We start from the raw sequence: 86,448 nt of genomic DNA, 5'->3' as shown, positions 1-86,448 counted from the left end.
CCGCGTGCCAAATTCTGAATCCCTACAGATACTTGATTCTCACACCTAAGCCGCCGCGACCAACTGACTCAGTAGTATTAGCGAAGCGTAACCCACCACGTCTGGCGACGCGTAGACAAAGTGGCGGGTTACGCCTTCGGCTAACCCACCCGATCGATCTACCATCTACGCTTTGAGCTGCGCGTAATCCGCGATGGCTGCGGTACCAACGTCCGGTTGAGGAACTCTCACCTTTCTCTGCGGTGTGGCGTTCGGGTGACGTGAATTTTGGAGGACAATGATAGGTTGTGCGTGGGGGCTCCGCAGTAGATTCGATTTCGGGGTCGACACCATGAAGAAGATCTTGCTGGGCACGTTTGCCCTCGTCGCACTTGCCGCTCCTGCCTCGGCCGCTGATCTGGCGGCTCGGCCGTACACCAAGGCGCCCCCTCCAGTGGTTGCTCCGATCTATGACTGGAGCGGCTTCTACATCGGCATCAATGGTGGTGGAGGCTCTGCCCATAAGTGCTGGGACCTGATCAATATGGGTGGCGTGGTCGTCGTTCCGCCCGCTTCCATGGGGTGCCACAATGCCACGGGAGGCACGGTCGGCGGTCAGATCGGCTACCGCTGGCAGATGGCGAGCTGGGTGTTCGGCGTGGAAGCACAGGGCAACTGGGCTGATTTCAAGGGGGCCAATGCCAACCTCGTCTTCGCGACCGTCCAGGATGAATCAAGGATCGATGCGTTCGGCCTGTTCACAGGCCAGGTCGGCTATGCCTGGAACAACGTGCTGCTCTATGTGAAGGGTGGCGCCGCGGTCGTCCGTGACAAATATCGCGCTTCCGATATTCCGACCGGGCTGGCGATCGACACCGCGAGCGAAACTCGCTGGGGTGGCACAGTGGGGGCTGGCCTCGAATTTGGCTTCGCTCCGAACTGGTCGGTCGGTGTTGAATACGATCACCTGTTCATGGGTCATCGCGACGTGAACTTCTACTTCACCGGAGTCTTTGGTCTTCCGCCGGGCGCTTTTGCAGGAACCGCCCGTATCGGCCAGGACATCGACATCGGCCTGGTTCGCCTGAACTACCGCTGGGGTGGTCCGCTCGTCGCGAAGTACTGATCCTCGCGCGAATGGAAGTTGGTGAGTGGCGGCGCGTTTGCTCCGTCATTGCGAGCGCAGCGAAGCAATCCAGACTGCCGCCGCGGAAAGACTCTGGATTGCTTCGCTCCGCTCGCAATGACGAGATTGAGGTGCGCGCGCTCCGCATTCTCGCCGTCATCGCCCGCCTTGTGCGCAATTGCGCGCTGGGGCGGGCGATCCAGTATTCAAGAGGCAGTGGTGGGATACGCAGGGGCCGCGGCGTACAGGATTCCGCTTTTGCGGGGAATGACTGCGGTGTGTGGTGCGACAGCTACGCGCTAACTAGACTTCCCGCCGGCTCAAGAACGCCAGCCGCTCGAATAGGTGCACGTCCTGTTCGTTCTTCAGCAGCGCGCCGTGCAGCGGTGGGATCAGTTTGCGCGGGTCGCGTTCGCGGAGCTGTTCCGGCGTCATCTCCTCGTTGAGGAGCAGCTTCAGCCAGTCGAGCAGCTCGGAGGTCGAGGGCTTCTTCTTCAGGCCGGGCACCTCGCGCACCTCGAAGAAGATGCGCAAAGCCTCTTCCACCAGGCGCTTCTTGATGCCGGGGAAGTGGACGTCGACGATGCGGCCCATGGTCTCGGCGTCGGGGAACTTGATGTAGTGGAAGAAGCAGCGGCGCAGGAAGGCGTCCGGCAGCTCCTTCTCGTTGTTGGAGGTGATCATCATGATCGGGCGCTGCTTCGCCTTGATCGTCTCACCGGTCTCGTAGACATGGAATTCCATGCGGTCGAGCTCGAGCAGTAGGTCGTTCGGAAACTCGATGTCGGCCTTGTCGATCTCGTCGATCAGCAGCACCGGGCGCTGCTCGGCGGTGAAGGCGTCCCACAGCTTGCCGCGCTTGATGTAGTTCTTGATGTCGGACACGCGGGCATCGCCAAGCTGGCTATCGCGCAGGCGCGAGACCGCGTCATATTCGTAGAGGCCCTGCTGCGCCTTGGTGGTGGACTTGATGTGCCAGGTGAGGAGTGGCGCATTCAGCGCTTTCGCAACTTCCTCGGCCAGCACCGTCTTGCCCGTGCCGGGCTCGCCCTTCACCAGCAGCGGGCGCTCCAGCACGATCGAGGCGTTGACGGCGACCTTGAGATCGTCGGTCGCAACATAGTCCTTGGTGCCGGTAAACTTCATCGCGCGTCCTTGTTGGTCATCGGGCGAGGTGCACCTCCGCCACAACATGGGAACGGCCGCTCCGAGCGGCCGTTCCGGGTTAGGTCAAGCTTTTCAGGCCCGTTTTATCAGCGAAAGGATGACGAGCACAATCACCGCACCGATCGTGGCGTCCAGGATCGAGCCGAACGTGCCGGTGGCGAGTCCGATGCCGAGCTGCGGCAGGATCCAGCCCGCGACCAGCGCGCCGATGATGCCGACCACGATGTTGCCGATGAGGCCAAATCCCGCCCCGTGGACTATTTTCCCGGCGAGCCAGCCAGCAATCGCGCCAATGATCAGCGCTGCGATAATTCCCATGGCAAAGATCCCCAAAACCAAGCCTGAAGCGCGGCAATTCTAGAGCAAAAAGCCTCCCGGTCCAGACCTTGGCCGAAAGCCGCGCCCCTTGACGGGAGCCATCCGACGGGCAATCTGTCACCCATGTTCCTGCAATTCTTCACCTCATTGCGCGACGCGCAGGTCCCTGTGACGCTGCGCGAATACCTCACGCTGATGGAGGCGCTCGACGCCGACCTCGCGGACTACACGGTCGAGAATTTCTACTATCTGTCGCGCGCCTCGCTGGTGAAGGACGAGCGCAACCTCGACAAGTTCGACCGCGTCTTCGGCACCGTGTTCAAGGGGTTGGAAAGCCTGCTCGACGCCATGGACAAGGCGGAGATCCCCGAGGAGTGGCTGAAGAAGCTCGCCGAAAAGTACCTCACGGAAGAAGAGAAGAAGCAGATCGAGGCCATGGGCTGGGACAAGCTCATGGAGACTCTGAAGAAGCGGCTCGAGGAGCAAAAGGGCCGCCATCAGGGCGGCAGCAAATGGATCGGCACCGCCGGCACCTCGCCGTTCGGCGCCTATGGCTACAATCCCGAGGGCGTGCGCATCGGGCAGGAGAAGAACCGCAACAACCGTGCCGTGAAAGTGTGGGACAAGCGCGAGTTCAAGGATCTCGACGGCAATGTCGAGCTTGGCATCCGCAACATCAAGGTCGCACTGCGCCGCCTGCGCAAATTCGCGCGCACCGGTGCGCCGGACGAGCTCGATCTCGACAATACGATCAAGCAAACCGCCAACCACGGCTATCTCGACGTCGTCATGCGCCCCGAGCGGCGCAACGCGGTCAAGCTCCTGGTGTTCTTCGACATCGGCGGCTCGATGGATTCGCATATCGAGCAGGTCGAGGAGCTGTTCTCGGCGGCGAAGAGCGAGTTCAAGCACATGGAGTATTTCTACTTCCACAACTGCCTCTATGAGGGCGTGTGGAAGCAGAACAAGCGGCGTTTCACCGACCGCACGCCGACCTGGGACGTGCTGCACAAATATCCGCACGACTACAAGGTCGTGTTCGTCGGCGACGCCTCGATGTCGCCTTACGAGATCATGGTGCCGGGCGGCTCGGTCGAGCACGTCAACGAGGAGCCGGGCTCGGTCTGGCTCGATCGCATCATCCGCACCTATCCGCATGCGGTGTGGCTGAACCCGGTGCAGCAGAAGCACTGGGACTATTCGGAATCGACCACCATCATCCGCCGCATCTTCGCCAACCGCATGTTCCCGATCACCATCGAGGGGCTCGAGGGCGCGATGAAGGAGCTGACGCACTGACCACACACGCTGTCATTCCGGGGCGATGCGAAGCATCGAGCCCGGAGTCCATCGGACCGCGGTGTTGGTGGAGAAATGGATTCCGGGCTCGCGCTTCGCGTGCCCCGGAATGACGAAAGAAGAGGGAGACACAACATGCCCCAAAACATCACCCGCGGCATCAAGGCGCTGGTCGACGAGGCCAATGCCGAGATCGAAACGCTCACCGCCAAGGACGCCATCGAAATCTCCAAGAGCGGCGACGTCGTGATCGTCGACATCCGCGACCCCCGCGAGATCGAGCGCGACGGCCGCATTCCCGGCGCGTTTGCCTGTACCCGCGGCATGCTCGAATTCTGGATCGATCCGCAGAGCCCCTATGCGAAGCCGATCTTCCAGGAGGACAAGAAGTTCGTCTTCCATTGCGCCGGCGGCCTGCGCTCCGCGCTCGCCGCCAAGACCGCGCAGGACATGGGTCTCAAACCCGTCGCCCACATCGCCGGCGGTTATGCCGCCTGGCGCGATGCCGGCGGGCCGGTGGAAAAGTGGGAGCCGAAGAAGGGGTGAGGGTGCTTCGCTGTCACTCCCAGCTCCGGCGTCATTCCCCGCGAAAGCGGGGAATCCAGTACGCCGCGGCCTCTCGGCTCAATCGCGACCGCCTCTGGAATACTGGATCGCCCGGTTCAAGCCGGGCGATGACAGCGGCGTTTTGACGCGCACTGCTTCAACCTCGCTCACGCGCGCCCCGGAATGACGACAAGGAAATGCATGCAATGACCACCACCGATCCCCTCGTCTCCACCGAATGGCTCGCCGCCCACATCAACGATGCCAACGTGAAGGTGCTCGACGCCACCTTCAAGCTGCCGGGCGTGCTGCCGCTGCCGAAGGACGACTATCTCGCCGCGCATCTGCCGGGAGCGGTGTTCTTCGATGTCGACGCGGTGTCCGACCATTCCAACCCGTTGCCGCACATGTTCCCGAGCGCCGAGCAATTCGGCCGTGACGTCGGCAGTCTCGGCATCGGCAATGCCGATACCGTCGTGATCTACGATGCCGGCGGCTGGGTCGCCGCACCGCGGGCGTGGTGGATGTTTTTGTCCTACGGCCACAGCAACGTGCGCATCCTCAATGGCGGGCTGAAGAAGTGGCGCGCAGAGGGGCGTCCCGTGGAGGGCGGCGAGGTGAAGCCGAAGCCCGCGACGTTCAAGGCAAGCTACGATCCGAAGCGCGTGCGCAGCATGCAGCAGTTGATCGCCAACGTCGAAAGCCGTGCCGAGCAGGTGATCGATGCGCGTCCGGCAGAGCGCTTCGAGGGCCGCGCCGCGGAGCCGCGGCCGGGCATCCGCTCCGGCCACATCCCGGGCGCCCGCAACGTGCCCTACGCCCAATTGTTCGATGCCGCGACCGGCGAAATGAAGCCGCTCGATGATCTGCGCGCCGCCTTCACCGGCGGCGGCGTCAAGCTCGACGCGCCGATCGTGACGAGCTGCGGCTCCGGCGTTTCCGCCGGCGTGCTGACGCTCGCGCTCTATCGGTTAGGCGTCACCGACACCGCGCTTTATGACGGCTCATGGTCGGAATGGGGCCAGGAAGGCGGCCCGGCCATTGCGACCGGGCCGGCGTGAGGTCCGCTCAGCGTGTGCGGGTGGTCGCCGCGTAGGCCGGCTGCTGATATTGCTGCTGATACTGCTGTAGCGGCTGCGTGGCGAAGGGATTGAAGATCTGCTGCCCTGGCATTGGCGGTGGTGGCGGGCGCCGCACGATCGGGTGGCGTTTCTTATGCGCGCGCTGCTTGGTGGGCTGCTTGTCAGCCGTGTCGCTCGCGGCCTTCGCTTTCGCCGGCGGATCCTGCGCGACGACCGTCGTGGCAGCAGCGAGCGCTGCGACCTCTGTGATTGTTTCCGATGGCGCGGGGCTGGCGGCGTCAGCCTGTTGCGGCTCGGGTGAGGCGACCGGCGTCGGCACCGCCTCGCCGGTAGCGGGCATGGTCTCGCTGGTCGAAGCTGTGGTTTCGGCCGATGCGGATTGCGGCGCCGGTATCTCGGCCGGCGGAGGGGGCGCTTCAGCAGCGGCCGGTTCGCCGGCAGCCGATGCCGCCGGCTCGCTGCCCATCTCCGGTGTCAGTGCGGCAACCTGTTCAGGTCCGCTTTCGGGAAGGCCGACGGTCGGGACCTCGTCTCGCACCGACGTCGAGGGCGGCAGCGGCTCGGCGCGGAGCGCCGCGAGCACCGGCTCGGTCGCTTGCGCAAACACCTGCTCCTGCGGGCCGTTTCGCCAGGACGGATTGCTGACGAACTGCTCATGCGTCGCCCGCAGCAGCGCGGCGGCCCCTAAGCCGAACACCAGGATGGAGGTAGACAACAGGATCGCGGCAAACAGGAAGCGAAAGCCGGGAAGCATCGAAGCGCAATTTCCGCCTTGGCAGGTTGGTGCCAAGGCCCTTGAGCCATCTGAACGCGGTGACGGTACTGAGTTGCCGCGTTCGCCGCGCGGGAAGCTGGTCAAAGCGGAGGGCGAATCAAGCTGATTCGAGAATACCCGAACACTCCTGAGCCGTTCCGCAAAAATCGGGGGCGGAGAGTCCGGCGACCTGCGGGCCCGCGCGATTTCCGGTCCGTGATGCACCGAAGCAACGGTCGCGCCGCCGATCACAAATCACCAAATCAGGCCCAAATCGGCCTGTTTTGTCTTGAATGTGCCGCGATCTTCGTCCATGTGCCGTTAACGGTCCGGTTGGGCCGGGGGTCTAAACTAGGGCGATGATGATCAAACATTTTCTGACGATTTGCGCTGCCGCGACAGCCGCTGCGGCGGGAACCTCGCTCGCGCAGGCTCAGCAGAGCTATCCGGTCCAGCAGGCCCCGGTCTACCAGCAGGGCTACCCGTCCGAATATCGTCCCGGCGACCGCGTGCCGAATTTCGACGCGCTCGATGATGACGACGACGCGATGCCGCCGCAGCAGCCGCGGAATTCTGCCGCGCTGCCGCCGCCCGGCCCGTCCGGTCCGGTGATGTCGCCGGATGATCCGCGCTATGGCCGCCCTGCGGGTGCCCCAGTCTACTCCAACAACGCGCCCCAGGGCCCGGTGATGTCGCCGGACGATCCGCGTTACGGCCGTCCGGCCGGTGCGCCGGTCTATTCCAACAATGCGCCGCAGGGCCCGGTGATGTCGCCGGATGATCCCCGCTATGGCCGCCCCGCGGGCCCGCCCGCAGTGATCTATGCCGACCGTCCGGCCGCGCCGCAGGGCGCCGATGACGGTCTGCGTCCGCCGGAAGGCGTCGGTGGACCCGCCGCGACCGGCGCCGTCCGGCCTGCCGGTCCGAATGGCCAACCGATGACGGTTGCGGCGCTTCCCCCCGAGGAGCAGCCTGACGCTGCGCCCACGCAGTTGTCGCCGAACCTGCGCCGCCAGGAAGTCGCGTTCCAGACCAAGGAGCCGGCCGGCACGCTCGTCGTCGATACCCCGAACACCTACCTTTACTATGTGCTCGGCAGTGGCCGTGCGATCCGCTACGGCGTGCGCGTCGGTCGCGACGGTTTCACCTGGACCGGCGTGCAAAAGATCACCCGCAAGGCTGAGTGGCCGGATTGGCATCCGCCGACGGAAATGATCGAACGCCAGCCCTATCTGCCGCGCTTCATGGCCGGCGGTCCCGGCAATCCGCTCGGCGCGCGCGCAATGTATCTCGGCTCGACCGTCTACCGCATCCACGGCACCAACCAGCCCTCGACGATCGGCAAGTTCGTCTCCTCGGGCTGCATCGGCATGCTGAACGAGGACGTCTCCGACCTGTTCGATCGCGTCAAGGTTGGCACCCGCGTCGTCGTGATGCCTGGCGGCCCGCCGCCGGGAACGGCAACTGCATCTGCTGCACCGGCGCCCGGCATTGCTGCGCCTGCCCCGATGGCCGCTCAAGCCGGCCCGGCCCCGGGCGCGCAGCCGACCGTGGTGCCGCCGCTGCCGGCGCCCGTCACGGTGCGCTAGGTCTCCTGTCTGGAGTGTCCTGACCTGCTCCGATAGGGCAAGACCTGGGCGGCTGCAAATGGGATCACGCGCCACGCCGCAAGGTCAAGACAACCTGGACGGCTCACCTTCGAACCACGCCGCGAGAATATTGGCGGGCTGAAATGATCGCGTGGTTCGGTGCATGAAACGGACATCTCGCGCGCTATTGGCAGTTTTGTTTTCGCTGACGCCGTTAGCCTTTGCCCAGGATCTTGTATTCTCTTTGATGTTTGCAGGTTTTCCCGATAGCCATATTACCGAGTATGATAGGGCGGTTGAACTTCCTCGACAGGTTTTGATCTGGGTAAGCTTCGCGTTAGCGCTCTATCTCATCTACCGCGCATTCCGCGTAAATAATCGGAGAGGCGTTGTCCATCTCGGGGTGATTCTGCTGTCGTACGTTTTGTTGTTCTTGTCTGCCAAACACGCTGTCGATTTCTATCTCAAGGACTATCTGCAACTCGATTTCGGGCAGGGCGGATGACGGAATAGAATATCTGGCTCCGTGAACCCGCAGGTGCTTGCTCATGACGTGGGCATATCGCTCTATGTTGGCGATTTCGTTCTCGCTGATGCCCGCAATGTCGGTCCTTTCTCTCGCGGTCCGCTCACACGGATACCCAAGCGAGACCGCATATGGTGCGGCGCGTGACTTTCCGGACGAGATCTTGATGTGGGCATGGGGCGCTGTAGCCGCCTATCTCATTTACCGCGCGTATCGCATAAATAGCCGGAGAGACATCGTCAGGATGGGGGCGATCCTGCTGTCGAGTGTTTTGTTACTGTTCTTGGCCGACCAGGCGATACATTTCTATCTCAAGGATTATCTGCAGCTGTTTGACGGATCGGGCGGTTGAACGCGAAGGGCGCCTGTGATGAGACGAGCACCTCCCCATCTCCGCGCGGCTCGGTGTCACCAGACGCTCGCAATGACGGTTGCGGAGTTTTGATCAGGTGAGCCTTCGCTGTGGCTCGCTGCCCTTCGTCCAGGCGTCGATCGCCTCGACCATCTGGCCGTAATGGATGCGTAGCCCGTCCGCGGTGGCGTAGCCGAGGTGCGGCGTCAGCACGACATTGTCGAGCTTGCGGATTGGATGATCGGTCGGCAGCGGCTCGATCGAGAACACGTCGATGCCGGCACCCGCGATCTTCTTCTGTTGCAGCGCCTCGAGCAGCGCCGCCTCGTCGACGATCGGCCCACGCGCGGTGTTGACGAGATAGGCGGTCGGCTTCATCCGCGCGAGATCGGCGGCGCCGACCAGTCCCCGCGAGCGCTCGCTCAGCACCACGTGGATGGTGATGATATCGGCCTTCGCAAACAGCTCTTCCTTGCTGGCGTAGCCGACGCCGAGTTCTCCGCATTTCTCGGCCGTCAGGTTGGGGCTCCATGCGATGACGTTCATGCCGAACGACTTCGCGATGCCCGCGACCTTGCTGCCGAGCTTGCCGAGCCCGACAACGCCAAGCGTCCGGCCCTCGATTTCGATGCCGGCAAAAGTCTGCCAGGGCTCGCCCGCATGCATGCGCGCGTTCTCGCGGCCGATGCCGCGGGTCAATTCCAGGATCAGGCCCATGGTCAGCCCGGCGGTCGGATCGCGGGAATATTGCGTGCCGCAGACCACGACGTCGCGCGCCTTCGCCGCCGCCATGTCGATCGCGGCGTTGCGCATGCCGGAGGTCAGCAGCAGCTTCAGCTTGGGGAGCGCCTCGAACAGGCTCTTGGGAAACGCCGTGCGCTCGCGCATCGCGCAGATGATCTCGAAATCTCCGAGCGCGCCGGCCGCAGCCTGCTCGGAGGCGAAGGGATGGTTGAACACCGTGACGTCGACACGGTCGGAGATCTTCGACCAGTCGGCGACGTCTTGGGCGATGTTGAAATAGTCGTCGAGAATTGCACAGCGCAGCCGTGTCATCGGGGAAACCGTCCATCCATGGCGAGGGGCGATAGCGCGGGCAGGAGACGCCATCGATCGAACCTCGCCATGCTTGCGCGCAATCGGCAGCCGGCGCAAGCGGCGGGAAGCTTCAAAAATCCGGCAGCAGGCGAGGCGTCAGAGGTCGCGCGGCTTCAGGCGGAACGGCGCATCCATGCCGTGCTTGGCGCGCCAGGCGGGGCCGGGGCCGCGCATGTAGTGCAGTTCCGGGCGGTAGGGATTGAAAGCCGTGGCGAAGAACCGGACCCAGAACGCGCGGAACTCGGCAAAGAGGTTAGAGCCTCCGGCTCCTGCCGGGACGGGATGAGAGGTTGTCTCGATCATTGCCATGATACGGCCTCGCTGTTCTCCCCGCCGCTTCTGCCGCGGGTGGCGCTTTTTGTGGCGCCACGACCAGCTTTGGCCTGCTTTATTAAAAAATGGTTTCAATTGTCCGGATCGGCCGTCCGGATGGTGTCCATCCCGTATTCAACCGTGGTGAACGGAGGGAAAACGTTGCCCTTTGGGGGCGGGATCGCTACATCGGCGGCAAGCAAATTTCCTCAAATCGAAGGTTTTACGGGACCGATGGCGCGCCAGTTCGTCTATTTCATGGAAGGTCTGACCAAGAGCTACCCGACCCGCAAGGTGCTCGACAACATCCGCCTGAGCTTCTACCCGGACGCCAAGATCGGCGTGCTCGGCGTCAACGGCTCCGGTAAGTCGACCCTCCTCAAGATCATGGCGGGCCTCGACAAGGAGTATACCGGCGAGGCGTGGGTCGCCGACGGCGCCCGCGTCGGCTATCTCGAGCAGGAGCCGCAGCTCGATCCGAAGCTTTCGGTGCGCGAGAACGTCATGCAGGGCGTCGCCAAGCAGAAGGCGATCCTCGACCGCTACAACGAGCTCGCCGTCAACTACTCGGACGAGACTGCCGACGAAATGACCAAGCTCCAGGATGAGATCGAGGCCCAGGGCCTCTGGGATCTCGACAGCAAGGTCGACCAGGCCATGGACGCGCTGCGCTGCCCGCCCGACGATGCCGACGTCACGAAACTGTCCGGCGGTGAGCGCCGCCGCGTCGCGCTGTGCCGGCTGCTGCTCGACCAGCCCGAGCTGCTGTTGCTGGACGAACCGACCAACCATCTCGACGCGGAATCCGTGTCGTGGCTTGAAGGGCACTTGCGCAACTATCCCGGCGCGATCCTGATCGTCACCCACGACCGCTACTTCCTCGACAACGTCACGGGCTGGATCCTCGAGCTCGATCGCGGCCGTGGCATTCCCTACGAGGGCAACTACTCGTCCTGGCTGGTGCAGAAGCAGAAGCGGCTCGAGCAGGAAGGCCGTGAGGAAGCCGCGCACCAGAAGACGCTGGCCCGCGAGCAGGAGTGGGTCGCGTCCTCGCCGAAGGCGCGTCAGGCAAAATCCAAGGCGCGCTATCAGCGTTATGAAGAGCTGTTGAAGCAGGCGAGCGAGAAGCAGAGCCAGACCGCACAGATCATCATTCCCGTCGCCGAGCGGCTCGGCGCCAATGTCGTCGACTTCGAAGGCCTCAGCAAAGGCTATGGTGACCGCCTCTTGATCGACGATCTCACCTTCAAGCTGCCGCCCGGCGGCATCGTCGGCGTGATCGGCGCGAACGGCGCCGGCAAAACCACGCTGTTCAAGATGATCACCAAGCAGGAAACCCCGGACAACGGCACCATCACGGTCGGCGAGACCGTGCATCTCGGCTATGTCGACCAGTCGCGCGATGCGCTCGACGGCAAGAAGACCGTGTGGGAGGAAATCTCCGGCGGCAACGAGCTGATCCTGCTCGGCAAGAAGGAAGTGAATTCGCGCGGCTACTGCTCGTCGTTCAACTTCAAGGGAGCCGACCAGCAGAAGAAGGTTGGCGCGCTGTCGGGCGGTGAACGCAACCGCGTGCATCTTGCCAAGATGCTCAAGTCCGGCGCCAACGTCCTGCTGCTCGACGAACCGACCAACGACCTCGACGTCGATACGCTGCGCGCGCTCGAAGAGGCGCTGGAGGATTTTGCCGGCTGCGCCGTCATCATCAGCCACGATCGCTGGTTCCTCGACCGCATCGCGACCCACATCCTGGCCTTCGAAGGCGACAGCCATGTCGAATGGTTCGAGGGCAACTTCCAGGACTACGAGAAAGACAAGATGCGCCGCCTCGGCCAGGACAGCATCATTCCGCATCGCGTGAAGTACAAGAAGCTGACGCGGTGATTTCAGCATGATGCGGCGGGCGCTCATTGCTGCAGTGATCGTGGTCACCTGCGGCTGGTCGTCCGCCCACGCCGCCGACGCGGCCTTCACCCAGTTCATCGCATCGCTGTGGCCGGAGGCGCAGGCTGAGGGCGTGTCGCGTGCGACGTTCGATGAGCAGACGCGCGGGCTCGAGCCTGATTACAAGCTGCCCGATCTGATCCTGCCGGGACGACCCGCGACCGGCGCGCCGTCGCAGGCCGAGTTCGTGCAGGTGCCGGCGGATTACATCAAGGAAGCCTCGATCGCGCGGCTGGCCGGCGAGGGACAGCGGCTGCTGCAAAAATATCGCGACGCGCTCACCCAAATCGAGAAGAGCTCTGGCGTGCCTGCCACCGTCATGCTCGCGATCTGGGGTCGTGAGACCGACTATGGCCGCTACACGCTGCCTTATGATCTCGTGCGCGTGCTTGCGACCCAGGCCTATGTCGGCCGGCGCAAGGATACGTACCGCAACGAGTTCATCCTGGCGCTGAAAATCCTTGGCGAGGGCGTGGTGACGCGTAAGGACATGCGCGCGTCCTGGGCCGGCGCCACCGGCCTCACGCAGTTCCTGCCCTCCGAATACTACAAGCACGGCGTCGATTTCGACGGCGATCGCCGCATCGACATCTGGCATTCGGTGCCGGACGCGCTGGCCTCTGCCGCGCAGCAGCTCGTCAACAAGGGCTGGCAGAGCGGTGTGCGCTGGGCCTATGAGGTGCAGGCGCCGGCGAAGGTCGATTGCACCAGCGGCGTGCCGGAGGTGACGAAACCGATCGGCCAGTGGCTGCGCGAGGGCTTTGTGCCGGTGCGCGGGCAAAAGCTGAGTGCGGCTGAACTGGCGCAGCCGGCGTCGCTGCTCCAGCCCGAAGGCATCTACGGCCCCTCGTTCCTGACCACGAAAAACTACTTCGTCATCAAGGAATACAATTTCTCCGATCTCTACGTGCTGTTCGTCGGCCATCTCAGCGATCGCATGACGAGCGCGCTGCCGTTTGCGACGCCCTGGTCGGCCTCGAAGCAACTGCGAACGAAGGATGTCGAAGCGATGCAGCGCGGGTTGACGCGCATCGGGCTCTACAAGGACAAGCTCGATGGCAAGGCGGGCATGCTGACGCGCGCGGCGCTTGGCGCCTATCAGAAGTCGGCGGGGTTGAAGGTCGATTGCTGGCCGAGCGAAGAGGTGCTGCGCTCGATCCAGGCGGCGCGATAAGGCGACCGAAAAGAAAAAAGCCCGGCCGATGGTCTCGGCCGGGCTTCGATCGTGACGCGTTTGCGCCGTGCGATCAGATCAGTAGCAGACGCGAACCGGGCGGACGACCCAGCCGTAACCGTCCCAGTAACGCTGGCGCTGCCAGTAGCAGGGCGCAGGCGGCGGGGGCTCGGCCACGTAGACCGGTCCGCCATAGGCCGGACGGCTCGACGCGATGGCGCCGCCGACGATGGCGCCGCCGATCAGGCCGGCTGCGATGCCGGCGCCGACGCCGTCATTGGCTTTGGCGGGCGGAGTGGCGGTCACCAGCGAACCGGCGATCGTCGCAACCGTGAGGGCGGCAACAAAAGTCTTCTTCATGCTCTTGGCTCTCCTGGGAGATGGACGCTCCTTGTTAGGAACGTCAGGGGTTCAAAGGTTCACGCACACTCTGATGAAATTGGCCTCTGGGCTAGGAAGCGCGCAAATGGTCAATCCACGGTAAACGCACGCGGAGCTGTGACGAGAAAAAGCGGTCTTTTTCGGGCCCCGAGATGAACGGGGTGTCCGTAATGAACCGGCTTTTTGCGTCTTAGCCACAGACCCGGACGCGGCGCACACGCCAGGCATAACCGTCCCAGAAGCGCTGCCGCTGCCAGACGCAGCCGCCATAATAGTCGTCGGCGGCATAGCCCGGGCCCGGGCCGTAGTAGCGGGGCGGGGGCGGATAGCCGGGACCATAATAGTAACCGGGGCCGGGTCCGTAGTAATACGGGGATGCCAGCGCGCCCCCGACGATGGCACCGCCGACGATGCCGGCGGCCACGCCCGCGGCGACACCGCGCTGCGCATGGGCTGGCGCAGGCGCAAGCGCCGATGCGGCCAGGGTGGCGGCGGCAGCGAGTGCCAGGAGCGATTTCTTCATGGATTTCACCTTTCACAGCGGACGCGGACGTGGTTCCGCACCCAAGGTTCCATATCCTGCTTGAATGATCAATGAACGGAATGCGTGCGGAAGACGACGAATGCGTGCGGGAGGCGGCTCCCGCGAAGCACGAAATCCGAGCAACAAGCCATGAACAGTCTGATGATGAGCGCCCTGATCGCCGTCGGGGCCACCTCGGTCATCTGCTTCGTCTTGATGACCCATGTGCAGAACCGCAGCCGGTGGCGCTCGCGCGCGGGTGCCGGAGCCGATAGCGGCGACAGCTATTCTGGAAGCACTGACGGCTTTGCGCTGGGGAGCTGGTTCTCCAGCGATACTTCGTCGGTCGATAGTTCCGGTAGTCCGAGCGACAGCGGCTCCTGTAGCGTCAGCAGTGACAGCGGCAGTAGTGACAGCGGCGGCAGTGGTGGCGATTGCGGCGGAGGCGGGGACAGCGGTGGTGGCGGAGGCGGCGATTAGGCCTGCTTTCGGTTGCAACCTTGATCCAGAGCAAGTTGTCTTTTTAGACCCGTTCTAGGCTGAATCGCGGCTCAGTTTGGAATAGCTTCAAATACCGGTTTTTCCTTTTGCATCCGGCCGAGCCCTTAAATATCGATGTTGGCGCATCACCGAAGGGCCTGCCGCTTTCCATGATCGTCTGTTCCTGTAACGTGTTGAGCGATGACGACATCCGCGCCGCCGTCGCCGATTCCGACGACGCTGTGCGTCATGCCAAGCAGGTCTATGGCTGCCTCGGTTGTAGCGCCGAATGCGGACGCTGCGCGCGCACCATCAAGACCATCATCGATGAAGCTCTCGGCCCGTGCGCCAAGTCCTGCTGTGCCGGCTGCCCGCATAGCCACCAGGTCGCCGCCAACGACGAAATCGTCGAGCCCGCCGACTTCGCACTCGCTGCCTGCTGACTTCTTTTTCTTCAATCGGCTGAGCTTATCCCCGGGTGCGACCCTGCGATGGGTTGCTCTCGTTCCAAACTTGTTTTAGAAGCGTTCTAAATTCGGTTTATTACCGATGAGGCCGCAAGAGCTGGAGTGAATCATGCAGGGCGACGCGAAAGTAATCGAATATCTCAACAAGGCACTGCGTCACGAGCTCACCGCGATCAATCAATACTGGCTGCACTACCGCTTCCTCGACAATTGGGGCCTGCGCGACATGGCCAAGGTCTGGCGCAAGGAATCCATCGAGGAGATGGAGCACGCCGACAAGCTCACCGAGCGCATCCTGTTCTTCGACGGCTTCCCGAACATGCAGGTGCTCGATCCCCTGCGCATCGGCCAGAACGTCAAGGAGATCATCGATTGCGATCTCGCCGCCGAAATCAGCGCGCGCGCTCTCTACCAGGAAGCGGCCACCTACTGCCACAGCGTGAAGGACTACGTCACGCGCGACCTGTTCGAGAAGCTGATGAGCGACGAGGAGCACCACATCGACTTCCTCGAGACCCAGCTCGACCTGATCGGCCGCATCGGCCTCGAGCTCTACACCCAGAAGCACGTCGGCGGACTCGAGGGCGAAGGGCATTAAGGTCCGCGCTCGCAACATGCGCCAATGTCGTCCCCGCGAAGGCGGGGACCCATAGCCACAGGCCGGTGTTGTTGCGCGAACTGGCAATTGCCAGTCTTCATCAAATTGCTGCTTGTGCTTATCGCGACGAGCGCAAGCGCTCGCGCGGGGGGCCCGGATCTGCGCTCGCTCTGGACAAACGCTCCGCGTTTTCCAGGAGCTCGCTTGTCCGGGACGACACCGTAATCGTTACGGCAGCTACAGCTGCGTCTTGTAGCGCGCTTCCACTATGTCCTGGCTCTCCGGCTCGCCCAAGCCCGTCTGGTCGTGAATGACCTCGACGATGCTCGGCATCACCGCGCGCTGCACCTTCACCTCCGGCGACCACAGCTTTGAGCGCATCAAGGCTTTGCCACAGTGGAAGTAGACCTCGCTCACCGTGACGCTGAGCACCGCGCGCGGCGGCTTGCCGAACTCGACCATCGAGCCGAGCAGCTCCGGATCGGCGGACAGCGTGCCGCGTCCGCCGACGCGCAGCGTCTCGTCGATGCCTGGCACGAAGAACAGCAGGTGCACGAAGCTCGAGCCTTCGACGACATTCCTGAGACTGTCGATCCGGTTGTTGCCGGAACGATCGGGCATCAGCAACTGGTTGGGGCCCGCGACATGGACGAAGCCGGGACCGCCGCCGCGCGGCGAGGCATCGACGCTGCCATCAGCGCCTGACGTCGCCAGCACGCAGAACGGCGACATCTCGATGAACTTCCTGGCATGCACGTCGATCGCGGGCCGCGCTTTCGCGATCACGCGCGGGCTCGGTTTCGGATAGATGCTGGCGAGGTCTTCGGCGCAAAGATCGGTCAACGGCGTGCCTCCGTTTGAGCTGCGCCTCAAACTACCTGATCGGGTTGCTCTCAGCTAACGAAATCCGGCATGTCATGATGCGCTAGACAGCATCTGCCGGCACAAAGCAGCTGATGATGATGCGGCCCGATGGTGTACGTACCACACCACGGCCTGACCGACGGGATTGCCACGATCGCGGCGGCGCGCATGCGCGGCGGTTGATGCGATGCGAAATCAGCGGCCGCGCACCGCTTTCACATCGCCCGCTGCGGGGCGGTCTGGAGCAATTGCCGGAGTTGCTCGGCGTAGAACTTTGCGTTGCCGGTGGTGCCGTGGCCGCGCGTCTCCGTGCTCGCAGGGATTAGGTACAGGCGGCCGTTCTTGACCCGCTTCATCGCCGCTTCAGTGACGCCCGTCTCCGGCGGATTGCGCTCGTCGTCAGCAGCGTTGATCAGCAGCAGCGGCGCCTCGATCCGCTCCAGCGGCTCCGAGGCATTGTAGTCGTGCGAGGATTCCCACTGCCAGACGAAATCATTGGCATCCGCGGTGATTGGTGCAGCGAGCCGTTCGTCGACCATCTTGTCGGCCTTCGCCGCCGTCGGCGCCTGGGCCTGATAGGCGAGCGTCCCGCCGATGCTGGCGATGCCATAGGCGACGATGGCGTATTTCATCATCCGCGGCTGGCTCGTGTAATTGCCGCCGTTGTAGTCGGGATCGCTGCGGATGGTGTCGAGCATGATCCGCCGCATCATCCAGTTGCGCGATGCCATCTCGGTCGGCTGCGAGGCCATCGGCACGAGCGCATCCATGCTTTGCGGATATTTCTCGCCCCACAGCCAGGTCTGCATGCCGCCCATGGAATTACCGATCACGAGGCGCAAGTGCTTGATGCCGAGGCCTTCCGTCACGAGGCGGTACTGCGCCTTGACCATGTCGTCGTAATCATATTTTGGAAAGCTCGTCTTCATCCCGTCCGACGGTTTTGACGATTTACCATGGCCGACCGCATCGGGAATGATGATGTAATATTTCGACGCATCGAGCGGCTGCCCGGCGCCGAACAATTCGCCCGCGAAGGCCGGCGTCAGCATGCCCGCGGCCGATTGGCCGGTGCCGTGCAGCACCAGCACGGGCTGCCCGGTCGGCTCGCCGATCGTGGTGTAGTGCAGCTTCAGCTCCGCCATGGTCTCGCCGGTGTGGAACTTGAAATCCCTGGCGACCCAGTCGCCCTGCTTCGGGGCTGGATAGTCGGCGGCCATCGCCGACATCGAAATGGACAGCAGGCCGGCCGATAGCGCCGCGCACGAAGCTTTCATGGTTCTCTCTCCTGTGCAGCTCGCTTCATTCGGGCCGCTTCGAGGGCGATCCTAACAGCATCGCCCCGAGGGTCGAGAGCGGATACAAGGCCGGCCGTCAAAACGTTTTTCGCGGCGATGCATCGCCAAAACGGAAATATTTAGGCAGCCGGCGAACGAGCCCGCCGGCTCATTCGTGCTTGAGAAAACCGAGCGCGTACCAGCCCCAATAAACCCTGTGGCGCTGGATCAGGCCCTTGTCGATCTCCATGATCTCGACCAGCTCCATCTGGTCGCCGTCGGGAGAGACGCGTGGATATTCCCAGGTGACGATACGGCCGTCCGTGAAAAAGCCTTGCTTGAAGCGCTTGCGCTGAGGCGGATTGGTCTGGAAAACGCGCGCAATGAAGCTGCCCAAATTGTCCTTGCCTTTGACGATGCCGATCGGGGTCTTCATGAGATGTCGGACCAGCGGGCTTTCGATGGATGCGTCATCGGCATAGAGCGCAAGCGATGCCTCAAGATCCTTGGCGCCGAGGGCTTCGTCCCACAGCTTGCATATGCGTTCTGCATCCCTTTGGTGGGCTTCGTTGATCATGGTGTAATCCTCTGGATTCGAGGGACATGTCCCAAGGATCGCAGAGGACGCGCCGCCAAAGTTTCACCGAATCCTGAAATGACCGCCTTTGGTATGATTGCGATGACGCGGCGGGGGGCCCAGATCAGGGTCGGGAGTATCTGATGATGGTCGCACGACGATCGGTTCAATCAGGGTTTTCGCGGCTCACAGAGGCTTTGAGCGATCCCGCGCGCGAAGCCATGGTGAGTGCGCTGTTCGGCGGCAAGGCGCTGCCCGCGGGGGAACTCGCATCGCTAGCCGGCGTGTCGCCGCAAAGCGCCAGCGCGCATCTCCAGAAGCTGACGGAGTCGCGGCTGCTTTCGGTGTGGCGGCAAGGTCGGTTCCGGTATTATCGGATTGCCGACGACGAGGTCGCGGGCCTGATCGAGAACCTCGTCAATGTCGCCATCAGGGCCGATCATGCCGAACGCATGCGAAGCGTGCCGACGCCACTCCGGCAGTCGCGGGCCTGCTATTGCCATCTCGCGGGTCAGCTCGGCGTCGCGCTGCGGGACGGTCTGATGTGCCGCGAACTGATTGCGATGCGTGGCACAGAGGGCTCCCTCACCGAGCAGGGCCTGGCCTGGTGTTGCACCGAGGAGATCGACTTCAAGCCGGGCCGTGATCCTCACATGCGCCTCTGCAACGATTGGACCGAGCGTGTTCCGCATCTAGCGGGCCCGTTTGCCAATGCGCTCCTGAAGCGGCTGGTCGAGACGCACGCGCTCGTGCCGCATTGCATTCCACGTGCTCTTCGTCTCACGCCGAAGGGGCGCGCCTTCTTCGAGCGGCTTCGCGTCCCCGTTCCGTTCTGACCCACCGTGGTGCCGATGACATCGGCGGACCCGGCATGTAGCATCGGGCTGACGCCGATCGTCCTCGAACCGAAGCGCCTTTCAGGAGGAACTTATGTGCCGCAACATCAAGACGCTGTTCAACTTCGAGCCGCCGGCGACGGAGGACGAGATTTACGCCAGCGCGCTGCAATTCGTGCGCAAGCTGTCCGGCTTCAACAAGCCATCGCAGGCCAATGAGGCGGCATTCGATCGTGCGGTGACGGAGGTGTCGGAGGCGGCGCGGCGGCTTCTGACCTCACTGCACACCCACGCGCCGGCGCGGGATCGCGCGGTGGAGGCCGAGAAGGCGAAGGAGCGCTCGCGGCTGCGCTTCAGCTAGCGGCTTACGTGACCTCTCTCACGGTCGAGGACCTCGCGACGCGCGAGGATGTTCGCCGAAGTTTTTGAGCGAACCGTGAGCATCACCATGAGCCGCCCTCTGATCTCTCTGAAAGCCGGTGCCGTCATCTTCACGGTGCTGTGGACCACCTGGACGATGTGGTGGAGCGGCTCCCACAGCAGCGCCAATGTCGTCATCCTGGCGGCCTCCGGAGCGGCGGTCGGCTATGTCTGGTACCGCGCCATGCGCTGGCAGTTCGAGCGCATGGGCATGGTGCCGCACAAGGACGATTCGTCCGCGCGGTAGGCGCGGTCAGCGCCTATTTGTCCTTGTTGCCGTGCTTCTTCTTTTTTTTCTTCTTTTTCCCGTGATCGTCGTCGCCATCCGGCTCGTCGCCGTCGTCATCGGCGAAGACGTCCGTCTCGCCATCGTCCTGGACGGCGGCTTCCAGCGCCTCGCGCTCGGCGGCTTCGCGTTCGCGCTGCCGGCGCCGCTCGTCCCAGGCATCAAAAAGCTGCTCCAGCCATGGCAGCACCTGCTCGATTTGGGGCAACTGACCGGGCGGACCAGCCTCGCCGCGCGGGCCTTGCGGGCCAACGGGTCCCTGCGGTCCGGCAGGCCCCTGCGCTCCGATGGGGCCACGCGGACCGGCCTCTCCCGGCTTGCCTTGCGCGCCCGGCTTGCCCTGCGGTCCGGCCTTTCCGACCGGGCCCGGCTTGCCCTGCGGCCCCGGCTTGCCGCGTGTAACGTCCGGGCCACGCCGCCCGGGATGTCCCTGCGGGCCCGGCCGTCCCGGCTCGCCCTGCCGCCCACGCGGACCCTGTCGCCCCTGATCGTCTGCCACGCCACTGCTCCTGATTCAGAAGCCCGTTAATTAGCGGCGTTTCACGACAGCAGCAATTGCGCGGGGTCGCTCTGGTGGCCTCGGTCAACATCAAAGGCGGATGGGGCTGTGGCCTCACGCTCTAATCGTGATAGGCGGGGACGTCGATGCCTTCGGCTGCGTAGATCCGGATCTTGTTGCGCAGCGTGCGCACGGAGAGGCCGAGCACGCGCGCGGCGCGCGTGCGGTTGCCGTCGCAGCGCGCGAGCGTCTGGAGCACGAGCTCGCGCTCGATCTCGCCGACGGTCGATCCAATCAGGAGCGGTACGATTTCATTGGGGGCAAGAGACTGCGCAGCCGACGAAGACGCAGCCGAGTGAACAATGGTCATTAACACACCTCCCGACCAACGCCCGCTTCCATCGATGGAAGCGGATCGAGAACAAACGACCCCCAAGCCGTAGTTCTACGGTGGCCGGGTTTGGTTAACGGATGGTTAACAACGGCGAAATGCTTGAATTCACCTTGGGATAACCGCAAAGCCGCCGCCATTGGCACAAGCTGCGTAGCCCGATCACACCGTCCTGTAGCCGCCATCCACCATGACGATCGAGCCGGTGACGAAGGCCGACAGATCCGACGCCAGGAAAATCGCAGGTCCGACGATATCCTCTGGCTTGCCGGTGCGGCCGAGCGGCGTGTGATCGACGAAAGCCTGCACGAGCGCCGTATTGGTGGCGCGCACCTGGGCATTCAGCGGCGTCTCGATGAAGCCCGGTCCGATCGCGTTCACGCGGACGCCTTCCTTGCCGAGCTCGGCGGCGAGCGCCTTGGTGAAGCCGAGCACGCCGTGCTTGGAGGTGGTGTAGGCGGCCGAGCTCGGCGTGCGCAGATGCACGAAGGACTGGATCGATCCGATATTGACGATGCGGCCCTTCGTTGCCCGTAGCGGCGCGAGATAGGCCTGCGTCATGTTGAAGACACCGTTGAGATTCAGCGAGATGATGTCCTGCCAGTCCTTCGCAACCGTCTCGGCGTCCGCCGTGAATGCGTTGCGGCGTGTGATGCCGGCATTGTTGACGAGGATCGAGACCTGCCCGATCTTTTCCGCAACCTCCTTTGCCAGCGCAAAGCAGGCCTCGCGGCTGGTGACGTCGAGGGCAAAACTGTCGGCAGTTCCGCCGGCGCTGCGGATCGTGTCCGCAGTCTCCGCTGCCGCGCCCGCGTTGATGTCGAACAGCACCACGCGCGCCCCTTCGCGCGCATAGCCTGATGCGATCGCGCGGCCTATGCCGGAGCCTGCGCCGGTGATGACTGCGATGTGGTTGGCGAGCAGGGACATGGCGCTTCCTCGACGGTTTTTTTCTGGTGTTGCCGACAAGCTGATTCAAAACCGAACCAATCGAAACGCCAAGCCACCTTTGCGCGTTGCTGTCATCCCGTTTTGGATGCCGCGTGATTTGGACGAAGCGCGCGGCCGCGACACGCCGATCAGGCCTCATTGAGGAACCGGTGCCGGCAGGATGCGCGGAGATTCGTGCCGGATTCATGTCGAAGTTTCGCGAAAGGCTAACCCGAAATTAAGACGTCGGAAACGCCGCGCTTGGCATACTGGCTTTCGTTGCTAAGTGTTGCGCGCATGATGGATCGGATTGAATCCTGGAAGCTGGCCCTCGAACGCCTGCGGACCGCCCACACCGTCGATTGGGACGAGGCGGGCCGGCTTGCGGCCGAGATCGCCCGTGCGAGCACCGACACGACGCTGCGCCAGGCGGCCGAGCAGGCGATTCCGATCCTGCGCCAGGCCGCCCATGACGGGCAAGCCCACGACGTCACGGTCGCGGCGCAGCGCCGCCTCGGTGTCGTGCTCGAGGTGATCCACGGCCTGACCGCCCCGCGCTTCGGCCGCCGCAACGCGCTGCCGAAAAAGCTCACCAACGAAGAACGCGCGCGCCGCACGCTCGGCCTGCCGCTCGCGGTGCAGCTTACCTGCGATGACATCCACCAGGCCTATCGCCGTCTCGCCAAGACCATGCATCCCGACCGCGGCGGCAGCGAGCAGGCCTTCCTCGACCTCGCCGCCGCGCGGGATATTTTGATTCATCCCGGCGCGCACAAGGACGCGTGAGGCGTCAGCTTCTGTTCACGCAGCTCGGATAGGGCGCCTTCTCGCCTGCGACGATCGGGCAGAGGTCGATCGGGCGCAGCTCGCGCAGGCGCGCCGACCATTTCTCGTCATCGAGCGGCGGCTTGTCGGCGGCGGGTCCCCGCTCGGCCCATTGGATGGTGTAGTAGTCGGCGTCGCCCTTCATGGTGATCAAGAGCGCAGTTTCGCTGGGCCGGGCCGGTGTCGACACTGCCGCAGCCGATCAGGGCGATGAATGCATCGAAGCCGCCGAATTTCGTTTTGCCAAGTCCCCTCGCGCCAAAACTCTCGGGGCAAGCGGACTTGAAGCCGTCCGCGATACTGCCGGCGAACCTTTCCGGGATAAGACCGGGATTACCGGAGACGCCTTTCTCGCCGGTCACCGTGATCATCTGCGTCCAGGCCTGCGCGCTCTCGCCCTTCAGCACGGCCTCGCGGATATAGTGGCCGCCCTTGGTGTTCTCGAACACCGCGGCAAAATTCGACGGCATCGCGAAGCTGACGAGCTGGCTGAAGATCGGCGAGATCACGCGGAAGGATTGCGGGGCCTGTGCTCGCGCCGGCATCGCCAGCCCCAGAAGCGACAGTCCGAAAACTGCGGCCTTCGTCATTGCGGTGCGCATCAAGCCGTCCCCCTTTGTCAAACATGCGAACGGGCAAGGACGCGGCTCGCGCCCTTGCCCGCTTCTCAAAGATCCGCCGATCAACGAAAGCTTAGAGGGTGCAGTGACCCTTCTTCAGCGCATGCTCCTTCAAAGCGAGCGCGTCGACGAAGGTCGGCACGGAGTGGCTGACGCGATGAAAGTCGGACGGCCACGGCGTGGTCGGAATGCTCTCGTCCCAGATCTGGCAGATGCCGGTGTTCTGCCAGCGGATCAGGTGATAGCCGGCGGCTTCAGCAGGGCTGGTGGCGACGAAGGCAGCAGCAGCAACGCCGACAGCGGCACACAGCATGGAAAAACGACGCATGGATAGCTCCTCAAATGAACGATGTGATGCTCCTCCCGACAATGTCTGGGGAGGCGTGGCGCGGGCCGTTTAGAGGGTGCGGCCCGGACAACAGGTGAGTAGTTCCCTGGGCGCAACAGGTTCAAAGCCGGTCGGCTGGAAATTGCAGGAATTTGGCTGAAAATGAGGGTTAACGAGACCGCCAACGAAAAGGCGGATGACGCTATCAGCGCATCCGCCTCGCAAAATCGATGATCTATCGCTTTCCGCTTACAGCGTGCAGCGGCGCTCGCCCCGCAGCTTGAGCTGCACGTCATTGGCGGCCGTGAAGGTCGGGAACGACTTGCTGACCACCTTGTAGGTCGAGGGCCACTCCGTCGGCTTGTAGCGCAGGTCCTCGTTCCAGATCTGGCAGATGCCGGTGTTGTCCCAGCGGATCACGTAATAGCCGACCTTGGCGGACGCCGGCACGGCAAAGACCGACGAGGCGATGCCGGCAACGGCACAAACAGCAAGAACGCGACGCATTGAAATATATCCCCTTGTTGACGCGTGAAGTCCGCAAAACTCGTGCGGCAAAAGCCGGTGCGATGCAAGCCGATGCCGCCGCCGTTCACGCATATGTCAGGGGACCGGATGCGCAGAGCCTTCAGGTCGTGACGTGGAAACATATCGCTGCAACAATCTCGTCATTGCGAGCGCAGCAAAGCAATCCAGAATCTCTCCGCGGCGACAGCCTGGATTGCTTCGTCGCAAGAGCTCCTCGCAATGACCATGGGGAGGCGCTGGTGCGCTGCTGCTTGCGCCGGCATCGGCTCGTCACTTCGCCAGCGACGCCACCGCCTCGATCTCGATCAGCATCCTCGGGTCCGGCAGCGCGTGGACCACGCAGGTGGTTCGCGCTGGATAGGGCGGCGGTCCGAACGCACCGGCGTAGAGCGCATTCATCGCCGCGACGTCGGCGGCGCGCGTCAGCAGCACGTTGACCTTGGCGAGATCATGCACCGTCGCGCCAGCTTCCGTCAGCACCCGCTTGATGTTGATGACGACATTGGCGAACTGGGCCTCGAAGCCTTCCGGCAGCGCGCCATGGGCGTCGAAGCCGGGGATGCCCGAGATGAACAGGAGGTCACCGACGCGGGTGGCAAAGGAGAGCGGCGGCGCCTTGACGTGCGGCGGGGGCGGGAAATGCTGGATCGGCATGGGAGGCCTCCGAGCCCGAATTGCGGATTGCGGTAGCCTAGCTGCATGTGAGGGACTTGCAACGACATCCGCGCTTCTGGCGCCTCTCCACGGCCGGAAAGACCGCCGCGGCCCCGCTCCGATGAAAATGTCGAAAACAACCCCATGCAAAGCAGAGATGGGCGGAAAGGTGACATTCGGGAAGACCGAAAAGGCGGTTGACACGTCGGGCAAATCACCGGCAGAATTCTATCCTGGCACTCTTTCCTTCGCCTCTCCCGCAAGAACGGGGAGAGGGGACGCATTGTGCGTACTGCTGTCGCATCCGAACATTTTGCCGCCGCGATCCATCGGGTAGATTCGCGCGTCCTGATTCGCTTTCCCCCGCCAAACATTTCCGGAGCCACCTCATGAAGTTCGCATCCAGCTTTCGCGCCGCGCTTGTCGCCATCGCCGCTTTCGCCGGCCTCTCCACGGCCGCGCAGGCCGACAGCGGCTTCGTGACGCTCACGATCTACAAGGCGGGCTGGATCATCGGCGGCTCGGGTGGCTCGGGCGTGCTCAACTTCCGCGGCCGCGCCTATTCGCTCTCGACCGGCGGCCTCGACTACGGCCTCGTCTTCGGCGGCTCCAAGACCGTGCTGCGCGGCCGTGTCAGCAACATCAATCGCCCCTCGGACGTCGCCGGCGTCTACGGCGCCGCCGGTGCCGGCCTTGCAGTGGGTGCGGGTGCCCGCGCCATCGTGCTGACCAACCAGAAGGGCGCCGTGCTGGAGCTCTCCGGCACGCAAGTCGGCCTGATGGCGAATGCGGACCTCAGCGGCCTCGCGATCACTATGCGATAAGCGAGGCTGGGTTGTAGGGTGGGCAAAGGCGCGTCAGCGCCGTGCCCACCATCTTTCCTTGACTGAGACAGAAGTGGTGGGCACGCTTCCGCCTTCGCTCTTCGAGCTACGGCGGACAAGTCGCATTGCCCACCCTACGAACTACGAACCGACCGCCGCATGAATCCTTTCGCAATGCGCGACGAGATTTTCGTGCGCATCGACAAAGGCCTTCAGCGGCGTCGGGATCGGAAAGAAGTGGATGTTGGCGAGAAAGCCGTAGATGCCGGCATCGACGCTGGTCGGCGCCGGCCCATGCACGAAGCCTCCCGCCGGTACGATCTCGGCCAGCACCTCGAGATCGGCAAGCCCCCGCGCATAGGCCTGCTCGGGCGTGTAGCGGCCGATGCCCTGGAAATAATAGCGCTGCGCGTTGTAGGCCTTTGCCTTCTCCAGCCCCGCCGCATCCACTTTCGGATGCTGCGTCATGAACGCATCGCAAAACGCCTGGACATAGCGCTCGTCCTTCCAGCGCGAATACGACATCACCCAGTAGAGATCATCCAGCATGCGCGTGACGAGGAGATTGGTCCGTCGCTGCTCCGGTGACAGCGCGGCATCGATGGTCAGGCGATATTTCGCGATCGCATGCGCGATGATGGTCTCGCTGTCGCCGATCGTCTTACGGTCGTCGATGACATAAGGCAGCTGCCCCCGCGGCGCGGCGGAGGCATCGAACACGTGCTCGTGCACGAACGGCACGCCGGCAAGCTTCAGGAAGGCGTAGACCTTGAGGCCGTAGCCGTTGTTGTCGGCGACGCCGAAAAGTTGGGGGTAGGAATAGAGGGTCAGCATGGGTGGCGGCTCCTCGACGGACAACTCCGGGCCCATCATACAGGATGGCCGAAAAAAATGATCCCGTGCCCGTCGGATGTCGGACCTCTTGTTCGTCCTCCGGGCGGGCCCGCGCCTGCACGTCCCATCCCAGCATCAAGGATGCCGAAACATGACCTCCATCACGCCGTTTCTCTGGTTCGACAACAACGTCCCCGAGGCCGTCGCCTTCTACAAGTCGGTGTTCCCCAACGCTGAGGTCGAGACCGTCAGCGATTTCATGGCGGTGTTCGAGCTCGAAGGGCAGTGCTTCAACGCACTCAATGGCGGGCCGCAATACCGCTTCAACGAGGCGGTGTCGTTCTTCATCAGCGTCGAGACCCAGGAGCAGGTGGACTATTTCTGGGCGAAGCTCACCGCCGACGGCGGCGCGGAATCCAATTGCGGCTGGCTCAAGGACAAGTTCGGCCTGTCCTGGCAGGTAATCCCGACCGCGCTCGGCCGCTACCTCGGCGACCCCGATCGCACCAAGGCGGGTCGCGTCATGCAGGCCATGATGCAGATGAAGAAGATCGTGATCGCGGATCTGGACCGCGCGTATGCGGGATGAGGGGTGAGCGCGTGGCGGCACTGAGGAAGCCAAACCCTCATGGTGTGAGGAGGCGCGAAGCGCCGTCTCGAACCATGAAGGCCCGCACATCGCCCGCGGCCATCCTTCGAGACGACCGCGGAGCCTGTCATCGGGCCGCGCTTTGCGCGGACCCGGTGGCGGTCTCCTCAGGATGAGGTCTGTGCCCGTTGAACGTCCAACGAAGCGATCCACGCCGCAAGCTCACGCCAGGGCTGCAACGTCCAATGGCCGGACGCAGCGCCGGACGGCGAGGCGAGCACGAACACGTTGGGAAAGTGCCCGTCGCTCTGCTGCCTGCCCAGCGGGATTATCGCGGACGGCTTGCCGTAGAACAAGCTCGCAGCCTTCTTGCTCGTGAAGGCAATGGTCTTCGGACGATACCGCTCCATCTTGATCCGAAACCTCGCCACATCGATCGACTGAGCCGGAATCTGGTGGTCCATCCCGGCGCCCGACTTGGACAGATCGGTGAAGCCGATCCCAAGCTCGAGCAACGCGGCAAACTCGCTCGGCTGATAGCGGCGCGGCGTGATGCCGACCTCGTGGAGCGCGCGCCAGAAGCGGTTGCCGGGATGGGCGTAGTAGTGGCCGAGGGCGGCCGAGCGCGTGCTGGCGGCGGTGCCGACGAAGACGAGGCGGAGGTTGGTACGGAGTTGGTCGGGGAGGCGGTGCAGATCGCTGTCGGACATCGAAAAGGCCAATGAACTTGCATGCGACGGGCGAAACGTTCGTCCGGCGGCTCGGACCGACGGCTACCATTTCTACCCTTCGCGTCCTATACCCTGGTGATGAATCGCGAAGAATTGGCTGCCGCCTATGCGGCACCTGGCCGCCATTATCACAACCTCGCGCATATCGAGGACTGTCTTGCTGCGCTGGCGCAGGTGGAAGGGCTCTCAGTGCGCGAGCGCGAGGTCTTGTCGGAAGCGATCTGGTGGCACGACGTTGTCTACGATCCAATCCGATCGGACAATGAAGAGCTCAGCGCCGAACTGGCCGAACGGCACGTCGGCGTCCATCTTCGCCACGAGGTCGGTCGCTTGATCCGTCTGACGAAAACGCACGAGGTTAAGGCAGATGATCGCCTTGGGGCGGTCCTGATCTCGATCGACCTCAGCATTCTCGGCGCAGAGCCGGAGCGCTACGATGCCTATGCCGCCGCCATCCGGCAGGAGTTCATCCATGTCAGCGATGCGGACTATCGCGCCGGCCGCGCCAGGGTGCTTCGCCAGTTCGCCGTCCGCCCGGTGATCTATCCCGATGCCGGCTTCGCCGCGATCTATGATCGGCGCGCCCGCGAAAATCTCGCGCGTGAATTGGCGTCGTTGAGCTGAGGCTGCGTAGGGTGGGTTAGCCGCTCACAAGCGCGGTCTTTCAACACGCGACGGCGCAAGGCGTAACCCGCCACTTCTGGTGAGATTTCGGATGCCAAAGTGGTGGGTTACGCTCCGCTAACCCACCCTACGAGCTGGCTTCTCCGCAGGCGTTAAACAGAAAGCCGGGCTTTCGCCCGGCTTCTTCACTTTCGATGGATGTTCGGGTCAAGCTCGGACACGACGAGCGGAGAGCCTCACAACGCCCTGTTGCTCTCCTTCACCTTCTCTGCATCCAGATACACGCTTGAGCCCATCTCCTTGAACTTCTCGCTCATCTTGGCCATGCCGTCCTCGATGGTGCCGGCCATCGACATGCCGACATTGTTCGGATCGTTCAGCGTTGCCGCGTAATCGCGCACGTCCTGCGTGATCTTCATCGAGCAGAACTTTGGACCGCACATCGAGCAGAAGTGGGCGACCTTGTGGGCTTCCTTCGGCAGGGTCTCGTCGTGGAAGCTCTTTGCGGTGTCCGGATCGAGGCCGAGGTTGAACTGGTCGGTCCAGCGGAATTCGAAACGGGCGCGGGAGAGCGCGTCGTCGCGGAGCTGGGCGGCCGGGTGGCCCTTGGCGAGATCGGAGGCGTGGGCGGCGATCTTGTAGGTGATGACGCCGGTCTTGACGTCGTTGCGATCAGGCAGGCCGAGATGCTCCTTCGGCGTGACGTAGCAGAGCATGGCGCAGCCGAACCAGCCGATCATGGCAGCGCCAATGCCTGACGTGATGTGGTCATAGCCCGGCGCGATGTCTGTCGTCAGCGGCCCCAGGGTGTAGAACGGTGCCTCGCCGCACTCCTTGAGCTGCTTGTCCATGTTGATCTTGATCTTGTGCATCGGCACATGGCCGGGGCCCTCGATCATGACCTGGCAGCCCTTGTCCCACGCGATCTTGGTGAGCTCGCCAAGCGTCTCCAGCTCGGCGAACTGCGCGCGGTCGTTGGCATCAGCGATCGAGCCCGGACGCAGGCCGTCGCCGAGCGAGAACGAGACGTCGTACTTGCGCATGAGATCGCAGATCTCGTCGAAATGCGTGTAGAGGAAGCTCTCCTTGTGATGCGCCAGGCACCACTTCGCCATGATCGAGCCGCCGCGCGACACGATGCCGGTGACGCGGTTGGCGGTGAGATGGATGTATTGCAGGCGCACGCCGGCGTGGATCGTAAAATAGTCGACGCCCTGCTCGCACTGCTCGATCAGCGTGTCCTTGTAGAGCTCCCAGGTCAGCTTGACGGGATCGCCGCTGCACTTCTCAAGCGCCTGGTAGATCGGCACGGTGCCGATCGGCACCGGCGAGTTGCGCAGGATCCACTCGCGCGTGGTGTGAATGTTGCGGCCCGTCGAGAGGTCCATCACGGTGTCGGCGCCCCAGCGGATCGCCCACACCATCTTCTCGACCTCTTCCTCGACCGACGAGGTGACCGCCGAGTTGCCGATATTGGCGTTGATCTTGGTGAGGAAGTTGCGGCCGATGATCATCGGCTCGAGCTCGCTGTGGTTGATGTTGCTCGGAATGATGGCGCGGCCGCGCGCGATCTCGGAGCGAACGAACTCCGGCGTGATGAAGGCGGGCACCGCGGCGCCGAAGCTCTCGCCGTCGGCTAGCGCCTGCTCCGCGCGCTCGAGCTGCTGCTTGCGACCGAGGTTTTCGCGCGCAGCGACATAGATCATCTCCTTGGTGATGATGCCGGCACGGGCGAATTCGAGCTGCGTGATCTTGTGGCTGTCGAGGCCACGCAGCGGCTTGTGATAGGCGCTGAACGCACGCGCCGCCTTCTCGGTGGAGACGCCGCCATTGTCCTCCGGCTTGATCATGCGGCCCTCATATTCCTCGACGCCGCCGCGCTCCAGCACCCAGGCCTTGCGGTTGCGGGACAGGCCCGCGTTGACGTCGATCGTGACGGAGGGATCGGTGTAGGGGCCGGACGTGTCATAGACCGGCAGGTTCGGCTCGCCTGCGCCTTCCGAGAGGATGATCTCGCGCAGCGGCACGCGCAGATCGGGCGCAGCCTCGGGGGAGGCAAAGATTTTTCGCGAGGAGGCGAGGGGGCCGGTGGTGACGGCGGGGATGGTCTTGTCGGGGTTCGAGCGGATGTTCATGGGATCCTCCTTATTCCTTTGATGTCATTCCGGACGGACCGCGATACGCGGTCCGATCCGGAATCTCGACGTTGTGGCGCGAGATTCCGGGTTCACGCTTCGCGTGCCCCGGAATGACGCTGGTGGAAAATTCTTCACGCAGCCTCCTTGCTACTAAGCCCGAGCCATTGCCGCACCCGCGCATCGGGGTCGGCGTTTTGCGTAACGTCGCTGACGACGGCGATGGAATCCGCGCCTGCCGCAAAAATCTCCGCGGCGTGCTCGAACTTGATGCCGCCGATCGCGACCAGTGGGATGCTGCCGATGCGCTTCTTCCATTCGGTGATTTTTGGAATGCCCTGCGGTTCGAAGCGCATCGATTTCAGCGTGGTGAAGAAGATCGGGCCCAGCGCGACATAGTCGGGCTCGGCCGCGAGCGCGGTCGCGAGCTCCGCGTCGTCATGGGTGGAGATGCCAAGCGTCAGGCCGGCATCGCGGATGGCCTTGAGGTCGGCGTCGACCAGATCCTCCTGGCCGAGATGCAGATGTTTTGCGCCGGCGACGATCGCCGCGCGCCAATAGTCGTTCACCACGAGCTTGGCTGGCGTGCCCTCAGTCAGCGCGAGCGCGTCGGTGACGATCTGGAGCGCCTCCGCGTCGTTCAGATTTTTCGCGCGGAGCTGGATCGTGCCGACGCCGAGCTTGGCCAGGCGCTCGACCCAGGCGAGGCTGTCGACGACCGCGTAGAAGGGATCAGGATACGCGTTGCGATCAGGATACGGCATGCCAGAACGGGGTCCCAACGACGGGGGTTGACGGGGAGGCGAAGTCGCGGGCGTCCATCAGCCCGGCTTCATAAGCGGTGCGACCAGCCTCGACGCCGAGGCGGAAGGCGTTCGCCATCGCGACGGGATCGGCGGCTTTCGCGATCGCGGTGTTGAGCAGCACGGCGTCATAGCCGAGCTCGAGCGCGTGCGCCGCGTGGCTCGGTGCGCCGATGCCGGCGTCGACAACCAGCGTGATGTCCGGCAGCCGCTCGCGCAGCAGTTTCAGCGCGTCGCGATTGGTGATGCCCTTGGCGCTGCCGATCGGCGCGGCCCACGGCATCACCACCTTGCACCCGGCGTCGACCAGGCGGTTCGCGACGGAGAGATCCTCGGTGCAGTAGGGGAAGACCTCGAAGCCGTCCTTGATCAGGATGGCGGCGGCTTCAACCAGGCCGACGACGTCGGGCTGGAGCGTGTCGTTGTCGGCGATCACTTCGAGCTTGATCCAGGACGTTCCGAACAATTCGCGCGCGAGCTTTGCGGTGGTCACGGCTTCGCGCACGCTGCGGCAGCCGGCGGTGTTCGGCAGCACCGTGACGTCGAGCTCGCGGATCAGGTTCCAGAAGGCGTCCCCGGTCTTGCCGCCGGCGGCCTCGCGCCGCAGCGACACGGTGACGATGTTCGAGCCCGAGGCGCGGATCGCTCCTTGCATGATCGCAGGCGAGGGATAGAGCGCGCTGCCGATCAGGAGGCGGGAGGCGAAGGACTTGCCGTAGAAGGTCACCATGTCCAAGGTGTCTCCTTAGTGATCGCTGTCATCCCACCGAAAGCGGGGATCCAGTATTCCAGAGGCCGTGCCGTGACAGGGAGAAGCCGCGGCGTACTGGATCGCCCGGTCAAGCCGGGCGATGACAGCGGAGTGTGCGGCGTGTGCTCGCGCAACATCAGCGGAGTGGTTGTCGGCGAGCGTGCCCGCATCACCTCACCCTCCCTGCCGCGGCGTGATGATCTCGATCTCGTCGCCGGCCTTGAGGCTGGTCTCGGCCCAGCGGCTTTTCGGCACCACGTCGTAGTTGAGCGCGATGGCGAAATGCGTGCCTTCGTAGTCGAGCTCGGTGAGCAGCGCGCCGACGCTTGCCGAAATCACCTCGCGTTGCTCGCCGTTGATGATCACGCGCATTGCATCACCTCATTGTCGATCTGGCCGCGCTCGACGTAGGCGAGCGTCAGCTCGGCGAGCGCCGGCGCGATCAGGAAGCCGTGGCGATAGAGCCCGTTGACCGCGATCCTGTCGCCGCGAACGCCGATGCGCGGCAGATTGTCGGGGAAGGCGGGGCGAAGACCCGAGCCGAATTCGACGATGCGGGCTTCGCCAAAGGCCGGATGCACCGCATAGGCCGCGCCCAGAAGCTCCAGCGCCGAGCGGACGCTGACGCCGGTGTCCTCCGCCTCGATGGAGGTCGCGCCCAGCATGAACAGGCCCGCCTCGCGCGGGATCACGTAGAGCGGCCAGCGCGGATGGATCAGACGCACTGGGCGGGCAAGCTGGACCTCGTCGGTCTCGATCAGGATCATCTCGCCCTTGACGCCGCGCAAGCATGGCGCCTCGTCGCGGGCTACGAGGCCGCGGCAGTCGATCACGATGCCGTCGAGATCCTTGGCGCTGACGTCGCTGGAAAACTTGATGGTGCCGCCGGCGGCGCGGATGCGCTCGTGCAGCTTCGGCAGCACGCGGCGCGGCTCGACATGGCCCTCGGTCGGGAAGAACAGCGCCTCGCGGAAGCGCCCTTCGAGCGACGGCTCGAGCGCGGCAAGGCCGGCGGCATCGAGCCGCTGATGGCCCTCCGTCATCCTCGCAAAGCGCTCGAAGTCGTTGCGCTCGCGCGGGAGCGCCACGACCAGCGAGCCGTTGAACGGCGTATCCGGCAATTCGCGCCGCCAGATGTCGAGGGAGCGCAGGCCCAGCCGGCTGATGATGGGCTCGGCGACCTCGGCCTCGCAATAGGGCGCGAGCATGCCGCCGGCCCAGTGGCTGGTGGCGTCCGTCATGGCCGCGTCACTGCGCTCGTGCAGAGTGACGGAATGGCCGGCCTGCGCGAACAACAGGGCCTGCCAGGCTCCTGCGATGCCTGCGCCGATGATGGAAACCGGTGAATCCGGTCGTTTGGTCGTCTGGTACATCCCTGTCCCTTCGCCGGCATGACCCGGATCAGGTTCAAAGGGTCACCGCGGTCCTGGGCGTTCCCTCCCATTTAGCGGTATCTCAGCTCCTCCTCGGAGCTCCCCTCGGAACGGCGCTAATGTATGCCAGCGACGCTGTGTGTCAACGTGGTCGTCAAATCACCGTCATTCCGGGATGGCGCGCAAGCGCCAGACCCGGAATCTCGAGATTCCGGGCTCGGTCCTGCGGACCGCCCCGGAATGACGGTGACTAGTGGGGAACCTGCGCACGGGCGCTGGCGACGTTTCGCGCAATCCGCTTGCGCGGGGCGAACATCGGCTGCGGATTGCCGTTCGGCTCGAGCCAGGCGTTGCCGAACGCGTCCGCCTGCTGCGCCACCTGAAGCCGCTGCTGCTTTGCGGCGTAGTAATAGCCGCCTGCATAATAATGAATGGCTCGGCCGTAATCGCCATTGGCGGCGCGATAGGCGCCGGCGAGATATTTCACGGCATAGGTGAGATTGGTCTCGGGATCGCGCAGGCCGGCGGCGTCGCCGGTGTAGCCAACCCCGCGGGCGGTCGCGAGCTTGATCTGCATCAGCCCGATCGTGCCGCCATGGCCGATCAGATGCGGCTGATAGCGGCTTTCACGCATGATGACGCGATGCACCAGCGCTTCCGGCACGCCGTTCGCGCGCGCATGCGCCGCAACCATCTCGGCGTACTCTGCTTCGCCCGCGACTGCCGCGTGCGGCAATGACAGTCCGGCCGCAATTGCGGCGGCAACGATTAAAGTTTTCATCGAATATCTCTCGGTCTAAGTGACCTGCACTGTGCGCGTTAGGCCTGTGGAACACGGCGATGATGTGGCGAAACGTCGCCGTAAAATATTTCGGTCGCGACGTCGTCTTTACGACTTAAACATGCGTTAAGTTTTCCGCAGGTGAGGTGCAGCAGGCTGAGGCCGCACGCGACAGCGGGCCTGTCCATTCGCGCACCTGCCCAACAACAGATAAGAAACACACGTATCGGGAGACGTGCCATGACCCTGACGCACTCTGACCTGATTCAAGCGGACATCGGCGACATCCCCAGGCAGAATCCCTGTGCGCAATGCGGCACACCGATCGCGCACCCCGACTGGATCGAGCCGGGCAATGGCCGGGTCTCCTATCTCTGGAAATGCCGCGCCTGCGGCTATCGCTTCGAGGCGATCGCGATCTACGACGAGCCGGCGCACGAGCATGCGCTCGCCGCCTGAAGCGGCGCGCATAATCTCCTTACACCTCTCCCATGGGGAGAGGTGAAGCAGGCGCCTACGCTGCCAGGCAGTTCGGCTGCCAGACCGGCAGCTGCATGCGCACGATCAGGCCATTCGGCTGGCGGTCATGCAGCGACAGCTCGCCGCCATGGGCGATCGCGATCGCACGTGCGATGGAGAGGCCGAGCCCGAAGCCGGTGGTGTCGTCCATGTTGCGCGCGTCGTCGCCGCGCACGAACGGCTCCAGCATCGCCTGCTTGCGCTCGTCGGAAATGCCGGGACCGTCGTCCTCGACGTCGATGGTCAGCTTGGTGCCGGCGACGTCGAGGCGGATCGTGACCTCGGCGCCGTAGCGCACCGCGTTCTCGACGAGGTTGGTGACGCCGCGATGCAGGTCATCGGGCCGCGCCGCGGCGGTCGCCGAGGCGGGGCCGTCGTAATGCACGGTGTGGCCCATGTCGGCGAACTGATCGGCGATCAGCTGCAGCGTGCTTGCGATGTCGACCAGCGTCACCGCCTCGAGCCTGCGGTCGTTGCGCAGCAGCGACAGCACCGATTCCAGCATCGTGCGCATCTGGTCGAGATCGATCAGCATGCGCTTGCGGTTGCCTTCGTCCTCGATGAATTCAGCGCGCAGGCGCAGCCGCGTGATCGGCGTGCGCAGATCGTGGCTGATCGCCGCCAGCATTTTTGTGCGGTCGGCCATCAGTCCCGCGATCCGCTCCTGCATGCGATTGAGCGCGCGCGCGACGGAACGGATCTCCTCGGGCCCGCGCTCGGGCAGCGGCTCGGCGGTGCCGTCGAGGCTGAAACCTTCGGCGGCGCGCGCAAAGGATGACAGCGGGCGAGCGAGCGCATGCGCGGCCCACAAGCCCAGCATGGTGACGCTGATCAGCACGAACAGCAGCGTTATCATCCACGGCCCGCCCCAGAAGCGCGGCGGCCGCGGCCCCGGCTCGACACGACCGGCAATCATCGTGCCGTCGGGCAACTGGACGCCGACCCGGTGCTCGCCGCCCTCGGGCGATAGCGCCATCACCTTGTAGCCGTGACCGAGATGCCGGCGCATCCCGTGCAGGTGCTGGCCTTCGGTGTCCTCGATTGCAGCGGCCGCTCCTGGCGCGAGCTCGACGATGTCGAGCGTGGGAAACGCGCGGGCGATATCGGCGATCAGCCGCGGCCGCTCGCTCGCGCCTGCGCTGCCGAGCAGCAGGGCGGCATTGGCCAGTTGATGCGAGCTGTCCGGCGGCATCTCGGCGCGGTCCGGCCGGCTGATCAGGAAACTGCCGGTGAGGATCAGATGAAGCGCGATGATCGACGCAACGACGAGGGCGGCGATCTGTCCGCCGATGCTCCTGAGATGGAAGAACCCGAACAAACTCATGGCGGGCCGCTTTAGCTCAGCTGTTCAGGGGCGCCGCAACCGCTTCCGTCCTCGGCGTGAACAGATAGCCGCCCGAGCGCACCGTCTTGATGATGGTGGGATCCTGCGGGTTGGGTTCGATCTTGCGGCGGATGCGGCTGACCAGCACGTCGATGGAGCGCTCGAACGAGCCGGTGGCGCGGCCCTGCGTGAGGTCCAGCAGGCTGTCGCGCGACAGCACGCGGCCGGGCCGCTCGCAGAAGGTGCGCAGCAGGTCGAACTCCGCGCTCGTCATCGCGACGCGCGCGCCGTCGGGGTTGCGCAGCTCGCGCAGCCGCAGGTCGATGCGCCAGCCCTCGAAGGCCAGCGTGCTCGCGCCTTCGATTGAGCTGGCGGCCTGCGCCGCGGCCTGCCGGCGCAGCACCGCGTTGATGCGCGCCAGGAGCTCGCGCGGATTGAACGGTTTCGGCAGGTAGTCGTCCGCGCCCATCTCGAGCCCGACGATGCGGTCGACGTCCTCGCCGCGCGCGGTCAGCATGATGATCGGCGTCTGCGCCTCCGAGCGCACCTTGCGGCAGAGGCTTAAGCCGTCCTCGCCGGGCAGCATGACGTCGAGGATGATCAGGTCGACGCGATGGTCGGCCATCGCGCGCGTCATCTCGCGGCCGTCGCTGACGGCAGTGACGTTGCAGGCGTTGTTGCGCAGGTATTTCGCAATCAACGTCCGGGTTTCGCGGTCGTCCTCGACGACCAGGATGTTGGGCGAAGGAATGGCCATGTGCTCTGTTTGTCGGAGATTCGGTTTGAAGGGCGAAGTTTTTTGTTTCCGGATGTTTCTGAAGGCGCTTTCCGCAACGTCCGGTAACGTCCTGAAGGGGTGACGGCAAGGTCTCGTTAAGTCCGTTAACCATACCGTGACGCCGTCAGTTAAGGAACCCCGCAAAACCCACGGAGCCATCATGACTTCGATCTCGGCGGCCTCCGCCGGCACCTATCAGTCGCCGCTGCAGCGCTTGCAGCAGGAATTGCAGTCGGAGGTCTCGGCCGGCACGATCTCCTCGTCGGATCAATCCGCGCTCTCGACCGCGCTCACCGATATCGATTCGGCGATCCAGCAGAGCCGCTCGAGCGATGCGTCCAGCGGCACCTCATCCTCGCCAGAGGACATGAAGTCGAAGATCGACGACCTCATAGCCAATGAAGTCTCGAACGGCACGCTGACCTCCGACCAGGCCACCGAGCTGAAGGGCGTGTTCCAGTCCGCCTTCGCCAACGGCCCGGGCGGCGCTGGTGGTCCGGGAGGCGCGGGCGGACCGCCGCCCGGCCCGCCGCCGCCGGACGACAGCTCCTCCACCTCGTCCAGCTCCTCGACGGATTCGACCAGCAGCACCTCGAGCGACAGCACGACCACTGCAGAGATCCTCCAGCAATTCCTGCAGGCGCTCCAGCAATCGATGTCGTCGTCGACGTCGTCCTACGGCGCTTCCGGAAATGCAAACAGTTCGTCGAGCAGCTCGCAGATCTCCGCGCTGCTCATCGACTACAAGACCTGACCGCGACGCAGGTCGGCGCAGTCCCCGTCGTCTCTCACGCGTCTCCCAGGGCGCGTGACGAGTCGGCGGGGAACTGTGCGTGGCCTTCGCGTTCGATTCAAAATCTCTTCGCTGCGGAACTCGCTTCGCGATGCAACGCGCGCGAAACGCGCGACGAAATTGCCGCAGGTTTGGAACTGTCGGACGACGTGCGCGGTTTTCTCCACACAAGTTTTCGATGAAGGAGAGGATATCATGTTGATGAAATCGATCGCGGCCGGCCTTGCCGGTTCCGCGTTGCTTGTAACTGTCGCGTTCGCTCAGAATCCGACGACCACGACCGACAAGGCACCGAACGCGGCCGCCACGTCGACGGCAACGACGTCGGCCTCGGGTGACTGGCGCGCGTCGAAAGTGGTGGGCTTGAAGGTCTACAACGACGCCAATGAGAGCGTCGGCTCGATCAGCGATCTGTTGATGGACAAGAGCGGCAACATCAAGCTCGTCGTGCTCGGCGTCGGCGGCTTTCTCGGCATGGGCGAGCACCTCGTCGCGGTGCCGTTCGACAAGGTGAAGTTCTCGACCGAGCCGGTGTCCTATGGCACCGCAAGCAACACGAGCCCGCCTGGCGCAAACCCGGCCGGACGCCCCGGTTCGACCACGACCACAGGCGCTGCGCCAAGCACCGCGCCAGCTGCCCCGACGTCATTGGGGTCGAAGTGGTACCCGGACCACGCCATGTTCAACGCGACCAAGGACGAGCTGAAGAAGATGCCGGAGTTCAAGTACTCCGAGTGATGCGGCTCAGCTGACTTTCAAACGCAACGCGCCCGGTTTGTCCGGGCGCGTTGTCGTGTTTTTCTTTACCTCGCCCCGCTTGCGGGGAGAGGTCGGATCGCATCGCAAGATGCGATCCGGGTGAGGGGGATTCCCCAGGAGTCCAGCCCTCACCGTGCTCGTGGATAGAGCCCCTCACCCCAGCCCTCTCCCCGTAAGAACGGGGAGAGGAAGAAGGCAACTCAATGCCCCACGAGCGGGCAGCCGCCCTTCTCGAGCGGACGGAATGCTTCGTCGCCCGGCACGGTGGCGATCAGCTTGTAGAGGTCCCACTCGCCCTTGGACTCCTCGGGCTTCTTGACCTCGAACAGATACATGTCGTGCACCATGCGGCCGTCGATGCGGATCTTGCCGCCCTTGGCGAAGAAGTCGTTGACCGGGGTGGCGCGCATCTGCTCCATCACCTTCGGTGCCTCGTCGGTCTTGATGGCCTCGATCGCCTTCAGATAGTGCATGGTCGCCGAATAGAGCCCGGCCTGGATCATGGTCGGCATGTGCCCGACCTTGTCGTTGAAGCGTTTTGAGAAGGCGCGTGTCTCATCGTTCATGTCCCAATAGAAAGCATCGGTGACGATCAGGCCCTGCGTGGCCTTGATGCCGAGCGAGCGCGTGTCGGTGATCTCCTGCAACAGCGCGATCATCTTCTGCCCGCCTTGCGTGAGGCCGAACTCGGAGGCCTGCTTCAGCGCATTGGTGGTGTCGCCGCCGGCATTGGCCAGCGCCACAACCTTGGCCTTGGAGGCCTGGGCCTGGAGCAGGAAGGAGGAGAAGTCGGAGGAGTTGAGCGGATGGCGGACGTCGCCGAGCACCTTGCCGCCGCTTTCCTTGACGACGTTGGCGGCGTCGCGTTCCAGCGCCTGGCCGAAGGCGTAGTCGGCGGTGACGAAGAACCAGGTGTCCTCGCCGCGCTTCACCATCGCCTTGCCCGCGACGTTCGACAGCGCATAGGTGTCGTAGGTCCAGTGCACGGTGTTGGGCGAGCATTGGGCGCCGGTGATGTCGGAGGAGCCGCCGCCGGAATTGATGTTGATCTTGTTCTTCTCGCGCGTCAGCGCCGAGATCGGCAGCGCCACCGAGGAGGTGGGTACGTCGAAGATCGCGTCGACCTTCTCGTTGTCGTACCAGTTGCGCGCGATGTTGACGCCGACGTCGGGCTTGTTCTGGTGGTCGGCGGCGACGACCTCGACCGGCTTGCCGGCGACCTTGCCGCCATAATCGGCGACCGCCATCTGCACCGCGGCGAGCGAGCCCTTGCCGGTGGCATCCGCATAGAGGCTCGACATGTCCGTGAGCACGCCGATCTTGATGACGTCGTCGGAAATCTGCGCCTGCGCTGCGCCGCCGCTGGCCGCAAGGGCGAAGGACGCCGCGACGGCGGCAAACAGTTTGTGCATGGTTGTTCTCCCTGTGTTGTTTCTTTGGGTTTGGTTACAGGAGCCGTTCTAGCGGCAATCAGCGGCCGCAGCTAAGCGATCCCCGTCATAGCGGAATGCAAAAAGGGAAGGGGCTGGCGCTGTTCCTTCGCCTCTCCCCGCTTGCGGGGCGAGGCCGCATCGCATCGAAGATGCGATGCGGGTGAGGGGGACTCTCCGCGAGTCCATCTGCCTCCGTTTGCGTGGAAGCGGCCCCTCACCCCAACCCTCTCCCCGTAAGAACGGGGAGAGGGAGTAGGAGAGACCTACATTCCCTGCAGCTTCGTCACGTACACGTTCAGCGAGCCGCCGGCCTCCGCGATGATGCGGAGTGTCTTGGAATCGAAGGCGATGTCGGCGAGCGTCAGGCTGTCGATATTGGCCTCGACGCGCAGGCCGTCCCCGGTCTTCTGGTAGTCGGCGATCGCGGCCGCGATCTTGTCGCGCGCATTGGCGGCGATCGGCTTCAGGTCGAGCGTCGCCTTCTGCACCAGCGCTTGCTGCAAATGCGGCACCACGGCGCGCGCCGCGGCACCAAGAAGCCCGAATGCAGCCTCGGACTCCACCGCGAGCTGGATGTCGGCGAGCCGCAGCGTCTGCTGCGCCTGGTCGAGCATCGGTCGCCCCCAGATGTGCACGGTTGCCTCGGCGCCCAGCCGGAACCAGCTCTTCTTCTCCTTGGCGCGCACCAGAAGCGAAATCAGGAGCCGGTCGCCCGAGGGGACAACGTTGACGCTCTTCACGGTAACGTCGGCTGGACCCGATCCGTCTTCCGGATAGGTATGGCCGACCATCTGGGCTGCGATGAGCTTGTTGATCTCGGTGAAGGGTACGTCGATCGGCACGCCGATGTTCACGCCGGTGCCGGTCGGCGGCACAATCGAGATCTTTTCGGGGAACGGGCACTCGGGCTTGGTCTGGCTCGTGGTGACGCGGGTTTCGGCCTCGATGCCGAGAAGCAGCGTCACGGCCTGCGCATCGACGCGCGGCTGCGCTGCGATCGCGCGGATCGGCTTCATCTCCAGCCAGAGCGGCGGCAATGCGGCTGAGGATCCCGAGCCCTGCAGCGGCATCGAGCGGCAGGCCTTGATCCATTGCGCTTTCGCATTGTCGCGCAGGCTCGAATCGTTGCGGATGCGTTCAGCGACCACGTTGAGCTGATCGTTGACGGTCTTGTCGATCAGCGGCTTGATCTGCGCCGGCACGTTGACCTTCGCGCCGGCGACCGAGAGGTTGGTGTCGCCGAGATTGACCTGCGCGCCGAGATTTGGCTCGAGGTGCCAGTTGGCAGCGAGTTTCGGGCGTGAGGTGATGACCACGTTGCCCCTGATCTCGGCACTGGCATTCAGGTTCTTGATGTTGACAGCGCCGATCTGCTTGGCGGCGTTGTTGCCGAGCACGCTGCCGAGCGCCTCGCCGAGCGCGCCGGTCGCTTTCGAGGACAGCGATCCCGTGACGTTGAGCTTTCCGGTCAGGGGCGTCGACAGCGTCAGCGCGTCCTTGTCGCCGCTCGCGGCAATCGGCCCCCGCGAGGCGGTCCAGCCGATATCGGCGTTCTGCAGGATCTGCGAGATCGGATTGTCGGCCTTGCCAGTGAAATTACGGGCCGCGCTCTTGTCGGTGGCTTCGCGGATCGCCGACAGCGCGATTGCAACGGGCGCCACCACGATCGAGCTTTTCGAGACCGGCGGCAGTGGCGGCAATGGAGTGACGGCGGGCGCTGTCCCTGCGCCGCGCGGCGACAACCAGTCCATGGCCTTCAGGCTCACGAAAAACGACACCGCGATCACCGCGATCGCGATCAGAATAGTCTTCAAGTTCAACGTCAGACGCATTAATCCCCCGAACCGGCCCCGGCTTGCGAGTCTACAGGGCGGGGGAACGCGGCGCCAGAGTGGCCGAAACCGGGCGGAGATGCACCGTGGCGGCGGGATCGACCTCACCTTTGCGCACGATCCAGTGATCAAGAAAAGCCGCCCGCGGTGTCGATCCGGCGCCGCCCCGTACGTCTGGATAGGGCCGACCGGCCGCATCCAGCGACCGGGGCATCCATTCCGGGAGGCGCAGATGACGACCGACCTCAAATATCTGGCCGTGACGGCGATGCTGACCGCCGCTTTGTGGATTCCCTATATCGTCTGCCAGGTCAGGACCAACGGCCCGCTCGAGCCGAAGAACTATGCCGATCCCGCTCTGCCGCGGCCGGTGCCCGCATGGGGCCAGCGCGCCAACCGCGCCCACCTGAACGCGATCGAGGTGTTCGCGCCGTTTGCAGCATTGGTCATCGTCGCGCAACTTGCGGGCCAGGCCAATGCGACGACCGCGTTCTGCGCCGCAAGCTTCTTCTATCTGCGGCTTGCCCACGCCGTCGTCTACTTGGCCGGCGTTCCCTATGTGCGAACCATCCTGTTCACGCTCGCCTTCGTGGCGGAGGTCGTGATCTTCTGGGAGGTGATCAGGTAGCCTGTTTGGTGCAGCTGGGCATGGAGCTCGAGTGTGGCTTGGACGCGGCCTGTTGGCGGCGCCGATGAATGTGGCGGCTCAGGGATAACCCGAGCCGGGTGTCTCTACCTCGACAGCGTCGATCCGCGCGGACGACTTCCGTTGCCTCAGCTCCTCCGGCGATGTCTCCGCACTGATGCAGAACAGCGTTCTGCGATCGGCGCCGCCGAGCGCGCATGCAATGCCGCGGCGTCCGGGGACGTTGATGCGCTGCCGCTCGCGTCCATCGCGATCGATCCGGATGAAGGCGTCTTCGCCATAAGACGCGACCCAGACGGCGCCGTCGCGATCGAGGCAGATGCCGTCCGGTTCCTTCCCGCAAGCCAGGTGGCGGCGGAGAAGCAGGCTGCCATCGCTTGCGATCTCGTAGTCGGCGAGACATTCGCCGTCCATCTCGGCGACGACGAGCCTGTCATGACCGGCCGAGATCGCGATGCCGTTGGGAAAGCGCAACCCTTCGGCGACGACGCGCCCCTGGCCATCCGGCGTCACCAAGATGATGCGCCCATCGGCGCCGCGGCCGGGCGGCGGCGGAAGATTGAAGCCGAGATCACCGACATAGGCGCGTCCGAGTCCGTCGACGATCATGTCGTCGATCGTGCCGGTGGCGATGCCTGATAGATCGGCATAGAGCGAAAGCTCGCCGTCTGCATATGTCAGGAGGCGCTTGCGGAACATGGTCAGCACCACCAGCCTGCCATCAGGCAGAACTCCCGTGCCGCAAGGCACGTCGTCGGCGAAGGTGGCATGTTCCGTGCGGTCGCCCGATGGGCCGATGCTGAGCAAGGTGCGCGCCATGCAGTCGACGAACCAGAGCCGCCCCGCATGCCAGCGCGGGGCCTCGAAATACTTGCCGCCGTCGAGCAGGGTTCTTGGTTGCGGTTCATTCATCCGCTGCTCCCGTCCAGGAACAGCTTCATCAAGATCTCATCGAAATATCGGCCGTCCTGCTTGAGCGCCTTCGGTTCGCGGCCGTATTCGATGAACCCGGCACTGGCATAAAGACGCAAGGCGGGTTCGTTGTCGCTGACGACGGACAATTGAAGCTGTTCGACCCGTTGCGCCGCATGCGCCACAACGGCGTCGACGAGGCGACGTCCCACACCGAAGCGGCGCGCCGCTGGCCGCACATACATGCCCCAGAGCATCGCCTTGTGCACGGTCTTCGTACCGTCCTGCCGGCGAAAGCCGGCGACGCCGCACAACTCCTGTTCGATGAAGGCGCCAAAAACGTCAGAGGCTTTGAGTCGCTCCTCGAACCAGGAAAGCGCCATGTCTCTCTCGCGCACAAACACGCTGGAGTAGGCCCCTGGATGCGCTTCGAGCGCCTCCAGCCTGATCTGTCGATAACTCGCCGCGTCCGCCGGCGTGAGCAGTCTGACGGCGGCAGTGTTGTGGTCAGCTGAAGGCATGTCCTGCTTTCGCCTCCAATTCAACGCATCGCCGTTGCAAAGGCGTCTTCGAACAGGTCGAGCATCGCGGCCCAGGAGCGGCGATCCGCGTCGGCATGATAGGCGTGGTTCGGCACGCTTTCACCAATGAGCTCGGGATTGGTGAAGCCATGGGCCGCGCCGCCATAGACATGAGCCTGCCAGTCGACGTTGGTCGTGCGCATTTCCCGCGCAAAATTCGCAAGCTGCGTCAGCGAGACCAGCGCGTCCGCGGCCCCGTGACACACCAGGACTCTCGCCTTGATGTTCGCGCCATCCTCCGGCCGCTCGCTGGGGAAACCGCCATGAAAGCTGACGACGGCCGCAAGATCGGCGCCGGTCCGCGCCAGCTCCAGTGCTGTGCTGCCGCCGAAGCAATAACCGATCGCCGCGAGCCTTGTGGCGTCGACAGTGTTGTGCCCGGCGAGCGCCAGCCGTGCCGCCTCTGCCCGCTCGCGCCAGCGCGCGGTATCGGCGCGCAGGCCGTTCATCAGCTCGATCGCCTGCGGCACGTCCGGCGCCGTCCTGCCGCCACCATAGAGATCGGCCACCAGCACGACAAAGCCAAGCGCGGTCAGTTGCTCGGCGCGCGCGATCGCATGCGTGCCGATGCCGCGCGCGTCGGGGAACAGTACCACGCCAGGACGACGGCTGGCGGCGGACTCATCGGTAACGAGAATGCCCTGAAGCTCGGAGGCGCGATCGCGATAGCCAAGAACGGTCTTTTTCATCCTGATGCTCCTCGTAGAACAAACCTGACCATACGGATTGCACCTAGGCAACCTCTGATTGTCACTCGTTTCGCTGGATGCCACTATGTTGATGCATACGTTCATGCACGAACATAATGAAGGAAACCCATGGCGAGCACCGTCTTCGATTCCACGCTGTTCCGCGACATGTTTGGCACCGCCGAGATGCGCGCGGTGTTTTCGGATGAAGCGCTGGTCGGCCGCTATCTGGAAGCCGAGGCTGCGCTCGCCCGTGCCCAGGCCCGTGCCGGCGTCGTGCCGAAGGATGCCGCGGCCGCGATCGATGCTGCCTCCCGCAGCATCAAGCTCGACTTCGACAAGCTCCGCCACGACACCGAGATCGTCGGCTATCCGATCCTGGCGCTGGTGCATCAGCTCTCCGAGGCCGCCGGCGAGGCCGGCCGTTACGTCCATTGGGGCGCGACCACCCAGGACATCATGGACACCGCCAACGTGCTCCAGATCCGCGCCGCGCTCGACATCGTCGCGCGCGACCTGAGGGAGCTGCGCGCGATTCTCGCCGACCTCGCGCGCAGGCATCGCGACACGCCGATGGCCGGTCGCACGCACCTGCAGCAGGCTCTGCCGGTGACGTTCGGCTACAAGGTTGCGATCTGGCTGTCCTCGATCGACCGCCATATCGAGCGTGTCGACCAGGCGCGGCCGCGCATCCTGCTTGGTGAGTTCTCCGGCGCGGCCGGCACGCTCGCCTCGGTTGGCGATGGCGGCCTCGAGATGCAACGCCTGTTCTGCGAGGAGCTCGGCCTCAACCAGCCGCCGATCACCTGGCACGTGGCGCGCGATGGCATTGCGGAAGCGGTGACGCTGCTCGGCCTCATCACCGGCACACTCGGCAAGATCGCCACCGACGTCATGCTGATGTGCGCGACCGAATTCGGCGAGCTCTCCGAGCCTTTCGTGCATGGGCGCGGCGCGTCTTCCACCATGCCACAGAAGCGCAACCCGATCTCCAGCGAGCTGATGCTCGCCGCCGCCAAGGCCGTGCGCCAGCACGTCGCGACCATGCTCGACGGCATGATCCACGATTTCGAGCGCGCGACCGGTCCCTGGCATCTCGAATGGGTCTCGCTGCCGGAGAGCTTTTTGCTCACGGCGTCCTCGCTTGCCAATGCGAAGTTCATGCTGGCCGGCCTCGTCGTGCATGAGGATCGCATGCGCGCCAATCTCGGCCTGACGCACGGCCTCATCGTCGCCGAAGCCGTGATGATGGCCGCAGCGCCGAAGTTCGGCCGGCAGCATGCGCATGACGTCGTCTACGATGCCTGCCGCAAGGCGATCGAAGGCGGCGGTGATCTCGCCGACATCCTGTCCGGCGTTCCCGAGATCGTGGCCGCGCTCGGCGGCGCCGATGCCATCCGCCGCCACTGCGATCCCGCGAACTATCTCGGCCTTTCCGGCCAGATGGTCGACCGCGTGCTCGGCGGCTGACCTTGTCGCCCGGGTGAGCGGAGCGACACCCCGGGGAGCCTCTCCGCATATCGCTCCGCCGATGCGGGCTACGACGGCGCACGCTTGGAAGCCGCGATCTTCGGCGCAAACGAAAGCGGCCCCGAGGTTGCCGGAGCCGCTTGCATTGCCGTTTTTGTCTCGCCGCTTAGCGCGTTGCGCTGCCGAGGTCCGCGCGACGGTCGGTCATCGGAAGCACGACGACCTTGGTGCCGACGTTGACGCGGGAGTAGAGGTCGGTGACGTCTTGATTGGTCAGGCGGATGCAGCCGGAGGAGACGTGCTTGCCGATCGTCTCGGGGGCGTTGGTGCCGTGGATGCGGTAGACCGTGCCGCCGAGATACATGGCGCGGGCTCCCAGCGGGTTGCCGGGACCGCCGGCCATGTGGCGCGGCAAATAAGGCTGGCGGGCAATCATTTCCGGCGGCGGGGTCCAGTCCGGCCACTCGGCCTTCTTGGTCACCGACTGGACGCCGGACCAGGTGAAACCGTCACGGCCGACGCCGATGCCGTAGCGCACGGCCTGGCCGTTGCCGAGCACGTAGTAGAGATACGTGTTCGGCGTATCGATGATGATGGTGCCGGGCGCCTCGCGCGTCGCATAGCTCACGACCTGGCGCCGAAAGCGGGCGGGCGTCTCGACGCTGTCCTGATCTTCCAACGGTGCGGTCTGATAGGACGGCGCCGGCTGATAGGGCTGATAGGGTTGCAGCGGCTGCGGCGTGGCGAAGCCGGGCGGCGGCGCGAAGAAGGGGAAGAGCTGCACGGGCGCGGCATGCGCCGGGCCGGCAAACGCGATCGCGGAGATCGCAACTGCACCGAAGGCAACGGCGCGCGAATACGTCTTGAACGTGTCCAGATTGAACATTGATCGCCCCTGTTTGGTCGGTGTTTTTGACCACCGCGGCACCGCTACCGGTGCTCCGTTGCCTAAACTCGTAGCGGCGAAAAGTTTCGGGACGTTTGCGCGGAAAACCGAAAACGGTTTCGTCGCGGAAAGGATTGTTTCATGACAGTTTCGTGGCCATGCGGACCCGTTAACGAACAAAACAGTGGGCCGACACTTCTGTGACGTCACACGCCTGAAATATCCTTCGTTGATGGTCCTAAGCCGAGAATCATCAAACTCTCGGGATTTTCCCATGCGGGTATTAATCGCGACCGACGCCTGGCATCCGCAGGTTAACGGTGTGGTGCGGACGCTGACCTCGCTGGCCGCCGCCGCCAAGGCGCTCGACGTCGAGATCGAGTTCCTGACGCCGGACGGCTTCCCGTCGCTGCCGCTGCCGACCTATCCGGGCCTGCGCATCGCGCTGCCGAGCGGCCGCGAGATCGCGCGGCGGATCGAGGCGACGGCTCCGGAAGCGCTGCACATCGCAACCGAAGGCCCGATCGGCTGGGCGGCGCGCGCCTATTGTCGCCGCCGCGGGCTTGCCTTCACCACCTCCTACACCACGCGCTTCCCGGAATATGTCTCGGTGCGATCAGGCATTCCGGTGAGCGTCGGCTACGCCGTGCTGCGGCACTTCCATGATGCCGCTGCCATGACCATGGTGGCGACGCCGTCGCTGCGGCAGGAGCTCTCCGAGCGCGGCTTCAAGCGGCTCGGCTTCTGGACCCGCGGCGTCGACACCACGCTGTTTCATCCCGATAGTCCGGCCACGATCGACCTGCCGCGACCGATCTTCATGGCGATGGGGCGGGTCGCAGTGGAGAAGAATCTCGACGCGTTCCTCTCGCTCGATCTGCCCGGCACCAAGGTCGTCGTCGGCGATGGCCCGCAGAAGGCGCAGCTCGAGAAGAAGTATCCCGGCGCTGTCTTCCTCGGCGAGAAGAAGGGCGCCGATCTCACCGCGCATCTCGCAGCCGCCGACGTCTTCGTATTCCCGAGCCTCACCGACACCTTCGGCGTGGTGCAGCTCGAGGCGCTCGCCTGCGGCACGCCGGTTGCGGCGTTTCCGGTGACCGGTCCGAAGGACGTCATCGCCGATCATCCGATTGGCGCGATCGACGATGACCTGCGCGCCGCGTGCCTGCGCGCGCTCACCATGTCGCGCGAGACCTGTCGCAACTTCGCGCTGGCGCGCTCCTGGGAAAACAGTGCGCGTCAGTTCGTCGGCAATCTCACCTCACTCCAGCCCAGCCGCTCGCTGCGTCCGACGCCCGTCATGGCGCGGCGGCCGGTACGCGGCTGACCATGAACATCTGAACCAAACGGGACTTTGCTAATGGCCAAGATCATGAAGTTTGAAGAGTCGCAGCAGCTCGACCTCGACCGCGGCACGGTCGAGCAGGCTTATGACCGGTGGGCGCCGGTCTACGACCTCGTGTTCGGCGGGGTGTTCGCCAAGGGCCGGCAGGCCGCGATATCGGCGACCAACAAGCTCGGCGGCCGCGTGCTCGAGGTCGGCGTCGGCACCGGCATCTCGCTGCCGCTGTATGCGCCGAACGTCCGCATCTTCGGCACCGATATCTCGGAGGCCATGCTCGACAAGGCGCGCCGCCGCGTCTCGGAGCTGAAGCTGAAAAACGTCGAGGGCCTCGCGGTGATGGACGCCGAAAAGCTCGAATTTCCCGACAATTCTTTCGACGTCGTGATGGCGCAATATGTCGTCACCGCCGTGCCCAATCCGGAAGTCGCGCTGGACGAGTTCGCCCGCGTGCTGCGTCCCGGCGGCGAATTGATCATCCTGACCCGCGTCAGCGCTGACGCCGGCATGCGCCGCTTCATCGAGCAGAAACTCCAGCCGGTGGTGCGTCACCTCGGCTTCCGCACCGCCGAGTTCGCCTGGTCGCGCTACGCGAAGTGGCTCGCGAGTGCGCATGGCATGGAGCTCGCCGAGCGCCGCCTGATTCCACCGCTCGGCCATTTCTCGCTGGTCCGCTTCCGTAAAGTTCAGGTCGCCAAAGCGGCCTGAGCCAAACGGCTCCACGCGTTCATGCGTCACCGCGTCGCGTACATCGTCACATGACAAAATGATGATGTCACACGCCCTACATCGAATCCCTGTATTTCCTGACCCGAAGCCTTTTGGGGGAAAGAATGATCAAAGAATTCCTTGAGCAGCTGCGCATCCAGCGCTGGGACGATCACCGCTACTATCACCACAGCCGCATCAATCAGAGCCTGCACTTCGTCAGTGCGCTGAGCTTCCTCTTTGCTTATGTCTGGCTGTTCGTCGATCCCATGATCTCGGCGCTGGTCGGCTGGCTGGTCTCGATGACCTCGCGCCAGGCCGGTCACTTCTTCTTCGAGCCGCACGATTACGACCACATCAACCAGGCGACGCACGAGTACAAGGAAGAGATCAAGGTCGGCTACAACCTTCAGCGCAAGGTGGTGCTGATGGCGATTTGGGCCCTGTCGCCGCTGGTGCTGTTCGCCGATCCGACGCTGTTCGGCCTGTTCACGCCCTGGGCCAGCGCGAGCGACTTTGTGCGGCAGGTCGCCAAGATCTGGCTCGTGGTCGGTGGCGGCGGTCTCTTGTTCCGCACCGTGCATCTGTTCTTCATCCGCGACGTCGAGACCGGCCTCGTCTGGATGACCAAGATCCTGACCGACCCGTTCCACGACCTCATGCTCTACCGCAAGGCGCCGCTCGCGCTCATGCGCGGCGAGCTGATGGACCCGGGCCTGCATCTCGTCCCCGAGCACACGCTGGGCTTCATCGCCGAGCCTGAGCTCAGCGAGCAGCACGCCTGAGCGCGCGGCTCTCACCAACCACTCCGATGTCCAAAGGTTGCGTCATGCCCGGGCTCGTCCCGGGCATCCACGTCTTGGGGGCTGCCTCGAGTACCGTCATTCCGGGGCGGCTCGAAGAGCCGAACTCTGGTGCGCCGTTGCGCACCAGAGAATCTCGAGATTCCGGGTTCGGTCCTGCGGACCGCCCCGGAATGATGGTGATTGGTGTGGAAGCGAAAGCCTCAGCGCCGGAAGCGCTTGGCCAGCATCTCTTTCAGGATCTGCCGCTTGATGCGCTTGTTAGTGAGGCCAGCATCGTGCCACCAGAAGCCGTCCGCTTTCATCTTCTCCGCGGCGCGGACGAAGCGTTCGGCGACCTCGGTGAAGTCGGCGTCGGTGTAATTGAGGCTGAAAATCAGGCGTCCCGTGCCGATCCAGCTCAAGGCGAGGCCCTCGGCGCGCAGATAGTACTGCAGCATCCAGTTGTAGCGGGACGGTTCGGTGTATTTCACCGTCCAGATCGAGGACAGGTTGGCGACGCGCACGGGCAGGTCCGCGTCGGTCAGCATCTGGTTGAGCTTTTGCGCGCGGCCGTTCCAGGTCGCATCCAGCCCGTCATAGATCGCGCGGAAGTTCGGGCTGGCGAGCCGGCTCAAGAACTCGTCCATCGCCGTCATCACGTAGGGATGCGAGTTGAAGGTGCCGCGGGCAAAGCAGACGTCGGCGGGACGATCGTCGCGGAAGCGGCGCATCAGGTCCTTGCGACCGCAGACCACGCCGACCGGCAGGCCGCCGGCGAGGCTCTTGCCGTAGGTCACCATGTCGGCGCGCACGCCAAAATATTCCTGGGCGCCGCCGGGAGCGAGACGGAAGCCGACGAAGACCTCGTCGAAGATCAGCACGATGCCGCGTTCGGTGCAGACCTCACGCAGCTTCTTCAACCAGGCGCCATAAGCGTCACGGTCGAAGTTGCCGCCGCGCGAGCTGTCGACCAGCGAGGAATCGCCGGGCGCGCTCGCATTCGGATGCAGCGCCTGGAGCGGATTGACCAAGACGCAGGCGATGTCGCGCCGCGTGCGCAGCACGTGCAGCGTTTTCTCCGACATTTCGGCGAGCGTGTAGGTCTCGTGCGCGGCAATGGGGTTGCCGACGCCGGGCTGCACGTCGCCCCACCAGCCGTGATAGGCGCCGGCGAAGCGCACGAGGTGCGTGCGCTTGGTGTGGTAGCGCGCAAGGCGCACGGCCTGCATGACGGCTTCGGTGCCGGACATGTGGAACGAGACTTCGTCGAGGCCCGAGATATGGCAGAGCCGCGTCACGTTCTCGGCGATCACGGGATGGTAGGGGCCGAGCACCGGCCCGAGCGCATGGGCGCGCTTCTCGCCTTCCCCGATGCACTCCTTGTAGAAATCATTGCCGAAGATGTTGACTCCGTAGGAGCCGGTGAGGTCGTAGGAGACGTTGCCATCGAGATCGGTGACGGTGACGCCGTCGGACGACTGCATGAAGCTCGATGTACCCAGGTTCTCACGCACGAGGCGGGAGAACTGGAACGGCACGCGGTAGCTTTCGGTGAATTGCAGGTCGGAGATTCGTTCCGCCGCCTCCTTCGTCAGCGCACGGCCCTTGGCATAGCGCGCGGCGTAGAGACCGGCGAGGCGAAAGAAGCCGTCGTGGCGCTGCGCTGCGACATTCGCCGGCGCGCCGTCACAGGCGAAATAGTCGTCGCCCTCGAACTCGTAGAACGGGATCAGCCGCGCCACTCGGCGCGACATCTTGGAATGCCCGGAGAGCGAGCGGTGCTTGGCGCGGGAGAGTTCGATGCGCGCCTTGATCTTCGGGAAGGCGGCGGCAGCGGACGCTGCGGCGGCCACGGACAATGAGAGAATCGGGAGTGTCGTTTCCATGACAACAAGCGCTAACCCTACCTGCTGACAGATTCATGACAGTCAAAGCCCTCATCGCCTCTTTCACCCAGCAGGAAGACCTCAATTTCCTGCTGACCAACCGCATTCCGCGCGCCGCGCTGACCCGTTTCATGGGCTGGTTCTCCAAGGTCGAGAATCCCCTGGTGCGGGACGGCTCGATCGCGCTGTGGAAGCTGTTCTCCGACCTCGATCTGTCGGAAGCGCGCAAGACCCAATTCAAGAGCCTGCACGACTGCTTCACGCGGGAGCTGAAGCCGGGGCTGCGGCCTTACGAACCGGACCCCGCGATCGTCGCCAGTCCCTCCGACGGTATCGTCGGCGCCCACGGCAGGATTGCCGATACCGAGCTGTTCCAGGTCAAGGGCGCGCCCTATTCGCTGCTCGACCTCCTCGGCGATCCCGCTTTGGTCGAGCAGCATCGCAACGGCTCTTTCGTCACGCTGCGGCTGACTTCGAGCATGTACCACCGCTTCCATGCGCCCTACGACGCGCATATCGAGCGGGTCACGCTGATCCATGGCGATGTCTGGAACGTCAACCCGATCGCGCTGAAGCGCGTCGAGCGGCTGTTCTGCAAGAACGAGCGCGCGGTGATCCGCACGCATTTGTCGACTGGCGAGGCGGTGACGCTGGTGCCGGTGGCGGCCATCCTGGTCGCGAGCATCCGGCTGCACTTCCTCGACATGGTGCTGAATGCGCAGACCCGCGGCCCGGTCAATTTTCCCTGCGACGTCAACGTGACTAAGGGCGAGGAGCTCGGCTGGTTCGAGCATGGCTCGACCATTATCATCCTCGCGCCCGGCGATTTTACATTCGGCGACGGGATTGCCGAGGGTACGCGCATCCGTGCCGGGCAGGCGCTGCTGCGAAAAAAGTAGCCTTCAATCCGCCGTGTCGGCGACCTATATCGTCCGCGGGGACGATTCGATCGACACGACGGGTATTGAGGGATGGCGCGGGCGCCGGTTCTGGCGGCAGGGGGAATTGTGCTGCGGCGTGATGCGCCGCTGATCGCGGTGGTGCGCCAGCGCAAACGCAACGAATGGGTTTTGCCCAAGGGCAAGCTCGACGATGAGGAGACGCCGAAAGAAGCCGCGCACCGCGAGGTGCTGGAAGAGACCGGCCACGACGTCGCCATCCGCGAATTTCTCGGCACGCTCGCCTATCCGTCCGGCGGCCGCTCCAAGATCGTGCATTTCTGGCGCATGGAAGCGGACGGCGGCCCGGTTCGCAAGCTGATGAACGACATCAAGGCGGTCGACTGGTTGCCGCTCGAGGATGCGGTCGCGCGGCTGTCGCGCGAATATGAGCGCGCGTTCCTCGTTCATGTCGGCCCGATCGCGCTCGCCGCCGCCGGTCTCGCGCCGGCCGATGCTGAAACTACGCCGCCACTTGCCATGGACGACGTCGATGCCGCGATGCAGACGCTGACGCCCGCGGAGGCGGCGTCAGTCGAGGAGCTGCGCCATGGCTTGCTGCAGAAGGTGAAGGCCTGGCTCCGCGGCGAGGCGTAAGAACGGGGAGAGGGAGTGCACCGCCGCTTGCGGAAACACTCCGACCTACCTCCGCTCTTTATTCTCCTTCGGCGGCGGCGCGGGCTTGCGCGGTGCCGGGCGTTGCAGGCCCGGCAGGCGCTGCTGCAATCCGCCTTGCCGCTGCATGCCGCCTTGCTGCGGCTGGACGGCGTTGGGCACGGGCTGACCCTGCTGGCCGCTGCGTGGTGACTGCGGCGCGGGCGTTGCGCCTTGCTGTGGCGTCGTGCCCGGCTGCGACAACGGAGCCTGTCCGCTGCGCGGCGCTTGTGGATTGGTCACACCGCCCGGCGCCTGTCCGGCGCGCGGTGCGCCCTGCTGCTGGCCTTGCCCGGTGCGCGGCGTGCCCGGCTGACCCGCGCCGCCTTGTCCTTGCCGCTGCGGCTGCTGCGTGCCCTGACGGTTCGGCGCACCCGGTTGCTGCTGCTGACCCGGACGGTTGTTCTGTCCGGGCTGGCCATTGGGCCGCTGCGGCTGTTGGCCCGGCTGACCATTCGGCCGCGGGCGTTGCTGCTGCGGCGCCGCCGGCTGGACCGGCCGCGGAATGCGCGGGGTCGCGCCCGGATTGGCCCTGCGGAATTCGCGCTGCTCGGTGACGATCTGCCGACCGGTGGTCTGGGCCTGGTGCACCTGGCTCACGAAGACGCGGTCGCGCGCGACCTGTTGCGGAGCAATCGTGATCGGCACCGCGGCAAAACGCGCCCCGCCCGTGCCGGGCCGGATCGCAAAGCCGGATGCGCCTTGCGTCAGCGCGCCGAGCCGCGCGCCGCTGGTGCGGTCGTTGACGTCGATGTGGCCGACCCTGCCGTCGGCGTCAGGATAGAGCTTGATGTTGACGTTGTTGGTCGCGGCCGCCGCAGCGCTTCCGTCCGCCGGCACCTCGATGACGCCGGTGGTGCCGCGGATGCCGAGCGTCGCCGTCGGCGTCGTGATCTTCATGTCGCCGGTCTTGGCCACCGCCGCGGCGACGAAGGCGACCGTGCCCTTGCCGACGTCGAAGATCGCGGAATTCTGCTTGCCGCCGTCCTCGTAGACGTAGTTGTCGATCGCGATCTTGGCGCTGGCGGACAGATTGAAAGTGGTGGAATCGTTGAAGGCGATGCTGAGCGAGGAGTTCGAGGCGGTCTGCACGACGTCATTGAGATAGATGTCGTCGCGCGCCTTCAGCGGATAGGAATTCTTGTCGCGGATCACGGTCGCGATCCCCGTCACGGTGGCGACGTTGCCGATCGGCTCTTGGGACGCGGCGGTTTGCGCGTCAGGCGCCGGTGTTGCTGATGTCGGAGAGGGAGACGGTGTCGGCGATGCCTGCGCCGCCGGCTGCGCCTGCGCGAGCTGGGTCGCGTCGGATGCGCATGCGTCCGCCGCGCCGGCCAACGAAACAACCAGCAGCGGAAGCGCGAGCACGCAGCGGCGCCAAGCCAGCATCAAAGCCACAGTGAGGTCCCGGTGAAGACACGAGGCGAGATCCGCCGATTTCAGCCGGAGATGGCTGAATGGCGGATGAACATCTGTCGCACAGGCGCTGCCAACGTTCAAACGCCACGTCCCGGATTTCGGGACGTGGCGCCATTATGAGAACAAGAAGGCTTGCCAGCGGCGTCGAGGGTGACGCGCTCCGCGCGTCAGCTCACGCGCTTCCAGGTCTGGCCGCCGCAGAACATGCCGCCGAAGGCGCAGCCCTGCACGCGGAGCAGGTTCGAGCCCTTCATCGCGATCGTCGAGTCGTAGTTGCGCCCCGAATCGGGATCGTGGATGCGGCCGCTCCACTTGGCGCCATCGGGCTTCATGTTGATCAGGATCTTCTCGTTGGTCTTCTCGGCATAGCCGCAGAGATTGGCGCCGCATTGTTCGACGCGCACATTGCCCTTGTTCTCCTCGGTCGCCCACACGCCGAGCGGCGTGGTCGAAGCGGGGGCGGGCGCAGCCGCAACAGGCGTCGGCGCGGGCGCGACTGGTGCGGCAACCGGTGCCGGCGGTGCAACCGGGGCCGCTTGTGGCGTGACATTGGCGTCGACGGCCGCGGTGGTGGCCGGTGGGGCAACGGTCGGGGACGGCGCGGGCGGCGCGGTCACGATCGGAGCGGCATGGACGGTCGCCTGGACCTGGGGTTGCGGCGCCGGTTGCTGTGCGGCGGGCGCCGGAGCCGGCGGGGCCGTAGTCGTCGTGCTCGACGACGCTGTGTCGTCATCGTCCTTGGAGCCGAATCCGTTGAGGTTGATGTTGTTCAGCCTGATCGGCTTCTTCGACAGGCCGGGCGCCACGATGGTGACGCAGTTCAGCGAGGCGCAGTTTCGCGGGGCCTGGATATGGATGCGCTGCCCTTCGATCTCGAAGGAGATCGCATTGCCGGCATGGGCGATTGCGGTCGAAGCGAGGAAGAGCGCGGTAGCGGCGACAGAAAGCCTTGTCATGGCAGCCTCCCAAATGCAGCGTGGAAACGGTGTGGCCGGATGTCGGTGATCGACTGAGCGTGGTTCGACCTTATGCGGGGCCCGCCGCGGCTTCCGTGACTGATGTCACAGGCGTCGGCGCCGTCGGAGTGAGCTGCTTCACATTCGTTGGGTGCAGCTGACTGACTTTCGTGCCACGCGACCGCTGCACCCTCGCCCCCTGTGGGAGAGGGTGGATTCGATGCGAAGCATCGAAGCCGGGTGAGGGGTCTCTCTTCGCGAACTCATGCGCATCTGTAAGCGCGGATAGAACCCCTCATCCGGCGCTTCGCGCCACCTTCTCCCGCAAGGGGAGAAGGGACAGGAGCGCGCCGCGTCGCGCCTATCAAATTTGTAATCGTCTCTCAGCGAACCCGCGTCTCCCTTGCATGCGACCGATGGATGAACACGGTCTGCAAAGGAGCTTTCAATCATGTCCCGCCTCATCCTCGTCGCCGCGCTGCTCGCCGGTAGCGTCGCCACGGCGCGTGCCGACACCGATATCTATCGCAACGTGTTGAAGCAGTCGCGCGGCCACGACGAATTGCAGGTGGACGGCGCGTTCTGTGACGCGCAGTTCGGCAAGCCGCAGAACGGCACGGTGACGTCACACGACTACAAGCGCTGCATGCTGTCGCGCGGCTGGCGCTTCAGCCATACGGTTCGCCGGAAGGACGACCGCTATCCGGACCCCGACAATTCCGGCATGATGTGCCGCGATTTCAAGATCGGCGGCGTCACGGGATCGGAGTGCTCGAATTACGACTGAACTCTGCCGCGTCTGGCTCGGCGCACCATGACCCGCGCGCGAGATCGCGCGCGCTCCCGCTACCTGTCGTCGATGTCTGGAAACTAGATCACGCCGAGCACGATGGCTCCGACAAAGGCTATCGCGAGGTACGCGGTCACAACGCTCAGTCTGCCGACGAACGTCATAAAGGAGCTCCCTCTGTTCGCGCGTCTTTGCGCGCAACCAACAAAGTTAACGGAGAGTCCGTCGGCGAAAAAGTCAGTCCTGGTGTCGCTTACCCGCCGCGTCCGCCAAAACGGGCCGGCCCGTATGGTTAAAGAAACGTAAAATCAATGCGTTGAAGAGTCCTTAAGTAAATTCACCGAACGTGCGTGCATGACGCGCGGAGTTCGTTTGTATCTCGTCGGCTCCATCGTCCTTGTTTCGCTTGCGGGTTGCGGACGCGGCTTCTTCCAGGCCGAACGCGAACCGTGGCGGGCCGAGGCGGAAGCCGCCTGCCTGAAATCCGGCGTGGTGAAAGAGAGCGCCGAGATCGTCCGCATCGAGCCGATCTCCGGCCCTGGCGCCTGTGGAGCCGAGTTTCCGCTGAAAGTGGCCGCCATCGGCGAAGCGAGCAGCAGCTTTGGCTTTGCCGATGAGGAGCTGCGTCCGCCGGCGAGCATCGGCAACCAGCCGCGCTGGCCGGGAAGTCAGCCGAGCTATCCGCAAGGCCAGAACTATCCGAACCGGGCCTATCCGAACGCCTCGAGCTATCCGCAGCGTCAAAACCAGCCGTCCGGCTATGGCGGAGCCTCAGGCCCGATCTCGCTCAGCGCGCCCGGCGTCGCGCCGCCGGAGGAGGACGAGATTGACCTGCCGCCCGAGGGCACCGATGCGGCGGGAGCGGCGCGCTACATGAACGCACCGAGCTATCCGGCGCGGCCGAATTACCCGTCGCAATCGCAGCCATCTTATTCACAGCGTCCCGAGCAGCAGCCCTTGCCGCGGCTTGGTCCTGCGCAGGGAAGTCCGGTCGGCGCCGTCGGCCCGGTCGCGGTGAAGCCGACCGCGACGCTGGCCTGTCCGATCGTCTCCGAGCTCGACCGCTGGTTCGCCGACACCGTGCAGCCCTCGGCGATGCGCTGGTTCGGCCAGCGCGTGGTCGAGATCAAGCAGATCTCCGCCTATTCCTGCCGCGGCATGAACGGCAATCCGCACGCCCACATCTCAGAGCACGCCTTCGGCAATGCGCTCGACATCGCCGCCTTCACGCTCGCCGATGGCCGCCGCATCTCGGTGAAGGACGGCTGGCGCGGCCTGCCGGAGGAGCAGGGTTTTCTGCGCGACGTGCAGTCCGGCGCCTGCGCGCATTTCACCACCGTGCTCGCGCCGGGCTCCAACGTCTATCACTATGATCACATCCACGTCGATCTGATGCGCCGCGCCAGCCGCCGCCTGATCTGCCAGCCGGCCGCCGTCTCCGGCGACGAGGTCGCCGCCCGCGCGCAGCAGCGTAATCCTTACGCCAACTCCCGCGATCCCTACGTGACCGGCTCGCTCGGTCGCAAAGCCAAGCGCGAGAAGGTCAACGAGGAAGACGAATTCGAGGACGAGTAGGGGGACGCAGGCACGGCGGACGATGGTCGCGAAGCTCGCGCCGCACGATGCGCGCGATCAACCAAGAGCGCACGAGGTGACGCTCAGCGTCCTCAGATTGAAAATGCAGTTCATTTGCTGGGTGTCGGCTACTTCATAGTCTCTTTCGAGCCGACCATTTAAGCTTTCGGCAGAACCGTTCGGGAGGCAACGATGACACCCGATTGGCTTACTGTCCCAGCGACGATCGTCTGCATTTTTGTGCTGACCATTGCCGTCTTGATTGCCGTCGGCGCCTGGTAGTCAGGCAGTTCAAGACTGTTTCAGTGCGCCCGGTAGACAACTATGAACACGCCCGAATGCTATGCGGTGGCGGTCGCTTGCGCCTCGTGCCCGACCAATGTCGTTCTGATGGCTGTCGGGGCCTGGTAAGCCACACCTCGGATCAGAACACGTCGATTGTCGGGAAACGCGGCTCTCCGGTGATGCAGTCCCAAAGGTATATCGCCAGGCCGACGTCGCCGGTCCAAAGCGAATAGCGTCCGCGGCCGACGACGTGCTTGGCGCCGCGATACTGGACGATGGCCGTCATGGCGAACTGGCGCGCACGGTCCAGCCAGACTGGATCGTTTGTGCGGCGATAAAGTTTGAGGAATGCGTAGCCGTTCCCGCCGGTGCCGTGGCATAGATTCGACCCCTTGGTCAGCGGTCCGGCGGTCCAGGTGAATCGGCCGGCATCCAACAGAAGCTCATCAAGGTCAGGTGTCGCGAACGGCGCGTCGGCAAATGTCGTCACCATGCCTGGTGCGCCGTGGCAGTGCTGGCACAAGGTCGGCGGCGTCTCGCGCTTGCTTTTCGCGCCCCAATTGGTTCCGACCTCAGAGCGCCACGCATTCGCTGCGAGGCTTTTCGGCACAAAATCGGCCACCCGCGCCTGCTGCGCGGGCGTCAACCAGTCCCATCCGCGCATCAATGGAATGACGTTGCCGGCGAAGCCGTGTACGGGCCCAAGCCAGCGGTCGTTGGCGCCGTAAAGATCTTGGGTCCAGAGCGGACCTTGTGGCGTCTCCTCCAGATCGGCCAACAGCCGGGCCGCCTGCGTTTCGAAGAGCCCGCGCCATCGCGGCTCCCGTGTCATCTCGGCCATGTGGATCGCGGCCAGCATGGATCCGGGCATGCCCCACATCAGTTCACGGATCGGGAGCTCGATATTTGCTTCTGCGCGCACATGCACGAGATCGGCCAGGCTTGACGTGGGAGCAAGACGCATGGCGAGAAGTCCGGCTCCCATGTCGCCAAAAAGCAGCGAGCCATGCTTGGCATAGCCGGCCGGCGAATTGCTCTCGAACCTGGCGGAAGTCCGCTCCAGGAGCTTCGGCAGCACCGGGCGAAAGTCTTCAGCGACAAGGCTCGCGCCGACACGATGCAAATAGTCGAGCGCCCAGATCACACCTGCCGCGCCATAGTAGAAGCTGGGGTTGCCGTCTCCCACCCAATCATCGCCGGGGTGACCGGGCCAAAACGTCTCGGGATCGAAATCAGCGATGGCATCGGCAACGATGTCATCGATAGCGGTGCGAACAGCCAACTCGCTCCAGGCGTCGTGCACAAGCGCGCGATGGCGACCGAGGGTGATCATGATCTGAGTCTTGCGGCCCGCATCGACGGCGCCGGGACCAGCCCCATGCAGCGCTGCACCTCGCCAGGCACATTGTAATCGCGCATGACGGGGCGGCTGTCGCGCATGCCGCACGCCTCCCGCTGCACCACGAACATCCAGAGCGCGTGGCCCGCCTCCATCACCAGGGCGCGCCGCGCCTGCTGCGTCGATGCCGGCGCGTCCGAGGGCGGATGGGCGGCATCGAATTCGCGCAGCTTCGCGAGCGCTTGTTCCAGCGCCCGTCCCATCCGCCCGAACGCAGAGGCCTGCTCCTGGACGATCTCATAGTTGAGAACGTCGACCGGCGTGCGGTGAAGGCGAAGATCAGGAGGCATGGCTTATTTATAGCGTCACGTGGTGCGCATGCGCAACGCGGTGGTTCTGAACAGGTTTCGTCATTGCGAGCGCAGCGAAGCAATCCAGAATCTTTCCGCGGAGATAGTCTGGATTGCTTCGCTGCGCTCGCAATGACGTGGTTAGGTGTACGGCCTTGCCGTTCTCACTTCCCCCGGTACGCCGCCAGAAACATCCGCGTCGCGCTGTCGACCACCTCGGTCATGCGCTCTTCCGATGGGGCCGGCGCGGCCTGGAAGACGAAGGGCAGAAACAGCGAGGCCTTGCACAATTCCATGAACTGGGAGGCGGCGAGGTCGCAATCGTCGATCGCAAGGTCGCCAGATGCCACATGCGCCTTCAGATAGTCGGCGAGCCGGTTGATGGTCTTGTCCAGCACCCGTCCATAGTAGCGGCGGCCGACATCCGGCATGCGCTCGGCGATCGCCATCACGGTGCGGATCGCCGATCCGCCGCCGGGCCGGCACAGCAAATGGATATAGGCCTGGCCGAATTCCTTCAGCGTGGTCTCTGCATCGCGCGCGGGGTCGAAGTTGAAGACGACCTGGCCGTGCTGAAGCGCTTCCTCCTCGAGGATGGCTTCGAACAGCGCGCATTTGTCGGCGAAGTAGACGTAGAGCGTGCCCTTGGAGACGGCGGCCGCGCGCGCGATCTCGCCCATGCTGGCGCCGTCGAAGCCGAGGTCCATGAACACCCTGCGGGCGCCATCGAGAATCTGGCGGCGCTTGGAGCTGTCCTCCTCGGAGACGATAGCGACGGTGTCGCGAATGGCTGCAACCATTGATTCAGGGTTCCCTGAGGTTTTTGGCGCCGGAAACCCAAAGCAAGGATTCCCGCCACTAGGGTCCGGCCGGGGAATAATGTATATTGACCGAACGGTTCGGTCAATGCTATTTGTCGTTCTGCGAAGGCAATGGGGCCGCATCGCGGACCGCCCGATCGCGTGTTTTTGTGGGGAGGCCTTTATGGCCGTATCGAGAGACCAGGCCGCGCGCATCCTTCGCCAGGATTCGCTGGAGCAAGCGCCAGCTCAGGGCGAAGCCGCGAGCGACAATGCGGCACTGGCCGAGCAGTTGCGGACCGTGGCCGAAGAGAGCAAGCGCCGCACGGCCGAAACACCGGAGAAGCCGGCAATCGAGAAGCCCGCCCCGGCTATGCCGGCAACCGGAGCGCCCGCACCGAGCGCCGCCCCGTCGAAATCCGGCAAGCGCAAATTCGTCCTGATGGGCGTCGGCCTTCTGCTTGCGCTCGCGGCCGCGAGCTATGCCGGCTACTACACGCTGGTCGGCCGCTTCTACGTCTCGACCGATGACGCCTATGTGCGCGCCAACAACACCATGCTGGGTGCGCGCGTTGCCGGCCACATCTCCTCGATCCTGCCCGGCGACAACACGCTGGTGCATGCCGGCGACGTGGTCTTCCGCATCGATGACGGTGACTACAAGATCGCAGTCGACGCCGCCGCGACCAAGATCGCGACCCAGCAGGCCACCATCGATCGCATCGGCCGCCAGGTCGCAGCGCTCGACAGCCAGGTCGTGCAGGCGAAGGCGCAGCTCGTTTCCGCCGAAGCCGGCCTCAAGCGCGCCGACCTCGACTATGAGCGCCAGCAGGCGCTGAGCAGCAAGGGCTTTGCCTCGCGCGCGACGTTCGAAACCTCGGAAGCCGGACGCGACCAGGGCGCCGCCGCGGTCAAGGCCGCGCAGGCCGCTTACGACGTCGCAGTCAGCAATGTCGACGTTGCCAAGGCACAGCAGGCCGAAGCGCAGGCGCAGCTTGCGGAGTTGAAGACCTCGCTCGCGAAGGCCGAACGCGACCTCAGCTTCACCTCGGTGCGCGCGCCGGTCGACGGCACCTTCTCCAACCGCCTCGTCAACACCGGTGACTTCGTCGCGGTCGGCCAGCGGCTCGGCAACATCGTGCCGCTCGACGAGGTCTATATCGACGCCAATTTCAAGGAAACCCAGCTCAAGCGCATCCGTCCCGGCCAGCCGGTGACGATCAAGGTCGATGCCTACGGCATGCGCAAATTCAGCGGCGTGGTCGACAGCATCGCTGCGGGCGCGGGCTCGGTGTTCACGCTGCTGCCGCCGGACAACGCCACCGGCAATTTCACCAAGATCGTGCAGCGCGTGCCGGTCCGCATCCGCGTGCCGAAGTCGGTCGCGCGCCAGAACCTGCTCCGCGCCGGCATGTCGGTCTACGCGACCGTGGACACCAACAAGGGCGCGGTCGACGCCGACAGCGAGGTCGATCTCGACGACCCCACGATGATCCATCCGCAGTAAGCGAAGAGCGCTGCGAGGCCAGACGATGGCAACCGCCACCACCGCTTCTCCCGCCATGATGGCGAACCCCGCTTCGGAGCGCATCGCGCCGAAGCGGCTGTTCGCCTTCATCATCATGGTGTTCGGGATGTTCATGTCGATCCTGGACATCCAGATCGTCTCGGCCTCGCTGTCCGAGATCCAGGCGGGCCTGTCGGCGAGCCAGAGCGAAGTCTCCTGGGTGCAGACCGCCTATCTCATCGCCGAAGTGATCGCGATCCCGCTGTCGGGATTCTTGTCGCGCGCGCTCGGCACGCGGCTGCTGTTTGCGATCTCGGCGGCCGGATTCACGCTCTCGAGCTTGCTGTGCGGCTTCGCCTCCTCGATCGAGGAGATGATCCTCTGGCGCGCGCTTCAGGGGTTCTTGGGCGCCGGCATGATCCCGACGGTGTTCGCCTCCGCCTACACCGTGTTTCCGCGCACGAAATTCCACATCGTCGGACCCATCATCGGTCTCGTCGCGACGTTGGCGCCGACCGTCGGTCCGACCGTCGGCGGCTACATCACTGATCTGATGTCGTGGAACTGGCTGTTCTTCATCAACGTCGTGCCCGGCATCGCCATCACGCTGGGTGTGCTGACGCTGGTCGATTTCGACGAGCCGCATTTCGAGCTGCTCGACCGCTTCGACTGGTGGGGCCTGATCTTCATGGCCGGCTTCCTCGGCTCGCTGGAATATGTGCTCGAGGAAGGCCCGCAATATGAATGGCTCCAGGACACGTCTGTCGCGATCTTCGCCTGGGTCTGCGCCATCTCGGCGATCGCCTTCTTCTGGCGCGTGTTCACTGCGACGGAGCCGATCGTCAATTTGCGCACCTTTTCCAACCGCAATTTCGCGGTCGGCTGCGTGCTCCAGTTCTGCATCGGCATCGGGCTCTATGGCCTGACCTATATCTATCCGCGCTATCTCGCCGAAGTGCGCGGCTACAGCGCACTGATGATCGGCGAGACCATGTTCGTCTCCGGTGCCACCATGTTCCTGGTCGCGCCGCTCGTCGGCCGTCTGATGCTGCGCTTCGACATGCGCTACATGATCGCGTTCGGGCTCATCGTGTTCGCGATCGGCTCCTACCAGATGACCTGGATCACGCGCGACTTCGATTTCTACGAGCTGTTGCTGCCGCAGATCCTGCGCGGCATCGGCATGATGTTCGCGATGGTGCCGACCAACAACATCGCGCTGGGCACGCTGCCGCCGGACCGGGTCAAGAACGCCTCCGGCCTGTTCAACCTGATGCGCAACCTCGGCGGCGCCGTCGGCCTCGCCGTGATCAACACCGTGCTCAACAGCCGCACCGATCTGCACATCACGCGGCTTCAGGAGCGCGTGACCTGGGGCAACGCGACGGCGACCGAGACGCTCAACACCTTCATGCAGAAATTCCAGGGGCTGGGCGATGCCACGCTGATGGCGATGAAGCAGCTCACCCAGATCGTGCACCGCCAGGCCGTGGTGATGGGCTATGGCGATGCCTTCTTCATGCTGACGCTGTTCTATCTCAGCCTGAGCCTGCTGGTGACGCTCCTGAACAAGCCGGCGTCCCTCGCCGGCGGCGGCGACGCGCATTAAATTTGCAACACTCGCGCGACATCTTGCGCGAGCGGTGTTGCAAATCGCAACCGACACATCTATAAAGCGTGCCTCATTGCTCGAACCGGGGAGAGATTTGCATGATTTCGACGCATTCGCAGATCGCACGCCCGCGCTCGATGTCTAACTTTTTCAAGCTCGGTGTGTGCTCGGTCCTCTAGAGACCGTTTTCGCCAGCTTCGACCGGGCCCGATTCCCCGGCCGCCCCATCTCCCAAGCGACAACCTGATCTAGCGACGCCGTTTTCGGCCTTCGTGGCCGTGATGCGTCCATCAACGGAGCCGGACTGCGCCAGAGCGCAGCCGGACAACGCCATGACCGCACTGTCAAAAAAGCCCGCGGCGATACGCGTGGTGCTGCCCTTCGTGTTCCGCCACTGGCTGAAGCAGCCGGGGCGCGCGCTCGCGGTCGCCGGCGGCCTGTTGGGCGCGACGGTAGCCGACCTCCTCATGCCGGTGTTCTCCGGGCGGCTCGTCGACGCCCTGACCCACGGTCCCGACGATCCCGTCGCGCGCCATGCGGCGCTGGTCGCGTTCGGCGCGATCGTGGCGCTCGGCTTCACGTCGATGGTGCTGCGGCTGTCCGGGTTGCAGGTGATCGTGCCGTTCACGCTGAAGCTGATGTCTGACATCGCGCAGGACGCCTTCATGCGCGTGCAGCGCTTCTCGACCGACTGGCATGCCAACTCGTTCGCCGGCTCGACGGTGCGCAAGATCACGCGTGGCATGTGGGCGCTCGATCTCCTGAACGACACCATCCTGCTGGCGCTATTGCCTTCCCTCAGCGTGCTCGTCGGCTCGATGATCCTGCTCGGGGTGCACTGGACCTCGCTCGGTGCGGTGATTGCGCTCGGCGCTTTGGTCTACGTGACGATGACGGCGCTGTTCTCCACGCGCTACATCGCACCGGCCGCGCGCGTCTCCAATGCCTGGGACACCAAGGTCGGCGGCACGCTCGCCGATGCGCTGACCTGCAACGCGGTGGTGAAATCGTTCGGCGCGGAGGCGCGCGAGGATGCGCGGCTCGCCCGTGTCATCAAGCGCTGGCGCGTGCGGGTGCGGCGGACCTGGCTGCGCTACAACTACACGGCGCTGGCGCAGCTCTCGCTGCTGCTATGCCTGCGCGCGTCGGTGATCGGCGGCTCGGTGCTGCTGTGGATGGCGGGGCGCGCCTCACCCGGCGACGTCACTTATGTGCTGACGAGCTACTACATCATCCACGCCTATCTGCGTGACGTCGGGATGCACATCAACAACCTGCAGCGCTCGGTCAACGACATGGAGGAGCTGGTTGCGATCCATGACGAGCCGATCGGCATTGCCGATGCGCCGGATGCGACGCCGATCCTGATCGAGGGTGGCCGCATCGTGTTCGACGACGTGACCTTCCACTATGGCGGCCATCACGCGCCGCTGTATGACGGTCTGTCGATCGACATCCGCGCCGGTGAGCGGGTCGGTCTCGTCGGCCGCTCCGGCTCGGGCAAGACGACCTTCGTCAAGCTGGTGCAGCGGCTCTACGACGTCTCTGATGGCCGCGTGCTGATCGACGGGCAGGATATTGCGAAAGCGACGCAGCAATCGCTGCGCAGCCAGATCGCGATCGTGCAGCAGGAGCCGATCCTGTTCCACCGCTCGCTCGCCGAGAACATCGCCTACGGCCGGCCCGGCGCCAGCCTGGAGGCGATCGAGCAGGCGGCGCGGCTGGCGAATGCGCACGACTTCATCCTGCGCCTGCCCAAGGGTTACGGCACCCTGGTCGGCGAGCGCGGCGTGAAACTGTCGGGCGGCGAACGGCAGCGTGTCGCGCTGGCGCGCGCGTTCCTGGCGGATGCGCCGGTGCTGATCCTGGACGAGGCGACGTCGAGCCTCGATTCGGAATCGGAGGCGCTGATCCAGCAGGCGATGGAGCGGCTGATGAAGGGCCGCACCTCGATCGTGATCGCGCATCGCCTGTCGACGGTGCGCAGCATCGATCGCATCCTGGTGTTCGACCGCGGCGAGATCGTCGAGCAGGGCACCCACAAGGCGCTGACGGCGCGGCCAGGCGGACTCTATCGCGGCCTGTTCGAGCGTCAGGTGATCGAGTTCAGTCACGACGTCGCGGCGGAATGAGGAAAGGAGGCGTGGCCGACGGATGGAGAATCCGCAAAGGCCACGCCGCAAATGGAAACGACATGAAAGACCTGACACGCGGCTCCATCGTAAGCCACATCCTGACCATGGCACCCCCGATCGTGGTCGGCATGGTCACGATCATGATCTGCCAGCTCGTCGATCTCTATTTCGTCTCCGGTATGGGCGAGGCCGCCGTCGCGGGCGTGGCCGCGGCCGGCAACGCGGGATTCCTCGTCAATGCGCTGATGCAGGTGCTCGGCGTCGGGACCGGCGCGCTGATAGCCCATGCCGTGGGACGCAAGGATCGGACGGACGCCAATCTGATCTTCAACCAGGCCATCGTCCTGTCGGTGCTGTTTGGGCTCTCGACACTGGCCGCAGGCTCCGCGCTGTCGCGCTCCTACATGCATTCGATTGCCGCGGACGAAGCCACCATCGAGGCGGGCAGCATTTATCTCCTGTGGTTCGTGCCGGCTCTGGCGCTGCAATTTGCCATACAGGTGATGGCGTCCGCGCTGCGGGCGACCGGCATCGTGCGGCCCACCATGCTGGTCCAGGCGCTTGCGGTCGTCGTCAATATCGCGCTGGCACCGGTCTTGATCGCGGGCTGGGGCACCGGTCATCCGCTCGGCGTGGCTGGCGCGGGTCTCGCAAGCTCGATCGGCATTCTGACCGGCGTGCTGATGCTGTATGCGTATTTTCGTAAGGTGGAGCGCTATGTCGCCTTCGACCCCGCGCAGTGGCGTCCGCAGCTCCATCCTTGGAAGCGGATTCTCAATGTCGGCCTGCCGGCCGGCGGCGAGTTCGCGATGATGTTCGTCTTCATGGCGGTGGTCTACTACGTGCTGCGCGATTTCGGCGCGGCGGCGCAGGCGGGGTTCGGGATCGGCCAGCGGGTGCTGGCCCTCATCCAGATGCCGGCGCTTGCGGTTGCGCTCGCAGCCGGGCCGATCGCCGGACAGAATTTCGGCGCCGGAAATGGCCCGCGCGTGCGGGAGACCTTCGTCAAGGCGGCGCTGATCGTGACCGTCGTCATGATCGGCTTCATGATCCCGGCGCAATTGAGACCGGACCTCCTGCTCGCCGGATTCTCGAACGATCGGGAGACCATGAGGATCGCCTTCCTGTTCCTGCGGATCATCTCATTCAATATGGTGGCGCAAGGCCTGATCTTCACCTGCTCGAGCATGTTCCAGGGCCTCGGCAATACCAAGCCGGTGCTGTTGAGCTCGGTGACTCGCCTGCTCACCTACTCGCTGCCGGCGATCTGGTTGTCGACGCGGCCGAACTTCCAGATCGAGCAAGTCTGGTATCTCTCGATCGCGGCGACCACGCTGCAGGCCTTCTTGAGCGTGTGGCTGCTGCGCCGAGAGTTCAGGAAGCGCCTGCCGTCTGCGGACGCCGGTCTCGTGCGTGCCGAGGCGGAGGTCGCGGCCGTCGGCACGACCGCGGCTGAATAGGCTCCTCCGGCTTGTCCCGCAACCACGGCTCCGGCAGACTTGCTGACGCCGTGGGAAGGCGAGGGGACGGCATGAGCGAAACGTCGAACGGGCGGGTGGCCTCTTGGCTCGCGGCGATCTGGGCGGCGCGCTACCGGACGCCGGCCCGTTTCGTCGCGCTGATCGCGCTGCTGTTGCCGTGGACGACGACCGGCGTGATCTTCGCGCTCCCGGCCTGGCTGATCGCCTTCGCGTTCATCGACCTCCGGGAATTTCCGCGCTCGCTGCTCCGCCCGATCTGCCTGCTGCCGATCGCGCTGTTCGTCCTCGCCCTTGCCGGCACGCTATGGTCGGATGCGTCCTGGCCGGAGCGTCTGCACGCGGTCGCCCCATCGGCGAAGCTTTTGGTGCTGCCGCTGCTGATCTACCAGTTCGAGCGCTGGCCCCATGGCAACTGGGTCTTCGCGGCGTTCCTCGTCTCCTGCATGCTGTTGCTGCTGACGTCCTTTGCCGTCGCGATCGAGCCCAGCCTGTCGCTCAAGCTCTATCTGTCGCGCGGGCCCTACAAGGTCGAGAGCGGGATCGCGGTACGCAACTATATCGACCAGAGTCAGGAATTCGCGCTCTGCGCCCTCGCGCTGGCATATCCGGTCGCGGCGCAACTTCGCGCCGGTCGAACGCGTGTCGCGGCGTTGCTGGCGCTGCTCGCGATCGGATTCCTCGCCAACATGATGTTCGTGGTGGTCTCGCGCACGGCGCTGGTCACCCTGCCGGTGCTGATTGCGGTGGTTGCGCTGCTGCATCTGCGATTGAAGACGGCGCTCGCTCTGGGAGCAGCGGCGGCGTTGGCCGCGCTGCTGCTCTGGAGCGCCTCGCCACATCTGCGCGCCACGGTCGACAAGTTCAGCGGCGACTATGAGCGCACCGCTGTCGAGAACGAGGTCAGCGGTATGGGCTCACGCCTGGAGTTCTGGCGGAAGTCGCTGCGCTTCGTCGCCGACGCGCCGCTGTTCGGGCACGGCACCGGCGCAACCCACGGGTTGTTCGAGCACGCCGCGATCGGCGAGAGCGGCGTGCGCGCGCAGATCGTCAGCGATCCCCACAACCAGACCCTCAACGTCGCGGTGCAATGGGGCACACTCGGCGTCATCGTGCTCTACGCGATGTGGCTCGCGCACCTCGCTCTGTTCCGCGGCGCGGGGCTTGCGAGCTGGGTCGGGTTACTGGTCGTCCTGCAAAATATCCTGTCCTCGCTGTTCAACTCGCATCTGTTCGATTTCAGCGAGGGCTGGCTCTATGTGCTGGGCGTCGGCGTCGCCGGCGGCATGGCGCTGTGCAAGGCCCAGCGCTAGTGCGCGCCTACACTGTTCCAGACCAGGCCGACACCCGACAGGAACAACAGGCCGAGCACGACGTCGCCAAAATGCTTGTCGCTGAGCGCGTGATAGACGCGCGCGCCGCACCAGGCGCCGACCAGCGTGCCCGGAAATGCAATCAGCGCGAGCCAGATCACCTGCGTCGCGACCAGGCCTGACGCCGTCTGCAGCACCAGCGCGGCCGCCAGCACCGTGAAATTGAAAAGCTGGAAGATGCCGCGCCGCTCATGCTTGTTCCAGCCGCGGATGTTGGCCCACAGAATCGGCAGCGGTCCCGACAACCCGGCAAGGCCGCCCAGGATTCCGCCGGCGAAGCCGATCGCGCCATCGGCGATCCTGCCGCCGAATTTGAAGGCGAGCGGCCGCTTGTTGAGGTACAGCGCGGTCGGAAAGATCAGCAACAGCACTCCGATGCTGAGCTTGAACACCTTTGGGTCGGCCTGGGCGACCATCATGGTCCCCAGCGGCACGCCGGCAAGTCCGCCGATCAGGAACGGCCAGACCAGCGAGAGGTCAAAGCTCTTCCACATCGAGGGCAGCGTCGAGGCTTGCGCGACCACCGAGCAGATCAGCACCAGCGGCACGGCGAGCGACGGCGGCAGCACGTAGAGCCAGATGCCGAGCGCCATCAGCGCCGTGCCGAAGCCGGCCAGCCCCGAGACGAAGCCGCCGGCCAATGCGCCAAAAAGCAACAGCGCGTAGTTGAGCGTATCCACACCAATGTCCTTGTTGTTATCGGCGGTGTACTAGACGATCTGCCGGGCGTCGACCGGTCTGTGCAGCGCACTGAGGAGAATCTGCAACGCCTGGCCGAGCTCAGCGCGATTGCGCGCCGCGCCAAGCGATAGTCGCGCCGCATGCGGCGGGTGATCGCCGACCACGAAGGCGTCACTGGCGATGACCGCAAGCCCGTTGCGCAGCAGTTGCGCTGATATCTCCGTCCGGCTCCGTCCCTCCGGCAGCCGCAGCCAGAGATGATGCGCGGCAGGTTTGGCCAGGAACTGAAAACCCCTGAGCGCGCGCTGCGCAAGCTGCTGACGGCCGATCGCCTCGTTACGGATCGCGGTGATGATGCGGTCCGCGACTCCGGTCTCGAGCCAATGGGTGATGAGTGCGACCATGAGCGGCGCGGGCATCTGCACGGTCGCCTGAAGATAGCTGCGCATCGTTTGCTGCGCGGCGGCGTCGGGCGTCACCAGATAGGCCACGCGCAGCGCCGGCGCGATGCATTTGGACAGCGTGGTCGCCAGATAAGTCCGCTCCGGAATGAGATTGGCGATCGGCGAGGCCGACCGGTCCAGCAGGCCATAGGCATCGTCCTCGATCAGCGTCGTGTCGGCATCGCGGATGATTTTTGCGATTGCGCTCCGCCGCTCGGCCGAGAGCGTCGCTGTCGTTGGATTGTGCAGCGTCGGAATGAGATACACGGCCTTTGGCTTGTGCTCTAGGCACGCCCTGGCCAGTGCCTCAGGAAGGATGCCGCCTTCATCCATTGCAACACCGACCAGTTTGATGCCGCATCGTGCGGCGACCGCCTTGATGCCGGGGAAGGTTAGGGCTTCCGTCAACACGACATCGCCGGGCGCTACGAGATAGGCCATGAGGTTGAACAGGATTGTCTGCGTGCCGGGAAAGATCACGAGCCGGTCGGTACGGACATGGGGCACGCGCGAGCGCATCCACTTGGCCGCGACATCGAGCTCGTGCGCGCTGCCGCCCGGTGGCTGGTAGTTGAGATAGGCGGTGAGGCCGGATTGCTCGCGGATCGCCTCGAGCCCGGCAAGGATGCGTTCGTCGAGCTGCGCCTCCAGTGGATGCGGCGGCACGTTCATCGACAGATCTATCGTGACCGGATGCGGCAGGTCGACCGTTCGTCGCGCGCTGGTCTCCGAGACGAACGAGCCCTGTCCGACCCGCGCTTCCAAAATTCCGCGCCGCCGCGCCTCGGTATAGGCGCGCGTCACCGTCGTGAGATCGATGCCCAGCGCTTTCGCCAGCGCGCGCTGCGTCGGCAATTGCTGGCCGCGCACCAGCCTTCCTGCGGCGATGTCGGCCTCCATGGCCTCGACGATGCGCTGATAGCGCGGGCCGCTGAGCTCGGCGATTGTAGGGACCCAATCCATGCAAGTCCGGCCGTTTTCTTTGAATGTATGGATGCAAGATATTATTGTATGGATCGTTGGAAAGGAAGAGGTGTGGTCATGGCGACCGGTTCAGTCTCTCTGGCGAAGGCAATGTGGCGGGGTTTTTGCGGCAGGTGCCCGCATTGCGGCGAGGGCCATGCGTTCAAGCGCTTCCTGAAAGTCGCCGACAGCTGCGACGTCTGCGGCGAGGAGCTCTTTCACCACCGCGCCGATGATTTCCCGGCCTATCTTGTGATCGTCCTGGTCGGCCATCTCGTGGTGCCGGCGATCCTCGCGATCGAGACGGCTTATGCACCGCCGGTCTGGCTGCAATTGGCAGTGTGGCTGCCGGTGACGCTGTTTGCTTCGCTCGCTTTGTTGCAGCCGACCAAGGGCGCCATCGTCGGCCTGCAATGGCAGGTCGGCATGCACGGCTTCGAGGAGGCCAAGCGGCGCCGCGAAGCCGGCCAACTCGCGCCGGCGCTGGTCAAGGCTAAACCCGCAGCGCGCGCTGCCTGAAGCGCGTCGCGACGTTTACATCGCGCGGTCGGCCGGTACACTCCATCGCACCAAACAAGAAACGATGGAAACGCCGATGACCGCACGCTCGCCCAAAACCTTCCTGCTCTGTCATGGCGCCTGGTCCGGCGGGTGGGCCTGGAAGAAGATGCATCCGCTGATCGCGCGGGCGGGTCATCGCCTGGTGGCGCCGACCTACACCGGTCTCGGCGAGCGATCGCATCTTGCAAATCCTTCGATCGACCTGGAGACGCATCTCCAGGACATCCTCAACGTCGTCAGGTTCGAGGACCTCAGCGAAGTCGTGCTGCTTGGCCACAGCTATGGCGGCATGGTCGCGACTGGCGTTGCCGATCGCGCACGCGATCGCATCGCGCAACTGATCTATCTCGACGCCTTCGTGCCGCGCGACGGCCAGTCGCTGTTCGATCTCAACGAGCAGGGGCGCGAGCCGATGCGAAAAGCCGCGGCCGCAGGCGACGGCTACCGCATCCCGCCCAACCCGCCGCCGCCCGATACGCCGCAAGCCGATCTCGACTGGCTCAACGCGCGCCGCGTCAGCATGCCAGTCAAATGCTTCGAGACGAAGCTGAAGCTTGAGCATGGCGAGCCGGCGATGCCGCGCAGCTACATCTACTGCACGCGCATTCCGCCGGGCGACGTGTTCGGGCAATTCGCCAGGCGCACGAAGAGCGAAGCCGGCTGGCGCTATTTCGAGCTCGACGCCAGCCACGCACCGAACGTCACTGCGCCGGAGGCGCTGATGGACGTGTTGGCGAAGATCGTCGAATAGCTCTCGCTGTCATTCCACATTGCGCAATTGCACAATGTGGAATGGCGGTGGCGAAAATGGTGAGGGGTCCGATGCGTCAGCATCGAACCCCTCGCGCTTTAGAACATCAGCCGGCCTGTAAGCCGGGTTCTGTAGGGCACCGCCTGCTTGCGCAGGCGATACGTGACGGCCATTCCTCTGGGGCAATGTTTGCACATTGCCTCGAGCAACCTACCCGGACGGCGGGCCTGACATCGCCCCGCGGCGTTATCGCTTGCGCGAACAGCCCGCTTAAGCCGTCCCTATTCGGTTTTGCTCCCGGTGGGGTTTGCCATGCCGGCTCCGTTGCCGGAACCGCGGTGCGCTCTTACCGCACCTTTTCACCCTTGCCCCACCAAGCCCGAAGGCGAAGCGAGGCGGTTCGTTCTCTGTGGCACTTTCCCTGAGGTCGCCCTCGCCGGACGTTATCCGGCACCGCATGTCAATGGAGCCCGGACTTTCCTCCCCGGCGGCCTTTCGGCACTTGCCGGGGCGGCCGTCCGGCCGACTGACGGTGTACGCAATGGGCATTTATGACGGTTTCGTCAAGGCGATATCGTTCCGCACGACATGGGAAAATAATTTATCCTGAAGATGTCGTTGGCCGTGAGCCCCGTTCGACCGGATGTCGGCAATCCAGCCGAGCAACAGGAGTAAGCGATGCAGTATCTGCTGCTGATCTACCGGAACGAAGCTCAACAGGGCAGGATGGACCCTGCGGACTACCAGAAGCTGTTGGCGGAGTACGGCGCGTATACCCAGTCCATCGTTCAGAGCGGCAATTTCAAGGCCGGCGACGGGCTGCAGCCCACCACGACCGCGACCACCGTTCGCGTTCGCGATGGCAAGATACTGACGACCGATGGTCCTTTCGCGGAGACCCGTGAGCAACTCGGCGGCTACTATCTCGTCGACGCCAAGGATCTCGACGCCGCGATCGCAATGGCCGCGCGGATTCCCGGAGCCAGGGACGGGTCGATCGAAGTCAGACCGGTCATGGTCTACAAGTGATCTCGTTCACCGGCATCGAAGGCGATATCGCTTCGCCCAGCGCGAAAAAAATTGGGAAGATGTCGTTTGATGTCGGCGCCGTTCGACTGGATGTCGGCGATCAAGCCGAGCAACAGGAGTGAGCAATGCAGTATCTGCTGCTGATCTATCGAAACGAAGCTGAACTGACCAAGATGACGCCCGAGGACCGACAGAAGGTATCGGCGGAGTATGGCGCCTATACCCAGTCCATCATCCAGAGCGGAAATTTCAAGGCGGGCGACGGGCTGCAGCCGACCACGACGGCGACAACCGTGCGCGTGCGCGACGGCAAGATCATGACGACCGACGGTCCGTTCGCGGAGACGCGCGAGCAGCTCGGCGGCTACTATCTGGTCGAGGCCAAGGATCTCGACGCCGCGATTGCGATGGCGGCGCGGATTCCCGGCGCCAGGGACGGGTCGATCGAAGTCAGGCCGGTCATGATCTACAAGTGATCTCGTCCACGGACATCGACAAGATCTTTCGCGACGAGGCGGGGCGGGCGCTGGCCACGCTGATTCGCCTCGTCGGTGATTTCGATCTCGCTGAAGATGCACTCCAGGACGCCTTTGCGGTTGCACTGGAGCGGTGGTCGACGCTAGAGCTTCCCGACAACCCGCGCGCCTGGCTCGTCAATGTCGGGCGCAACAAGGCGATCGACCGCATTCGTCGCCAGGTCGCGTTTCGCGGCAAGCAGCAGGCTCTCGTGCATGAGCTCGCGCCGAATGCGCAAGCGCCCGACGAGCCGGCGACGATGCTCGACGACGATATGCTGCGGCTGATCTTCACCTGCTGCCATCCGGCGTTCGCGCCGGAGGTGCAAGTCGCGCTGACGCTGCGCACGGTATGCGGGCTCACCACGGCGCAGGTCGCGCGCGCCTTTCTCGTCAGCGAGGAGGCGATGGGGCAGCGTCTCGTCCGCGCCAAGCAGAAGATCAGGCTCGCCGGCATTCCCTATGAGGTGCCGGAGCGCGACGCGCTGGAGCCACGGCTACGCGGCGTGCTTGCCGTCATCTATCTCGTCTTCACCGAAGGCTATGTCGCGACGTCAGGTGCAGATTTGATGCGGCCTGATCTTGCGATCGAGGCGATCCGGCTCGGCCGGCTGCTCGAGCGCCTGATGCCAGATCGTGCTGGTATCAAGGGCCTGCTGTCCCTGATGCTGCTGCACGATGCGCGCCGAGCCGGGCGCGAGACGTCGGCCGGCGACATCGTGCTGCTGGAAGAGCAGGACCGTGACCTGTGGGATCGTGCGCAGATCGAGGAAGGGTTGCGTCTGGTCGACGATGCGCTGCGCGTGCCCGGCCGACCGCAGCCCTATGCCGTGCAGGCGGCGATTGCTGCGCTCCATGCGCGGGCGCCGAGCTATGAGGAGACCGACTGGCCGCAGATCGCCGGACTCTACGAAGTGCTGCTGCGGATCAACCCGTCGCCGGTGATCGAGCTCAATCATGCCGCGGCCGTGTCCATGGTCGACGGCCCCGCACGCGCGCTCGATCTCGTCGACGCGATCGCAGCGCGCGGCGGGCTCGACGGCTATGAGCTGTTGCCCGCGGTGCGCGCGGATTTGCTGCGACGGCTCGACCGGAAAGACGAGGCGCGCGAGGCCTATGTTGCGGCGACCGCGGCGACGCAGCTCGAGCCGCTGCGGAGGCTGTACGCGCGAAGGATGAGGGAGCTCAGCAACTAGTATCGTCATTCCGGGGCGATGCGAAGCATCGAACTATGGTGCGCAATTGCGCACCTGAGAATCTCGAGATTCCGGGTTCGCACTTCGTGCGCCCCGGAATGACGGCTCCGTCGTCACTTCGACGCCACGGTCGTGCCTTCGGCCGGCAAACTCGCGAGCAGCGTCTGCAATGTCGACAACGTCGAATGATCGGCGACACCATCCAGCCGCGCCGGGCGGAAGTGGCGCTGGAAGGCGGTGACGACCTCCATCGTCGTCGCATCGTACTTGCCGGTGAGTGGGACGCCGTAGCCATATTTGGCGAGCGCCTGCTGAAGGCTCAGCACTTCGTCGCTGATGGTGCCGAGCATCAGGCTTTCGCCGCGCACGATCGGCGCCGGCGTCACCCAGTGGCCGACGCCGGAATTGGCCAGCGAGTGCCACGGGAATTTCTCGCCGGGATCCTTCTTGCGCGCGGGCGCGACGTCGGAGTGGCCGAGCACCCGGTGCGGCGCCACCTTGCGGCGGAGCATGATGCCGCGGCAGAGCGCGATCACGGCAGCGATCTGGCGCAGCGGGAACTCCGGATAGCCCCAATCATGGCCGCGATTGACGATCTCGATGCCGATCGAGCAGGAATTGACATCGTCCTCGCCCGCCCATGACGAGACGCCGGCGTGCCAGGCGCGCTTGCTCTCCGGCACGCATTGTACGATGCGGCCGTCCTCCAGCACGACATAATGAGCCGAGACCTCGGTGCCCGCCGTGCACAGCCGCGCCAGCGCGCCCTCGACATCGGGCATGCCGGTGTAGTGCAGCAGGATCATGTCCGGCAGGCGGCCCTTGTTGCGCTCGCCGTAGTTCGGCGAGGGAATGATGTCGGACACGATCGAGGAATCGGGGTCGAACGTCCGCATGCTCGCCGCGGCCTTGGGAACCGGGAGCACGCGTTGACGCTTCGAATCAGATCCTGGTGACGCGGACGAACCGGACGACATTATAAGGCTCAATCGGATGGGAGCGGCGGGCCCTTCAAGCCCTTCACTTTACTATTCCTTTACCCTTGCGGCCGCGCAATCGCCGGCTTCGGTTAACGGGCGCATTTTGTCGGATGTGTGTGGATGACGCATCACAACGGATTTTACCTTTTTGACTTGTAATCGAACCATCAACGCTTTCTTAACGCTAAGGGCCGTTACTGAGAGTGAAGAGCCGCCCCGCGTCCGGAGGTGGCCAACGCGTTTTTTGTTCGAAATCCCATGGCTGCCCGACAAATTCCATGCGGAAAACAGGGTCTGCAGCCTGGGTCCGCCGGGCTGGGCGAGCGCGCCGTACAGGGGTTGAGTCGTGGAACCGCCGCGAAGCGGAACAATTCGAGACGTGATGGACGCGTTAACCATCGTTCTCGCCAGCACCACTCGCGAGCCGGGCGCATGAGTTCGGCTGCCCACATTCCCGTTCTCGGCCGCGAGGCGATCGAGCTTCTCGCGCCGCGCGAGGGCGGCCTCTATGTCGATGCGACCTTCGGTGGCGGCGGCTACAGCCGCGCCATCCTGGATATGCCGGGAACCCGGGTCATCGGCATCGACCGCGATCGCACGGCGATCGCCGGTGGGTTTGATCTGGTCGACCGCTCTGGCGGGCGCCTGACGCTTGTCGAAGACCGCTTCTCGAATCTCGCCGAGGTCTGCGCCGCGCAAGGTTTCGACTTCGTCGACGGCGTCGTCATGGACGTCGGCGTCTCCTCGATGCAGCTCGACCAGGCTGGCCGCGGTTTTTCGTTCCGGCTCGACGGTCCCCTCGACATGCGGATGGGGCAGGCCGGGCCGACGGCTGCGGATGTGGTCGCAAAGGCGTCCGAGAGCGATCTTGCCGACATCATCTACCTCTTCGGCGAGGAGCGGCATTCGCGCAAAGTCGCACGCGCCATCGTCGCGGCGCGTGAGGAAGCGCCGATCACGACAACGCGCGCGCTCGCCGATCTCGTTGGCAGGGTCGTGCGCTCGAAGCCCGGTGATATCCATCCGGCGACGCGGACGTTCCAGGGCCTGCGCATCTTCGTCAATGAAGAGCTCGAAGAGCTTCAGACCGCTCTAGCGGCTGCCGAACGCGTGCTGAGGCCCGGCGGGCGGCTGGTCGTGGTGTCCTTCCATTCGCTGGAAGACCGCATCGTCAAGAATTTCCTCAGCGAACGCGCCAAGACCGGTGGGGGCTCGCGGCATCTGCCCGAGGTCGCACAGGTACCACCGAGCTTCCAGCTTCTGACGCGGCGTCCGGTCGTCGCCGGCGACGAGGAAGTCGCGCACAATCCGCGCGCGCGTTCCGCGAAGCTGCGCGCGGCCGAGCGGACCGGGGCTGCCGCGCATGCCGAGGGCGAGTCATCGTCCTGGCCGAGCCTTTCCGATGTCATGAGGGGTGGCTAGCGCATGCGCCTCATCCACCTCTTCGTCATCGGCGCGCTGATCTTCGCCGCGGCCTATGTCTACCGGATCAAGATGGAATCCACTGCCCGCACCGAGCGGGTGCTGCGGCTGCATGCCGACATCCGCGAGCAGCGCGATGCCATCGCCGCATTGCGCTCCGAATGGGCCAAGCTCGATGCGCCGCTGCGGCTGCAAGGACTTGCCGAGCGGCATCTGCAGCTCAAGCCGGTCAATGGAACGCAATATGACTCGCTGAAGAACCTGCCCGATCGTCCGCCGCGGCTTGTCAAGCCCGGTGAGCCCGATCCGATCGGCGCCATGATCAACACCATCGAAGCTGCGACCGATGCCGACACGGTCACGGGTTCGGTACCGCAGCCGGAGGACAAGCAATGAGCGCTGCCACTCCGGGCAAACCCGCAAAGCCTGCGGAGCGCGCAACCGAGCCTTGGCGTCAGCGGCTGATCCGCAGCCTGCTCTACGGGCGCAACGTCGATCGCGCGGCGAAGGCACGTGCGCGCGTCGGCCTTGCGATCCTGGCGTTTTCGGCCGTCTATGCGCTGATCGGCGGCCGGCTCGTGATGTTCGCCATCGGCGCCGACGTCCATAGCGCCCGCCGCGGCGGCGCTCAGGACGTGGTTGCGACCGCGCGGCCCGACATCGTCGACCGCAACGGCGAGATTCTCGCCACCGACGTCAAGGCGCCGAGCCTGTTCGGCGAGCCGCGCCGCATCATCGACAAGGACGAGGCGATCGAACTCCTGACCGCCACGGTGCCTGACCTCGACGAGGCCGAAGTGCGCGAGCGCCTGTCCTCGCGAAAGGGTTTCGTCTGGCTGAAGCGCGAGATCACGCCGAAGCAGCAGCAGGATATCCACAAGCTCGGCGTTCCCGGTATCGGCTTCCTGCGCGAGAACAAGCGCGTCTATCCGACCGGGAACGAGGTCGCCCACCTCATCGGTCTCGTCAACATCGACAACCAGGGCATCGCCGGCATGGAGAAGTGGCTCGACAGCAACGGGCTCGCCGATCTCCACCGCGCGGGTTTTGCCACCGATCGCCTGCAAAAGCCGATCGAGCTGTCGGTGGACCTGCGCGTCGAGCATGCGCTGCGCGACGAGCTGTTGAAGGCGAAGGAAAAGTTCCACGCCAAGGCGGCCTCGGGCATTATCTCCAATGTCAAAACCGGCGAAATCGTCGCGATGGTCTCTCTCCCGGATTTCGATCCCAACAATCCGAAAGAAGCCCACGACCCCGACCGCATCAATCGTCTGACCACCGGCGTCTACGAAATGGGATCGACGTTCAAGGCGTTCACGCTGGCAATGGCGCTTGATTCCGGCAAGATCAACCTGAACTCGTCGTGGGATGCGCGGGGAAATCTGCACTACGGCAAGTTCACCATCCATGACAGCCACATGCTTGGTCGTTTCATCAACACCAAGGAAGTGTTCACCTACTCGTCCAATATCGGCGCCGCGCGGATCGCGCTCGGCCAGGGCGTCGAGGCGCACAAGGCTTTCCTGGCTAAAATGGGCCAGTTGACGCGGCTGCGCACCGAGTTACCGGAGAGCGCGGCTCCACTGGTGCCGCGCCGTTGGGGCGAGCTGAATACGGTCACCATCGCGTTCGGTCAGGGCCTGTCCGTGGCGCCCCTGCAGGCGGTGATGGGCATCAACGCCCTGGTGAACGGCGGCTACCTGATTCCTCCGACGTTCCTCAAGCGCAGCGAAGAAGAAGCCGCGGCGATGGCCAAGCGCGTGATCAAGCCCGAGACCTCCGACAAGATGCGCTATCTGATGCGGCTCAACGCCGAGATCGGCACGGCCAAGAAGGCCGATGTTCCCGGCTACTATATCGGCGGCAAGACCGGCACGTCCGAGAAGGTCGTCAACGGCCGCTATGCCAAGAAGCGCGTGCTCAATTCCTTCACCGCGATTATGCCTTCCGACAATCCGAAATTTCAGATTCTGGTCATGCTGGACGAGCCGCAGGCGCTGCAGGAGACGTATGGCTTCATCACGTCGGGCTTTAATGCCGTGCCGACGGGGGGCAAGGTCATCGCCCGTATCGCGCCTCTCCTGGGCATCGAGCCCCGTTTTGACCTGCCGCCGTCCGACCGCCTTATTCTTGCAGCATCCAGGACAACCCAGTAAGCCGTACCCGGGCTGCCCTGAGTCGGGTTTCCCCCTTGGATCCGGCTTGGCATTTCGACTGGAAGGCCATGAAACTGCGCGACTTCCTAGGTCAGGATTTTCTGGGCAATGATGCCGCAATCGAGCCCGCTGTCGCGGCGCTCGAGGTGACGGGGCTTGCGCTCGACAGCCGCGTGGTCGAATCAGGTGATCTCTTCTTCGCGCTTGCGGGTAGCAAGACCGACGGCGCGCGCTTCATCGACGCTGCGGTTGCCGCGGGTGCCGTGGCCATTGTCGGCGACCATGCGCCGGCCGGCTGCAAGGTGCCGTTCATCGCGGTCTCCAATCCGCGCCGCGCGCTGGCGCTCGCCGCGGCAAAATTCTTTCCCGCCCAACCCGCAACCATCGCGGCGGTGACCGGCACCAGCGGCAAGACCTCGGTCGCAGCGTTCACGCGGCAGATCTGGGAGCGGCTTGGGCACGTCTCCGCGAGCATCGGGACCATCGGCCTCGTCTCGCCGAAGCGCACCGTCTACGGCTCGCTGACCACCCCCGATCCGCTCGCGCTGCACCGGCAGCTCGATGAGATCGCGCGCGACGGTGTCACGCATCTGGCGTTCGAAGCGTCCTCGCACGGGCTCGATCAATACCGCCTCGACGGCGTGCGCATCGCAGCCGGCGGCTTCACCAATCTCTCGCGCGATCACATGGACTACCATCCGACCGTCGCGCACTATCTTGCAGCCAAGCTGCGGTTGTTCCGCGATCTGGTTCTACCGGGCGGCGCGGCCGTGATCTGCGCCGATCATGATTGCTCGACTGAGGCGATCGAGGCCGCGAGGTCGCGCGGCTTGCGCGTGATGGCGGTCGGCCGCAACGGCGACGGGGCAGGCGAGGGCATCCGCCTCGTCGATGCCAAGGTCGACGGCTTTTCGCAGCAGCTCGCGATCGAGCATCGCGGCAGGGCGTATTCGATCAGGCTGCCGCTGGTCGGCGCGTTCCAGATCGAGAACGCGCTGGTTGCCGCCGGCCTTGCGATCGGCACCGGGAGCGATGCGGCGAATGTCTTTGCGAGCCTCGAACATCTCGAAGGCGCCAAGGGTCGGCTCGAGCTCGTCGGCGAACGCAACGGCGCGCCGATCTTCGTCGACTACGCACACAAGCCGGATGCACTGGTCAAGGCACTGCAGGCGCTGCGGCCCTATGCCAAGCGCAAGCTGATCGTCGTGTTCGGCGCCGGCGGCGATCGCGATGCCGGCAAGCGACCGATCATGGGCGCGATCGCGGCTGAGAATGCCGATGGCGTCATCATCACCGACGACAATCCGCGCAGCGAAAAGCCGGAAGCCATTCGCGCCGCGATCCTTAGCGCCGCAAAGGGCGCGAAGGAGATCGGTGATCGTGCAGCGGCGATCCGCGCGGCAATCGACGAGCTCGAGCCGGGCGATGCGCTGCTGATTGCCGGCAAGGGTCACGAGACCGGGCAGATCATCGGCAGCGATGTGCTGCCGTTCAGCGATCACGAGGCGGTCGCCGCCGCATTAGCGACGAGGGTTTCATGAGCGCGCCATTGTGGACGGTTGCCGAGGTGGCGCATGCGCTGGGGATCGCAGGATCGTTCCCCGACACGGCGATCGACTTCGTCACCCAGGACAGCCGCCTGGTGAAGCCGGGCTGCCTGTTCGTTGCGCTGAGCGGCACGCCGAGCGGCGGCTTCATCTCGGCCTTCGCCAGCGCGCGCGACGGCTGGGAGTTTGCGGACAAGGCGGAAGCTTCAGGCGCGGTCGCGATGATCGTGCCGCACGAGATCGCGGGCATCCGCATTCCGCAACTCGTCGTCAAGGACACGCTGATCGAAGGCCTCTGGGGCCTCGCGCGTGCCGCCCGTGCGCGCTTCAAGGGGCCCGTGATCGGGCTCACGGGAAGCGCCGGCAAGACCAGCACCAAGGAATATCTCGCGGCCTATCCGAACGCCTATGCGAGCCCGTCCAGCTTCAACAATTTCTGGGGCGTGCCGCTGACGCTGTGCAATGCGAGGCCTGACGCGAGCCTCTGGGTCGTCGAGATGGGCATGAACCAGACCGGCGAAATCGCGCGGCTGAGCGGGTTGACGCAGCCGACGGTGGCGCTGGTCGTCAACGTGCAGCCGGTGCATCTGGAAAAGCTCGGCTCGCTCGAAGCGATCCGGCGCGAGAAGGTCTCGATCGCGCTGGGCCTGCCGAACGATGGCGTGCTGGTGCTGCCGGCCGATATCGCCGCCCCCGAATGGAACGGCAAGGTCATCCGCTTCGGTGACGGCACCGAGTTGTGCGAGCTCAGGCACACGCCGCAGGGTGAAAGCTGGCAGGTGAGTGCGCTGGTCGGCGGCAAGGAGATCGACTTCAGCCTTACGCCCGGCGCACCGCATCGCGTCCACAACGCGCTGGCCGCGCTGGCCTCGATTCACGCGGCCCATCTCGATGCGGCTGCACTCGCTTCAAGGCTCGATGGCGTCGGCATCATGACCGGCCGCGGCGTCGAGCAGACCGTTGGCGGCGTCACCGTGATCGACGACAGCTTCAATGGCAACCCGGCCAGCATGGCCGCGGCCCTGGAAAGCCTCAAGGCGCGCCATATGACCGGCGGCCGCCGCATCGCCGTGATCGGCGACATGCTCGAGCTGGGAACTGACGCGCCGTCCTATCACGTGAATCTTGCAACACATCTCGACGGCATCGACGGCGTCTACTGCGTCGGCTCCTTGATGCATCATCTCTACCAGAAGCTGCCGGCGACCAAGGGCCTCGGCTGGCATGAGGACCCCGCCACGCTGGCCCCGCGAGATGTTGCGGATCTGCTGAAGGCAGGCGATGTCGTGGTTGTCAAGGGCAGCAAGAAGATGTTCTGGGTCAACAAGTTTGTGCCGGGGCTAGTGGCCGCCTTGCAGGCAAAGGCGTAAACTGGTTAAGCGCCGTGTCTGATCCCACCATCCCCGGCTGTCCGGTTTTTGAGGGTCGCCCGACCACATGATGAAGGCCGGCGAATGCGCCAAAAGCGCTTTCCGGCAAGGCCGCATGCGAAGAGGCGGTATAGGACTGTCTGAATGTTTTACTGGCTGATCGAGCTTTCCAACACATTTCCGAGTTTCGGTGCGTTTCGCACCCTGCTGAACGTTTTCCGCTACATCACGTTCCGCACCGGCGGCGCCGTCGTCACCGGCGCGCTGTTCGTGTTCCTGTTCGGGCCCTGGATCATCGATCATTTGCGCATCCGCCAGGGCAAGGGTCAGCCGATCCGGGAAGATGGCCCGCAATCGCATCTCAGCAAGAAGGGCACGCCCACCATGGGCGGGCTGATGATCCTGTCCGGCCTCACGGTCGGCACGGTGCTGTGGGCCAATCCGCTCAACCCCTATGTCTGGATCGTGCTCGCGGTGACGCTCGGCTTCGGCTTCGTCGGCTTCTATGACGATTACCTGAAAGTGACCAAGCAGACGACGAGCGGGTTCGGTGGCAAGCTTCGCCTGCTGATCGAGGCGATGATCGCGCTGGTCGCCTGCTACGCGCTGGTGCGGCTGAACCGCGATCCCTCCTCCACCGCGCTCGCGATCCCCTTCTTCAAGGACGTCGTGCTGCACTTCGGCTGGTTCTTCGTGATCTTCGGCGCCTTCGTCATCGTCGGCGCTGGCAATGCGGTGAACCTTACCGACGGCCTCGATGGCCTCGCCATCGTGCCCGTGATGATCGCGACCGCGAGCTTTGCCATGATCGCTTATCTCGCCGGTAACGCTGTGTTCGCCGATTACCTCCAGATCAAATATGTGGCGGGCACCGGCGAGCTCGCGGTGCTCTGCGGCGCGCTGTTGGGCGCCGGCCTCGGCTTCCTCTGGTTCAATGCGCCGCCGGCCTCGATCTTCATGGGCGATACCGGCTCGCTGGCGCTCGGCGGCATGCTCGGTGCGATCGCGGTTGCGGTGAAGCACGAGATCGTGCTCGCGGTGATCGGCGGGCTGTTCGTGCTGGAGGCGGTCTCCGTCATCGTGCAGGTCGTCTCGTTCAAGCTGACAGGGAAACGCATCTTCAAGATGGCGCCGATCCATCACCATTTCGAGCAGCTCGGCTGGACCGAACCGCAGATCGTGATCCGCTTCTGGATCATCTCGGTGATGCTGGCGCTCGCCGGCCTCTCCACGCTGAAGCTGCGGTGATCGATCGATGATTCCGGTCACGTCCTTTGCCGGCAAGACGGTCGCGGTCTTCGGCCTCGGCGGCTCGGGTCTCGCAAGCTGTCACGCCCTGAAAGCCGGCGGCGCCGAGGTGATTGCCGGCGACGACAGTGCCGACAATCTCGCCAAGGCGGCGCAGGAAGGTTTCATCACCGCCGATCTGCGCACCGTGTCATGGGCGAATTTTTCGGCGCTGGTGCTCGCACCCGGCGTGCCGCTCACCCACCCGGCGCCGCACTGGAGCGTCTTGAAGGCGCGCGAGGCCGGCGTCGAGGTGATCGGCGACATCGAGCTGTTCTGCCGCGAGCGGCGGCGCCACGCGCCGAACGCGCCGTTCGTCGCCATCACCGGCACCAACGGCAAGTCGACGACGACTGCGCTGATCGCGCATCTGACCAAGGTTGCCGGCTACGACAGCCAGATGGGCGGCAATATCGGCACCGCGATCCTGTCGCTGGAGCCGCCGCGCATGGGGCGCGTCCATGTCGTCGAGATGTCGTCCTACCAGATCGACCTCACGCCCTCGCTCGATCCCTCCGCCGGCATTCTGCTCAATGTCAGCGAGGACCATATCGACCGCCACGGCACCATCCAGCACTACGCCGCGGTGAAGGAGCGCCTGGTCGCCGGCGTGCAAGCAGGCGGCACCTCGATCGTCGGTGTCGACGATGGCTGGTGCCGCGACATCGCCGACCGGCTCGACCGCGCCGGAAAGAACGTGGTGCGCATCTCCGTCAGGAATCCGCTTGCGACCGGCATCTATGTCGAGCACGGCACGATTGCCCGCGCCTCCGGCGGCGCTCGCAGCGAAGTTGCAAAGCTCGGCGGTATCGGCTCGCTGCGCGGCCTGCACAATGCGCAGAATGCCGCCTGCGCCTCCGCCGCCGCGCTCGCGATGGGCATCAGTCTCGATGTCCTGCAGAACGGCCTGCGCAGCTTCCCCGGCCTTGCGCATCGCATGGAGCAGGTCGGTCGGCGCGGCAACGTGCTGTTCGTCAACGACTCCAAGGGCACCAACGCGGACGCCGCCGCGCATGCGCTGTCGTCCTTTGCCGACATCTTCTGGATCGCCGGCGGCAAGCCGAAGATGGGCGGCATCACCAGCCTGACGGGCTTCTTCCCGCGCATCCGAAAGGCCTATCTGATCGGCGAGGCCGCGCAGGAATTTTCGGGCACGCTGGGCAGCCAGGTGCCGCACGAGATCAGCCAGACGCTGGACGTCGCCGTCGACCACGCCGCGCGCGACGCGGAAGCATCAGGCATCAACGAGGCTGTCGTGCTGCTCTCGCCAGCCTGCGCCTCCTTCGATCAGTACCGCAATTTCGAGATCCGCGGCGCCAGGTTCCGCGAGCTGGTGCAGGCGCTGCCGGGCGTGAAGCCGGTGGTGTGATGCCCTTGTGTCCCGGACGCGCGTAGAGCGAGCCGGGACCCAGAAGACACAGTGGGCCCCGGCTCTGCAGCGCACCGCAAGAGCGCTGCGCTGCGTCCGGGGCACGAACTCTTCACAACTTGATTGATCCCATTAACTCCCCGTAAACCAACCTCGGCGACCAATGGGCTGATCTCTGTCCGAAGGCCGGCCGCCCATGCTCTCCCGTGAAGAACGCACCCCCTTTTCCGAATGGTGGTGGACCGTCGACAAGCCGCTGCTCGGTGTCATCCTGGCGCTGATGCTGACAGGGGTGATCCTGTCGCTGGCGGCGAGCCCGCCGGTTGCGACCCGCATCGGGCTTGATCCCTTCCACTTCTTCAGCCGGCACGTGATGTTTTTGGCTCCGTCCTTCATCGTCCTGATCGGCGTGTCGTTTCTGTCGCCGCGCGCGATCCGGCGCAGCGCGCTGATCATCTTCGCGATCAGCATCATCCTGATCGTGGTGACGCTCGCCATCGGTCCCGAGGTGAAGGGCTCGCGGCGCTGGATCACACTGCTCGGCGTCAACATCCAGGCCTCCGAGGCCGCAAAGCCGTCCTTCGTCGTCATCGCCGCCTGGCTATTCGCGGAATCGACCAAGCGGCCGGAGATGCCGGCGACCTCGATGGCGCTGGTGCTGCTGCTGATGCTGGTCTCGCTCCTGGTGATGGAGCCCGATTTCGGCCAGACCATGCTGATCCTGATGGTGTGGGGCGCGCTGTTCTTCATCGCGGGCATGCGCATGATCTGGGTGTTCGGGCTTGCGGGCGCCGCCTCCGCCGGCCTGTTCAGCGCCTATCTTTTTGTTCCCCATGTCGCCGGGCGCATCAAGCGCTTCATGAATCCGGCTTCGGGCGACACCTTCCAGGTCGATACCGCGATGGAGGCCTTCTACAACGGCGGCTGGTTTGGCCTCGGGCCGGGCGAGGGCATCGCCAAGCGTAGCCTGCCGGACAGCCACACCGATTTCGTGTTCGCGGTCGCCGCCGAAGAGTTCGGCATCATCCTGTGCCTTGCGATGCTGGGGCTGTTCGCCTTCATCGTCATCCGCACGCTGTCGCGCGCCTATGCCAATGAGGACATGTTCTCCCGCTTCGCCGCCTCCGGCCTTGCCATCCTGTTCGGCGTGCAGGCCGCGATCAACATGTCGGTCAATCTTCAGCTTATCCCGGCCAAGGGCATGACGCTGCCGTTCATCTCCTATGGCGGCTCCTCGATCGTGACGCTCGCCTATGGCGTCGGCATGATGCTGGCACTGACGCGGCTGCGACCGCGCACCGAGGTCGAGTCGATCGGCCACGCCGAAGCGATGCGCAGCTACGCGTGAGTTGCCCTCGTGTCCTGGACAAGCGAAGCGCAGATCCGGGACCCAGAATGTCGCGAGCATGGGCCCCGGTTCAGCAGCGCA

At 64.6% G+C, this 86,448-nt stretch carries 93 protein-coding genes, 1 other RNA gene and 1 riboswitch; of the genes, 51 read left to right on the top strand and 43 right to left on the bottom strand.

All coding sequences use genetic code 11. The features are described 5' to 3' along the window. The first annotated feature begins 331 nt into the window (after positions 1-331). Complete coding sequence (locus Q2941_RS07265; RefSeq protein ID WP_458192034.1) at positions 332-1,105, top strand: outer membrane protein; 774 nt, start codon at positions 332-334, stop codon at positions 1,103-1,105. 303 nt (positions 1,106-1,408) lie between these two features. On the opposite strand, the gene Q2941_RS07260 is transcribed toward Q2941_RS07265, so the two are convergent. Both Q2941_RS07260 and Q2941_RS07255 read right to left on the bottom strand, forming a co-directional pair. Next, on the bottom strand, positions 1,409-2,251 hold the full coding sequence (locus Q2941_RS07260) for an AAA family ATPase (protein WP_027522430.1): 843 nt from the start codon (positions 2,249-2,251) through the stop codon (positions 1,409-1,411). Positions 2,252-2,344: 93 nt separating this feature from the next. After that, a complete protein-coding gene (locus tag Q2941_RS07255; protein ID WP_449384625.1) occupies positions 2,345-2,590 on the bottom strand; it encodes a GlsB/YeaQ/YmgE family stress response membrane protein in 246 nt (81 codons plus the stop codon). Between the two features lie 123 nt (positions 2,591-2,713). On the opposite strand from Q2941_RS07255, the gene Q2941_RS07250 reads away from it, so the two are divergent. The 3 genes from Q2941_RS07250 to sseA all read left to right on the top strand — a co-directional run bounded on the left by Q2941_RS07250 (position 2,714) and on the right by sseA (position 5,496). Beyond that, positions 2,714-3,889, top strand: a complete 1,176-nt coding sequence (locus Q2941_RS07250) for a vWA domain-containing protein (RefSeq protein WP_254111151.1) — start codon at positions 2,714-2,716, stop codon at positions 3,887-3,889. 135 nt (positions 3,890-4,024) lie between these two features. Continuing rightward, a complete protein-coding gene (locus tag Q2941_RS07245) occupies positions 4,025-4,435 on the top strand; it encodes a rhodanese-like domain-containing protein (protein ID WP_027522427.1) in 411 nt (136 codons plus the stop codon). A gap of 206 nt (positions 4,436-4,641) precedes the next feature. Next, complete coding sequence (gene sseA, locus Q2941_RS07240; protein ID WP_458192033.1) at positions 4,642-5,496, top strand: 3-mercaptopyruvate sulfurtransferase; 855 nt, start codon at positions 4,642-4,644, stop codon at positions 5,494-5,496. 7 nt (positions 5,497-5,503) lie between these two features. Here the strand turns inward: sseA and Q2941_RS07235 are convergent, their stop codons facing one another. Continuing rightward, positions 5,504-6,271, bottom strand: coding sequence for a hypothetical protein (locus tag Q2941_RS07235; RefSeq protein ID WP_458192032.1), 768 nt, complete (start codon positions 6,269-6,271; stop codon positions 5,504-5,506). Positions 6,272-6,633: 362 nt separating this feature from the next. Here Q2941_RS07235 and Q2941_RS07230 point away from each other — a divergent pair, with 362 nt between their 5' ends. From Q2941_RS07230 to Q2941_RS07220, 3 genes are all read left to right on the top strand, one after another. Then, positions 6,634-7,860, top strand: coding sequence for a L,D-transpeptidase (locus Q2941_RS07230; RefSeq protein WP_027522425.1), 1,227 nt, complete (start codon positions 6,634-6,636; stop codon positions 7,858-7,860). 163 nt (positions 7,861-8,023) lie between these two features. Continuing rightward, positions 8,024-8,365, top strand: a complete 342-nt coding sequence (locus Q2941_RS07225) for a hypothetical protein (RefSeq protein WP_035661978.1) — start codon at positions 8,024-8,026, stop codon at positions 8,363-8,365. A 43-nt stretch (positions 8,366-8,408) separates the two neighbouring features. Beyond that, entirely contained in the window at positions 8,409-8,738 is a 330-nt protein-coding gene (locus tag Q2941_RS07220) for a hypothetical protein (RefSeq protein WP_156944223.1), read from the top strand. A 93-nt stretch (positions 8,739-8,831) separates the two neighbouring features. Here Q2941_RS07220 and Q2941_RS07215 read toward each other — a convergent pair whose 3' ends face one another. Both Q2941_RS07215 and Q2941_RS07210 read right to left on the bottom strand, forming a co-directional pair. Next, a complete protein-coding gene (locus tag Q2941_RS07215) occupies positions 8,832-9,794 on the bottom strand; it encodes a D-2-hydroxyacid dehydrogenase family protein (RefSeq protein ID WP_027522423.1) in 963 nt (320 codons plus the stop codon). A 138-nt stretch (positions 9,795-9,932) separates the two neighbouring features. After that, positions 9,933-10,145: a hypothetical protein gene (locus Q2941_RS07210; protein WP_027522422.1), complete on the bottom strand. Its 213-nt coding sequence runs from the start codon at positions 10,143-10,145 to the stop codon at positions 9,933-9,935. A 237-nt stretch (positions 10,146-10,382) separates the two neighbouring features. Between Q2941_RS07210 and ettA the strand changes: the two genes are divergently transcribed. Together ettA and Q2941_RS07200 are read left to right on the top strand one after the other, a co-directional pair. Then, positions 10,383-12,032 (top strand): energy-dependent translational throttle protein EttA, encoded by a 1,650-nt coding sequence (ettA, locus tag Q2941_RS07205; protein WP_027522421.1) that lies wholly within the window; start codon positions 10,383-10,385, stop codon positions 12,030-12,032. Positions 12,033-12,039: 7 nt separating this feature from the next. Next, positions 12,040-13,266 carry a lytic murein transglycosylase gene (locus Q2941_RS07200; protein WP_458192031.1) on the top strand — a complete coding sequence of 409 codons (1,227 nt, stop codon included), beginning with the start codon at positions 12,040-12,042 and terminating at the stop codon, positions 13,264-13,266. A 78-nt stretch (positions 13,267-13,344) separates the two neighbouring features. Here Q2941_RS07200 and Q2941_RS07195 read toward each other — a convergent pair whose 3' ends face one another. Both Q2941_RS07195 and Q2941_RS07190 read right to left on the bottom strand, forming a co-directional pair. Continuing rightward, a complete protein-coding gene (locus Q2941_RS07195) occupies positions 13,345-13,626 on the bottom strand; it encodes a hypothetical protein (RefSeq protein WP_027522419.1) in 282 nt (93 codons plus the stop codon). 211 nt (positions 13,627-13,837) lie between these two features. Then, positions 13,838-14,170: a hypothetical protein gene (locus tag Q2941_RS07190; protein WP_027522418.1), complete on the bottom strand. Its 333-nt coding sequence runs from the start codon at positions 14,168-14,170 to the stop codon at positions 13,838-13,840. Between the two features lie 150 nt (positions 14,171-14,320). On the opposite strand from Q2941_RS07190, the gene Q2941_RS07185 reads away from it, so the two are divergent. The 3 genes from Q2941_RS07185 to bfr all read left to right on the top strand — a co-directional run bounded on the left by Q2941_RS07185 (position 14,321) and on the right by bfr (position 15,715). Next, the gene (locus tag Q2941_RS07185; RefSeq protein ID WP_035661974.1) at positions 14,321-14,650 is read left to right on the top strand and encodes a hypothetical protein; all 330 of its coding nucleotides are present in this window, start codon (positions 14,321-14,323) and stop codon (positions 14,648-14,650) included. A 170-nt stretch (positions 14,651-14,820) separates the two neighbouring features. Further along, positions 14,821-15,093: a (2Fe-2S)-binding protein gene (locus Q2941_RS07180; RefSeq protein ID WP_027522417.1), complete on the top strand. Its 273-nt coding sequence runs from the start codon at positions 14,821-14,823 to the stop codon at positions 15,091-15,093. Between the two features lie 133 nt (positions 15,094-15,226). Next, positions 15,227-15,715 (top strand): bacterioferritin, encoded by a 489-nt coding sequence (gene bfr / locus Q2941_RS07175; RefSeq protein WP_027522416.1) that lies wholly within the window; start codon positions 15,227-15,229, stop codon positions 15,713-15,715. Between the two features lie 237 nt (positions 15,716-15,952). Here the strand turns inward: bfr and Q2941_RS07170 are convergent, their stop codons facing one another. The 3 genes from Q2941_RS07170 to Q2941_RS07160 all read right to left on the bottom strand — a co-directional run bounded on the left by Q2941_RS07170 (position 15,953) and on the right by Q2941_RS07160 (position 18,433). Further along, positions 15,953-16,558 carry a pyridoxamine 5'-phosphate oxidase family protein gene (locus tag Q2941_RS07170; protein ID WP_458192030.1) on the bottom strand — a complete coding sequence of 202 codons (606 nt, stop codon included), beginning with the start codon at positions 16,556-16,558 and terminating at the stop codon, positions 15,953-15,955. 236 nt (positions 16,559-16,794) lie between these two features. Continuing rightward, on the bottom strand, positions 16,795-17,856 hold the full coding sequence (locus Q2941_RS07165; RefSeq protein WP_458192029.1) for an alpha/beta fold hydrolase: 1,062 nt from the start codon (positions 17,854-17,856) through the stop codon (positions 16,795-16,797). A 169-nt stretch (positions 17,857-18,025) separates the two neighbouring features. Further along, positions 18,026-18,433, bottom strand: a complete 408-nt coding sequence (locus Q2941_RS07160; RefSeq protein WP_458192028.1) for a nuclear transport factor 2 family protein — start codon at positions 18,431-18,433, stop codon at positions 18,026-18,028. 143 nt (positions 18,434-18,576) lie between these two features. Here Q2941_RS07160 and Q2941_RS07155 point away from each other — a divergent pair, with 143 nt between their 5' ends. The 3 genes from Q2941_RS07155 to Q2941_RS07145 all read left to right on the top strand — a co-directional run bounded on the left by Q2941_RS07155 (position 18,577) and on the right by Q2941_RS07145 (position 19,936). Further along, positions 18,577-19,269, top strand: coding sequence for an ArsR/SmtB family transcription factor (locus Q2941_RS07155; RefSeq protein WP_458192027.1), 693 nt, complete (start codon positions 18,577-18,579; stop codon positions 19,267-19,269). 94 nt (positions 19,270-19,363) lie between these two features. After that, entirely contained in the window at positions 19,364-19,630 is a 267-nt protein-coding gene (locus tag Q2941_RS07150; RefSeq protein ID WP_027522412.1) for a DUF2277 domain-containing protein, read from the top strand. An 87-nt stretch (positions 19,631-19,717) separates the two neighbouring features. Next, entirely contained in the window at positions 19,718-19,936 is a 219-nt protein-coding gene (locus Q2941_RS07145) for a hypothetical protein (protein WP_458192026.1), read from the top strand. Between the two features lie 13 nt (positions 19,937-19,949). Here the strand turns inward: Q2941_RS07145 and Q2941_RS07140 are convergent, their stop codons facing one another. The 3 genes from Q2941_RS07140 to Q2941_RS07130 form a co-directional block, all read right to left on the bottom strand. Then, the gene (locus Q2941_RS07140; RefSeq protein ID WP_458192025.1) at positions 19,950-20,474 is read right to left on the bottom strand and encodes a collagen-like domain-containing protein; all 525 of its coding nucleotides are present in this window, start codon (positions 20,472-20,474) and stop codon (positions 19,950-19,952) included. Between the two features lie 121 nt (positions 20,475-20,595). Beyond that, entirely contained in the window at positions 20,596-20,844 is a 249-nt protein-coding gene (locus tag Q2941_RS07135; protein WP_027522409.1) for a helix-turn-helix domain-containing protein, read from the bottom strand. A 183-nt stretch (positions 20,845-21,027) separates the two neighbouring features. Further along, on the bottom strand, positions 21,028-21,795 hold the full coding sequence (locus Q2941_RS07130) for an SDR family NAD(P)-dependent oxidoreductase (RefSeq protein WP_254111161.1): 768 nt from the start codon (positions 21,793-21,795) through the stop codon (positions 21,028-21,030). Between Q2941_RS07130 and Q2941_RS07125 the strand changes: the two genes are divergently transcribed. Both Q2941_RS07125 and Q2941_RS07120 read left to right on the top strand, forming a co-directional pair. After that, on the top strand, positions 21,794-21,958 hold the full coding sequence (locus tag Q2941_RS07125; RefSeq protein ID WP_458192024.1) for a hypothetical protein: 165 nt from the start codon (positions 21,794-21,796) through the stop codon (positions 21,956-21,958). The genes Q2941_RS07130 and Q2941_RS07125 overlap by 2 nt on opposite strands. Positions 21,959-22,092: 134 nt before the next feature. Further along, positions 22,093-22,581, top strand: coding sequence for a J domain-containing protein (locus Q2941_RS07120; protein WP_027522407.1), 489 nt, complete (start codon positions 22,093-22,095; stop codon positions 22,579-22,581). Positions 22,582-22,688: 107 nt separating this feature from the next. Here Q2941_RS07120 and Q2941_RS07115 read toward each other — a convergent pair whose 3' ends face one another. From Q2941_RS07115 to Q2941_RS07100, 4 genes are all read right to left on the bottom strand, one after another. Continuing rightward, positions 22,689-23,222 (bottom strand): hypothetical protein, encoded by a 534-nt coding sequence (locus Q2941_RS07115; RefSeq protein ID WP_458192023.1) that lies wholly within the window; start codon positions 23,220-23,222, stop codon positions 22,689-22,691. Between the two features lie 91 nt (positions 23,223-23,313). Beyond that, positions 23,314-23,568, bottom strand: a complete 255-nt coding sequence (locus tag Q2941_RS07110; protein ID WP_027522405.1) for a hypothetical protein — start codon at positions 23,566-23,568, stop codon at positions 23,314-23,316. 249 nt (positions 23,569-23,817) lie between these two features. Continuing rightward, entirely contained in the window at positions 23,818-24,075 is a 258-nt protein-coding gene (locus Q2941_RS07105) for a hypothetical protein (protein ID WP_027522404.1), read from the bottom strand. 291 nt (positions 24,076-24,366) lie between these two features. Next, positions 24,367-24,750, bottom strand: a complete 384-nt coding sequence (locus tag Q2941_RS07100) for a RidA family protein (RefSeq protein ID WP_458192022.1) — start codon at positions 24,748-24,750, stop codon at positions 24,367-24,369. Positions 24,751-25,139: 389 nt separating this feature from the next. On the opposite strand from Q2941_RS07100, the gene Q2941_RS07095 reads away from it, so the two are divergent. Further along, the gene (locus Q2941_RS07095) at positions 25,140-25,574 is read left to right on the top strand and encodes a hypothetical protein (RefSeq protein WP_027522402.1); all 435 of its coding nucleotides are present in this window, start codon (positions 25,140-25,142) and stop codon (positions 25,572-25,574) included. A 141-nt stretch (positions 25,575-25,715) separates the two neighbouring features. On the opposite strand, the gene Q2941_RS07090 is transcribed toward Q2941_RS07095, so the two are convergent. Continuing rightward, positions 25,716-26,408: a glutathione S-transferase family protein gene (locus Q2941_RS07090; protein WP_254111164.1), complete on the bottom strand. Its 693-nt coding sequence runs from the start codon at positions 26,406-26,408 to the stop codon at positions 25,716-25,718. 151 nt (positions 26,409-26,559) lie between these two features. Here Q2941_RS07090 and Q2941_RS07085 point away from each other — a divergent pair, with 151 nt between their 5' ends. After that, on the top strand, positions 26,560-26,997 hold the full coding sequence (locus Q2941_RS07085; protein ID WP_458192021.1) for a VOC family protein: 438 nt from the start codon (positions 26,560-26,562) through the stop codon (positions 26,995-26,997). A 167-nt stretch (positions 26,998-27,164) separates the two neighbouring features. On the opposite strand, the gene Q2941_RS07080 is transcribed toward Q2941_RS07085, so the two are convergent. Then, positions 27,165-27,707 carry a mismatch-specific DNA-glycosylase gene (locus tag Q2941_RS07080; protein WP_254111165.1) on the bottom strand — a complete coding sequence of 181 codons (543 nt, stop codon included), beginning with the start codon at positions 27,705-27,707 and terminating at the stop codon, positions 27,165-27,167. 99 nt (positions 27,708-27,806) lie between these two features. Between Q2941_RS07080 and Q2941_RS07075 the strand changes: the two genes are divergently transcribed. After that, positions 27,807-28,352: an HD domain-containing protein gene (locus tag Q2941_RS07075; protein ID WP_458192036.1), complete on the top strand. Its 546-nt coding sequence runs from the start codon at positions 27,807-27,809 to the stop codon at positions 28,350-28,352. Positions 28,353-28,588: 236 nt separating this feature from the next. Here Q2941_RS07075 and thiC read toward each other — a convergent pair whose 3' ends face one another. The 6 genes from thiC to Q2941_RS07045 all read right to left on the bottom strand — a co-directional run bounded on the left by thiC (position 28,589) and on the right by Q2941_RS07045 (position 34,195). Then, positions 28,589-30,487 (bottom strand): phosphomethylpyrimidine synthase ThiC, encoded by a 1,899-nt coding sequence (gene thiC / locus Q2941_RS07070; protein ID WP_458192020.1) that lies wholly within the window; start codon positions 30,485-30,487, stop codon positions 28,589-28,591. Between the two features lie 134 nt (positions 30,488-30,621). Continuing rightward, a complete protein-coding gene (locus Q2941_RS07065; protein WP_458192019.1) occupies positions 30,622-31,251 on the bottom strand; it encodes a thiamine phosphate synthase in 630 nt (209 codons plus the stop codon). Further along, positions 31,238-32,020 (bottom strand): thiazole synthase, encoded by a 783-nt coding sequence (locus Q2941_RS07060; RefSeq protein WP_027522396.1) that lies wholly within the window; start codon positions 32,018-32,020, stop codon positions 31,238-31,240. The genes Q2941_RS07065 and Q2941_RS07060 overlap by 14 nt, the downstream gene beginning before the upstream one ends. Positions 32,021-32,215: 195 nt before the next feature. Beyond that, positions 32,216-32,413 carry a sulfur carrier protein ThiS gene (thiS, locus tag Q2941_RS07055; protein ID WP_027522395.1) on the bottom strand — a complete coding sequence of 66 codons (198 nt, stop codon included), beginning with the start codon at positions 32,411-32,413 and terminating at the stop codon, positions 32,216-32,218. Continuing rightward, on the bottom strand, positions 32,404-33,414 hold the full coding sequence (locus Q2941_RS07050) for an FAD-dependent oxidoreductase (RefSeq protein ID WP_458192018.1): 1,011 nt from the start codon (positions 33,412-33,414) through the stop codon (positions 32,404-32,406). Before Q2941_RS07050 ends, thiS begins: the two co-directional genes overlap by 10 nt. Further along, a riboswitch (TPP riboswitch) is annotated at positions 33,402-33,530 on the bottom strand. (Overlaps the previous gene by 13 nt.) Before the next feature lie 134 nt (positions 33,531-33,664). Then, positions 33,665-34,195, bottom strand: coding sequence for a transglycosylase SLT domain-containing protein (locus Q2941_RS07045; protein ID WP_027522393.1), 531 nt, complete (start codon positions 34,193-34,195; stop codon positions 33,665-33,667). A gap of 240 nt (positions 34,196-34,435) precedes the next feature. Between Q2941_RS07045 and Q2941_RS07040 the strand changes: the two genes are divergently transcribed. Continuing rightward, positions 34,436-34,654, top strand: coding sequence for a hypothetical protein (locus Q2941_RS07040; protein WP_156944220.1), 219 nt, complete (start codon positions 34,436-34,438; stop codon positions 34,652-34,654). A gap of 55 nt (positions 34,655-34,709) precedes the next feature. On the opposite strand, the gene Q2941_RS07035 is transcribed toward Q2941_RS07040, so the two are convergent. Together Q2941_RS07035 and Q2941_RS07030 are read right to left on the bottom strand one after the other, a co-directional pair. Next, positions 34,710-36,038 (bottom strand): ATP-binding protein, encoded by a 1,329-nt coding sequence (locus tag Q2941_RS07035; protein WP_027522391.1) that lies wholly within the window; start codon positions 36,036-36,038, stop codon positions 34,710-34,712. 16 nt (positions 36,039-36,054) lie between these two features. Beyond that, positions 36,055-36,795 carry a response regulator gene (locus Q2941_RS07030; protein WP_027522390.1) on the bottom strand — a complete coding sequence of 247 codons (741 nt, stop codon included), beginning with the start codon at positions 36,793-36,795 and terminating at the stop codon, positions 36,055-36,057. A 181-nt stretch (positions 36,796-36,976) separates the two neighbouring features. Between Q2941_RS07030 and Q2941_RS07025 the strand changes: the two genes are divergently transcribed. Both Q2941_RS07025 and Q2941_RS07020 read left to right on the top strand, forming a co-directional pair. Beyond that, entirely contained in the window at positions 36,977-37,570 is a 594-nt protein-coding gene (locus Q2941_RS07025; RefSeq protein WP_027522389.1) for a hypothetical protein, read from the top strand. 234 nt (positions 37,571-37,804) lie between these two features. Then, a complete protein-coding gene (locus Q2941_RS07020; protein ID WP_027522388.1) occupies positions 37,805-38,347 on the top strand; it encodes a PRC-barrel domain-containing protein in 543 nt (180 codons plus the stop codon). 221 nt (positions 38,348-38,568) lie between these two features. Here Q2941_RS07020 and Q2941_RS07015 read toward each other — a convergent pair whose 3' ends face one another. Both Q2941_RS07015 and Q2941_RS07010 read right to left on the bottom strand, forming a co-directional pair. After that, positions 38,569-39,780: an ABC transporter substrate-binding protein gene (locus tag Q2941_RS07015; protein WP_027522387.1), complete on the bottom strand. Its 1,212-nt coding sequence runs from the start codon at positions 39,778-39,780 to the stop codon at positions 38,569-38,571. 284 nt (positions 39,781-40,064) lie between these two features. Next, positions 40,065-41,633 carry a DUF4403 family protein gene (locus tag Q2941_RS07010; RefSeq protein ID WP_458192017.1) on the bottom strand — a complete coding sequence of 523 codons (1,569 nt, stop codon included), beginning with the start codon at positions 41,631-41,633 and terminating at the stop codon, positions 40,065-40,067. A 232-nt stretch (positions 41,634-41,865) separates the two neighbouring features. Here Q2941_RS07010 and Q2941_RS07005 point away from each other — a divergent pair, with 232 nt between their 5' ends. Next, positions 41,866-42,261 (top strand): MAPEG family protein, encoded by a 396-nt coding sequence (locus Q2941_RS07005; RefSeq protein ID WP_027522385.1) that lies wholly within the window; start codon positions 41,866-41,868, stop codon positions 42,259-42,261. Positions 42,262-42,339: 78 nt separating this feature from the next. On the opposite strand, the gene Q2941_RS07000 is transcribed toward Q2941_RS07005, so the two are convergent. Genes Q2941_RS07000 through Q2941_RS06990 form a run of 3 tightly spaced genes read right to left on the bottom strand, consistent with a single transcriptional unit; the run spans position 42,340 to position 44,461 of the window. Beyond that, positions 42,340-43,191 carry an SMP-30/gluconolactonase/LRE family protein gene (locus Q2941_RS07000; protein ID WP_458192016.1) on the bottom strand — a complete coding sequence of 284 codons (852 nt, stop codon included), beginning with the start codon at positions 43,189-43,191 and terminating at the stop codon, positions 42,340-42,342. Continuing rightward, positions 43,188-43,712 (bottom strand): GNAT family N-acetyltransferase, encoded by a 525-nt coding sequence (locus tag Q2941_RS06995; protein ID WP_458192015.1) that lies wholly within the window; start codon positions 43,710-43,712, stop codon positions 43,188-43,190. Before Q2941_RS06995 ends, Q2941_RS07000 begins: the two co-directional genes overlap by 4 nt. A 20-nt stretch (positions 43,713-43,732) precedes the next feature. After that, positions 43,733-44,461 (bottom strand): dienelactone hydrolase family protein, encoded by a 729-nt coding sequence (locus Q2941_RS06990; RefSeq protein WP_458192014.1) that lies wholly within the window; start codon positions 44,459-44,461, stop codon positions 43,733-43,735. A gap of 129 nt (positions 44,462-44,590) precedes the next feature. Here Q2941_RS06990 and pcaB point away from each other — a divergent pair, with 129 nt between their 5' ends. Next, on the top strand, positions 44,591-45,931 hold the full coding sequence (pcaB, locus tag Q2941_RS06985; protein WP_458192013.1) for a 3-carboxy-cis,cis-muconate cycloisomerase: 1,341 nt from the start codon (positions 44,591-44,593) through the stop codon (positions 45,929-45,931). A gap of 166 nt (positions 45,932-46,097) precedes the next feature. On the opposite strand, the gene Q2941_RS06980 is transcribed toward pcaB, so the two are convergent. Then, positions 46,098-46,817, bottom strand: a complete 720-nt coding sequence (locus Q2941_RS06980; protein WP_458192012.1) for a L,D-transpeptidase — start codon at positions 46,815-46,817, stop codon at positions 46,098-46,100. Between the two features lie 274 nt (positions 46,818-47,091). Between Q2941_RS06980 and Q2941_RS06975 the strand changes: the two genes are divergently transcribed. From Q2941_RS06975 to Q2941_RS06965, 3 genes are all read left to right on the top strand, one after another. After that, the gene (locus Q2941_RS06975) at positions 47,092-48,144 is read left to right on the top strand and encodes a glycosyltransferase family 4 protein (RefSeq protein WP_027522379.1); all 1,053 of its coding nucleotides are present in this window, start codon (positions 47,092-47,094) and stop codon (positions 48,142-48,144) included. Positions 48,145-48,177: 33 nt separating this feature from the next. Continuing rightward, positions 48,178-48,867, top strand: a complete 690-nt coding sequence (locus tag Q2941_RS06970; protein WP_027522378.1) for a class I SAM-dependent methyltransferase — start codon at positions 48,178-48,180, stop codon at positions 48,865-48,867. Between the two features lie 125 nt (positions 48,868-48,992). After that, positions 48,993-49,652, top strand: coding sequence for a hypothetical protein (locus tag Q2941_RS06965; RefSeq protein WP_027522377.1), 660 nt, complete (start codon positions 48,993-48,995; stop codon positions 49,650-49,652). 221 nt (positions 49,653-49,873) lie between these two features. On the opposite strand, the gene Q2941_RS06960 is transcribed toward Q2941_RS06965, so the two are convergent. Next, entirely contained in the window at positions 49,874-51,538 is a 1,665-nt protein-coding gene (locus Q2941_RS06960) for an aminotransferase class III-fold pyridoxal phosphate-dependent enzyme (protein WP_458192011.1), read from the bottom strand. Between the two features lie 35 nt (positions 51,539-51,573). Here Q2941_RS06960 and asd point away from each other — a divergent pair, with 35 nt between their 5' ends. Next, on the top strand, positions 51,574-52,437 hold the full coding sequence (asd, locus tag Q2941_RS06955) for an archaetidylserine decarboxylase (RefSeq protein ID WP_458192010.1): 864 nt from the start codon (positions 51,574-51,576) through the stop codon (positions 52,435-52,437). Between the two features lie 72 nt (positions 52,438-52,509). Next, positions 52,510-53,073 carry an NUDIX hydrolase gene (locus Q2941_RS06950; RefSeq protein ID WP_458192009.1) on the top strand — a complete coding sequence of 188 codons (564 nt, stop codon included), beginning with the start codon at positions 52,510-52,512 and terminating at the stop codon, positions 53,071-53,073. A gap of 45 nt (positions 53,074-53,118) precedes the next feature. On the opposite strand, the gene Q2941_RS06945 is transcribed toward Q2941_RS06950, so the two are convergent. Further along, positions 53,119-54,519, bottom strand: coding sequence for a FecR family protein (locus Q2941_RS06945; RefSeq protein WP_458192008.1), 1,401 nt, complete (start codon positions 54,517-54,519; stop codon positions 53,119-53,121). Between the two features lie 197 nt (positions 54,520-54,716). After that, positions 54,717-55,505 (bottom strand): DUF2147 domain-containing protein, encoded by a 789-nt coding sequence (locus Q2941_RS06940; RefSeq protein WP_458192007.1) that lies wholly within the window; start codon positions 55,503-55,505, stop codon positions 54,717-54,719. Positions 55,506-55,956: 451 nt separating this feature from the next. On the opposite strand from Q2941_RS06940, the gene Q2941_RS06935 reads away from it, so the two are divergent. Both Q2941_RS06935 and Q2941_RS06930 read left to right on the top strand, forming a co-directional pair. Next, complete coding sequence (locus Q2941_RS06935; protein ID WP_458192006.1) at positions 55,957-56,292, top strand: hypothetical protein; 336 nt, start codon at positions 55,957-55,959, stop codon at positions 56,290-56,292. 357 nt (positions 56,293-56,649) lie between these two features. After that, positions 56,650-57,870, top strand: coding sequence for an extensin-like domain-containing protein (locus tag Q2941_RS06930; RefSeq protein ID WP_458192005.1), 1,221 nt, complete (start codon positions 56,650-56,652; stop codon positions 57,868-57,870). A 424-nt stretch (positions 57,871-58,294) separates the two neighbouring features. Here Q2941_RS06930 and Q2941_RS06925 read toward each other — a convergent pair whose 3' ends face one another. The 3 genes from Q2941_RS06925 to Q2941_RS06915 form a co-directional block, all read right to left on the bottom strand. After that, entirely contained in the window at positions 58,295-59,488 is a 1,194-nt protein-coding gene (locus Q2941_RS06925; RefSeq protein ID WP_458192004.1) for a lanthionine synthetase C family protein, read from the bottom strand. Next, positions 59,485-59,844 carry a DUF6665 family protein gene (locus Q2941_RS06920; RefSeq protein WP_027522368.1) on the bottom strand — a complete coding sequence of 120 codons (360 nt, stop codon included), beginning with the start codon at positions 59,842-59,844 and terminating at the stop codon, positions 59,485-59,487. Before Q2941_RS06920 ends, Q2941_RS06925 begins: the two co-directional genes overlap by 4 nt. 164 nt (positions 59,845-60,008) lie before the next feature. Further along, positions 60,009-60,644, bottom strand: coding sequence for a TetR/AcrR family transcriptional regulator (locus tag Q2941_RS06915; RefSeq protein ID WP_027522367.1), 636 nt, complete (start codon positions 60,642-60,644; stop codon positions 60,009-60,011). Positions 60,645-60,828: 184 nt separating this feature from the next. On the opposite strand from Q2941_RS06915, the gene Q2941_RS06910 reads away from it, so the two are divergent. The 5 genes from Q2941_RS06910 to Q2941_RS06890 all read left to right on the top strand — a co-directional run bounded on the left by Q2941_RS06910 (position 60,829) and on the right by Q2941_RS06890 (position 68,689). Further along, on the top strand, positions 60,829-62,151 hold the full coding sequence (locus tag Q2941_RS06910) for an HlyD family efflux transporter periplasmic adaptor subunit (RefSeq protein ID WP_458192003.1): 1,323 nt from the start codon (positions 60,829-60,831) through the stop codon (positions 62,149-62,151). Positions 62,152-62,176: 25 nt separating this feature from the next. Then, positions 62,177-63,760, top strand: a complete 1,584-nt coding sequence (locus tag Q2941_RS06905) for a DHA2 family efflux MFS transporter permease subunit (protein ID WP_027522365.1) — start codon at positions 62,177-62,179, stop codon at positions 63,758-63,760. A gap of 335 nt (positions 63,761-64,095) precedes the next feature. After that, positions 64,096-65,895: an ABC transporter ATP-binding protein gene (locus Q2941_RS06900; protein ID WP_458192002.1), complete on the top strand. Its 1,800-nt coding sequence runs from the start codon at positions 64,096-64,098 to the stop codon at positions 65,893-65,895. A 62-nt stretch (positions 65,896-65,957) separates the two neighbouring features. Further along, positions 65,958-67,358 (top strand): MATE family efflux transporter, encoded by a 1,401-nt coding sequence (locus tag Q2941_RS06895; protein ID WP_458192001.1) that lies wholly within the window; start codon positions 65,958-65,960, stop codon positions 67,356-67,358. Positions 67,359-67,429: 71 nt separating this feature from the next. Then, the gene (locus Q2941_RS06890) at positions 67,430-68,689 is read left to right on the top strand and encodes an O-antigen ligase family protein (RefSeq protein WP_458192000.1); all 1,260 of its coding nucleotides are present in this window, start codon (positions 67,430-67,432) and stop codon (positions 68,687-68,689) included. Here the strand turns inward: Q2941_RS06890 and Q2941_RS06885 are convergent. Together Q2941_RS06885 and Q2941_RS06880 are read right to left on the bottom strand one after the other, a co-directional pair. Continuing rightward, on the bottom strand, positions 68,686-69,429 hold the full coding sequence (locus Q2941_RS06885) for a sulfite exporter TauE/SafE family protein (protein WP_027522361.1): 744 nt from the start codon (positions 69,427-69,429) through the stop codon (positions 68,686-68,688). The two genes, Q2941_RS06890 and Q2941_RS06885, sit on opposite strands and share 4 nt — an antisense overlap. A gap of 30 nt (positions 69,430-69,459) precedes the next feature. Further along, positions 69,460-70,836, bottom strand: a complete 1,377-nt coding sequence (locus tag Q2941_RS06880; protein ID WP_027522360.1) for an aminotransferase-like domain-containing protein — start codon at positions 70,834-70,836, stop codon at positions 69,460-69,462. Between the two features lie 78 nt (positions 70,837-70,914). Here Q2941_RS06880 and Q2941_RS06875 point away from each other — a divergent pair, with 78 nt between their 5' ends. Then, complete coding sequence (locus tag Q2941_RS06875) at positions 70,915-71,355, top strand: DUF983 domain-containing protein (RefSeq protein WP_027522359.1); 441 nt, start codon at positions 70,915-70,917, stop codon at positions 71,353-71,355. A gap of 76 nt (positions 71,356-71,431) precedes the next feature. Beyond that, on the top strand, positions 71,432-72,148 hold the full coding sequence (locus tag Q2941_RS06870) for an alpha/beta fold hydrolase (RefSeq protein ID WP_458191999.1): 717 nt from the start codon (positions 71,432-71,434) through the stop codon (positions 72,146-72,148). Positions 72,149-72,250: 102 nt separating this feature from the next. Here Q2941_RS06870 and rnpB read toward each other — a convergent pair. Continuing rightward, positions 72,251-72,678: RNase P RNA component class A (gene rnpB / locus Q2941_RS06865), an RNA gene on the bottom strand. A gap of 148 nt (positions 72,679-72,826) precedes the next feature. Here rnpB and Q2941_RS06860 point away from each other — a divergent pair. Genes Q2941_RS06860 through Q2941_RS06845 form a run of 4 tightly spaced genes read left to right on the top strand, consistent with a single transcriptional unit; the run spans position 72,827 to position 74,888 of the window. Next, positions 72,827-73,177, top strand: a complete 351-nt coding sequence (locus Q2941_RS06860; protein ID WP_254111177.1) for a YciI family protein — start codon at positions 72,827-72,829, stop codon at positions 73,175-73,177. After that, positions 73,174-73,299 (top strand): hypothetical protein, encoded by a 126-nt coding sequence (locus Q2941_RS06855; protein ID WP_256375274.1) that lies wholly within the window; start codon positions 73,174-73,176, stop codon positions 73,297-73,299. The genes Q2941_RS06860 and Q2941_RS06855 overlap by 4 nt, the downstream gene beginning before the upstream one ends. A 3-nt stretch (positions 73,300-73,302) precedes the next feature. Then, complete coding sequence (locus Q2941_RS06850) at positions 73,303-73,653, top strand: YciI family protein (RefSeq protein ID WP_458191998.1); 351 nt, start codon at positions 73,303-73,305, stop codon at positions 73,651-73,653. After that, positions 73,650-74,888 carry an RNA polymerase sigma factor gene (locus Q2941_RS06845; RefSeq protein WP_458191997.1) on the top strand — a complete coding sequence of 413 codons (1,239 nt, stop codon included), beginning with the start codon at positions 73,650-73,652 and terminating at the stop codon, positions 74,886-74,888. Before Q2941_RS06850 ends, Q2941_RS06845 begins: the two co-directional genes overlap by 4 nt. Before the next feature lie 113 nt (positions 74,889-75,001). Here Q2941_RS06845 and Q2941_RS06840 read toward each other — a convergent pair whose 3' ends face one another. After that, positions 75,002-75,784: an N-acetylmuramoyl-L-alanine amidase gene (locus tag Q2941_RS06840; protein ID WP_035662020.1), complete on the bottom strand. Its 783-nt coding sequence runs from the start codon at positions 75,782-75,784 to the stop codon at positions 75,002-75,004. A 516-nt stretch (positions 75,785-76,300) separates the two neighbouring features. Here Q2941_RS06840 and rsmH point away from each other — a divergent pair. The 8 genes from rsmH (at position 76,301) to ftsW (ending at position 86,367) form a co-directional block, all read left to right on the top strand. Beyond that, a complete protein-coding gene (rsmH, locus tag Q2941_RS06835) occupies positions 76,301-77,290 on the top strand; it encodes a 16S rRNA (cytosine(1402)-N(4))-methyltransferase RsmH (RefSeq protein ID WP_027522353.1) in 990 nt (329 codons plus the stop codon). A 3-nt stretch (positions 77,291-77,293) separates the two neighbouring features. Next, on the top strand, positions 77,294-77,686 hold the full coding sequence (gene ftsL, locus Q2941_RS06830) for a cell division protein FtsL (RefSeq protein ID WP_254111179.1): 393 nt from the start codon (positions 77,294-77,296) through the stop codon (positions 77,684-77,686). Beyond that, positions 77,683-79,446, top strand: a complete 1,764-nt coding sequence (locus Q2941_RS06825) for a peptidoglycan D,D-transpeptidase FtsI family protein (protein WP_458191996.1) — start codon at positions 77,683-77,685, stop codon at positions 79,444-79,446. Before ftsL ends, Q2941_RS06825 begins: the two co-directional genes overlap by 4 nt. 68 nt (positions 79,447-79,514) lie before the next feature. Beyond that, the gene (locus tag Q2941_RS06820; RefSeq protein WP_458192035.1) at positions 79,515-80,987 is read left to right on the top strand and encodes a UDP-N-acetylmuramoyl-L-alanyl-D-glutamate--2,6-diaminopimelate ligase; all 1,473 of its coding nucleotides are present in this window, start codon (positions 79,515-79,517) and stop codon (positions 80,985-80,987) included. Continuing rightward, positions 80,984-82,363, top strand: coding sequence for a UDP-N-acetylmuramoyl-tripeptide--D-alanyl-D-alanine ligase (locus Q2941_RS06815; RefSeq protein WP_458191995.1), 1,380 nt, complete (start codon positions 80,984-80,986; stop codon positions 82,361-82,363). The genes Q2941_RS06820 and Q2941_RS06815 overlap by 4 nt, the downstream gene beginning before the upstream one ends. Positions 82,364-82,507: 144 nt before the next feature. Further along, positions 82,508-83,611, top strand: coding sequence for a phospho-N-acetylmuramoyl-pentapeptide-transferase (gene mraY, locus Q2941_RS06810; protein WP_027522348.1), 1,104 nt, complete (start codon positions 82,508-82,510; stop codon positions 83,609-83,611). A gap of 7 nt (positions 83,612-83,618) precedes the next feature. Beyond that, positions 83,619-85,019, top strand: a complete 1,401-nt coding sequence (gene murD / locus Q2941_RS06805) for a UDP-N-acetylmuramoyl-L-alanine--D-glutamate ligase (protein WP_458191994.1) — start codon at positions 83,619-83,621, stop codon at positions 85,017-85,019. Between the two features lie 196 nt (positions 85,020-85,215). After that, positions 85,216-86,367, top strand: a complete 1,152-nt coding sequence (gene ftsW / locus Q2941_RS06800) for a putative lipid II flippase FtsW (RefSeq protein ID WP_027522346.1) — start codon at positions 85,216-85,218, stop codon at positions 86,365-86,367. Positions 86,368-86,448 lie beyond the last annotated feature (81 nt).

Source organism: Bradyrhizobium sp. UFLA05-153, assembly GCF_054185185.1.
This window is presented reverse-complemented; position numbering and strand designations above follow the sequence as displayed.

What these genes read in the sequence shown, in the direction of transcription:
- Q2941_RS06965 (WP_027522377.1), top strand. Translation starts at nt 48,993, where the DNA reads ATGATCAAAGAATTCCTTGAGCAGCTGCGCATCCAGCGCTGGGACGAT.
- Q2941_RS07135 (WP_027522409.1), bottom strand. Translation starts at nt 20,844, where the DNA reads ATGACCATTGTTCACTCGGCTGCGTCTTCGTCGGCTGCGCAGTCTCTT.
- Q2941_RS06970 (WP_027522378.1), top strand. Translation starts at nt 48,178, where the DNA reads ATGGCCAAGATCATGAAGTTTGAAGAGTCGCAGCAGCTCGACCTCGAC.
- Q2941_RS07200 (WP_458192031.1), top strand. Translation starts at nt 12,040, where the DNA reads ATGATGCGGCGGGCGCTCATTGCTGCAGTGATCGTGGTCACCTGCGGC.
- Q2941_RS07025 (WP_027522389.1), top strand. Translation starts at nt 36,977, where the DNA reads ATGACTTCGATCTCGGCGGCCTCCGCCGGCACCTATCAGTCGCCGCTG.
- Q2941_RS07085 (WP_458192021.1), top strand. Translation starts at nt 26,560, where the DNA reads ATGACCTCCATCACGCCGTTTCTCTGGTTCGACAACAACGTCCCCGAG.
- Q2941_RS07160 (WP_458192028.1), bottom strand. Translation starts at nt 18,433, where the DNA reads ATGATCAACGAAGCCCACCAAAGGGATGCAGAACGCATATGCAAGCTG.
- mraY (WP_027522348.1), top strand. Translation starts at nt 82,508, where the DNA reads ATGTTTTACTGGCTGATCGAGCTTTCCAACACATTTCCGAGTTTCGGT.
- Q2941_RS06975 (WP_027522379.1), top strand. Translation starts at nt 47,092, where the DNA reads ATGCGGGTATTAATCGCGACCGACGCCTGGCATCCGCAGGTTAACGGT.
- Q2941_RS07265 (WP_458192034.1), top strand. Translation starts at nt 332, where the DNA reads ATGAAGAAGATCTTGCTGGGCACGTTTGCCCTCGTCGCACTTGCCGCT.
- Q2941_RS06920 (WP_027522368.1), bottom strand. Translation starts at nt 59,844, where the DNA reads ATGCCTCCTGATCTTCGCCTTCACCGCACGCCGGTCGACGTTCTCAAC.
- Q2941_RS07250 (WP_254111151.1), top strand. Translation starts at nt 2,714, where the DNA reads ATGTTCCTGCAATTCTTCACCTCATTGCGCGACGCGCAGGTCCCTGTG.
- Q2941_RS07120 (WP_027522407.1), top strand. Translation starts at nt 22,093, where the DNA reads ATGATGGATCGGATTGAATCCTGGAAGCTGGCCCTCGAACGCCTGCGG.
- Q2941_RS07195 (WP_027522419.1), bottom strand. Translation starts at nt 13,626, where the DNA reads ATGAAGAAGACTTTTGTTGCCGCCCTCACGGTTGCGACGATCGCCGGT.
- Q2941_RS06875 (WP_027522359.1), top strand. Translation starts at nt 70,915, where the DNA reads ATGGCGACCGGTTCAGTCTCTCTGGCGAAGGCAATGTGGCGGGGTTTT.
- Q2941_RS07045 (WP_027522393.1), bottom strand. Translation starts at nt 34,195, where the DNA reads ATGAAAACTTTAATCGTTGCCGCCGCAATTGCGGCCGGACTGTCATTG.
- Q2941_RS06995 (WP_458192015.1), bottom strand. Translation starts at nt 43,712, where the DNA reads ATGCCTTCAGCTGACCACAACACTGCCGCCGTCAGACTGCTCACGCCG.
- Q2941_RS06820 (WP_458192035.1), top strand. Translation starts at nt 79,515, where the DNA reads ATGAAACTGCGCGACTTCCTAGGTCAGGATTTTCTGGGCAATGATGCC.
- Q2941_RS06900 (WP_458192002.1), top strand. Translation starts at nt 64,096, where the DNA reads ATGACCGCACTGTCAAAAAAGCCCGCGGCGATACGCGTGGTGCTGCCC.
- Q2941_RS07235 (WP_458192032.1), bottom strand. Translation starts at nt 6,271, where the DNA reads ATGCTTCCCGGCTTTCGCTTCCTGTTTGCCGCGATCCTGTTGTCTACC.
- Q2941_RS07230 (WP_027522425.1), top strand. Translation starts at nt 6,634, where the DNA reads ATGATCAAACATTTTCTGACGATTTGCGCTGCCGCGACAGCCGCTGCG.
- ettA (WP_027522421.1), top strand. Translation starts at nt 10,383, where the DNA reads ATGGCGCGCCAGTTCGTCTATTTCATGGAAGGTCTGACCAAGAGCTAC.
- Q2941_RS06825 (WP_458191996.1), top strand. Translation starts at nt 77,683, where the DNA reads ATGAGCGCTGCCACTCCGGGCAAACCCGCAAAGCCTGCGGAGCGCGCA.
- ftsL (WP_254111179.1), top strand. Translation starts at nt 77,294, where the DNA reads ATGCGCCTCATCCACCTCTTCGTCATCGGCGCGCTGATCTTCGCCGCG.
- thiC (WP_458192020.1), bottom strand. Translation starts at nt 30,487, where the DNA reads ATGAACATCCGCTCGAACCCCGACAAGACCATCCCCGCCGTCACCACC.
- Q2941_RS07260 (WP_027522430.1), bottom strand. Translation starts at nt 2,251, where the DNA reads ATGAAGTTTACCGGCACCAAGGACTATGTTGCGACCGACGATCTCAAG.
- Q2941_RS07020 (WP_027522388.1), top strand. Translation starts at nt 37,805, where the DNA reads ATGTTGATGAAATCGATCGCGGCCGGCCTTGCCGGTTCCGCGTTGCTT.
- pcaB (WP_458192013.1), top strand. Translation starts at nt 44,591, where the DNA reads ATGGCGAGCACCGTCTTCGATTCCACGCTGTTCCGCGACATGTTTGGC.
- Q2941_RS06870 (WP_458191999.1), top strand. Translation starts at nt 71,432, where the DNA reads ATGACCGCACGCTCGCCCAAAACCTTCCTGCTCTGTCATGGCGCCTGG.
- Q2941_RS06860 (WP_254111177.1), top strand. Translation starts at nt 72,827, where the DNA reads ATGCAGTATCTGCTGCTGATCTACCGGAACGAAGCTCAACAGGGCAGG.
- Q2941_RS07145 (WP_458192026.1), top strand. Translation starts at nt 19,718, where the DNA reads ATGAGCCGCCCTCTGATCTCTCTGAAAGCCGGTGCCGTCATCTTCACG.
- Q2941_RS07130 (WP_254111161.1), bottom strand. Translation starts at nt 21,795, where the DNA reads ATGTCCCTGCTCGCCAACCACATCGCAGTCATCACCGGCGCAGGCTCC.
- Q2941_RS07040 (WP_156944220.1), top strand. Translation starts at nt 34,436, where the DNA reads ATGACCCTGACGCACTCTGACCTGATTCAAGCGGACATCGGCGACATC.
- Q2941_RS07115 (WP_458192023.1), bottom strand. Translation starts at nt 23,222, where the DNA reads ATGCGCACCGCAATGACGAAGGCCGCAGTTTTCGGACTGTCGCTTCTG.
- Q2941_RS06815 (WP_458191995.1), top strand. Translation starts at nt 80,984, where the DNA reads ATGAGCGCGCCATTGTGGACGGTTGCCGAGGTGGCGCATGCGCTGGGG.
- Q2941_RS06850 (WP_458191998.1), top strand. Translation starts at nt 73,303, where the DNA reads ATGCAGTATCTGCTGCTGATCTATCGAAACGAAGCTGAACTGACCAAG.
- Q2941_RS07090 (WP_254111164.1), bottom strand. Translation starts at nt 26,408, where the DNA reads ATGCTGACCCTCTATTCCTACCCCCAACTTTTCGGCGTCGCCGACAAC.
- Q2941_RS06980 (WP_458192012.1), bottom strand. Translation starts at nt 46,817, where the DNA reads ATGTTCAATCTGGACACGTTCAAGACGTATTCGCGCGCCGTTGCCTTC.
- Q2941_RS06930 (WP_458192005.1), top strand. Translation starts at nt 56,650, where the DNA reads ATGACGCGCGGAGTTCGTTTGTATCTCGTCGGCTCCATCGTCCTTGTT.
- thiS (WP_027522395.1), bottom strand. Translation starts at nt 32,413, where the DNA reads ATGCGCGTGATCATCAACGGCGAGCAACGCGAGGTGATTTCGGCAAGC.
- Q2941_RS06960 (WP_458192011.1), bottom strand. Translation starts at nt 51,538, where the DNA reads ATGGAAACGACACTCCCGATTCTCTCATTGTCCGTGGCCGCCGCAGCG.
- Q2941_RS07000 (WP_458192016.1), bottom strand. Translation starts at nt 43,191, where the DNA reads ATGAATGAACCGCAACCAAGAACCCTGCTCGACGGCGGCAAGTATTTC.
- Q2941_RS06940 (WP_458192007.1), bottom strand. Translation starts at nt 55,505, where the DNA reads ATGACAAGGCTTTCTGTCGCCGCTACCGCGCTCTTCCTCGCTTCGACC.
- Q2941_RS06945 (WP_458192008.1), bottom strand. Translation starts at nt 54,519, where the DNA reads ATGCTGGCTTGGCGCCGCTGCGTGCTCGCGCTTCCGCTGCTGGTTGTT.
- Q2941_RS07180 (WP_027522417.1), top strand. Translation starts at nt 14,821, where the DNA reads ATGATCGTCTGTTCCTGTAACGTGTTGAGCGATGACGACATCCGCGCC.
- Q2941_RS06905 (WP_027522365.1), top strand. Translation starts at nt 62,177, where the DNA reads ATGGCAACCGCCACCACCGCTTCTCCCGCCATGATGGCGAACCCCGCT.
- Q2941_RS07080 (WP_254111165.1), bottom strand. Translation starts at nt 27,707, where the DNA reads ATGTCCGACAGCGATCTGCACCGCCTCCCCGACCAACTCCGTACCAAC.
- Q2941_RS07255 (WP_449384625.1), bottom strand. Translation starts at nt 2,590, where the DNA reads ATGGGAATTATCGCAGCGCTGATCATTGGCGCGATTGCTGGCTGGCTC.
- rsmH (WP_027522353.1), top strand. Translation starts at nt 76,301, where the DNA reads ATGAGTTCGGCTGCCCACATTCCCGTTCTCGGCCGCGAGGCGATCGAG.
- Q2941_RS07215 (WP_027522423.1), bottom strand. Translation starts at nt 9,794, where the DNA reads ATGACACGGCTGCGCTGTGCAATTCTCGACGACTATTTCAACATCGCC.
- Q2941_RS06910 (WP_458192003.1), top strand. Translation starts at nt 60,829, where the DNA reads ATGGCCGTATCGAGAGACCAGGCCGCGCGCATCCTTCGCCAGGATTCG.
- Q2941_RS07065 (WP_458192019.1), bottom strand. Translation starts at nt 31,251, where the DNA reads ATGCCGTATCCTGATCGCAACGCGTATCCTGATCCCTTCTACGCGGTC.
- Q2941_RS07105 (WP_027522404.1), bottom strand. Translation starts at nt 24,075, where the DNA reads ATGCGTCGCGTTCTTGCTGTTTGTGCCGTTGCCGGCATCGCCTCGTCG.
- Q2941_RS07155 (WP_458192027.1), top strand. Translation starts at nt 18,577, where the DNA reads ATGATGGTCGCACGACGATCGGTTCAATCAGGGTTTTCGCGGCTCACA.
- Q2941_RS07185 (WP_035661974.1), top strand. Translation starts at nt 14,321, where the DNA reads ATGAACAGTCTGATGATGAGCGCCCTGATCGCCGTCGGGGCCACCTCG.
- Q2941_RS07100 (WP_458192022.1), bottom strand. Translation starts at nt 24,750, where the DNA reads ATGCCGATCCAGCATTTCCCGCCCCCGCCGCACGTCAAGGCGCCGCCG.
- Q2941_RS07095 (WP_027522402.1), top strand. Translation starts at nt 25,140, where the DNA reads ATGAAGTTCGCATCCAGCTTTCGCGCCGCGCTTGTCGCCATCGCCGCT.
- murD (WP_458191994.1), top strand. Translation starts at nt 83,619, where the DNA reads ATGATTCCGGTCACGTCCTTTGCCGGCAAGACGGTCGCGGTCTTCGGC.
- Q2941_RS07125 (WP_458192024.1), top strand. Translation starts at nt 21,794, where the DNA reads ATGGCGCTTCCTCGACGGTTTTTTTCTGGTGTTGCCGACAAGCTGATT.
- Q2941_RS06935 (WP_458192006.1), top strand. Translation starts at nt 55,957, where the DNA reads ATGTCCCGCCTCATCCTCGTCGCCGCGCTGCTCGCCGGTAGCGTCGCC.
- Q2941_RS07035 (WP_027522391.1), bottom strand. Translation starts at nt 36,038, where the DNA reads ATGAGTTTGTTCGGGTTCTTCCATCTCAGGAGCATCGGCGGACAGATC.
- Q2941_RS07075 (WP_458192036.1), top strand. Translation starts at nt 27,807, where the DNA reads ATGAATCGCGAAGAATTGGCTGCCGCCTATGCGGCACCTGGCCGCCAT.
- Q2941_RS07165 (WP_458192029.1), bottom strand. Translation starts at nt 17,856, where the DNA reads ATGAAAGCTTCGTGCGCGGCGCTATCGGCCGGCCTGCTGTCCATTTCG.
- Q2941_RS07110 (WP_027522405.1), bottom strand. Translation starts at nt 23,568, where the DNA reads ATGCGTCGTTTTTCCATGCTGTGTGCCGCTGTCGGCGTTGCTGCTGCT.
- asd (WP_458192010.1), top strand. Translation starts at nt 51,574, where the DNA reads ATGACAGTCAAAGCCCTCATCGCCTCTTTCACCCAGCAGGAAGACCTC.
- Q2941_RS06840 (WP_035662020.1), bottom strand. Translation starts at nt 75,784, where the DNA reads ATGCGGACGTTCGACCCCGATTCCTCGATCGTGTCCGACATCATTCCC.
- Q2941_RS07005 (WP_027522385.1), top strand. Translation starts at nt 41,866, where the DNA reads ATGACGACCGACCTCAAATATCTGGCCGTGACGGCGATGCTGACCGCC.
- Q2941_RS07060 (WP_027522396.1), bottom strand. Translation starts at nt 32,020, where the DNA reads ATGGTGACCTTCTACGGCAAGTCCTTCGCCTCCCGCCTCCTGATCGGC.
- Q2941_RS06915 (WP_027522367.1), bottom strand. Translation starts at nt 60,644, where the DNA reads ATGGTTGCAGCCATTCGCGACACCGTCGCTATCGTCTCCGAGGAGGAC.
- Q2941_RS06925 (WP_458192004.1), bottom strand. Translation starts at nt 59,488, where the DNA reads ATGATCACCCTCGGTCGCCATCGCGCGCTTGTGCACGACGCCTGGAGC.
- Q2941_RS07050 (WP_458192018.1), bottom strand. Translation starts at nt 33,414, where the DNA reads ATGTACCAGACGACCAAACGACCGGATTCACCGGTTTCCATCATCGGC.
- Q2941_RS06990 (WP_458192014.1), bottom strand. Translation starts at nt 44,461, where the DNA reads ATGAAAAAGACCGTTCTTGGCTATCGCGATCGCGCCTCCGAGCTTCAG.
- Q2941_RS07010 (WP_458192017.1), bottom strand. Translation starts at nt 41,633, where the DNA reads ATGCGTCTGACGTTGAACTTGAAGACTATTCTGATCGCGATCGCGGTG.
- ftsW (WP_027522346.1), top strand. Translation starts at nt 85,216, where the DNA reads ATGCTCTCCCGTGAAGAACGCACCCCCTTTTCCGAATGGTGGTGGACC.
- Q2941_RS07225 (WP_035661978.1), top strand. Translation starts at nt 8,024, where the DNA reads ATGAAACGGACATCTCGCGCGCTATTGGCAGTTTTGTTTTCGCTGACG.
- Q2941_RS07015 (WP_027522387.1), bottom strand. Translation starts at nt 39,780, where the DNA reads ATGCACAAACTGTTTGCCGCCGTCGCGGCGTCCTTCGCCCTTGCGGCC.
- Q2941_RS06890 (WP_458192000.1), top strand. Translation starts at nt 67,430, where the DNA reads ATGAGCGAAACGTCGAACGGGCGGGTGGCCTCTTGGCTCGCGGCGATC.
- Q2941_RS07245 (WP_027522427.1), top strand. Translation starts at nt 4,025, where the DNA reads ATGCCCCAAAACATCACCCGCGGCATCAAGGCGCTGGTCGACGAGGCC.
- Q2941_RS07150 (WP_027522412.1), top strand. Translation starts at nt 19,364, where the DNA reads ATGTGCCGCAACATCAAGACGCTGTTCAACTTCGAGCCGCCGGCGACG.
- bfr (WP_027522416.1), top strand. Translation starts at nt 15,227, where the DNA reads ATGCAGGGCGACGCGAAAGTAATCGAATATCTCAACAAGGCACTGCGT.
- Q2941_RS07220 (WP_156944223.1), top strand. Translation starts at nt 8,409, where the DNA reads ATGACGTGGGCATATCGCTCTATGTTGGCGATTTCGTTCTCGCTGATG.
- Q2941_RS06950 (WP_458192009.1), top strand. Translation starts at nt 52,510, where the DNA reads ATGGCGCGGGCGCCGGTTCTGGCGGCAGGGGGAATTGTGCTGCGGCGT.
- Q2941_RS06880 (WP_027522360.1), bottom strand. Translation starts at nt 70,836, where the DNA reads ATGGATTGGGTCCCTACAATCGCCGAGCTCAGCGGCCCGCGCTATCAG.
- Q2941_RS07030 (WP_027522390.1), bottom strand. Translation starts at nt 36,795, where the DNA reads ATGGCCATTCCTTCGCCCAACATCCTGGTCGTCGAGGACGACCGCGAA.
- sseA (WP_458192033.1), top strand. Translation starts at nt 4,642, where the DNA reads ATGACCACCACCGATCCCCTCGTCTCCACCGAATGGCTCGCCGCCCAC.
- Q2941_RS07190 (WP_027522418.1), bottom strand. Translation starts at nt 14,170, where the DNA reads ATGAAGAAATCGCTCCTGGCACTCGCTGCCGCCGCCACCCTGGCCGCA.
- Q2941_RS06895 (WP_458192001.1), top strand. Translation starts at nt 65,958, where the DNA reads ATGAAAGACCTGACACGCGGCTCCATCGTAAGCCACATCCTGACCATG.
- Q2941_RS07210 (WP_027522422.1), bottom strand. Translation starts at nt 10,145, where the DNA reads ATGGCAATGATCGAGACAACCTCTCATCCCGTCCCGGCAGGAGCCGGA.